The sequence below is a fragment of the Shouchella miscanthi genome, from assembly GCF_007725405.1.
Lineage (GTDB): Bacteria > Bacillota > Bacilli > Bacillales > Bacillaceae_D > Shouchella > Shouchella hunanensis.
On the sequence record NZ_CP042163.1, the window covers coordinates 1608593 to 1722993 of the forward strand.

Sequence of the window (114401 nt, forward strand, 5' to 3'; positions counted from 1 at the left end):
GCAGGCAGTACACATCATATTATTCAAGTGATACAACAAGCTCATTCAGGATCAAAATGGGCGGTTGGCACAGAAATGAATTTGGTAAATCGGTTAGCTAAACAACACCCTGACAAACAAATTGAATCCTTAAACCCTTTTATGTGTCCTTGCTTAACAATGAATCGAATTGACCTTGAACATTTATGTTGGACGCTTGATTTATTACGTGAAGGTGTGTACCAATTTGAAATTAAAGTACCTGAAGCAATAACAAAGTATGCCAAAGTGGCCTTAGATCGCATGCTATTGTCAGTAAAATAAAATAAGTTGTCCTCGGCATATGCAATAAATTATTCTCATATTCTTTTCTGAAGGGAACATTATGGAAACAGTGCGCATAGTGTGTACGAATGCCTATAACAGGGGGGACGACCCAATGAGAATTCATATTGTACAAAAAGGGGACACTGTAGGAAAACTGGCCGATAAGTATGATTTATCGGTAAAGCAAATTAAACAAGCGAATTCAACGATTACAAATCCAGACGTATTAATGCCAGGAATGAAAGTGAAGATTCCTTCTCCAACAGTTGCTGTTCGAAAAGAAACATCTGTGAAAGAACCGAAAAAACCGCTACTAAATAAAAGTGAAAAACTTGAGCCATTAAAAAAACCAACTACAAATGCGACCGAATTAGACTCTATAAGTGCGTTGAAAACATTAGCCCAACCACCAAAACAGAGTGTTTCACAGGCGCCTGAACCGAAGCCTTTGCCGCCAAAGCCAGCGTGTTCATCATGTGGGACGTATCCAAAGTCACCAACATATGCCGCTAATCAGCAAGTGAGCGTAAGTAATCAGTCAACGATCCCGCAAGCGATGAATGAAAATCATCCTATGCACGAAATGGCTGGAAATCAACAGTCATTAATGAATCAATGGTCAACAACAAACGAATCTTCATCTGTTGAACCAATGATGAATACGACTAACGGAAATCACCACGCTCCTATGCAACAAGGAATGAGTGGAAACCACCACGCTTCTATGCAACAAGGAATGGGAGGAAACCACCACGCTCCTATGCAACAAGGAATGGGAGGAAACCACAACGCCCCTATGCAACAAGGGATGAGTGGAAATCACCACGCCCCTATGCAACAAGGAATGGGAGGAAACCACAACGCTCCTATGCAACAAGGAATGGGAGGAAACCACAACGCCCCTATGCAACAAGGGATGAGTGGAAATCACCACGCTCCTATGCAACAAGGAATGAGTGGAAACCACCACGCCCCTATGCAACAAGGAATGGGAGGAAACCACCACGCCCCTATGCAACAAGGAATGGGAGGAAACCACCACGCCCCTATGCAACAAGGAATGGGAGGAAACCACCACGCCCCTATGCAACAAGGAATGGGAGGAAACCACCACGCCCCTATGCAACAAGGAATGGGAGGAAACCACCACGCCCCTATGCAACAAGGAATGGGAGGAAACCACCACGCCCCTATGCAGCAAGGAATGAGTGGAAACCACAACGCTCCTATGCAACAAGGAATGGGAGGAAACCACCACGCCCCTATGCAACAAGGAATGGGAGGAAACCACAACGCCCCTATGCAACAAGGGATGAGTGGAAATCACCACGCCCCTATGCAACAAGGGGTGAATGATCAACACCATCATCCTACGTTTGTAAAAAAAGATGGACAGTGGAACACATCTAATCAAAGTTGGTTCTATCCACAAATGGATTCATACGCTCCACCAGTAGAGCAATACGGTCAAGTACAAAATGAGTATGGATATAGAGATGCACCTGCTCATAATCAAGCGCCACAATGGGAGACAATGAATGCAATGCAATCATCATATGCTCCTTATGAACCGAAAGAACAAGTGAATAATTATGATGAAAGAGATACTCAAGAAGATTAATTAAAACCCAACAACTAACAGATTAAAATTCCTCTTTTGGTGGACAATATCACTGAAAGGGGGATTTCAAATATGAAAAAAACAATAGCTTCTTTTCTATGTGCGGCAGTTATTACGACTGGTCTTACAGCTTGTAATGGTGGAAATCAAACGCAAGGGAATATGTATCGTGGTAGTGAAGCACAAATGGGGTATGATAACGGTGGATACGACTATAATGCGAATTATCCGTATTATGGAAACGGTGTCGGTGGGAAAGAGTATTATCAAAACAATCGTTTCTCACAAAAGAATGACCGTTTAAATAACCCAAAAGCCTACTATAACCAAAATCGTAAAATGGCTCATGGACGAGGAATAACTGGTAATGATCGACCTGGTATGGTTGATGAAAATGGTGTACTAAATCGCAAACATGACACGATGAGCGGTAGAGGCATGCAGTTTAAACGTTCGTCTATGCACAAAAAGACAACTGAAGCACACTATCATAAAGATTATGATGGAAAGCATATTAGCAGTTTAACAACTGAACTGAAAAAGATGGATGGCGTTCAAGATCCGCGTGTAATGGTCCATGGTGATGAAGTTGTTGTTGGTTATAAAACCAACGGCAAACAACATAACCTAGATCGTGATATGCATAAACACGTTCAACGTATTATGGGAGAAGACAAGCATGTAACCGTCACTACTGATAGGGATGCTTACACTTCTATGAGTAAAATGGATGACCGTTTACGAACAGGCGCTGCTTTTAAAGAAGTAGAAAATACGTTTCAAGACATGATGAAAGACTTAGGCCGTGCAGCAAAGAGACCGTTTGAAAAAAGTCGTTAAAAAAAGAAGGCATATGCCTTCTTTTTTTATGTGACAACCAGTGTTGCAGTCATATCTGCATGACCGCTCCCGCAAGGAATTGAACAAATAATGTCATACTCTCCAGGCGCTAAAGTAGCAATAGTAGAACCTTGCTTGTTAAGCACTACATCTTCGCCGCCATTCGCTTCTCGAATAATAATTCCATGGTTGCCACTTTCATTAATAAGTTCAATTGTTGTTTCGCCGGATGGGACAACATACTCTTCTTCGTCAAAATGCCAGTTAAGCGCTTTAATGGTTACGGTTTCATCCGTTTCCACGTTTTCATTCTGCGCATCATTTGCCTCATTGCCGCCACATGCTGCTAACAGCACAACAAAGATGAAACCTAGTACGTGTGAGACGATTTTTTTCATGAGATCACTCCTTTTTTCTACACTCTATTATGGCATGGTTTTCTTTTTACTAAAGGCGAAGATATGAAAATCCTGTGTCTTTTTAAGGAATAGAAGGAAGTGAAAATGGTAAGAATGGGTAGCATCTGCACATAGAAGGAGCGTATAACGTATGTACAAAAAAATCATCCATAAACACTGGATACCCTTCGTACTTGGGGCGTTTTCTGTTATTCTTTTTTATAGTACATTGATTATTTGGAATGAGAATGAACCAACAGAAATAAGCCGTCCTGATGCAGTGAGCGAACAGGCTGACAATGAAGTGGAGCTCTTGTTTGAAACCGTTTTTGCCGATGGCATTAGTCAAGAAGAAACGAGGAAAGAAGCAATTTATTCTTTACAAGATTTCTGGTATGAATACAGTAATTGGCAAGTGGTGGATCAGAAAAAAGGGTTTGTTCATTTTAAGCAGGAACTGCTTGATCTATCACCTGAGGTCAAGCAAAATGGCTATTTAGGCTTGTCCGATGATAACCGTTTAATTTTATACACGGGTCAACCTGAAGCGAAGAAAATTATTCAAACCTATGACCAACTGGAGCGGTACCCATTAACTCCTTCAGTTCAGCTTGCCCTTGCTGAAGGGATGAAAGTATCCACTGTTGCCGAATTAGTTGCGATTGTTGGCCAGGGCGCTCAATAAAACGAGCTAGGGTACGATCTTTTTTTCATGAAAAGCTTGTCGAAGAACCGATAAGCTTTTTTGAGCTGTTCTGACATTCGTTTTACCCACTATTATGGCTTAAAAAGAAGCGGAGAGTGTGCTACTATAGAAATAAATGTTCGGTTTTTTTTGGAGGAGAATACATGATTGACTTTATAAAAGGTGTATTAGTGGAGGTTGAACCCTCGCATCTTGTGATTGAAACAACAAATGGTATTGGCTATCAAATTATTTGTGCTAATCCATATAGATTCACTGGGCAAAAAAATCAGACGATAACGGTAGTGACTCATCACTATGTGCGAGAAGGTTTTCAGCGCTTATATGGATTTAAACATAAGCAGGAACGTAGCTTATTTGAAAAATTATTGAGTGTATCAGGAATAGGACCAAAAGGCGCTTTAGCGGTTTTAGCAGCTGGTCAAACAGATCAAATCGTGGAAGCGATTGAGCGGGAGGATGAAGCGCTGCTAACGAGATTCCCAGGAATCGGAAAGAAAACAGCTAGGCAAATCATTTTAGATTTAAAGGGAAAACTAGAAGATTTTACAACCGCATCATTGTTACAAGAGGCACCTTTAGCTACTTCTAACCAAGAAAACGATCAGCTAGCTGACGCACTTGAAGCGTTGAAAGCACTAGGATATGTTGATCGAGAGCTAAATAAAGTGAAGAAAAAGCTAATTGGGGAAGATCTTGAAACCGACGAGTACATCAAGCGTGCATTAGCACTTATGCTTCGTACATAGAAGGGGGTAAACAGGCATGGATGAGCGAGTCGTTTCGGCTGAATCAACAGTAACTGAAGAAATTACGGAACAACAGCTTCGCCCGGCTTTGCTAAAGGAGTACATCGGTCAAGACGAAGTAAAAGACAATTTATCCATTTTTATGAAAGCAGCGAAGCTAAGACAAGAAGCATTGGATCATGTACTTTTATATGGGCCTCCAGGTCTCGGAAAAACGACCCTTGCTGCCATTATTGCTCATGAAATGGGTGGTCAGATTAAAACAACAGCAGGTCCCGCCATTGAGCGTGCAGGTGATTTAGCCGCTATCCTCACATCTCTTGAGCCTGGGGATGTCTTATTTATTGATGAGATTCATCGTTTAAACCGTGTGATAGAAGAAATCCTATATCCAGCAATGGAAGACTTTTGCATTGATATTGTCATTGGAAAAGGACCAACAGCTAGATCTGTCCGTCTTGATTTACCCCCGTTTACGTTAGTTGGTGCGACAACGAAGGCTGGAATGATTTCAGCACCGTTGCGAGATCGTTTCGGAGTATTGGCGAGACTAGATTATTACAAACCGGATGATTTAGCGAAGATTATTCATCGCTCTGCTTATGTGTTTGACGTTGAGTTAACAAAGGAGGCAGAGGTTGAAATTGCAAGAAGGTCAAGAGGGACACCGCGAATTGCTAATCGATTATTAAAGCGTGTCAGAGATTTTGCTCAGGTCGATGGACATGATCGAATTTCTTTAGACATGGCAAAACACGCCCTTGAACGCCTTCAAGTTGATCCATTAGGACTTGATCATATAGATGAAAAACTAATAAAAGGCATTATCCATCGTTTTAATGGTGGACCAGTTGGAATTGAAACCATTGCGGCTTCAATTGGCGAGGAGGCCGATACGATCGAAGAAGTGTATGAACCCTATCTTCTTCAAATAGGATTTATTCAACGTACGCCTCGTGGTCGAGTGGCAACCCCAAGTAGTTATACTCATTTCGAGTTGGAGTATCGTAAAGATGGGTAGAACACTTATGATTGTTGGCGCCATTATACTGGCAATTGGACTCATTTGGGAATTGGCAGGTCGATTTATCCCGCTAGGCAAATTACCAGGGGACTTCCTTTTTAAAAGCGGAAATACAACGATTTACTTCCCAATTGTTACGTGTATTATTATTAGCGTAGTACTCTCGCTTATACTATCTTTCATCAGGAGATGACAGGCTTGCGGTTTTGCGCATTCAACGGTATGCTAGTAGGAGTTTTGACTAGAGAATAAGTAAAAAGGTGATTGGCTTGAATGTAAACGATTTTGATTTTTATTTACCTGAAGAACTCATTGCGCAAACGCCCCTTGAAGCGAGAAGTCAATCAAGACTTCTTGTACTTGATCGGGATCGCTCGGAACTTTATGATTCTTCGTTTACACAGCTTGTAAACGAAGTTGCCACTGGTGATTGTTTAGTATTAAATGATACAAAAGTGTTGCCTGCTCGGTTAATTGGCGAAAAAAATGAGACAGGTGCAGTAATTGAATTTTTACTGTTAAAACAAACGACTGGTGATTGCTGGGAGACATTAGTGAAGCCAGCTAAACGTGTTAAACTAGGAACGGTTATTACGTTTGGCGATGGACAGCTTATGGCAACTTGTGTGGAAGAAAAAGAAGACGGTGGAAGAATTGTAGAGTTTTCTTATGATGGTTTGTTCTATGAACTACTTGATGAGCTAGGAACAATGCCGCTTCCGCCTTATATTAAAGAACGTTTAGAAGATCAGGACCGCTATCAAACAGTGTATGCAAAGCAATTAGGCTCTGCCGCTGCACCAACAGCAGGTCTTCACTTTACAACAGATTTACTTAATGCACTTAAACAAAAAGGGGTTTCAATTGTTTATTTAACACTTCATGTAGGGCTAGGAACGTTTCGTCCAGTAAGTGCAGATGATGTTCTTGATCACAAGATGCATGAGGAATATTATGAGTTAACGGAAGAAGCTGCAAAGACGTTGCAGGAGACGAAAGAAAGAGGGAATCATATTATTGCAGTAGGTACCACTTCTGCAAGAACCCTCGAAACCATTGCCAGTAAGCATGGAAGATTTGTTGCGGAAACTGGTTGGACGTCCATTTTTATTTATCCTGGCTACACGTTTAAAGGGATTGATGGTTTAGTGACGAACTTCCATCTCCCAAAATCTACACTGGTGATGCTAGTAAGCGCTATGACAGGAAAAGACTTTTTATTAGGTGCCTATGCTCACGCTGTAAAAAATAACTATCGGTTTTTTAGTTTTGGGGATGCGATGTTTATTCGCCCTCTTGTTAAAGGAGAAATTAGAAATTGACTGTGCCAATTACGTACGAACATATAAAAACATGTAAACAAACAGGAGCTAGATTAGGAAGAGTGCACACACCGCATGGTACGTTTGAAACACCGATGTTCATGCCAGTTGGAACAATGGCAACGGTAAAGACGATGAGTCCAGAAGATTTAAAGGCGATGGATGCACAAATTATTTTAAGCAATACGTATCATCTTTGGCTACGACCGGGACAAGATATTATCGAAGAAGCAGGTGGCTTGCACACATTCATGAACTGGGATAAGCCGATTTTAACGGATTCCGGTGGTTTTCAAGTATTTAGTTTAAGTGATTTGCGTAAAATTGAAGAAGAAGGGGTTCATTTCCGCAACCATTTAAGCGGTGAAAAGCTCTTCTTATCTCCAGAAAAAGCAATGCAAATTCAGCACTCTCTTGGTTCGGATATTATGATGGCTTTTGATGAATGTCCGCCCTATCCTGCTGACTATAGCTATATGCGACAATCAGTCGAGCGGACGAGTAGATGGGCAGAGCGGTGCCTATCAGAACATCATCAGTCCGGTAAATCATCCATTCAAGGGTTATTCGGGATTATTCAAGGCGGCGAATATGAAGAACTTCGTAAACAGAGCGCGAAAGATTTGACATCACTTGATTTCCCCGGTTATGCTGTAGGTGGACTGTCTGTGGGAGAACCAAAAGACGTCATGAATCGTGTGCTTGAATTTACAACGCCTTTAATGCCAGCGGATAAACCGCGTTATTTAATGGGTGTTGGTTCGCCTGATTCACTTATTGACGGGGTGATAAGAGGAATTGACATGTTTGATTGTGTCTTACCTACCCGCATTGCACGAAATGGTACTTGCATGACAAGTGAAGGAAGATTAGTTGTCCGTAATGCGAAGTTTGCCCGCGATTTTCGTCCGCTTGATGAGAATTGTGATTGCCACGTTTGCCGCACTTATAGTCGCGCTTACATTAGGCACTTAATTAAGTGTGAGGAAACATTCGGTTTCCGTTTAACAACGTATCACAATTTGTACTTCTTATTGCAGCTGATGAAAAAAGTCAGACAAGCCATTATGGAAGATCGACTTCAAGATTTTCGTGACGAATTTTTTGAGAGCTATGGATTTAATAAAGAGAATGCCAAAAACTTTTAAACGGTATCACTCTTTAGTCAAGGAAGGAGGAGTTTTTCAATGAATGAGGGCGCTAGTTTATTACTGACGATGCTACCGTTTATCGGAATTATCGTTTTGTTTTACTTCTTGTTAATTCGTCCACAGCAAAAGCAGCAAAAGAAAGTTCGTGAAATGCATGCAGCTTTACAGCGTGGAGATAAAATCATCACAATTGGTGGTTTACATGGGGTAATTGACTCAATTGACGAAACGGTTGTTGTTCTTTTAGTCAATGACAATCGTAAGTTAACGTATGATCGTTCAGCGATCCGTGAAGTCGTACAATCCGACTAATAACAAAAAGCAAGGTGTAGCGTATCCGCTCACCTTGCTTTTTTACGATTCGTCTGGGGAAAGATTAACGCCAATAACGCCCCCTAATGCAGCAATCCCGCAATATGCAGCAAATAAAATCATTTGCTTTACGGTTAGTGCCTCATTGTATCCTAAGTAACTAATAGCGGTAGCTAGTAAGCAAAAGAATATGGCACATAAACTGCCAGCGAGCCAACCCTTTGTTCTCGCTTTTCCTCCTGAAATAAAGCCACCAACAAATAAAGCGAGAAACGCAATCGCGATCATAAGCCAACCAACTGATTGTTCGGTTAATGATGTGAGTGATAATAAAGTTGCAATAATGGCTGCCGAAACGATTGCAATGCCAAGGGCAAAGCTTAGTCCGATAAAGATAGCCGGAAAAAATCGATGAACCATCCTGTCACCTGCTTTCTTATTTTCTTCTCTTCTCTATACATACATATGTATGGACAACAAGAACATGCTGTCTAGCATAAAACTTTCTTGAGAGGGCATAGTAGCATCAAGATAGGGGGGATAGGGTTGGTTATTCATTTAAGAAGTACGCAAATGGCGTTTGTATTAATAAAAGCGATAAGAGATTCTCTCCTATATGGGATGGTCTTAGTAATGAGAGTCATACGAAAGATAGGCAGTAGGCTAAATCGTCAAGTGCATGGACCAGAGCTGCCTACAGATAATAAAATGAAGGGCCAACGGGCTATTCCGGTAATAGTGGATGGAAAAGTGTATCGAACCGGATTAGCTGAACTAGAACGTACTGAATTATGGCTCCGGCAACGTATAAAGGCATTTGGGTTCCATGACATTAAACAAATTTCTTATTGCTCTATTCGAGCAAAAGACCGTTTTTTTATTGATCCTTATTAAAGATTGGGTGAAATACAGTGGTTAAGTGACGATACAGGCGCTTCTTTCCTCACATAGTATAGGTTGTATAACTATGGGAGGAGGGTTACTGTTGAGCGATAACTTTAAAATGTGTCAAGATCATATGGGTAAATGCGTCTATATTACGGAGCGCTGTGGCAAACGCCATTATGGTCGTATTACAAAAGTCGATCGTAATAACGTCTATATACAGCCTCTAGGAAACCGAGGGTTTGGTTACGGATATGGCTATGGATGGGGATATGGTATCGGGTATCCAATTGCTTTAGGTGCCATTGCTGGAATTGCATTAGCTGGATTGTTTTTCTGGTAAGAAAAAAAGTGCTAGAGCGAAACTCTCTTTAAGAGAGGGTTCCTCCTAGCACTTTTTTTATTGTGCACTATTTTTTCCTTGTAAATAATCGAAGTTCTGTTTTTGTAATGAGCTGAAGACTAAACATACCTAGAAGATAAAAGGTTGTTGTTAATCCGATGCTGATGATCGTTCGAACAGTATAAGATAACGATAGAAGAAGCGTATCGTTTAGAAGTTTGGCGAGAAGACCGGTCGCGACAATGAGTAGCGTCAATTTTATAATCGGTACAATGTGGAAGAAGAAACCAGTTGTTTTGGCAATAGAGGCAAAGTGTAACAGTGTCACAAGCACAAAACCAACTACAATAGCTAATGCCGCACCCATAATCCCAAAACTTGGGTTAGAGGCAAGTGCAAAAATCGCGCCTGTCTTAATAATCGCGCCGATTAAACTGTTCATCATAGACACTTTCGCATAGTTTAGTGCCTGAAGGGCTGCTTGCAAAGGTCCTTGTAAATATAAGAACAACGCAAATGGAGCCATGATTTTCAGAAGACTAGCAGCTTCTGGGGCATGATACATAATCGTCATTAGCTCACTAGCAAACACATATAAAATAACAACACAAATGCCACCTGACAGTAGGCTAATCCGTATAGCTTGCTCAAGTCGATGATGAACAAGAGTATGCTTTTGCTGAGCCACTGCTTCACTTAAGTTCGGAAGTAAAGACACGGACAGCGAGTACGTAATAAAAGTGGGCAAAGTAAGTAAAGGCACTACATAACCAACAAGTAAACCGTATTGCTGGGTCGCAATAATTGTAGCCGTTCCTGCTAGCGCTAAACTTTGGGCAACAACAATTGGTTCAAAAAATAAAGCAGTTGTACCGATTAAACGACTACCAGTTGTTGGTAGTGCGATTGTAAGTAAATCAGAGAATGTTTTCTTTTCACCTTTCATGCTGGAAAAGAAATGTTTACGAAATCGAAAAGGTTTTTTAGCTTTAAATAAATAAACCATATACAGTAATGACGCAAGTTCTCCACAAATGGCTGAGAGCATCGCTCCAGCGGCTGCATATTCAATACCAAGAGGTAGGAAAGCAAGGCTTAAAACAGCAACTAATGTGATTCGGACAATCTGTTCAATGACTTGCCCGTATGCAGTAGGCTTCATATTTTGTAAGCCTTGAAAGTACCCTCTTAGAACGGAAGAGAGGGCAATAATAGGCACAATTGGTATGATTGCATATAGTGGATAAATTGCTCGAGTATCCGTTAACAAGGTTGTGGCGATAATGGGAGCGAGTAATAAAAGTGAAATGGTAAAGAAAATGGAAAGCACGCCTGTTATCGCAAGGGAAACAACGAGTATTTTTTTGATTCGGTACGCTTCGTTTCGTGCTTCAGCCTCTGCAACAAGTTTGGCAATTGCGACAGGCAGTCCCATTTGTGTTAACGTTAAAAGCAGTAACATCGTTGGGATGGCCATCATATAGAGACCAACACCTTCAGGGCCGAGAATACGAGCCATGACTATTCGATTAATGAATCCAAGTAATTTAGTGAAAAAGCCAGCAATAATTAAGATTAAAGTACCTTTAAGAAATGATTGTTTACTCATTGGAATCCTGCCTTTTCTATACGTCTCCTATTACTATGCTTATGCAGTGAGGGACAGGACATGACAAGCTTGTAAAACAGATTCTCATATCGTTTAATAGTGATAGCAGGATTTGAGTAATTTTGTTAGTATATGTATGATGACAGTTTTTTTTCAGGAGATGAGGGTGAAGCATGGGTGAAAAGCAGCAGTTTGAAGTATGGCAGGAAGACGTTGCGCCTATCCTGTCAATTAAGAAAGACGAATTCCACGAGCTAGGCTATGATCGTGTGACGACAGCTGACCTTTGGTTGTATATCGTCGATAAGCAGAAGAAGCGGAAAACGTTTATGCCTTTCTATGCGTTTGTCGATGAATTGCTGTCTATTAAACCCCAAGATTATATGACTTGGCTTACTGTAAATACATATAAAGAACCGATTGATTGGTTTAAAGAGTTTGAAGCGGCGACTGAAACAAAAGGGATAGGCAGCTAGAATGGAGGATTAATCGAATGAAAATTAAAAAAGGCCAAATTGCGCTCTTCTTTGTCATTGTGGCGATATTGGCCGCAGGGGTCAGCTATTTGGCGCGACCTGTTCTTCAAGATGTGAATTTAGGTCTTGACTTACAAGGTGGGTTTGAAGTTCTTTATGAAGTAGAGGCGATGCATGAAGGGGATGTCATTGACGAGCAAGCGTTATTGTCAACAACAACTGCTTTAAATGAGCGTGTTAATACTATTGGTGTGTCAGAACCAACGATTCAAATAGAAGGGGACAACCGTATACGAGTGCAGCTAGCAGGGGTAGAGGATCAAGAATCTGCTCGTGACATTTTATCTACTGGTGGCGATTTAACGATTCGTGATGTGGAAGATAATATTCTACTAGACGGTAGTGATTTAACGCAAAATGGTGCAAGTGCGACCCTTAATGCGGATACAAATCAACCTATTGTAACACTGACGTTGGAAGATGCTGATAAATTTGGGGCTATCACACGAGAGCTCTCTCAACAACCACAGGGTGAAAATTTACTTGTCATGTGGCTTGATTTTGAAGAAGGTGATAGTTATGAAGAAGAGGCAATGAAGGCTGACCCGAAGTTCCTTTCTGCTGCTTCTGTTAGACAAACACTGCAAACCCGTAATGTGCAAATAGAAGGTCAATTTACAACAGAAGAGACGCGATTTTTAGCAGAAATTCTGAATGCCGGAGCGCTTCCTGTTGAATTAAATGAAATTTATTCAACGTCCGTTGGAGCGTCTCTCGGTGAGCAGGCAATGAAACAAACAGTTAATGCTGGATTAATCGGTGTAGCGCTTATTTTCATCTATATGGCGTTGTATTATCGCTTCCCAGGTATCATTGCGATTATTACGTTAAGTGTTTATACGTTCTTAGTACTAGTTGTGTTTAATGCGCTAAATGCAGTGTTAACATTACCTGGAATTGCTGCTTTAATCTTAGGAATTGGAATGGCTGTTGATGCGAATATTATTACGTACGAACGAGTTCGAGAAGAAATAAAGACAGGGAAATCCATCATGTCTGCTTTTAGAGTTGGTGGAAGACGCTCATTTGCAACTATTTTCGATGCAAATATTACAACACTCATCGCCGCAGGGGTAATGTTTTACTTTGGTACAAGTTCGGTTCAAGGTTTTGCGGTTATGCTTATAATCAGCATCCTCGTTAGTTTCTTGACCGCCGTATGGGGCTCTCGTTTATTGCTAGGTTTATGGGTCAATAGTAAATTTTTAAACAAACGCCCAGGTTGGTTTGGAGTTAAGCGAGGTGAGATCGATGAGGTTTAGTCCGGAAAAATGGAATGTTGATTTAACAAAGCATCGGAATAAATTTTTTATTGGTTCAGGATTAACTATTGTCATTGGCGTTATTCTTTTAGTTACAATGGGATTAAATTTAGGTGTTGATTTTGAAAGTGGTTCAAATGTTGAGATTCAAACAAATGAAACACTGACCGAAGAACAAATTTTGGCCGATTTTGAGGCAATTGAGATTGATAATTCATATGTGCCAAACGTCACTCTTGGTGGTGATCAAAGCCAAAATGCAACGGCTCGGTTCGTTGATGAATTTTCACAACAAGAGATTGCTGTCATTCAGTCCTATTTCAATGAAACATATGGAAGTTCACCAAATATAAGTACAGTATCACCACTTGTTGGAGAAGAGTTAGCGCGAAATGCCATTATTTCCGTTTTAATTGCTTCAGTTGGTATTGTGCTTTATATAGCAGTTCGATTTCAATTTCTTTATGGTGTTTCCGCTATTATCGGGCTGTTACATGATGCGTTTATCGTTATTGCGTTGTTCAGCTTATTACAAGTGGAGATTAATGTTCCGTTTATAGCGGCCATTTTAACAGTTGTCGGGTATTCTATTAACGACACCATCGTAACATTTGACCGAATGAGGGAAAATGTAAACAAAGAAAAAGACATTGAGAGCTTTCAACAGCTAGCGCAAATCGTTAACAAAAGTTTACTGCAAGTTGTAACGCGCTCCATTAATACAGTACTAACCGTTATGTTTGCGGCAGTTGCACTTTTTCTTTTTGGTGGAGAAGCCATTCGTTCATTCGCGTTAGCCCTTGTAATTGGACTAGCAGCGGGTACGTATTCTTCTATGTTCCTATGTGCACAAATGTGGCTCGTATGGGAATGGAAGCGATTGGTCAGACTAAAAAACAAACCGAAAAAAGTAGAAGAAGATTATGTATAAAAGAATAGGTCGGTGAACGGAATGAAAGGGCAAACGTATTTTATCATCGGTGTGATCGCAGCTATATTAATTGCCGTCTTCTCAGTATTAAACGTGGAGAGTGTACCGGTTAACTTGCTTTTTGTGCAAACAGATTGGCCGCTCATCCTTATTATTCTTTTTTCCGTTTTACTCGGCGCTATTGTTGCTTTTGCCCTCTCCGGTCTTAAGCTGCATCAGCAGAAATTAGAGATTAAACGTTTAAAAGAACAAGCGACAACACCTTTAGAGAACGAATCTACTGAGACGAAAAGTCGTTTGCGCAAGGAAAAAGATCATACAAAAGACTAATTTTCGATTATTGATACCCCTCGCCGACTCCTGTATAATAGGAGGGTCGAGGGGTGTTTTACGTATGTTGCAACCAAACGCAAGGTGGCGCATTTTAGAGCAAGATACAACAGAAGTAACGAATTTAGTAAATGAATTAAATCTTTCCCAAGTTGCCGCGAGGCTTTTGGTTAATAGAGGTTTTACTAATCCAGAAACTGCAAGTGAATTTCTAATGAAAGATGAACCAGCGTTTCTTGATCCATTTTTATTAAAGGGAATGGCGGAAGCTGTTAATCGAATTCAATCTGCAGTCGAGAAAAATGAACAAATTCTTGTATTCGGAGATTATGATGCTGATGGTGTAAGCTCAACTGCTGTTCTCGTTACCGCTTTAAAAATGATTGGAGCGGGCTGTGACTACTATATCCCAAACCGCTTTACTGAGGGATACGGACCGAATAATCCAGCGCTTCAGTGGGCAAAAGATGAAGGCTACTCTCTTGTCATTACAGTAGATACAGGAATTTCTGCTGTAACACAAGCCGATTTTGCCAAAGAAATTGGGTTGGATTTTATTGTTACGGATCATCATGAACCACCGCCAACACTTCCAAATAGTTATACAACGATTAATCCGAAGCAACCTGGCTGCACGTATCCTTTTAAGGAATTAGCAGGTGTGGGTGTCGCATTTAAAGTGGCACATGGACTACTAGGGCGTGTTCCAAACGAGTTGCTCGACTATGCCGTTATTGGAACGATTGCTGATCTTGTTCCATTGGTCGGAGAGAATCGTTTGCTTGCTAAAAAGGGCCTTCGTGCATTTCAAACATCAGATAAAACAGGTATCCAAGCGTTAAAAGATGTATGTGGTATGACTGCTGGAGAAGTGGAAGCTGATCATATTGGCTTTGCCATTGGACCAAGGCTGAATGCTGCTGGTCGATTGGATTCAGCCATTCCGGCTGTTGAACTGCTACTTGCTGAAAGTCGAGAAGAAGCGGATGAATTAGCTACGGAAATAGATCGCTTAAATAAGGAACGCCAAAAAGTTGTAAACGACATATCGAAAGAAGCAATGGATGTTGTTCAGGAGATGGATGGAATTCCAGAAGCCCTTGTTGTTGCAAAAGAAGGCTGGAATGCAGGGGTAATCGGAATTGTTGCATCTCGACTAGTCGAGAAATTTTATCGTCCAACCATTGTACTAACAATTGATCCAGAGACGGGCTTAGCTAAGGGATCTGCTCGAAGCATTGAGGGTTTTGACATGTTTGCAGAATTATCAAAAAGTCGAGATATCCTTCCTCACTTTGGTGGGCATCCAATGGCTGCAGGGATGACGTTACAAAGCGAACATGTTGATAGCTTGCGTGAACGACTCATCGAGCAGGCAAAAACAGGTCTAGCGCCAGAAGCGTTTATACCAATAACCACCATTGATTTAACGGTAGCTGTTGATGATGTCACCATTGATGTGCTAAAAGAAATAGAAGAGCTATCTCCTTTCGGTGTAGAGAATGCAAAGCCAAAAGTGTTAATTGATGATGTGAAGCTTGCAGATATTAAACGAATTGGTAGTGATTCGAGTCATTTGAAATTTCAGTTTGCTGGAGAAGAGAAGACGCTGGATGGAATTGCGTTTCGTAAAGGTGATTTATTTGAACATATTACGCCACAAGCAAGCGTGTCTGCAGTTGGGACGCTGTCAATTAATGAGTGGAACGGTCGAGTGAAGCCACAGCTAATAGTGGATGACCTTGCTGTGAAACAATGGCAGCTCTTTGATTGGCGAAGCTTACAATTGAATCGAGTAGGAGCACGATTAGAAGATTTACCTGCTGAAAAGTCAATTGTTATTGCTTTCCAAGAAAAAACCTTTGCAGCATGTCAAGAGCGAGGCATTGTAGTCTATCGCTCAAGTGATCCTTTACCTTCTTTTACAAATAAATATATTGTCATACTGGATGTACCGTCACATCGGGAAGAGCTTTATTGCCTATTTGAAGAGGGTAGTAAGCCTAGTCGAATCTATGTTGTTTTTTCCGAAGAAGAAGAATCGTTTTTTAAAACGAATCCAAATCGAGATCAATTCAAATGGTATTACGCATTTCTAAAGAAACGACAGTCATTTAAGATAGCTGATCTTAAAAAGCTTGAGGCGCATAAAGGATGGTCCTCTGAAACCACTTCATTTATGAACCAAGTATTTATTGATTTAGGCTTTATTCAAATGGATGATCAGTATTTGACTATTGTTGAAGCACCAGCAAAAAAAGCCTTAAGTGATTCAAAAACGTATCAAGCAAAACAAGAACAAACGTGGCTCGAAAATGAACTCGTTTATGCTTCTTATGGGCAACTTAGAGAGTTATTTTCAGAACGAATAGGAAGCAATGCTTCACAGAAGAAGGAGACGATCGTACATGGATTATAAAAAACATATTACAATTGTTGAGGATTGGCCACAAAAAGGCATTCGGTTTAAAGACATCACCACGTTAATGCAAAACGGACCAGCTTATAAAAAGGCTATTATGGAGCTCACTGAGTATGCCAAAAAACAACAAGCTGATGTTATTGTTGGACCAGAAGCAAGAGGATTCGTTGTTGGTTGTCCAATTGCAACAGAGCTAGAGCTTGGTTTTGTTCCAGTAAGAAAAAAAGGGAAACTACCAAGAGAGGTTATTGAGTGCGATTACGGTCTAGAATATGGAAAAGATTGTTTAACAATTCATAAAGATAGCATTCAACCTGGACAGCGTGTTGTGATCACAGACGACCTTCTTGCAACAGGCGGTACCATAGAAGCAACAACTAAACTTGTTGAAGAGCTTGGTGGAGAAGTTGTTGGCCTGGCATTCCTAATTGAACTTGCTTACATTGATGGACGTAAAAAGCTTGAGCAATATGATATTTTCTCACTTACAACGTACGAATAAAAAAGGGAAAACGACTGTTCACGAAACAGTCGTTTTTTTAAACGAAAAAGCGTACCCTCTTTACAAGAATGAATGAGTAAAGGATAATAGAAAGAAAACTTGTCGAATGAGTAAGGTGATTCCATGACGATTGATCAGGTGCTCGAAAAAGCAAGCGCCTATTTGCAGCCAGATGATGTTGAATTCTTAACAAAAGCTTATACGTTCGCTGAAGAAGCACATAGTGGGCAGTATCGTAAGTCTGGCGAGCCCTACATCCTACATCCAGTTCAAGTGGCAGGTATTATTGTAGGGTTAGAGCTTGATCCGAATACGATTGCAGCGGCGTTTTTACATGACGTTGTTGAAGATACAGATGCAACAGTGGAAGATTTGCAACAACATTTTAATAAAGAAGTAGCCATGCTTGTTGATGGCGTGACGAAGCTAAAGAAGTTTAAGTACAAATCAAAAGAAGAGCAGCAAGCTGAAAATCACCGTAAAATGCTAATGGCGATGGCAAAAGATATTCGTGTGCTGCTTATTAAGCTTGCCGATCGTCTACACAATATGCGTACACTCAAATTTATGCCGCCACATAAACAACGAGTTACGTCTAACGAGACATTGGAAATTTTTGCTCCATTAGCGCATCGCTTAGGGATTTCTACTATTAAGTGGGAGCTGGAAGATACAGCTTTACGTTATTTAGATCCTCAGCAGTATTATCGGATTGTAAATCTGATGAAGCGTAAGCGGGCAGAGCGAGAGGATTACCTTTCTGATGTCATAGATACAATTAATGAACAGCTTGAAGATGTTCACGTGACAGCAGAACTATCTGGTCGACCTAAACACATTTACAGCATTTATCGGAAAATGGTCATTCAAAAAAAACAATTTAACGAAATATATGATTTGCTAGCAGTTCGTATTATCGTCAAAAATATAAAAGACTGTTACGCAGTATTAGGCGTTATTCATACGTGCTGGCGTCCAATGCCAGGTCGATTCAAAGATTACATTGCGATGCCGAAAGCGAATATGTACCAATCGCTCCATACAACGGTTGTAGGACCGAACGGTGATCCTCTTGAAGTTCAAATTCGGACAGAAGATATGCACCGTGTTGCGGAATACGGTGTTGCGGCGCATTGGGCTTATAAAGAAGGAAAAACTTTATCAAGCAAACGGTATTCGTTTGAAGACAAGCTTAGCTGGCTGAGAGATGTGATTGAATCACAAACGGATACAAACGATGCACAGGAATTCATGGAATCCATGAAAATGGACCTCTTCTCTGACATGGTGTTTGTCTTCACGCCAAAAGGAGACGTTATTGAGCTCCCAAGAGGTTCAGTGCCGCTTGATTTTGCGTATCGCATTCACAGTGAAATTGGAAACCGTTGTATCGGCGCAAAAGTAAATAGCAAAATGGTTCCCCTTGATCATGAGTTAAAAACAGGCGACATCGTTGAAGTGATGACGTCTAAACACTCATATGGACCTAGTCAAGATTGGTTAAAATTAACCAAATCGTCTCATGCGAAAAACAAAATCAAGCAATGGTTTAAGAAAGAAAAAAGAGAAGAAAACGTGGCAAAAGGAAAAGAATTAATTGAGAAAGAAATTAAAGCTCTTGATTTTGACCCGAAAGAAATTCTTACTCAAGAAAATTTACTTGAAGCAACGACGAAGTTCAGTTTTGCAGGCGATGAGGATATGTATGCGGCAATCGGCTATGGAGGCATTAGTCCAAAGCAAATTGTGAACCGAATGACGGAGAAGCAGCGTAAAGCAAAAGAACAAGAACAAGACAACCAATCATTAGATGAAGCGTTACATGATATTCAATCATTTACGACTAAGAAAAAATCGAATTCAATTGGCGTTCATGTAAAAGGCGTTGACAATTTGCTTATTCGCCTTGCTAGATGCTGTACGCCTGTACCTGGTGATGATATAGTCGGCTATATTACAAAAGGTCGAGGTGTTTCCATTCACCGATCGGATTGCCCGAATGTTGTGAGTGAAGAACAATCGAGTTCACGATTACTAGATGTTGAGTGGGAAGGGAATCGCCATTCGTCTAAATCGTACAATGTTGATATTGAAATTACGGCATTTGACCGAAATGGTTTCTTAAACGAAGTATTACACACAATGACAGAAACGCGTACACAAATTAATTCTGTTTCTGGACGATCAGATCATAAGCATAAAATTGCAACAGTTGAAATGAGTATTTCCATTACAGATAAGCAACATCTACAAAAGATTGTTGATCGAATTAAACAATTAAAAGATATTTATTCGGTTCGAAGAGTAACGCATTAATAAAGCAGAGGTGGATTAGGCATGCGAATTGTTTTACAGCGCGTCAAACATGCCTCCGTAAGTGTGGAAGAAGCCGTGGTCGGCTCCATTGATCACGGTCTTCTTTTGCTTGTAGGCGTGACTCATGAAGATGAAGAAAAGGATGTTCGTTATTGTGTTGATAAGATCGCTAATTTAAGGATTTTTAGTGATAACGAAGGGAAAATGAATCTGTCTGTTCGGGATATAGGCGGTGCGATTTTATCAATATCCCAATTTACTTTATACGGGGAAACAAAAAAAGGTCGTCGTCCTAACTTTATGGCAGCGGCAAAGCCTGATCATGCTCAAACGATTTATGAGGCGCTTAATGATCAATTGCGCGACGTAGGCTTACGAGTAGAAACAGGCCGTTTTGGAGAGCATATGGATGTTAGCTTACTCAACGATGGGCCTGTGACAATTATTTTAGAAAGCAAAGAGACATCATAGGTGATAAGAAGACCTCGCATAAGTTGCGAGGTTTTTTGTTGGTTTAAAACCTTGAATGAAAACGGTTTATTTTTTAGTTGACTTTCAAGTGAATTTCGGTAAAATAAAAAGTGTACGATATGAAATCGATTTCACAAAAAGGGCGTTTTTATTATGTCAACGATTAAAGACGTGGCGACAAAAGCAGGTGTATCCAGGTCAACTGTGTCAAGAGTGTTAAATAATCATCCTTATGTTGACGAAAAGAAGCGTAAAGCAGTCCAAGATGCAATTAAAGAACTGGGTTATACGCCTAATTCCTCTGCACAACGATTGCGAGGGACGGAGACAAAGACTATTGCCGTACTTGTTTCCCGCATTGTAAACCCGTTTTTTAGTGCCGTAGTAGATGCGATGGATGAAGTGGCAACGATGCACTCGTATCGAATGATTCTCTGTAACACACGGGGGAGAGCTGACCAAGAACTTCATTTTCTTGAACTACTTCGTACAAAGCAAGTGGATGGTGTTATCTTAGCTTCTGTTGTAAATGAATGGGAGACGATTTATCCGTATTTACAATATGGGCCCATTGTTTTATGTAATGAATATCCAAGAGGTTTACATGGGGCGCCAGTTATAACGATTGATCAAAAAAAGGCGATGACCACCATAACGAAACATTTGCTTCACAAAGGCTACCATTCAATTGCATACTGCAATGTGTATGACGTGAATCACTTACCAGAAGGGGTGCGCTCGCCTTTAGCAGAAGATCGGTATGAAGGGTTTGTTCAAGCGATGGAGATGGAAGGAAAAGTCGTTCATTCGAGCTGGCGATTTTCAGGTCATTCTGTTGATGATGGTCGAAACATTCTTCGCACAATATTGGGTTTAACAAACCGACCAGATGCCATCATTACCGGCAGTGATGAAATTGCTGCTGGGATTATCGCGGAAGCTAAAATAAAAAATGTGCGTATTCCAGAAGATCTAGCGGTTGTAGGCTTTGATAACCAGCCGACTGCGACATTGTTAGAACCGCAATTAACAACCATTCATCAGCCTACTTTTGAAATGGGAAAACAAACAATGGAAATGCTGTTGGCGTTACTAGCAAATCAAATCGAACAATTTGAGCCTGTGACTTTTTTAGAGGCACCAATACAAATCCGACATTCAACATAATGAAAAGGGGTTAAATTGATGACAAACGTTACAATTTGGAATGAATATCGTCATGAACAACGAAGTGAGAAGGTAGCGAGTGTGTATCCTGAAGGCATCCATGGAGCGATTGCATCGTTTTTAAACGAGGAGCATACCGTTAAAACAGCTACTTTAGATGAAGAAGAACATGGACTAACGGAAGCGGTTTTGAATAAAACAGATGTCTTAATTTGGTGGGGACATATTGCACACAATGAAGTAAAAGATGAGATTGTAACCCGGGTTCAAAAACGAGTTTTAGAAGGAATGGGGTTAATTATTCTTCATTCAGGTCACTTCTCAAAGATTTTTAAAACATTAATGGGGACGAGCTGTGATTTAAAATGGCGTGAAGCAGATGAGAAAGAGAGGCTGTGGGTTGTGAGTCCAAGCCACCCGATTGCTGATGGCATTGATGAGTACTTTGAGTTAGAAAAAGAAGAAATGTATGGAGAGCACTTTGATATTCCTAATCCTGATGAAATCGTCTTTATGAGCTGGTTTCAAGGAGGAGAAGTTTTTAGAAGTGGCTGCACATTCCACCGAGGGAATGGGAAAATTTTCTATTTCAGACCGGGGCACGAAACGTTTCCAACATACAAAGATAAAAACGTGCAAACAGTGATTAAAAATGCAGTTAAATGGGCTACACCAACGAAAAGAGCCTATCCTACTTACGGAAATGCCCGGCCATTAGAACCTGTACCAGGGCAGTCGGAGTGATCAGATGAAAATTGGGATTATAGGTGTAGGTGGGATTGCGACAAATCGTCACATTCCAGCTTTGCAGACAATAGAAGACGTTGAAGTTTATGGTGTTTATGATGTTAATCAAGAGAGAGCGACTGAAGTAGCAGCCTCATTTGCCATCCCATTTATTGCTAATTCAGAAAGCGAGCTTTTTGCTCAAGTCGATGCGGTGGTGATTTGTACTCCAAATAAATTTCATCATCAATCTGTTATTCATGCGCTTCAAGCTGGTAAACATGTCTTTTGTGAGAAACCTATGGCCATTACAAGTGCTGAAGCAGTTGAAATGGATAAAGTAGCAAGTGAAACAAACAATGTATTACAAATTGGCTACCACTATCGATTTAAAAAAGAAGCACTCGCTGCAAAGAAGTTTATTCAAGCCGGAGAGATTGGTGATCCTCTTGTCATACGAGTCGAGGGCATGAGGCGTCGAAAAGTGCCGGGCTGGGGCGTGTTTATTAATAAAGACCTTCAAGGCGGTGGTTGTTTAATGGATTATGGGTGTCACCTTTTAGATTTGGCGTTATGGCTCGTCGACTATCCAGAAATTGAAAGTGTAAATGGACAAACGTATGAGCTTGTCAGTCGACATGAAGATCAAGTAAATGAGTGGGGCGCTTATGACGCAACGAAAATTGATGTAGAGGATCACGCTACAGCATACATTGCATTTAAAAATGGTGCCACCATGCTATTCGAAACATCATGGGCAGCGAATGTACCTAGCGATAAAGAAACCATTAGTATCTCTGGAACTACAGGCGGGATTAATGTATTTCCTTTAGCAATTAATAAAGCGTCTTCAGGCATGATGTCGACGATGAACGCCGATTGGATTGCTGGAGAGAGCAATGAGGGAATCGCTCAAGCTCGTAATTTTGTTCATGCTTGTCTTGGGCGTGAAGAGTCACTTGTCAAACCGTATGAAGCACAGCAAGTTACGTCGATCATTGAACAAATTTATGATGCTAGTAAGAATTAGTTCTTTTTTTCGAAATTTGGGGTTTTAAAACGTTAGGCAATGGCTATCCTATAGAGAAGTCATTATTAGGAGCGGTTGCCAATGCGTGTCCATGGAAAGCAAGAAGTGCGAAAAGCCATTCAGGACTCAATGGATCGAATCCAACAGCATGAAGCCATTACTGCTTATGCTCGGTTAGAATGCGGCGTAACACCAAATGAAATTATTTTTATGAAGAAAGCTCTGATGAGAAATTAGCTATTGACGAGCGTGCTATCATTTCGTATAGTTATAAGCAACTAATTAAAAACGGCAAAATGAACCATTGACGAGGAATAGTAATAGCGGATTCTAGATGCTTAGAGAGAGTTGCCTTAGGCTGGGAGTAGCTCCATCTACCGATATGAATGAACACCTTTGAGGATTTTTCCCTGAAACACTAGTAGGGGAAAACGTAGCTGGCGTTAACAGATTAAGAGGAGACGCAGTCTCAAATTTGGGTGGCACCACGGGTTCAACTCTCGTCCCAGATGAGTAATCATCTGGGATGAGAGTTTTTTTGTTTTTTAAAAAGGAGAGAAATCATATGTCTATTCGTTTGCCAAGAGGAACGCAAGATATCTTACCTGAAGATGCTGTCGTTTGGCAACTTATTGAAAAAACAGCTAAAGAAGTATGCCAAGCGTATCATTTTGAAGAAATTCGTACGCCAATATTTGAGCATACAGAAGTATTTACCCGTGGAGTAGGGGATACAACGGATATTGTTCAAAAAGAAATGTACACGTTTAAGGATCGCGGTGATCGAAGCTTAACGCTTCGCCCAGAAGGAACGGCATCTGTTGTACGCTCCTATGTAGAGAACAAGTTATATGGAGAAGCGAATGCCCTAACAAAACTATACTATACAGGGCCAATGTTCCGTTACGAACGGCCACAAGCAGGAAGAATGCGTCAATTCGTACAGTTTGGGGTTGAAGCATTAGGTAGTGCAAACCCGCATTTAGATGCAGAAGTATTAGCATTACTGATTGAAATTTGCAATCGACTCGGCTTAGTCAATTTAAAGCTTGTCATTAATTCATTAGGTGATAAAGAAAGTCGTGACGCTCATCGTCAAGCACTTATTAATCATTTTGAACCGTCGATTGAGGAGTTTTGTTCAGACTGTCAAACACGTTTAACGAAAAATCCATTACGTATTCTCGATTGTAAGAAAGACAGAGAGCATCCGCTAATGAAAACAGCGCCTGCTATCTTAGACTTTTTAAATGATGAATCACGTCAATACTTTGAAAACGTAAAACAAACGTTAGACCAGCTCGGCATTGCTTATGAAGTAGATGCTACCCTTGTTAGAGGATTAGATTATTACAATCATACTGCGTTTGAATTAATGAGCACAGCGCCTGGATTCGGTGCTATTACAACTTTGTGCGGAGGTGGGCGTTACAATGGTCTTGTACAAGAATTCGGTGGACCAGAAACACCTGGTATTGGATTTGCATTCAGCATCGAACGGTTTATTCTTGCGATGAAAGCAGAAGGTGTTACTTTACCTGAACGTCCAAAGCTAGACGCGTATATTGTTGCTTTAGGTGATGAAGCAAATCAACGAGCGGCTGTCTTATTAAATGATTTAAGAAAACAAGGCTTTCGGGCAGATAAAGACTACATGGCAAAAAAAATGAAAGCACAGTTTAAAGCTGCAGACCGAAATGGAGCGACGTGCACAATTATTATTGGAGAAGATGAACTAGCGAATGAACAAGCCGTTATTCGTCACATGGTTTCTGGCGAACAAAAGACAGTTGCTTATCAATCAATTGTAACGGAATTAGGGGAAAGTATTAAAGGGGGATCAGAATCGTGAGTAAACGAACACATCATTGTGGAGAAATAACAAAGCAGCAGGCTGGTGAAGAAGTAAAGCTTGTTGGTTGGGTACAGCGTAGAAGAGATTTAGGGCAGGTTATTTTCTTAGACATACGAGATCGTTCTGGTCTTGTTCAAGTAGTTTGTAGTCCTGATATTAATGAGCAAGCATTACAACAGGCTGATCGTGTTCGGAATGAATATATGATTTCTATTAAAGGAATCGTCGTTGAACGAAATGAAAAAGCTGTTAATGCGAAAATTGCAACCGGCGAAATTGAAATCCATGTTCATGAATGTGAATTATTAAACGCTTCTAAACCACTTCCGTTTCAAATTGAAGCAAATACAGATGCCTCTGAAGATGTGCGCTTAAAATACCGTTATTTAGATTTACGTCGTCCTGATATGCAGGAGGCGTTTAAACTCAGACATCGAATTACAAAAACAGTGCGTGATTTTCTTGATAGCGACGGCTTCTTAGAAATTGAAACGCCGATGTTGACGAAGAGTACACCAGAAGGTGCGAGAGACTATTTAGTTCCGAGTCGTGTTCATCACGGTGAATTTTATGCACTACCACAATCACCACAAATCTTTAAACAACTCTTAATGGTGTCTGGTTTTGAAAAGTATTTCCAAATTGTTCGCTGTTTTAGAGATGAAGATCTACGTGCTGATCGTCAACCTGAATTCACGCAAATCGACATTGAAGCAAGCTTCCTAGAAACAGAGGATGTTCTCGCAATGACAGAGAAGCTTATGAAGAAGTTAATGCTTGATACCCATGGTTTAGAATTAGAAGGTTCTTTTGAACGAATGACATATGACGATGCAATGAATCGTTATGGATCAGATAAACCAGATACTCGCTTTGATATGGAGCTTGTTGACCTTACAACGGTCCTTCAAGATACTGAGTTTAAAGTGTTTAAACAAGCGATAGAATCAAAAGGAATTATAAAAGGTTTAAACCTTGTTGGAGGGGCAAGCAAGCTATCTCGTAAAGAAATAGATGCTTTAACAGACTTCGTTAAGCCATACGGAGCAAAAGGTCTTGCTTGGTTAAAGGTAGAAGAAGATGGCCTTAAAGGACCGATTGCAAAGTTCTTTAACAGTGAGCAGTCTGAAGCATTGCTCGAGCACATGCAAGCCACTCCAGGTGACTTGTTGTTCTTCGGAGCAGACAAAAAGCAAGTTGTCTTTGATTCTCTCGGTGCACTTCGGTTGAAATTTGGAAAGGAATTCGATCTTATCGATTCGTCTAAATTTAATTTTCTTTGGGTTGTTGATTTTCCGCTTGTTGAATATGATGAGCAAGCAAGACGATATGTTGCTTTACACCATCCTTTCACTAGACCAAAGAAAGAAGATTTACATTTACTCCAATCAAATCCAGATGATGTACGGGCAGAAGCATATGATCTCGTACTAAATGGTTATGAATTAGGTGGAGGTTCACAGCGTATTTATGAGCGTGATCTTCAAGAAAAGATGTTTGAAACCCTTGGCTTTACAAAAGAACAAGCGAATGAAGAATTTGGCTTTTTGCTCGAAGCATTTGAATACGGTACGCCTCCTCACGGTGGTATCGCACTAGGATTAGACCGTATCGTCATGTTACTAGCTCAAAAGACGAACTTAAGAGAGGTTATTGCGTTTCCGAAAACAGCGAGTGCAAGTGACTTAATGACTAGTGCGCCAGGTGCTGTTAGTTTAGAACAATTAATCGATTTAAATCTTTCTGTTTTAGGGAAGCGTGGTTGACAGACGCAACCCTTCCATCTATAATGACGGATAATATCATATAGAATTCTTGTTTATATCTTATCGAGAGTGGTGGAGGGAACTGACCCGACGAAGCCCGGCAACCAACCTTGTGTGAGGTTAAGGTGCTACATTCAGCAGACTTTGTTCTGAAAGATAAGTGGAGGCGAAAAGCTCCTTTTCTTATCTAAGAAAAGGAGCTTTTGTATTAGAGAGAAAGGGTGTTGGAGATGAAGATAGGCTTAATAGGGTATGGAACAGTAGGAAGTGGTGTGTATGAAAGGTTAATTGGCTCAAGAGAGCAAATTGAATCGATTATCGGAGAAAAATTCGAAATCGTTCGCATTCTAGTTAAAAATGTAGAGAAGTATAAGGACGTCAACTCGACATTATTCACTTCATCATGGGATACATTTTTTAATACAGATAAATACGACATTGTGTTTGAAGCGATTAATGGCACGGAACTGACGAAAACGTATACGAAGGCTCTTTTGAAACAAGGAACATCTGTTATATCCGCAAATAAAAAGCTCGTCGCATTACATGGTGAAGAATTAGAGCAATTGGCTTTTGAAAATCAAGCTTATTATGGCTGGGATGCAGCTGTATGTGGGGCTATACCTATTGTGAATGTTTTCAAAAGTGTGTTATTGACAACAAATATACAATCGATTGCCGGTATTCTGAATGGGACGAGTAACTATATTTTAACGAAAATGAGCGAGGGTAGCACATATGAAGCTGCACTTGGAGAAGCGCAAAAATTAGGGTATGCAGAAGAAGACCCAACATCTGATGTTGAGGGTTGGGATGCTGTATACAAGCTTTGTTTACTAGCTCGACAATGTTATGATCAGTGGGTTTGTCCCGAGGATATTGAACGGGTAGGCATAAGTCATATTGATCAATGGCATATTCAAGCGGCAAAAGAATTGAATTTATCGTTTAAATTAATTGCTAAATTAGAATCTGATGTGACGTCTTTAAAAGGTTTTGTTAAACCGGCTTTAATTGATCAAGAACACTCGTTAGCACCAATTCGTGGCGTTTTAAATGCGGTAACACTTGAAGGTAAGGATATGGAACGTCTTATTTTTGCGGGACCAGGAGCAGGAAAAGAAACAACAGCAAATAGTGTTGTTGAAGATTTTGTTTTCCACGAACAGCAAAAGCATGTCCTACCTAGATTTACAAATCGCTTAACGAAGCTTGAAGAGGGAATTGCTGACAATGTAACGACACAGGAAGTGTGGTTTTGTAAAGGAAATCATGAAAGTAAAATCCAACCGTATTTAGACAAAACGACGGTCTGGAGAGAGCATGAAGTAAAAGGAGGGAAAGTCTTTATTGTGACTCCACTCCCATTTTCAACGCCATTTCATACATTTCCACTTTTAACAGAAATGGAACAGTTAAAAGAAACGGTTCAAAGTGAATCATAATCGATATTTGGTTTCTGGGACTAGTTTTTTAAATTCTTGAATGAATTGTTCTGGTGACGTTTTGATTTTATACGTGGAGACACCTCGACTTGTATGTAGATACAAAAAGCCAAGCGATTCAGGTGAATCACTAGGGAAGCGATAAGAGATATCAAATACACTGTCAAGTGGAAAACGGTCCGATTCTGTTTCAATACGATCGCTGAACAAGCTTAACTCAAAGGAACTTTCGACGATTCTTTTTTCAAGCAGACCGATTTCTTGTGTGACTTCGATACAACGTTGCTTTACAATTGCGCTCATAGACGTAGCCCCCTTTTAAAGAAGAATGTACCATATTTTTTGTGAAAACTCACATAATATGCGATAGTTTCATTCTCTTTCAAACGGGGTACATACAAATAGAAACTCTTCGTATGTGTCTTTAGTCACAATTTTTCGAAAACAGTTGCGTAAAGTCGATTAAATTGCTATGATAACGTTAATCAAATGATTCCTGAAATGTTCGTACGGGTTTTATTCTTTGAGCCAACACCTTAAAAAAGGGAGCTCGTAGTTATGGCTTTGCTTACATGCCTCGGAAGCTGAGGACGTAAAAGAAGTGGTACAGAGCACCCACCTGCCTGGCAGGTTCAAAGCATTAACTACCTACGGCATGATCGGGATCACGAAAAAAGCATTTCCGCTTAGGGAATGCTTTTTTATATGTGCTTTTTTATAAGAATATGATAAAATCACAACAGCATAAGGGAAACGTAAAGGAGTTTGATGAACGTGTTACACCAGTTTTCAAGAAATGAACTGGCCATTGGCCATGATGGGTTAGATCGATTAAAAGGAAGTACAGTTGCGGTGCTTGGGATTGGTGGGGTAGGCTCGTTTTCAGCTGAAGCTCTAGCTCGTTCAGGCGTTGGTAAAATTGTACTCGTTGATAAAGATGATGTTGATATAACAAACGTTAATCGACAAATTCATGCTTTATTGTCAACAGTTGGTCAACCAAAGGTGGATTTAATGGCTAAGCGAATTCAAGACATTAATCCAGATTGTGAGGTCATTGCTTTAAAAATGTTCTACACAGAAGAGACATATGAAGATTTCTTTTCTCACGGTTTAGACTATGTCATTGATGCCAGTGATACGATTTCTTATAAAATTCATTTAATAAAAGAATGTCGGAAGCGTAAGATCCCGTTCATTTCAAGTATGGGTGTTGCTAACAAACTTGATCCAACTCGACTACGTATTGAAGATATTTCAAAAACGAGTTATGATCCTATTGCCAAAGTGATTCGCACACGTCTTCGAAAAGAGGGTATTAAAAAAGGGGTAGCAGTTGTATTTTCAGATGAAAAACCCATTCAGATTCGCGAAGATATCCGTCAAGAAATTGTGCCAGAAAGTGCCGAGCAAGGGACTATTCGTAAAGCAAAGCTTCCTCCGTCTTCGAATGCTTTCGTGCCATCTGTGTCAGGATTAATTATGGCTGGACATGTTATTACAAACTTGTTAGAGGGAATAACCATTAACCGACAAAACTAACAAACAAAAAAAGCCTTAGCAAGGCTTTTTTTGTTTAATCGATTTTTTCAAGATTTCCGTTCGTCTCCATTCGAAACGCGACTTGATCATCTAAATCTTCCTCTAAAATAGCCATTCTTCTTGCACGATTCATAATGGAGATAAGTGATTGATAATCTTCTTCAATCATGCTGTGCTCTTGCTTATTTCTCGATAATTGCTTTTCTAATTCTCCGATATGCGCTTGTGCTGTTTGTAGTTTTTGACGTAACCTTTGGTTCTCTTCTTTTAATGAACTAGAAGCCCCTAGGTCAAATGTCTTTAATTGGGCAATAATTGATTCCATTGACGGTTCGTTTTCATTGAATTGCGTAGTTGGCTGTATAGATTCAAACGGTCTCGCTTCAAGCTTCTGATAGCTTGTTGAAAAAGGTGCGGCGATCATACGTTTACGCATCTTTCTTTCTCGTTTCGCTTCTTCAATTGTACGTAAGTGCTTTTGTCGTATAACGGCATTCCATCGGAATCCGCAAGCAGCTGATGTTCGATTTAACGCATCGCCTACTTCATCAAAAGCTTTTAATTGAGTGCTACCATCTTTTATATGGGAAAGTACTGTATCCGCTAATAATACGTCATCTTCGTGTGACCACGCATCTTGTCTTGTTTTCATTATCTCAACTCCTAGCAATTATGTCTTGCTATTACTTTAACCAGAGTTTTCTTTTTTTATACTAGGCTAGTAATAAAGGAGAGAGAAAAGAATTCTAGCAGATTCAAAAGTTGTTACTGCCGCTTTTCGTAAAGTGCAGCAAGCGCATGTTCAAATTTATTGTCGTGATTTGGCTCATAATAGTGGTGATTTTTAAAAGCATCCGGTAAATATTGTTGCTTTACCCAACCTCCGTCAAAGTCATGCGGATACTTATACTCAGTACCTCTACCTAAGTTTTTAGCACCTTGATAATGCGCGTCTTTTAAATGTAGCGGAATTGTTGCGTTTCCTCCTTCGCGAAGCGCCGCTATAGCAGCATCGATTCCTTTATAGGCACGATTACTTTTAGGTGATAGAGCCAGTTCAATCACAGCATTCGCCAATGGGATTCGTGCCTCGGGTAGACCGATACGTTCTGCCGCTTCAATCGCAGTTAATGTGCGTGAACCAGCTTGAGGGTTTGCCAGTCCGATATCTTCATATGCAATAACAAGAAGGCGGCGGTGAATACTAACTAAATCTCCTGCTTCTAATAATCGAGCAAGATAGTGTAAACTTGCATCAACATCGCTCCCGCGAATGGATTTTTGAAAAGCAGACAAAACATCATAGTGGCCATCACCGTCTTTGTCATGCTGAATGCTTTTCTTTTGGATACTTTGTTCTGCTGTTTCTAACGGAATAGATCGAATGCCATTTTCATCTTTTGGAGTCGAAAGAACCGCGAGTTCGAGAGCATTTAATCCAGCTCGTACATCACCACCGCAAGCAAGAGCTAAATGTGTAATCGCCTTAGCATCAATGTCAATTTTCTCATGACCAAGCCCATGTTCATTGTCAGTTAAAGCTCGGTGAAGTGCTTGTTCAATTTCAACTGGATTTAATTGTTCAAGCTCAAATATATGACAACGGCTTCGAATAGCAGGATTAATAGAGTGATAAGGATTGGCCGTTGTAGCACCAATTAGCAGTATTAAGCCACTTTCTAAATGTGGCAATAAAAAGTCTTGTTTCGCTTTATCGAGTCGATGAACTTCGTCTAATATGAGAATGATGGATCCATACATTTTTGCTTCAGCTACGACCGTTTCCATATCTTTTTTATTATGGACGGTGGCATTTAAAAGGCGATAATGATGGCCACTCGTACCAGCAATGGCACTCGCTATAGACGTTTTTCCAGTGCCGGGAGGACCATATAAGACCATTGATGAAAGTTGGTTTGCTTCCACCATGCGGCGTAATAATTTTCCTTCACCTAACAAGCGTTCTTGACCGATTACATCATCAATAGAAGTCGGCCTCATTCGAAAAGCAAGTGGTTTTTGTTTCATTCGTATCCTCCTGACTCACTCATTCTGTTTACAGTGTAGCTTATCTTTATTTTCGAGAGCAAATCGAAAAGCACTCAACCTATTAATCAGATAAGAAATCATGCTATAATATGATATGGAGAAATAATGTGAGCGAATACGTGAACGAATTGGATAGGAAACGATTTAAAGGAGCTACTCATTATGAAAATATCGACAAAAGGTCGCTACGGATTGACAATTATGATGGCACTAGCAAAAAAAGAAGGGGAAGGTCCCATTTCATTAAAGTCAATTGCACAAGAATACAATCTATCTGAACATTATTTAGAGCAACTAATTGCCCCGCTTCGAAATGCAACGCTGGTAAAAAGTGTGCGTGGTGCGTACGGCGGCTATAAGCTGGCAAAGCAGCCAGAAGAGATTACAGCTGGTGATATTATCCGTGTATTGGAAGGACCGATTAGCCCGGTGGAAGTGTTGGATGATGAAGAGCCGGCTAAACGCGATCTCTGGATTAAAATAAGAGATGCTGTTAAAGACGTGCTTGATACAACAACGCTCTCGGATTTAGCGAACTTTAAAGAAGATGGCGAGCAAGATTATTACATGTTTTACATTTAAAAAGGTGATGGAATGAACGAATACTATTTTGATCATGCTGCTACCTCATCGGTTCACCCACAAGTGATTGAGGCGATGATTCCATATTATACAGAAGTGTTCGGCAACCCATCGAGTAGTCATCGATTTGGGCGTCGAGCAAAACAAGCATTAACGGATGCTCGACATCGTTTAGCCACACATATTCATGCTAGTACGGATGAAATAATCTTTACAAGTGGTGGTACAGAGGCGAACAACCTTGCACTGCTTGGATACGCTCGAGCGAATCAAATGAAGGGAAAGCATTTGATTACATCTAAAATTGAGCATCATGCAGTATTACACACGATGAAGCAACTTGAAAGAGAAGGATTTACGATTACCTATGTTGACGTGGATACAACTGGAAGAGTATCAGCTAACGATATAGAAGCGGCATTAACAGAAGAGACCATCTTGGTATCTATTATGTATGGTAATAATGAGGTCGGAACAATACAACCAATAGAAGAAATTGGAGCCATTCTTAAATCTCACCAAGCCGTTTTTCACACAGATGCTGTTCAGGCTGCAGGATTAAAAACCCTTGATCGTCAGTTGTTAGGTGTTGATATGCTTTCACTTGCTAGTCATAAGGTGAACGGACCAAAAGGTGTAGGGTGTTTATATGTATCAAAAGCATTGACCCTTGATGCAACGACCTATGGTGGTGAACAAGAGCGGAAACGTCGTGCCGGCACAGAAAATGTACCGGGTATTGTTGGTTTTGCAAAAGCGATTGAGCTTGCAAAAGAGCAACAGGACGTCAATCAGCAAAAGTACAATACTTTCCAAGCCGCATTTATAGAAATAATGGATGCTCATGGTGTAGAGTATGTACTAAACGGATCGAAAACGCGTTTAGCCCACATTCTTAATGTGAGTTTTCGTGACGTTAAGACTGAAACATTACTAATGAAACTTGATCTAGCGGGCATTGTTGCATCTGGAGGTTCTGCTTGTACAGCTGGTACACTGGTTCCATCCCATGTTATAGAAGCGATGTATGGAAAAGGTAACCATAGAGTAGTGGAAGCGATTCGCTTTAGCTTTGGATTAACTAATGAAGAAAGCGAAACGATAGAAGCATTTAGTAAAATAGCTACAATTGTCAAGGCAGAACAAAGCCGAGATGATTTTATCGAATAGATTAAATAAGCGAGGGAAAATGTATGAAAAAACCAGAAGAGACTCGAGTTGTCGTCGGAATGTCTGGTGGCGTCGATTCTTCTGTTACAGCACTTGTATTAAAAGAGCAAGGCTATGACGTCATTGGGATCTTCATGAAAAACTGGGACGATACAAACGATTCAGGCTTTTGCTCTGCAACAGAAGATTATGAGGATGTGGAGCGTGTTGCTCAACAGCTTGATATTCCTTATTATGCGGTCAATTTTGAAAAAGAGTATTGGGACAAAGTATTTACGTACTTTTTAGATGAATACAAATCTGGGCGCACGCCAAATCCAGATGTTATGTGTAACAAAGAAATTAAATTTAAAGCATTTTTGAATCACGCAATCGCTCTTGGGGCTGATTATGTAGCAACAGGGCACTATGCGCAAATTGATTATAAAGATGGGGAGTATCAATTACTAAAAGGTGCTGATGCTAATAAAGATCAAACATACTTTTTGAATGCTTTAAGTCAGAAGCAATTATCTAAAGTAATGTTCCCGCTTGGTCATATGGCGAAAGCAGATGTACGAAAGAAAGCGGAAGAGGCTGGGCTAGCAACAGCGAAAAAGAAAGATAGTACAGGCATTTGTTTTATTGGCGAGCGAGATTTTAAAGAATTTTTACAAACGTTTATTCCTGCTCAACCTGGCGAAATGCAAACCGTTGATGGTGAAGTGAAGGGCGAGCATGATGGATTAATGTACTATACATTAGGACAAAGGCAGGGATTAGGAATAGGTGGTGCCGGTGAACCTTGGTTTGTTATTGATAAAGACTTAGAACGAAACGTATTAATCGTTGGACAAGGCTTTCATCATGAAGGGTTATACTCTTCTGGTTTAAAAGCAGTAGGAATGAACTGGATTATGAGTGAGCCAGATGCTGAATTTACATGTAAAGCAAAGTTTCGGTATCGTCAAGATGATCAATGGGTCACGGTTATTCCACGAGAAAACGAACAGGTTGATATTCTCTTCCATGAGAAACAACGTGCGATTACACCAGGACAGGCAGTCGTGTTATATGATCAAGAACGTTGCCTCGGTGGAGGAACAATTGATGAGGTTATAAGGGAAAACGTCTAAAGGCGTTTTCCTTTTTTCAAGGGGGTATGTATAAATGGATTTATCAACAGGAATTGCATTTATGAAGGAAGCGAACTATGAAGAGGCAGCAAAGGTGTTTACTGTCTATATTGAAGAAAACCCAAAAGCGCCAGAAGGCTATTTAAATATGGCGAACCTTTTACGTGTGCTTGGTGACCGAGAACGGGCCGTTGTCTTTAATGAGCGTGCAATTGAACTAGATAAGAACGCGGCCACCGCCTATTATAGCCTTGGTGTGCTTGCGTATGAAGACGAGCATTACCAAGAAGCGATAAAACATTTTCTTACAGCACAACAAAAAGGGTTAGCGGATGCTGACTTATTTTATATGCTTGGGATGTCCCATTATCAGTTAGGTTCCCTTGCTCATGCACAGGCTAATTTAAGTCGTGCACATGAATTGCAAGCAGACGATCTGGAGATTACATTTCAATATGGTCTCTGCCTTGCACAACAAAACCAGCTAGCAGAAGCAGAAGCGCTATTTATTGACGTAATAAAACAAGACTCAACTCATGCGGATGCCTATTACAACCTTGGTGTCATTCATTTGTCTTCAGAAAGAGTAGAAGAAGCACTAAAATGTTTTGACTTAGCTCTAACGAATCAAGAGGACCATTTACTTGCTGGAAATGCGAAACGTGTTGTAGAAGATGCACTGAACAAAGGGTGAGTGTCTGCTTATGGATGTTGAAGAAACAGGAAGATACATTAAAGGAAAAGTGACACACGTGCTATTCCGTAATGCTGAAAATGATTATACAGTTGCCACAGTTAAAATCGATAAAACGAATGAACAAATTGAAGCGAAGAAAACAACAATAGTTGGCCACCTTCCAGAGCTTGAGATTGACGAAACGTATTCGTTTTTTGGACAAGTTACAGAACATCCAAAGTTCGGTACACAATATAAAGTCGAGACATTTAAAAGAGAAATGCCCAAAACGAAAAATGGCATTATTAAATTCCTTTCAAGTGATCGTTTTCCTGGAATCGGGACAAAAACAGCCGAAACGATCGTCAATGAACTAGGTGAACGCGCCATCTCGCTTATTATTGAGGATCAGCATGTTCTTGAACGAGTACCAAAGTTGAAGAAAGAGCACGCAATGATGCTGCATCAACGACTATTAGAACATCAAGGGGCTGAACAAGTCATTATTCAGTTATCTCAATATGGCTTTGGGACAGAACTGTCAATGAATGTGTATCGTGCGTATAAACTTCAAGCACTAGATATTATTCGTACAAATCCATATTTATTAATAAAAGACGTAGAAGGTGTCGGTTTTCGACGCGCTGATCAGCTTGGGGCAGCCATTGGATTAACTGGAGACCATCCGGAACGAGTACGTGCGGGCATCTTATATTTAATTAATGAATTAAGTATTCAAGATGGGCACCTTTTTCTTTATACGGACTCGTTTGTTCAAGAGGTTGTGCTATTGTTACATACGCCAACTAAGCCTGTAAGTGGTGAGACCGTTCAACAAATCATCAAAGAAATGAATGAAGATGGTCTTGTTGTAACAGAGCATGACCGTATTTATATGAAATCCCTTTTTTATGCGGAGCGAGGAATCGCGCAAAATATTATGCGGATTAAATCCTATGAGCTTAAATCTGAATTTACGCAAGCAGATATGGAAAAAACCCTTGGTGAGCTGGAAGAAAATCATAATGTAACGTATTCTCCTTTACAAAAAGAAGCAATAGAAAAGGCACTTCATTCACCTATCATGCTGTTGACTGGAGGCCCAGGTACAGGGAAAACCACCGTTATAAAAGGAATTGTAGAATCTTATGCACGTTTACAAGGTGTGAATCTTGATGGGCAAGGAAATGGTGAAAAAGACAATCGGTCTTTGCCAATCAAGCTAGCTGCGCCTACGGGGCGTGCAGCGAAACGAATGGCTGAAGCAACCGAGCTAGCTGCTGGTACAATTCATAGCTTACTTGGCTGGAAAGGAAGCACTACAGGTTTTGATAAAGGAGATCACGATCAGCTCGAAGGTGAACTGTTAATTGTAGATGAAATGTCCATGGTTGATGCATGGGTGGCCAATCAGTTGTTTAAAGCGATTCCAAAAGGGATGCAAGTCATTCTTGTCGGTGATGAAAATCAATTACCATCTGTTGGTCCAGGACAAGTACTAAAAGATTTGCTTGATGCGAATGTTATTCCCACCGTCCAGTTAAGCGAAATTTATCGACAGGCCGAAGGTTCATCCATTATTGAGCTAGCTCATTCCATGAAAGATGGTCATTTGCCAACTGATCTTACCGCAAAAAAACCTGATTTACGCTTCTTCTCCTGTCACACCCATCAAGTGAAGCAAGCTGTTTGGCAAATATGTGAAAATGCACTAACAAAAGGCTATAGTCCCAGGGAAATTCAAGTATTAGCTCCGATCTATCGGGGTGGAGCAGGCATTATTGAGTTAAATACAATGTTGCAAACACTCTTTAATCCAGCTAAAGAAGGCCGGAGAGAACTACCTTTCGGTGATGTTATTTTTCGTAAAGGTGACATGGTGCTTCAACTTGTGAATAATGCAGAAGAAAACGTCTTTAATGGAGACAGAGGAGAAATTGTAGCTGTCCTTTATGCCAAAGAAACGACGGAGAAAAAAGACCAGCTCGTTGTATCATTCGATGGATTAGAAGTGACGTACGAGAAAAAAGACTTCACTCAATTAACCCATGCCTATTGTTCTTCTATTCATAAAGCTCAAGGGAGTGAATTTCCTATTGTCGTCATGCCGGTCGTTGGGAATTATCAACGCATGCTACGACGGAATTTGTTATACACGGGGATTACAAGAGCAAAGCAGTTCTTACTTTTATGCGGTGATATAAATACATTTGAACAAGCAATTCAAAAAAGTAATGACGGCAGGCAATCATTATTAAAAGACCGACTTCAAGAACGAATGATGTAGCTGGTAACCATCTCCGGGGATAAGGAAGGAGAAGGTACATACATTATAACTGTTCGGAGAGGTGGTGCAGCTTTTGCGAACGATGCAGGGAGTGATTGGTCTACCAATTGTCTCCATGGCAAATGGCAAAGAGATCGGACAAATTTGTGACGGCTGTATGTGTGATGGTCGAATAGTAGGGTTTATGATTAAGCGAAACCACGCCTTGCTTCATCACCATGGTTTTCTTCCTTTTGAAGCCATTCAGCATCTAGGCGAACAAGCCGTTATGATTGATGAAGACTCAAAAGTGGAGAATGTTGCGGATACGCATAAGCATTATGATCCTATTTGTACAAGCCGCAAAAAGTTTAAGGGGAAGCCTGTCTTATCCTCAGAAGGCGATATGCTTGGTTTAGCAGAAGATGTATATTTTTCAATGGAAGTGGGCACCATCGTAGGGTATGAAGTGACAGATGGCTGGTTGTCGGATATTAAAGAAGGTCGAAAAGTTGTGAAAGGTCATGACTTACTTCTTTGTAAGGAACGAGCGATCTTGTCTCTGTAGAGGAGGCACCTATAATGCGATGTCCGAATTGCCATTTAAAAGATATTGGTAAAATTGGCACAAATCAATATTACTGTTGGCACTGTTTCATTGAAATGAGCCTTGTTAAAGGAACATTAATGCTTCATCAAGTAGAGGAAGATGGGTCTTTGAGTTCGCTCGATGATTTATTTGCAGAAGAAGAAAGACAAATAGATTTATAAAGAATCGAGGTGAATCGATCTTGCGTAAATCCATTGCGCCATTAATGGTAATTGGTCTTGGGGCTGCTTGGTATTCAATGAACGATAAGAAGGCGAAAAAGAAAGTATACAATTTCTTTGAACCGATCATGGAAGCGGATAAGAAGTTAATGAACGGAAAAACATGGAAAAAAACAAAGAAAAAAGTGAAAAAAATGTTTCACTAATAGCTGTGCTTATCAAGAACATGGATCTTCATTCCATGTTCTTTTTTTGTTAATTTACCTTCAAGTTGCGCATTCTAAATGAAAGAGAGGGGTGAACCAATTGAAGCGGGACTTACTAGTTGCAGACGTATTAAAATGGTCGAAATGGCTTATTATGTTAGTATTCTTTTTACTTGTATTATACTTGCTTACATATATTCAGCCACTTCTCGCTGTCGTACAGCCGCTTATTTGGCCTATTCTTGTATCCATATTAATTGCGTATTTGTTGCATCCGTTAATTGAGAAAGCCGTACATTCCGGCATGAATCGAAGTGTGGCAACAGCTTTGCTGTTTCTTTTTTTTATCCTAGTTGTAGCAGCTCTTCTTTTTTTAGGAATACCAATCGTTGTAAGACAAGTACAAGAGGCAATGGTGGTACTGCCTCAACATATTGGTTCCATAAAAGCGATGCTTCTTACTTATCAAGAAAAAACGGAGGGTTTACCGAATCCCTTACGAGAGCATGTAGGAGACTGGTCCGAAAAAGTAGAACAATTTACAGCAAAAGGGTTAGATCAGCTAGAGTCCTTTATTTTGACGGTAATACAATCCAGCGTATTATGGATTGTGGTTCCATTTCTTGTCTTTTATTTGTTAAAAGATTTTACTCTATTACAACGAGTCGGTTTTTATGTAACACCGAGAAAATGGCGAACCATGACACGCCTTTATTTAAAAGACGTGGATAAAACGTTTGGATCGTATTTGCGTGGACAATTACTTGTTGCCCTTTGCGTTGGCGGTTTATCAACGATTGCCCTTCTTATTTTAGGCGTGCCGTATGCCTTTTTACTTGGTATTTTTATTGGGGCAACAAATTTTATTCCATATTTCGGCGCTTTTATCGGAGCCATCCCAGCAGTTGGCTCAGCCTTACTCGTATCTCCATCGTTAGCGCTTTTTACTGCTATTAGTATCTTTGTGACACAGCAAATAGAAGGAAACGTGTTGTCCCCGCTAATTGTAGGAAAAACGGTTCATCTGCACCCAATTTTAATCATCTTAGCGCTACTTGTAGGAGTGGAGGTAGGAGGAATTGTTGGATTACTTGTTGCTGTGCCAGTAACAGCTATCGCAAAAGTTACCTTGCTTCACATCCGGACGTATATAAAGGGGGAAGTGGAGTTTAATTGACTTTTGAAGACTTGCGCGCTATAATCTTCGTGAATCAAGTTACGTACATGCATAATGAATAATTACAATGAAAGAACGAGTACGCATTAGCCCGTTTAAAGAGAGATGCTTTCTTGGCTGAAAAAAGCATTAACGAAGAAATGCGGAATGCTATTCTGGAGTAGCGAGTATATCGCCGTTACCTGCGTTAAAGGACTTAAGTGATAATAAGAGAATTCTTGTTATAATTAAGGGTGGTACCGCGTGAAAACAATCTCGTCCCTTTACAGGGAAGGGATTGTTTTATTTGTTTTTATACATAAAGGAGATGAGTCCAAAAATGAAGAAATTAACTTCAGCACAAGTGCGACAAATGTTTATTGATTTCTTTAAAGAAAAAGGTCACTCTGTAGAGCCGAGTGCATCATTAGTCCCGTTTGAAGATCCTAGTTTACTATGGATTAACAGCGGAGTGGCTACATTAAAAAAATATTTTGATGGTCGAGTAATCCCTGAAAACCCACGTATTGTAAACGCTCAAAAATCGATTCGTACGAATGACATTGAAATTGTTGGGAAAACAGCTCGTCACCATACCTTCTTTGAAATGCTAGGCAACTTTTCAATTGGTGATTATTTTAAAGAAGAAGCGATTATTTGGAGTTGGGAATTTCTCACAAGTGATCAATGGATTGGCTTTGATAAAGAGAAACTATCGGTTACAGTTCACCCTGAAGATCATGAAGCGTATAAATTATGGATTGAAAAAGTGGGTGTACCTGAAGAACGAATTATTCGTTTAGAAGGGAATTTTTGGGATATTGGTGAAGGGCCAAGTGGACCAAACTCGGAAATTTTTTATGATCGTGGTCCAAGCTATGGCAACGATCCGAAAGACCCTGAGTTGTACCCAGGGGGAGAAAATGAGCGTTATTTAGAAATTTGGAATTTAGTTTTCTCGCAATTTAATCACAATGCAGATGGTACCTATACACCATTACCGAAGAAAAACATTGATACTGGGATGGGACTAGAGCGAATGGTATCTGTCATTCAAGATGCAAAAACAAATTTTGATACAGATTTGTTCTTACCAATTATTAAAGAGACCGAGAAATTAGCAAACGCCCCTTATAATAATGGTAATGAAGCAGTAGATACAGCTTATAAAGTGGTAGTGGATCATATTCGAACAGTTGCATTTGCAATTGGGGATGGCGCACTTCCGTCAAACGAAGGAAGAGGCTACGTGCTAAGACGTTTACTTAGACGTGCGGTACGCTTTGCAAAAACAATTGGGATTGAAAAGCCGTTCATGCATACCCTCGTACCAGTAGTTGGTGCTATCATGGAAGATTTCTATCCAGAAGTTAACGAAAAGAAAGCGTTTATTCAACGTGTGATTCGCACAGAGGAAGAACGTTTTCACGAAACACTCCATGAAGGATTAGTGATCTTAAGTGAGATTATGAAAAAGGCAAAAGAAAACAATGAACAGACGATTACGGGTAAAGATGTGTTTCGCTTATACGACACATACGGTTTCCCGGTTGATTTAACCGAAGAATATGTGGAAGAAGAGGGGCTTCACATTCATCGTGAAGAATTTGAAAAGGAGATGGAAGCACAGCGTAACCGTGCACGTGCCGCTAGGCAGGAAACCGCATCAATGGGTGTTCAAGAAGATGTGTTTGGTGATTTAAAAACACCAAGTATGTTCGTAGGCTATGAGCATACGGAAACGACCTCTACGATTAACGTCATGATAAAAGACAAAGAAACCATCGATGTGGCGCAATTAGGCGATACGGTTTCAATTATCTTAGACGAAACACCTTTTTATGCTGAAAGCGGTGGTCAAGTAGCGGATCAGGGTGTTCTTTATACAGATAAAGGACAAGGGCGCGTACGAGATGTTAAAAAAGCGCCAAATGGCCAACATTTGCATACAGTTGAAATGGAGTCAGGCGCTCTTCAACAAGGTGATAAAGTTCAAGCACGTATTGAAGTAAGAGAACGGTTAGACATTGTGAAAAATCATACGGCAACGCATTTGCTTCACCAAGCTTTAAAAGATGTTCTTGGAGAGCACGTTAATCAAGCAGGTTCTCTTGTAAACGGAGATCGACTTCGCTTTGATTTTTCTCATTTTGGTCAAGTGACGCCAAATGAGCTTGCGCAAATCGAACAGCTTGTAAACGAAAAAATTTGGCAAGCACTGCCGGTCTCGATTACGATTGAGTCTCTTGCAACAGCAAAAGAAAAAGGCGCAATGGCGCTTTTCGGTGAAAAATATGGTGATGAAGTACGACTTGTTCAAATTGGCGATTATAGCTTAGAATTATGCGGAGGTTGTCACGTTCGCAATTCAGCTGAAATTGGCTTATTTAAGCTCGTTAGCGAATCTGGTATTGGTGCAGGAGTCCGACGAATTGAAGCAGTGACATCAAAAGGAGCTTATGACTTTGTTAACGATCAATTATCATTGTTAACGGATGCGCAAGAGCGTTTGAAAGTAAAACAGCTACGAGATGTATCTGCAAGAATCGATGCATTACAACAAGATTTACGTGAATTAAATCGTGAAAATGAGTCGTTAACTGCACGACTTGCTCAAAAAGAAGCAGGGCAATTGCTTGATAAAGCAGAAGAGATTAATGGCATTTCAGTATTGGCGGAAGTCGTACAAGCAAAAGATATGGATTCATTACGCGCAATGGTCGATTCTTTAAAGCAAGAGGATCGTAAAGCAGTTATTGTACTAGGAGCGAAAACAGGTGATAAAGTGTCACTTGTTGCAGGTGTTACGAAAGCAGCGATAAGTGAAGGTCTTCATGCTGGGAAATTAATTAAAGAAGTAGCAAGTCGAACTGGCGGTGGCGGTGGCGGCCGTCCTGATATGGCTCAAGCTGGTGGTAAAGATCCATCGAAACTTCAAGATGCGTTAAACTATGTGAAGGAACATGTCAATTTAATTTCCTAATTGAACCAATCTGTTGTACAATGAAGACGATACTGTATTTGAGCAAACCTTCTATTACTAAAATAAAAGAGGTGAGAGCAATTGAGTTCAATGGATAATACGATGCAATTTAACTTTAATGATGATTCCTTTGATAAAGACGTTCGTGAAGTGCTCTTATCTGTTTATGATGCACTCGAGGAAAAAGGGTATAATCCAATTAATCAAATTGTAGGCTACCTCTTGTCTGGCGACCCGGCCTATATACCAAGACATAAAGATGCACGTACACTCATTCGCAAACTTGAACGAGATGAACTGATTGAAACATTGGTTAAATCTTATTTAAAGGAGCAGGGAAAAACAATTAAATGAAAATACTCGGACTAGATGTAGGGACGAAAACGATTGGCATTGCATTAAGTGATGCATTTGGTTGGACTGCTCAAGGTTTGAAAACGATTAGAAGAAATGAATCGAATGAAGCAGAGGACTTTAAACAAATTGTATCTTTAATAGAAGAGCATGCTGTTCAAACTGTTGTTGTTGGTTATCCTAAAAATATGGATGGAACCATCGGGGCAAGTGGCCAAAGAAGTGAACAGTTCGTCGCACAGTTGTCAGAATATGTTTCCATTCATACCGAGCTTTGGGACGAGCGTTTAACAACGATGGCCGCTGAGCGTGTGTTAGTTGATGCAGATGTTAGTCGAAAGAAACGCAAAAAAGTGATTGACCAGATGGCGGCTCGTTTAATCCTGCAAGGGTATCTCGATCGACGTTCATACACTAAATAGAAAAAAGGTAGGTTTTTTACATGGCACAAGAAGAAAAAGAGCGTTTTGTTATTCCAGATGAAGAAGGTACGGAGCACTTATTTGATGAACTATTCCGTTTTACGGTTGATGAAACAAACAAATCGTATATGGTTTTAGTTCCAGTTGGCGAAGAAGAGGATGACGATGAGGAAGTAGAAGTATTTGCTTTCCGTTACGAAGATCGTGAAGATGAAGACAATGATATTGCCTTCTTCCCAGTTGAAACAGATGAAGAGTGGGAAATGATTGAAGAAATGTTGAATACATTTTCTGAGGAAGAAGACGAGTAAATAGCACATAACCCGTGCAGGCGTTGCACGGGTTCATCCGTATGTGTATGCTGCACATCGTCCAATTCCCCTATACAAGAAAGCAGAAAACTATTGTATAATTGGACGAGTGAGGAGGCAATTAATGTCAAAAGAAAAGAAATATAAAGCTAATGATGTTTATCAAGAGCGTGCATCTCAGGCAAAGACAGTTCGAAAGATTGTCTTCATCAGTCTGTCGGCTTTTTTTGTCGTTGTACTTGCTGTTATCATTGGCGGTTATACGTACTTTGTTAATGCATTAAAGCCTGTCGATGCAAGTGATGACGGACAGGATGTTGAAGTTCACATTCCAGTAAATACCTCTACTTCACAAATTGCACAAATCTTAGAAGATGAGGGTGTTATTAGAAATGCAACGTTCTTTCGCTATTATACAAGGTATAAAAACGAATCAGGTTTCCAAGCAGGAACCTATTCACTCAATACATCAATGAATACTGATGAAATTATCGAAGAATTAAAAGATGGTCTTGTTATGGCAGAAGCGACGACGACTATTGTCATTCCAGAAGGACTAACACTAAACACGATTACAGAACGTCTAAGTGAATTTACAGGTGATAGTCAAGACGATATCTTTTCGTTTATCGATGATGAAGAATTTGTTCAATCACTTATTGAAGAATACGACATGCTAACGGAAGAAATTTTAGATGAAGACATTCATCACCCACTTGAGGGCTATCTCTTTCCTGCTAGCTATCAGTTCGATGAGGAACAGCCTGACATTGAAGCGGTTGTACGTTCAATGCTCGACCAAATGCAAATTGTTTATAATGAAAGACAAGGAATCATTAATGCCAGTGACTATACATTTCATGAACTTTTGACGATTGGCTCCATCGTAGAACGTGAGGCAAGGGAAAGAGAAGATCGTTTTACGATTGCTGGAGTCTTGCATAATCGTTTAAATGAAGGTATGATGCTACAAGTAGATCCTACGGTTGCCTATGCGCAAGGGGAACATATTTATATGACCACATATGACGATTTAGAGGTAGATTCACCTTATAATACGTATCAGCATACAGGTTTACCGCCAGGTCCAATTTCTACTGTGCGAGAGGAAGCGCTCGTTGCGGCAGCTGATCCAAATGAAACAAATTATCTTTACTTTTATGCCCGTTATAATGGCGAGATTATTTATAATGAAGAGTATGATGCTCATTTAGAGGCAAGAGATACGTATCGTCATGAATGGCAAGAGGCTGCAGAGGATACTGAATAAAGTAAGCATAGGGAGCAACATGCTCCCATGCTTTTTTCGTAAAAGGATGTTCAAACGTACATGATAAATGAAGAAATGATCTCATATATTAAATCTTTAAATCGGGTAAAAAGCGCGCTTATCCTTGAAATGGAAGAGTTAGCACACAATGAGAACGTGCCAATTATGGATGAACTGTCATTAAACACGATGATTTCCATTTTGCAAGCACAGCAACCAAAGCGAATTTTAGAAGTAGGGACAGCGATTGGTTATTCTGCTATACGATTAGCGGAAGCGCTTCCTTCAACAACGATTATCACAATAGAGCGTGATGAGCATCGCTACGAACAAGCTGTAGCTCATATTGAACGAGCGGGACTCTCGGATCGAATCATTCCTTATCTCGCTGACGCAGCAGATGCCGTTCATTTGCTTAAACCTTATGTTCCTTTTGACAGTATCTTTATTGATGCGGCTAAAGGGAAATATCAAACATTCTTTCAACAATTTGAACCGCTTTTAGCGGATAATGGTGTCATTTTAAGTGATAATATTTTGTTTAGAGGGCTTGTCGCTAAACAAGATTTATCGATGGAACCAAAGCGAATTCAAAAGTTAGTTGAGAAAATAAAGCACTACAACGAATGGCTTTGTCAACATACAGGGTTTTACACATCCATCATTCCAATCGGAGACGGTATTGCTTGTAGTACGAGAATAAAGAGGGAAGATTATGACAATAAATCAAAATAGACCCGTTATTATAGGGGTAGCTGGTGGAACTGGTTCTGGAAAAACTACCGTTGCGAAAGAAATTTTTAATCAATTTAACCAATCGTCTATTGTTTTGATTGAACAAGATGCTTACTATAAGAACCAGGATCATCTAGCGTTTGAAGAGCGATTGAAAACAAATTACGATCATCCACTTGCATTTGACAATGAGTTGCTTTATGCTCACCTGAGACAGCTCGTCGATCGTACACCTATTTATAAACCAGCGTATGACTATGCGCAGCATACACGCGCAAAAGAAGTGCTGGAAATTGAGCCGAAAGACGTCATTATTCTAGAAGGAATTTTAATTTTAGAAGATGAGCGTTTACGCAGTATGATGGACATTAAAGTGTTTGTTGACACCGATGCTGACATTCGCATCATGAGGCGACTTTTACGCGATACAAAAGAAAGAGGGCGTACGATTGAATCTGTTATCGAGCAATACACCTCTGTAGTGCGTCCGATGCATTTGCAATTTATCGAACCAACTAAGCGATATGCAGATGTGATTATTCCTGAAGGTGGAGAAAATAAAGTTGCGATTGATTTAATGGCGACAAAGATCAGAACAGTTATCCAACAAAAGCAGGATTCAAACATCTAATGATATAGATTCTTACTAACTTTGAGGAGTGAATGAAGGAATGGCAGAAGAAAAAAAGCATTATATGACAGAAGAAGGAAAAAAGAAATTAGAAGATGAATTGCAACATTTAATTACGACTCGACGCAAAGAAGTAGTGGAACGTATTAAAATAGCAAGAAGTTTTGGCGATCTATCAGAGAACTCGGAGTACGATTCTGCGAAGGAAGACCAGGCGTTTGTAGAAGGTCGAATTGCACAACTTGAAAAAATGATTCGCAATGCTGTGATGATTGAAAAAGAAAAAACAGCTAGCAATGTCGTATCTCTTGGTAAAACAGTTCGTCTCATTGAATTACCTGATGGCGACGAAGAAGAATACACAATCGTTGGTTCTGCTGAATCAGACCCCCTTGATGGGAAGATTTCGAATGACTCACCAATGGCACAAAGCTTATTAGGGAAAACCGTTAAAGATAAAGTGACGGTCAATACGCCAGCTGGTGAAATGGAAGTAGAAATTTTAGAGATTCGTTAATAGTAAAAAAGTCTCCTTTTTCTGTTCAACTGAAGGAGACTTTTTTCGCTTGCTAAGTGATACCTGTTGCGGTTTAATTAGAACGAGCTATAATGGAGTAGAGAGATAGGAGGGAATTTACACTATGGGCCAACGTTATGAAAGCCGTAAAGATAAACGCAAAAATCAAATCCTTAATATCGCGATTACCATTGTTGTGATTCTAATTCTCTTTTTTGGAGGTACATTAGTCGTAAATATGGTGAATCAAGATGAAACTGCCACAGAAGAGAGCAGACAAATTATAGACCCTGATTCGGATGAATCGGATGGTTCAAATGATGATGGGGCTTCAGAAGACGAAACAAATGAAGAAGATGCTCCAAATGAAGAAGACGGTATAGATGAGGAAGAAGCGACTGAAGAGGACGATGCCAACGAAGAAGACGAGGATGCCGGACAAGCTGAAGTAGGAGATGTGTTACCAACAGAGCAAACGAACCCTACTCCAAATAATTTCGGTGGTCAAAACTGGAATGAGATGGAGCAAGCTGCATATAATGCCACTGGCCTGTCTAGTAGTACAAGTGATACGATTTGGATAGGAAACGGCGGATCGACTACGAGTGCGGTTGTGACGTTACTGGATAAAGGCACAGGTCTTTATTATCAAGTTCGTTTACAGTGGGTGGAATCTCCAGAACTCGGCTGGCAAATTGAATCGGTTAATCAATCAGAAACAAATCCAAATTAAATAGATAAAGCCTTTCCATTCACACTTTGTATGGAAAGGCTTTTCTTTGCTAATGTGAGATGGGACACACTGTTTGTGTAGACGTAAAGAAAACAGGTTATCCGATGCTTAAAGAATAGACTTTTTTAGTGAAACAACTGAAAGCAATGTGTATACTAGTTGAGGAAGCATTTTGCTAAGGAAAGGATGAGTTTGATGAAAATAGGCATTATCGGCGCAATGGAAGAAGAGGTTGAATACTTAAGAAAGCAAATGAAGGATGTAACAGTAACAGTTGTTGCCAATTGTGAGTTCACAGAAGGCATCTTGAACGGTACAACTGTTATTTTAACAAAATGTGGAATTGGTAAAGTGAACGCTGCTTTAGCAACCTCTATTTTAAATGATCGCTATCAACCAACATACGTTATTAATACAGGTGTAGCAGGCGGTTTAAACCAAACGATGGCTGTAGGGGATTTGGTTATTTCAACGGAAGTGCGTCATCACGACGTAGACGCGACCGTATTTGGTTATGAGTATGGTCAAGTACCAGGTATGGTTTCAGCTTATTTACCAGAACCAAAGCTTATTGAAGCAGCTAAAGACGCTGCAACTAAGGTTGGTTTCCATACAGAAGAAGGTTTAGTTGTAACTGGAGATTCGTTTATGGACGATGAAGAGCGAGTGAATGCTGTCAAGGTACGTTTTCCAACTGCCTTTTGTGCAGAAATGGAAGCTGCTGCTATTGCACAAGTCTGTCATCAATACGGAACACCTTTTGTTATTATACGTGCACTATCTGATGTTGCTGGGCAAGATGCTAAAATGTCGTATGACACCTTTTTAGAAAAATCAGCTGTGAATTCAGCGAAACAAGTCATGCTAATGATTGAGTCATTGGCGTAACGTTTTTTTCCATTTGAGGAAAGATTCTTTGCTTCTTTTCAGTACATCATCTGTTATGATGAGGAAAAGGGGGAAGCGGAGTGGATCAAAGAGATAAACTAGTTTATGCAAAAAAAGACTATCATGCTTTTTGTCTTGTGTTTTTAGGTATTGGTTTCTTTTTAACTGTGGGTTTATGGCTTCCAGAACCCTATCGAATTGAAACAACGTTGGCATTAGCTGTTATTGTAGGCGCCTGTCTTGTTTTTTCCAGTGGCTGTTTTGTCTTGTCTTGGCTAGCAAATATGCGTTTACAACGATTAAATAATAAAGAATAGAAAAAGCTGTCCAAAAAGTCCTATAGTAGACTTGATGGGCAGCTTTTTTTATAAAGGCGGAAGCCCTTGTTTATGATTTTATATGCTCTAAAAACTCTTGTAAAATACGAGCAGTTAACCCCCATATAATGTGTTCATTATACATGTAGAACGATTCTGGTGTGCTGTAGCGCTTATCTTGATAAGCAACGGCATTGGCAATACGATCAATAGGGAAATTTTTACCAGGCTTAATGATGACATCGACATAGCCAATTTCAGGCGGAGTAGAGAGTAGTGCGGCTACTGGAACGGTAAACCAATCTTCTACTTCTGCTGTGTTCGGTTTAATCTCATCTAGTGAATCAATATACGCAACGAAAGGATGAATGAGGCCTCGTCGAGGAGATTCAATTTTGTTTAGGGAAGAAAGAATCGTTACTTGTTCTTCTTTTATACCAAACTCTTCATGGAACTCTCTTAAAGCAGCAGCTTGTGCATCTTGATCGCCTTGATCGATTCGCCCTCCTGGAAAACAAGTCTCACCAGGTTGAGCATGTAACGTTAACGCTCGAACTTGGAACAAAATATGCAGTTCATCTTTAATTGAAACAAGGGGTAAAAGAACGGCAGCATCACGCACGTTGTTTTTCTTTTGAGGTGTTAAAAGCTTCTGTTTAATTTCTTCTAAATTCACAATACCCTCCAAATGAAAAATACTGTTAGATCTTGTAACAATCCCAATGAAATCGTTTCGATCATCCTTTATAGTAATACGTAAGGAAAGGATATAACCCTTGCTTTCTAATTGTTCTTTCTTGTCTCTCTCCCCAATTGGGCGACCATATAATGTGGTCGCCACTTTTTTATTTAATAAATAAGAGAAAGAAACTCTTCTTTACTAATAGAGCCAAAATATGCTTTTAAATCGGCAGAATCAAGTACTTGAGCTAGCTCATTAGCATCGTAGCGCTTGCCAATGAGTTGTTCTTCAAGCCCACTCACATCAGCTACTCCAAAAAAATCACCAAAAATCTTACAGTCACTAATTACACCTTTTTTTACATTTAAGCGTAAGTCAATGGTTCCGATTGGAAATCGTTTTGACCTCTGAATATCGAAGGCTGGAGATTTCCCATAATTCCAATCCCAACCTTGATAACGCTCAGAAGATAATGCGTATATTTCTTTCCATTCCTCTTCAGTTATCACATGCTCTGGAATGTCTTCCTGCCCATTAAAAATGTATTGTAAAAGCATAGACTTAAACTCTTCCATCGTCATCGGCTGTTTAAGAAATTCAGAAATATTTGCCACTCGACTTCGTATAGATTTAATCCCTTTTGATTTTATTTTATCATCCTTCACACGAAGCGCAGAAACGACGTTTTCAATTTCGGATTGCAACATTAGTGTACCGTGAGAAAACATTCTTCCTTTTGTTGTAAACTGGGCATTACCAGAGATCTTTCTTTCTCCAACTTGAATGTCATTTCTACCACTTAATTCAGCCTGAACGCCAAGCTGTTTTAATGCTTGTACCACGGGCTCCGTAAATTTTTTGAAGTTATGAAAAGAATCTCCGTCATCCTTTGTAATGAAGCTAAAATTTAAATTGCCCAAATCGTGATAAACCGCGCCACCTCCTGAAAGACGACGAACGACATGTAGATTGTTGTCTTTCACATAATCGAGGTTAATTTCTTCAAATGTATTTTGATTTTTACCAATAATAATGGACGGTTCGTTAATATAAAATAAGAGGTAAGATTCATTAGGGTCAAGGTTTTTTAATGCCCATTCTTCGATTGCTAAATTGATCCGAGGATCTGTCAGATTGTTGTTATTAATAAACTTCATAGTAGAACTCCCTTCCGTACTCGTACACTTACTAGTATACTCATTTTACTCCAGTAAATCGAGGGATTCGTTTCCTTCTCAGATAGCTTTAAGATACCGAATAAGAAAAAGCTTGTTTTGTTTGTTGAAAACAAGCTAGTGCCATAAACATGTCGTATTTGCACATCTTCTTTTCATAATAAAAAGAAGCAAGGAGGTTAGTTCCCCTTGCCACGACTGTGCTTATAAAATTCATGGAACAACTTCATTAACGCCCGTTTCTCAATCCGAGACACATAGCTTCTAGAAATTTTTAACTCTTTCGCGATTTCTCTTTGCGTACGTTCTTCCTCCATATTCAAACCAAAACGACCGATGACAACTTCTTTTTCTCGTTCATCTAACACATGAATGTATTCATATATTTGCTTTTTTTCCATTTCCGCTTGCAAAATATCAACAATATCATCTGCATCTTCTTGTAAAATGTCGATAAGACTAATTTCATTACCTTCTTTGTCCGTTCCAATTGGATCATGAAGGGATACGTCTTTCTTTACTTTTTTTAATGCCCTCAAATGCATTAGAATCTCCATTTCGATGTCACAAAGTAAACGGAAATATTTAACATGAGACTACCTATAAGGTGGTCTTTAATTTTTATTTTGTTCTGCTTGCCATCTTAAATATTTAAGGTGCTTAGCAAGTTCCTGTCTTTCCTCTTCGGTAATTTCTCCGTATTCATCGGAAAAAGTTACATACTTATTATTTTCATTTTTACTTTCACTTAAGCCGATCAAGTAATCTCCGAACGGCTATGAATTTTCTCTAGCTCATCTAATCCAACGAATGTAAGCAATTGAGGATCTTGCTTCTGTATCTCTCTGTAAATTTTCGCTTCGTTTAATCCCCATATAGTTGCCCCACCAGTTACAGAAACTAAATGTTCAAGCTGTACTTTTGTTAATGAAATGAGCATAAAACCACTTAAAAAAGGCGATAAGGTCGTAATGCACACTTGTATTGAAGCGGAAACGCATGATGGTCGTATCTGGACTTGCCGAACAAACGAGTTTAAACACACACCAAACTATGATTATACGGTGATTATGTTAGAAGGATTTAGTGGATCTTTTCAATGTGAATACCTTCAAAAAGTAAATGTGTGATCCATAAACTGTAGGGGAGTGAATGAGCAAGAAAATGTATATCGTCGAAAACGGAAATTATGTTCAAGGCTATTATCGTAAAGCTAAGAATGCGGGAAGAGAGAAAGAAAGGGCAAATAAACTAGCATTAAAACTTAAAAGAAACGGCAATAAAAACGTTGATACAGCAACCTATGTAGTGAATTATTTTGTAACGTCTGATTAATGCGCAGTATGACCAAGCGGAGTCCATAAACTGACCAGTAAAAAGACATTCTAAATGAATGCCATTTATTAAAGCTTTACCCTTTGTAATTAGGATGCATTGGTTCTAAGACTGGAAAGAGAGAGGATCGTACCTGCAATTCCTAAAACGATTAATGTAATTAGAACAATATTGTTGCTGTGAGGTTATCATTAGCACGTTTTCAAAAAATAAGGCTTTAAAAACAGCCTTGAATCACGGTGCAAAATCGATTGTCCCAGTAAAAAGTAAGATTAACCAAAGTACGAACATTATAGGGAAAGATAAGGACAAAATTAAAGACAAAATCGATATCAGTTTCTTTTCTGAAATTCTTATTGAGTAAATTGACAGTAGGACACCAATTGCTGTAAGTGCAAAGACAATGTAATCACCGTAAATGCAACCGATCATTACTACCCTTGTAGGAGTGACGAAAGTTAAAAACAAACATGCGATTCCAATAATTAACGCTATGTATTTTATGATAGTTCCTTTCTTTGTTAAAGCATTTGTTTTTTCCAATTGATGATCTCCTTTCAAGGAATCATTAAATATTCTATTCCAAGTATTATGTCTAATACAACACAAATTTGATTAGGGAGTAATTAATTAATCAGACAGTTTGATCACACAATGCGGATCCTGCCACCAAACAAAAAAGCGATCGCAATAGCGCTGCTGAATATTAATTAGTGTTTTTTGTTTTCTTAGGATCAAGCAGTCCTGAAAATAAGAAGCAAACTGCTAATCCAAAAGAAGGGATATAAAAAAGCGGGTTTGGTTCTAATAGTAGCTTGATAATTCCAAGCATAAAAAAACTTGCAGAAGATAAGTAGTAGAACTTTTTCATAATATTCACCTCGGTATAAGTTACGAGAAATAAGGATTTTGGTTTCGTTTAAATTTTGAGCTTAGTATCCATAAACTGTAGGGGAGGAAGATTGGCATGAAATGTTGCTGCGACCACCCGCTCCTGGTTGCCAGCCAATTCATTTAGAAGAGATGGATTATTACTTTAGTAAATGGGGAGAAGTTGCTTACGACAGGCTCTTGACCGAGGAAGAGCTAGCGGAATATGAAATGAAACGGATCTTTAACAAATAACGCTCCCCTCTGTGGGGAGTATCACACTTTCTCTTTTTCTCGCCTACGTTTTGAAAAATAAAGCTGGGAAAAGAAAGCAAAGATAGTCATAAAGCCAACGAAAATCCAACTTATGTTTGATTCAACTACAAAAATGAAAAAAACACCAAGTCCAAGTATAAATAATGCTCTTAACGTTGCTGCTAACCATATGTTCATTTTGATCACCTCTATTAATGATAAGTGTAAATGACTAATTGGTGAGTGTCTATAGAGTATTAAGGAGGATTGTAGTCATGCCAATCTACATTAGCGATGAAGAATACGAACTTGCCGCTGACTTTGGGATCAATCGCAACTTACTCAATGCCCGTATTCGCAGACTCGGCTGGGACAGGCACAAGGCATTGACGGAACCTGTCAAAAAGAGGGCATTTAACGCATAGTGGAAAGAACGAACAGAATCTAATGGTATCTGTTACAGCACTTTTATAAATCGAGTTCATGTACTTGGATGGGATCGAGACGTAGCAGCTACTAAACCACCTATGGATCGTAAGGAGATACAGATCATGCGGTCAAGGCGTTGGCAGGAGATAGCGAAACAAAGGCGTGAAACCGGATAAGGGGAGTCATACTCTCCTTTCAACGCGTTTCAAAACCGAACATACGTACTTAATCACAACACGAACATACATAAGAAAAATTTAAAAAGGAGCTGATCACATTACCGTGCGCGCCCCTCCTTCCAGTTAATATGCGACATGTGCGACTGGAATAAATGATTATTATTTGCTTTTGTCAACTGGCTCTAACACGAATAGATCGCCAATTTGACAGTCCAAAACCACACATAGGTCAGCTATTGTGTCGTAGTGGATTTGATTATTTTCGTTCTTATAAAAACGGTCTAAAGTTCTTCTTGCAACTGGTCTTCCGAGGGGTTGTCTTGCATCGAAAACAGCTTGTGGTGAAACATCGACTTAGAGAGTTGATGCACGTTCACAACATACCGAGTGTTCAGGAGTTAAGCGGGCGTACTGGCATTTATTATGCAACGTTACTTAATTTCTATAACAACAAGTTCAATACATTCAATAATCGAATTTTTGCCACGCTATGCGAGTTTTTCAAGTGTGAAATTGATGATTTGATTTACTTGGATGAAGATGGAGGTACATGGACAAGCTATTTGTTACAAATGCGGTCTTGAATGGGAAGAGGCTCACTTGATGAATAAAGTACGTGACGATTACTACCGGGTGAAGGATCGCGAAAAGTACAACATGCTTGAACGGCATAGTCTACTACCTGATCCATCGTTAAAACAAGCAACCTTTGAAACTTTCGTTCCTCAATGTTCGGAGGAGGTTGCTAATAAAGAACTAGCGTTGGACTGTGTTATTAGAAAAAGAGGCGGGGATGCTTTCAACGTTATTTTTCAAGGCATACAAGGAACGGGGAAAAGCCATTTGGCATATAGCATGTTAAAAGAATTGAACGAAACAACGGATTTTAAAACATCCAGCCTTTTCGTCAGCATTGAGGACATGCTTCGAAAGATTAAAGGATCATTCAGCGATAAGAACAGCAAGTATACAGAGGATTATCTAGTGAACTTGCTATCAAAGACGGACCACCTTGTGTTGGATGACTTAGGTGCCGAGACTGGCGCAATTGATTCAGATAAATCAGCGGCGGATTTTGTGCAGCGTATTCTTTACGCAATCACCACTTATAGGCAAGGGAAATTGACGATCCTAACGACAAACCTTTCAGGCAAATCACTGTTTAAGGTGTATGACCAAAAATTAGTGTCTCGACTACTAAACAGACCAAAATACATCGTGTTTAAAGAAGCAGAAGACAATCGAATATCAAACATTCCATTTTAGGAGGCATAAACCATGTGTAAATGTACAGTGGGTAACACATGCCAGGGGGGATGGTTAATAACCTCCTGCACTTGTAACGAGTCTGAGTATCGGTATCAGCATTATAAAAATGTGACAAGACCAAGACGAATGAAACAACTAGCGATATTGGAGGCGAGGCTTCATAAAGAACGAGCAGCACTTACCTAATAGAACATGGGCAGAGCAAAAGATCAGCTTAAAAGAGGGAGCGTATTTGGCGGGCGTCCAATTCGATTATCTATGGACACCTGAAGAAAAGCGAGAGTTTAAAAAGCTGTGGAAGGAAGGCAGAGGAGTCATGGACATTGCCGAACACTTCAATCGATTCTGGGTAGATGTTTTTATTCTAGCAGCTGATTTTGTAGATAGAGGAATATTAAAAGAGCGAGAAAGACCGTTTTTTCAATGAAAAGAATAGACCTGTTGCGAGAACAAACGGAAATCACCTTTAACCACTGTAACAGTTGTCGATTTAACAATTTGGAGAGTCATTCCAGTTGTGAGGGCTGTGAGTACTTCAACATACTTCTGAATATCGGGAATGATCTGTTATCTATAACGGCAAACAAACGAATCGATGAAGGCATTTCGTCATTGGAAACAAAACGAGGCAAAGTCGTTTGCACTCTAAAAGTGGACGAATACCGGATGCTTAAACGAAAGGGTTTAACCGATCCTGCGGTAGCAAAACACAACGGTTGTCCATTGCGTCAGTTGCAGAACTGGAAGCGCGAAAACAGATTGATTAATCAATAGTGGAGGTGTAACGATGCATGACCTATCGCAACAACCAGTGAGGGCAGTCGCTAAATCAAAGCATAAGAGGCGGACAAGGCAGAGGGTTAACAGAGGGAAGTTCTCGGACACCATACGCCAGCAGATAAAAGATTACTTCGAGAACACATGCCAAGAGTGCGGGAGATCAGGAGAGCACATCCACCATGTGAAACCAAAAGGTAGCGGGAGTGGCCAAGGAGTATTTACAAATGGCCTTTTGCTCTGTAATACCTGCCACATGCAAATGCACGCTGAGTTAAGTCAAGCGAGGCTAAAGCATTGGCAATCAGAGTTTGAGTTTATGTATGGATCGTATTACTACATGGATAGTGAGGATCTAAAGGCTCTGTGAGAAAGGAGGTCCCGATGGATCAACTCAAACTATTTGAACAGCCGAACGACTACACGCAGCACAAAAAGTATATCAACGGCGTCTTTAAATCAAAAGACGATCTTATAAATGATTTGCGTAATAACGGTAAACAAAACATCTACAGAGTCTTGTCATTTGGTGGAGGTACCCAATCTGCTCACCTCTTAGAAGATCACCTGCAAGGTAAGATCCATTACGACTTTATTGTTTTTGCAGATACAGGAGTGGAGCCGCAATTTATTCATGAGCAAGTTGCATGGTGGCAGGATCGTCAAAAGCAATTTAACAATCGTACACCGTTTATTATCGCCACTCACAACAGTATGAAGGGCGGTCTAGAAGAAATGCTGCATCGCTATATACAAACGGACTATCAACGTTTCCAAATGCCGGTTTATTGCAACACGATCGACGAGAACGGTCAAGAGGTAAAAGCGGGGATAATGCCTAGGCAATGCACAGTGGATTTTAAGATTGTGCCCGTAAAGCAAGCGGTGCGAAGAGCGGTATTGAGTAGATTGCATCGCACAACAAAGCAAAAGATGCCAGACAGTATTGCATTTGTGATAGACATTGGCTTTTCATACGACGAGATTAACCGCATTAGTTTACAACAATCACCTCAGTTTAAATATATGTATCTAGCATACAAGAGAAACATACAAGGCTGGTTTGGATGCGATGAACAACTTACGAACGGAAGCTAGCCTGTTACAAAGCATATTGAGGTGGCAGAACGAAACTGGTTAAGAAAAGGGGAGAGTGCATGAGTAAAACCATGTTGCTATATAAGGACTTATTAACAGAGATCGACATTTTGGAGTTCAACGAAAAATGCTTGGCAAAAGAATATCAGAACATCCGAAAAAGCTTGGTTGTCGTGCCGAAGGGGTTCTTAAATGGTACTATAGTTATTCAATCTAATTACAAAACTTTTTTGACATTCGTTGATTGGGACGACTTAGATTTGATGTGGCCAGCCGTTTTAAGAATGACACTTGAATTTTTAGAAAATGGTCAAGAAGGAACTACTGAGCATTTTAGTAATGGTCTAGAATTGGGTATAAAACTTATTCAGCCTATTAAAGATAAAAAAGTCTTGTTCTAGGTTGAACTGTACCCCATTAAATAGACAGTTTTAAAAAGCCTTATGCAGCTAGTAGATGACCGCGGTATTGTTCCGGGGTCATTCTTTTTAATGCCCATTGATAACGATGTGAATTGTAATAGGTAATAAAGTCTTCGACTTTACCTTTTAATTCAGAGAGCGTCTTACACTTACGAGATTCTACATGATCTTTAAAATGTCCAAAGAAAGATTCCATAGACGCATTATCTAAGCAGTTTCCTCTTCTTGACATCGACTGTGTTAAACCGAGTTCTTTTACTCTTTTTTGGTACCTTGGGTGTGTGTAGTGAAAGCCTTGGTCGGAGTGAAGAATAGCACCAGGGTAAACATTTCCTTTCAAGGCATCATTTAATTGTTGTAGCGTCTTATATACAGTACTCATCTCCAAAGAGGTTGTTAAATGATGCGTAACAATTTCTCTCGTCGTCCCGTCTTTGACACAAGATAAATAGACTTTTGTTCCATCTGCTAAATATAAGTACGTAATATCGGTTAATAAGACCGCACCTGGTACCTGCACAAATTCTCGATTTAGATGGTTTTCACACGTTTTATGTTCTTGGGTTGCTTTAGTCAATTTTCTATAAGGATTCTTTTTACGAATGATGGCTTGAATGTGAAACTTTCGAGTAAGTCGAAAGATCTTCTTCAGATTCATTATCACGCCATAGTCGTTCTCCAACTTGATTTTTAATTGGCGACCGCCTTCCCTTTTCTTCCCTTGTTTATAGAGAGTCTTCAGAAGTTTGTAGTCTTCCTCATCTTGTTGTTCACGGTGTGTCCGATGATCTTCACTTGCTAGCCAAGCATAATAGCTTGATCGATTGACGCTCGCTATACGACAAAGAAAGGTAACCATTCGTTTAAGCTGATGTTGCCTAATGGTTTGTTCAATTAACTGGCATCTTTCTGATAACGTTAAGGCTTCTTCTTCGCCTGCCTTTCTAGTTCTTCGAGCTTTTTTAGAAAATCGTTTTCCATCTCTAAGAAGGCGATTCGTGCTTCAGCCTTCTGTAGTTTTTCTTCGGCTGATAAGGCCTTCGAAGAAGGGCGACCAACACTTCCTTTCCCGCGACGCTCTGTATAAAAACCTTCTTTTCCATAGCTGTTATAAATGGATCTCCATCTTTTTAAGCATTCATTTGGCTTACTTGATCCAATCATCTCTAAATCAAATCCATGGTCTAGAAAAATCGCTTTTGGACCTTTCCCAGCTTTATTTTCCTCCACAGCTTTCAGTTTAAAATCTGAAGCATAACGAATGGATCGATCAGAAATATGATCGACATTCGGATTGCTCTCTAATTGTTTTTGTTCAAACGCCGAAAAAATTCTCTTACTCATCTCGCATTCCCCGTTCTACTTAATTTGTTTTGATTATAACGGGTTTCAAATAAAAGATCACAAAAAACCCGAAAAACGGACTTTTTAAAGTGTCCATTTTTCGGGTTAAGGTTCATCCTTAGGGATGGCTTTTTAATTTGTTGTCAGCTCTATTTCAAGTGTAATCTTTTAGATGTACTTAATAAAACCCCGCTTCTCAGCGAGGTCTCAAGGGGGCTTAATAAAGATGGTGATTACACGATCCTGCATTGGGCGAACAGGGGAGCATCGTATGTAATTAGTAATCTAGTACCCGGTTGATGTTGGATATAAACACATATAACTCGGACGCGAATTAAAAGCATCCCCCCGCATGAGGTATGCTAATTATACCTACTTATCATTAGGATTCATTTGCTGGATTCTTTCCTTTAAACGAGACGATTAGTACTATTAAGCCAACAAGGAAAGCACCTAAAGCTAGCCAAGAAAGCGCATCTGAAACAGGAATAACGTCTAAAAATCCAAGAATTGCTATTATTGGTAAGACAAATATTGTCCCTAATATACTTTGGAACCGTGAATGTCTTGCTCTTCCTCTAAAAGAAGCCATACGCTTCCCCTCCAGTTTTATTATTCGATTGTATCTCCAGCATCTCCATCAACTACCTCTATACCGTTTGGAACTTGGAAAAGGGACTCATCAAATGACGGATTCAATTCATAATCAATAACATCATCTTGACTTGAGAAGCCACCTTCTTCGTCCTGTCCAGCTTCAACTTCTAAGCGAACAGCGTAAAAGTTTTCTGTATCAAACCAGTAAGAACGTACTTCATCGTCCATCTCTGCTTCAATATGATATGATTGATAACCATTTACTTCTTCTTCCCCAACTAAAGTTAGTTCGGCGTTATCTAGAAGATCCTTATACTCTTCTGCTAACATTGTAAAATCGAAGTCCATAGCGTTCTCAACGCGAGTTGCTTCTGTATCACCCTCATCATACATAATCATGTAATTGGGATCGTCGTAATCTGTGAAACCATACGATATCATTTCATCAGCGCTTGATTCTTCATCATTTTCAACACCAACACCAATTTCAGTTTCTGTACGATTATACATGTCTTCGCCTTCGACGAAGATCCATTCTCTTGTATTCATGTCTAGATCCATTTCGGCATCATCTAACTCTTCGTCCATGTCCTCTGATCCGAAATCAACATCGCCGCTACCTTCCATTTCTACGTAAAGGCTTTCAAGATCACCGAATAAAGCAATGGCTTCATTCACAACATCTTCGGCTGTCATCGTGTCTTCATCCGTATCATCAGTTTCGTCAGTTTCGTCATTTGTTTCGGTCATTTCTGTTTCTTCATTTGCCGTGTTATTATCGTTTTCTTCTCCATTTGAATTATCGTTACAGGCAACCAATAGAGCAGTCGTACTGCAAAGAGCAACCACAAGTGCTTTCTTCATTTTCTCACTCCTAGATGTAATGATTTCTCTCCTCTTGTAGCCCTTTCAACATAATGTTAAACATCAAATTTGGATTTAATCTGGAAGAAAGCAATCTTAATTTTATTAGTAGGGCATTCCAAAATTCTATAACAGTATAATGAAACTTTAATTATTGGCGGGTACTACTTTTTGATCAGTGTTCTAATAAAGCCATGCTAGAGGGCTATATAATTAGGGGAGTTATCGTTTTTTAAAATAGGTTAAATGCTGTAGAATTAGGGAATAATCTTTTAGAGGTGTTGACATGAAACGTTTGGTAATAAGCTTATTAACAATATTTGTGCTTTCCGGATGTATACGTACACTTGAAGGAAACACGCAAAAAACTTTAGAGCAGTTTCTAGAGAATGGTGGGCGAGATGTCTATAGTTTAGACGTGGATGACGAGGTGCAAAATCAAGTTGCAGAGGTATCAAGTTATGAGCTAATAGAATTACTTGAAATAAGTGAGGGTTCAAAAGATATTAGAGAATATACGAGAGAAGATTTTGAGAGCGGTCTTATTGATACAACTTTTTCAACTTTTGAAGAGCTTCAAGAGGAACTCATAAGTCGGACTGAGGAGCGAGATATGGAATTAGTTGAACATAATAAGGATACAATTCTTATAGACTACGGAAACACTTTGTACGATGTATCATTTAAATACGAGATTGAGTCAGAGAATTATGATGGTGAAGCATTTAATGGGACAGCAATGTTCACTGTTCAAGCGACTTATGAAACAAAGAACGACAGATACAAATTTTCAACTGTCGAAGATGTAGTCTTTGATTGAAAATATTGAACTCCAACGCATTTTTAGCTAATATAAAACTCCGCTTCGGTGCTGCACCCCAAATGTTAGAGTGAAAATCTAGCACTTGGGGTGTTTTTTCTATGTCAAAATATAGTGACGAATTTAAACTGAAAATCATTAAAGAATATGTAGATGGATACCTGGGGTATCAATTACTCGCTAAAAAATATAACATCCCTGATACAAAAATCATTCGAAGGTGGGTACGCGCATTTCAAGCGTTTGGCGTAGATGGGATTAAAAGAAAACGTAAAAAGGCAACTTACTCTGTTTCATTTAAACTCGATGTATTACACTATATGGAACGGACTGGCGCCTCGTTCCAAGATACAGCGATTGAATTTGGGTTAACCAACCCACCTTTAATTTCTAATTGGAAAAAGAAGTATAGAGAAAAAGGCGTGGAAGGTCTGAATCAGCCGAAAGGACGACCTCCCATGACGAAAAAGAAAAAACAACCAGTAAAGAAAGAAGAATCACGCGAAAAACAATTAGAAACGGAGATCGAAGAGCTTCGTTTGGAGGTTGCTTATTTAAAAAAGTTGAACGCTTTTCGGGAGAACCCGGACACCTTCCTCGAAAAGCACAAGCAGCGCTGGCATTCGAACTCAAAGAAGAAGGATTCCCATTAAAAAGCGTATTGGCCAAGGTCGGTATACCATCAGCAACTTATCACTATCATATGAACCAATTCAAGAAATCCGACCCAGATCAAAAGTGGAAAGCACTGATTCGTGAACTTTTTCAAGAGCATAAAGGAAGGTATGGCTATCGTCGCATTCATTCAGAATTAAGAAAGAGAGGATACGTCATCAATCATAAAAAAGTTCAGAGGCTTATGAAAGCATTAGGGTTGATGTGTGCAAAGTTTACACGTAAGTCACGGTATCGCTCCTATAAAGGGACGGTCGGGAAGGTAGCCAAAAACCGCTTAAATCGCCGATTTAAGACAAGTATTCGTATCCAAAAAGTAGTGACGGACGTCACTGAGTTTAAATGTACCGAAGGTCAAAAACTGTATTTCAGTCCGATTATGGACTTGTATAATGGGGAAATCCTTTCGTTTGGGCTAACGAAAAAACCAACGCTCGATTTAGTTCTAAAACCACTTGACCAGGTCATTACGATTATGAAAAAAGATGCTCGATACCACTCGGATCAAGGGTGGCATTATCAACATCAACGATGGCTAAGCACGTTGAAAGAAAACAAGATTTATCAAAGTATGTCTGGTAAAGCGACGTGTGCAGACAATGAAGCTACGGAGAACTTTTTCGGCATCATGAAACAGGAAATGTACTATGTGAAGTTCTTGTGGACTTTGAGATCTTAAAACAACGAATCGAAGCGTATGTCGAATATTACAATACAAAGCGAATAAAACAAAAATTGGCTGGACTAAGCCCGGTACAATACCGAACTCAGTTTAGCCAATTAACTGCATAAATGAAACTCTAACTATTGGGGGTCACTACCTTCTCAGCGAGGTCTCAAGGGGGCTATAAAGCTGGTCATTACACGATCCTGCATTGGGGGAGCAGGGTAGCACCGTATGTAATTAGTCATTTAATAATCGCTTGATATTAGGTGCAAACCCATTATTGTGGATGTAAAGTTTCTCTGTACATCATGTTAAAATAAATAGATCAAAATTAGTTGATTTATGTGATTGTTCGTGTTATCTTTTTATTAATCAATAAAAGTTGATTTTAGGAAGGTGACTTTTATGAATGCAACCACAAGTAGGTTAACACCAGATCAACTAACGACATACGAAAAACAATTTAAAGCTTTAGCTGATGCGAAAAGGTTACATTTATTAAATTTATTAAGTGTTCAAGGAGAGATGTGCGTTTGTGATTTAACAGAGGAATTAAGCATGCCCCAATCTAAACTATCGTATCACCTAAAAATAATGACCGACGCAAAAATTTTACTGAAAGAAACAAGAGGAACCTGGAGCTATTACCGCATTAATAGTGAACATGTGGATTCTATCCTTTCAGAGCAACTATGTTGTATTTTAAAACCGTCTAAGTAGCGGTTTTAATTTATATATTATTAATCAAAAAAAATTGATTAAGGAGAGTGTGAAAATGATGAATGTACACATTGGTTTAAATGTAAAAAACTTAGGAGAAAGCAAGGAGTTTTATCGAAGGTTTCTCAGTATCACCCCTGCTAAAGAAAAAGATGGTTACGTGAAGTTTTTAACAACGGAACCTAATCTTAACCTGACGTTAACGCAAGTAGATGAAGTACAAGGCAATATCATTAATCATTTAGGTGTTCAAGTTAATTCAAAAGAAGAAGTGTTAATGCATAAGGAACGATTAGAAAAAGAAGGTTTTTTCGCAAGAGAAGAAATGAATACAAATTGTTGTTATGCTATTCAAGACAAGTTTTGGGTAACTGATCCTGATGGGAATGAATGGGAGTACTTCTATACAAAACAAGATTTAAATACAGAAGACAGTACAGTGTGCTGTATAAACTAATATAACTTAAATAAACATACTTCTAATTAGAGGCTACCTTTCAAAGTAGTCTCTTTTCTTTGAAACCAAGTACTCGAAAGAATTAAGGTAAATAAGCAAAAAGGTCTCACCCTTTGCTTATTAACTCTTATAATGAGAAGTCTTTAGTAAGAGTCTCTTTATTAAATTAAAAACTAAGTAAAACACTACTGCTGAAACAAGTGACAGCAAAACAAATTCGACAATTACAAAGCCCCATCTCTCACCTGCATTTACAATAGAAGCCCCTAAACCCATTCGTATTCCAGTGGTAAGTGCACCTAAAAATAAAGCAAAAGAAAATGTACTCATGATTTTTATGATGGTAACTTTAGACACTCCTTATGAATTAATTATCTTTTTTATAGCACTACTTGTTTCACAAAAGTCATCAAGCAAATCCCACTCTTCATAGAGAACATCACAAGCCTCACACGATAATGGATTGAGGTAGCAGGGGTAGTATCGCATTTAATTAGTCGTTCAGGACCCCTTATATTGCTTCGTGAAACTTAATTAAACTATTGGGGGCAGGTTAGTTTAATAATTGAAACGCGTGGGCTTATCAAGTACAGGCTAAGATTTTTTTGTAAGAAATGTATTGTGTTCTCCGTATCAGTTTGAAATAATTGGTATTAAAAAGTTTGTTCCTTGGAGGCTCTTTTAAATGAGGGAGATCAGTTAATTCAAATAATTAAAAACACCCATCCTGATATCACGATAAATCATGTGATGACTAAGCAAAGTGGGTGGATAATGATATTCTTATTCTAAATAATGAAATTGTATTTAGGTTTCCTAAAACTAAAGAAGTAGCAATAAGAGTGAAAAAAGAGTTAGCATTGATAAGTTAGTTAGCAATAGAAAATTCATTGTTATAAATTCCTAAATATGAATCAGTATTTCAAGATGGTGAATTCAAAGGGGTGAAATTCAGATATTTAGAAGGGGAATCATTAAGTGAAATTCAAATTATTGATCCTATAAAATCCCAAAGCGTTATTTTGTGGATTGAGAAACAGAACTCGATAAGTTTTCATATCTTTACTCTCTGAGATATAAAAGAATTAAATAAACATCAGATTTAAGTTGGTACATATTAATGATTTTCAAGTATTGAAGCAGGTTGGCTGAGGAGAGCCCAGCCTTCAACTTAATATTATCTATAGAGAGATGGAATAGGTGAATCTGAAGTGGATGATAAATTTACATTAAAAGAAGTGTTACTTGATTTGGAAGAAAAATTGTTAAAACCAGAAATCAGGGCATCAAAAGATGAGGTTACTCAATTACTTTCAGAAGGTTTTTTTGAGTACGGAAGTTCTGGTAAGGTTTTGTATAAAAATGAGAGCATTGATGAATTGAGTCTTAGTGCGGTAAGTATGAAATTGAGTGATTTTGAAATTCATCCATTGTCTGAACAAATAGTTTTAACAACTTACAGAATATATAACGAAGTAAGTAAACAACATTCCTTACGTAGTTCGATATGGAGATTAACTGATGGAAAGTGGAAAATGCAATTTCATCAAGGTACACCAACAGCTTAATCACATTAATTCTTAATGCACTAACGTGGGCTTTAGTGTAAGTCAGTAGCTAAATTAAAAAATCGGTTCCTAAACGTTGTAAAGGAACTGATTTTTTATGCTTTATTTTCCTTAACGTTGTAAATCCGCATTTTCCTGACGCTACCATCGTACAAAAGAAAAGAGACAGTCGTTATGAAATTGCTAAACGATCACATAACTGGTTAAAGGTCATCAATCGGTCTCCATACGCAACGACATTTGTCATTTCCGCCACATAAGCTACGACGACTTAGTAACACTCAAGCGCTTATCCTCATCGCTTATACCTGCAAAAATTTCTTCCCACAGTCGATCCTCAAAACGCAGTTCGAAAGCAACCTCAAAACAACACTTAATCATGTAAAACAAGCTTTTATGCTATTGCGCCCAACAATAGATAAAAAAGGAAAATTATTAGCCTTATAATTTTGTTGAAATGGGAACAAATATAATAATTAATGCATATAAAGTATTATCCTTTTTTGAGTAACCTCCTAATTAGCCTCCTCTTTAGAGGGGGGTTTTTTTATGTAAAAATCATTTGTTAATAAATAATTCTTAATTTTTGTGCGTTCAAACAATCATGTCAAATTCATCTAACATAGAATGCATGTATGTAAGGAGGTGAAATTACAAATGTTTGAAAAGTTTAAAGACAATTGTGGTTGTGACCAAAATATTCAGAAGTTTAAACGTCCTAATAATAGATGTGTGGTGTGTCCAACCGGAGCGACGGGACCGACCGGACCAACAGGACCAGGTACGGGAGCAACAGGAGCAACAGGAGCAACAGGACCGACAGGACCGACAGGACCGACTGGACCATCAGGAGCAACAGGAGCAACAGGAGCAACCGGAGCGACAGCAGCAACAGGACCGACAGGACCGACAGGACCATCAGGAGCGACAGGAGCAACAGGACCGACAGGACCATCAGGACCATCAGGAGCAACCGGAGCGACAGGAGCAGCAGGAGCGACAGGAGCAACCGGAGCAACCGGGGCGACAGGAGCAACCGGAGCAACCGGGGCGACAGGAGCAACCGGAGCAACCGGGGCGACAGGAGCAACAGGACCGACAGGACCGACAGGACCATCAGGAGCAACAGGACCGACAGGACCGACAGGACCATCAGGAGCAACAGGAGCAACCGGAGCAACCGGAGCGACAGGAGCAACAGGACCGACAGGACCGACAGGAGCAACAGGAGCAACCGGAGCGACAGGAGCAACAGGACCGACAGGACCATCAGGAGCAACCGGAGCGACAGGAGCAACAGGAGCAACAGGACCGACAGGACCGACAGGACCATCAGGAGCAACAGGAGCAACCGGAGCAACCGGAGCGACAGGAGCAACAGGACCGACAGGACCGACAGGAGCAACAGGAGCAACCGGAGCGACAGGAGCAACAGGACCGACAGGACCATCAGGAGCAACGGGTGCTACTGGACCAGAACGAATTGTAAGTTATGCAAGTGTTTGGAGAATCGACCCGGGGACTGGAACTGATACAGTACCTGGTAATACAGCGATTGTTTTTACCAATGGATTTGCGGGAGGAACGGCTATAAGCTTTACTCCACCTTCGGATACAATAACTATAAATGAGATTGGTGTTTATGAGATTGACTTTGTTGTTCACAATCAAGGGAATGCGGACTTTAATGTAACTTTAAATGGAGTTCCTGTCACTTCGCAACCATTTACAGGAGACGGCGGTGGACCGACTTCAGGACAGATAATTGTTAACGTGACTACTGTTCCTGTAGCGCTACAGATTGTTAATGCTAATGCTACGCCAGCACTACTCCATAACGATACGAATACTACATTAGTCATTACAAAGTTAGCATAGATGATTAATGCTAAGTTTTATAAAAAGAAAGATGCTACGATAGTCTTGTAGTATCTTTCAGTACATAGTTTGATGCAGAAGCAAATTGAAGGTGAAAAAAAGAATCAATAACTTATTAATTCCATAAGCTATGACGACTTAGTAACACTCAAGCGCTTATCCTCATCACTTATACCCGCTAAGCTTTCATTCCACAGTCGATCCTCAAAACAACACTTAATCATGTAAAACAAGCTTTTATGCTATTTCGCCCACCAATAAATCAAAAGAGGAAAGTTATTAGCCTTATAATTTTGTTGAAATGAGAACAAATATAATAATTAATGCATATAAAGTATTATCCTTTTTTGAGTAACCTCCTAATTAGCCTCCTATTAGAGGGGGCTTTTTTATGTGAAAATCATTACTACACAGTAAATAATCCCTAATTCTTGTGCGGATAAACAATCACCTCAATTTAATGTTACATAGTATGCATATAAGGAGGTGATAATACAAATGTTTGAAAAGTTTAAAGACAATTGTGGTTGTGACCAAAATATTCAGAAATTTAAACGTCCTAATAATAAATGTGTGGTGTGTCCAACAGGAGCAACAGGACCGATTGGACCAACAGGACCGGGTACAGGAGCAACAGGGGCAACGGGACCAACTGGACCATCAGGAGCAACGGGTCTATCAGGAGCAACAGGAGCAACAGGAGCAACAGGAGCAACCGGAGCGACTGGGGCAACAGGAGCAACAGGAGCAACAGGAGCGACTGGAGCGACAGGAACCGGATTGGCTAGCTTTGCCAGTGTTTTTCGAGTTGATCCTGGCACCGGTACCGATACAGTGCCTGGAAACACTGCTATAGTGTTTACAAACGGTTTTGCAGTCGGTACAGCTATAAGTTTTACCCCTCCTTCTGATACAGTTACTATAAATGAACCAGGTTATTACGAAATTGATTTTGTAGTACACAATCAGGGAAATGCAGATTTTAATGTAACTTTAAATGGGGTGCCAGTTACACCGCTACCTTTCACAGGTGATGGTGGTGGTCCTACCGCTGGACAGATTATCGTTAACGTTACTACAGTACCTGTCGCTGTACAAATTGTTAATGCAAATGCAACACCAGCTCAACTTCATAATGATACAAATACAACATTAGTCATTACGAAGTTGACTTAGTAACTACAAAAAGCACCTATTATAAGGGGTGCTTTTTTGTGGGGCTAAAAACTCATTATCTAGCGGTAACATGGTCTTCATCCATATCATCTAAGCGTCGCTCAAAGCCTTTTTCAAAAGGACATTTCATCATTTAGCCGCTTTCTATATCTTAATAAGGTTTCTTTAATATTCTTTTTTAATACTGTTTTTGTGCCTCCAACTGTGCCTGTTCGCCCATTTATCCAGTAACGCCAGTGTAGTGATTTTAGCTCTGATTCACTTGGATTGTCTTCAACACGGATATTCATTTTGCGGAAGAAACTTCTCATCAAGAAAAGATCGTCAGCAATCAATTTAAGCATCTGTTGGTGCATATCGAAATTTTGGTCATGTATATTGTGTATATACTCTCTAGTTAGACGAGTAATCACATAAACGCGTATTGTTATCTCTGGACGGTTGTCGATTTCCTTCGCGGCCAAGTCTTCAAAAGGTGCGGCTTTCGCAATTTCTATCACAGCTTGCTTAATGTCCATATTTGATCTTCCTTCGTTTTAGGTTACTGATAGTATACGCGAATAAACGTTCGTATATAACTAGAAAAAAGAACCAATTAAAATTGATCCTTTCTCTTGCGAGTTCGTAAAACAAATAGACTTAGTTTAAAGTATTAATATGTAATTATAAAAAATACATAACAGAAAGGGAAGATCATGAAATCCAAACTAATTATCTTAAGGGGCAATTCAGGGAGTGGAAAAACTACAATTGCAAAATGCCTTCAAAATCTTTTAGGACAAGGGACACTTTTGGTTTCTCAGGATGTTGTTCGTCGTGATATGTTAAAGGTTCACGATAGAGATGGAAATCCATCTATCGATTTAATATACAGAATTGCAGAATACGGAAGGGGTAAGTGTGAATTTGTAATTGTAGAAGGAATATTAAATAAAAGCCGATATGGTGAAATGCTTAAAAACTTAATCCAGGACTATAATCAAGAGGCATATACATATTATTTCGATTTATCTTTTGAAGAAACAGTCAAAAGGCACAATACAAGAACTAAAAATACAGAATTCGGAGAAGACTCTTTACGTGCCTGGTGGACTTCCAAGGATTACCTTGAAATACAGGGAGAAATGCTATTCACTAATGACATGTCGCAAGAGGATGTATTGAAACAAATTTTAAATCAAATTAAAAATTGATTATATCCTAAGTCATAAGAATTGGATGTGAAGGTTTGAAGAATATGAAACTGGCTAATAACGTTGCGTGGATTTGTTTATTGCTATCTATTAGTGTATGGTTACCCAACTTTATTTTTCAAGAAGGTTATCCATTTATTCTTGCTACATTTGTACTTGGTTTAGCTGGGGCAATATTTTCCGCACTAGGTCGAAATTATTTGTTAGTTGCCCTTAATATATTTATGGGATTGAGTATCTTCATATTTATGGCTTTAGGTTACGCTTTCGGAGCATTTTTTGGATAATGTACCCTGCTTTTGCAGGGTATTTATTTGCGTTGAACGGTAAGTAAATGGAGGCTAAGCATGAATTGCTCATCTATGATCCAAGCCATTAATAGCATTTTTAAAAATAATCTACTTTAAATTCAATTTTTTGAAAGCGAGTTTAGCCCTATTAAGAACATATGTTCCGTATTAGTGTAATTACTAAAGGGATGTCTACCCAATAAAATGCCTTTAAAAGAGGAGATATCGCCCTACAGACATATAAATGGGAAAAGGAGTTTCTTCCTATATAAATGTATGTTTGCTTTATCATTGTTTAAAGGGGTGTCAGCATGAAGTTTGAGGTGATTGCATTTTGGTCGGATAAAGATAAAGAAGGTATGGTTTGCGTGAAGAAAAACGGCTCTATTATTGATTCGGAATTAACTCCAAAAACGAACGAGTCGGAATTTTTGGTATGGAGAAAGGTGAAATCGCTAGCTTTTCTACATAAATACAACTTAATGGGAGTAAACCCCGTATTAGTTAAATAAGTAATTCGGACAATCGTAACTGTCATACGCTCAAATGAGGAGTGATGACAGTGCGAGTCAAGGTAGTTACTGGTAAGTATACGGACAAGAACATACATCTTTGCTATGATTACCTGATAAAGCGATATAAGGAGGAACTAGAGCGTGATAGCGATATACGTGAGGGTATCGACGGAAGAGCAAGGGAAAAAAGGGTACAGTGTCCGCAATCAGATACAGATGTGCAAGGACAAAGCAGGAACGAATGATGTAATTCAATACGTTGACGAGGGTTTTTCCGGTGAGTTTTTGGAAAGACCGGATTTAGAGCGACTAAGAAAAGACGTTAGGGAAGGTCTCATAACAAAAGTTGTTTGTTATGACCCTGATCGACTCTCTAGAAAATTAATGAATGCTTTAATTATAGATGATGAGTTTCGTAAAAAAGATGTAGAAATGATATATGTAAATGGTGAATTTGCTTCCACTCCAGAAGGGCAACTTTTTTATAGCTTAAGGGGAGCGATTTCAGAGTTTGAGAAAGCTAAAATAAATGAACGTATGACGAGCGGACGAAAGCGAAAGGCCATCGAAGGAAAAGTAATAAAGAATAGCCATGCTTATGGATACGATTATGATAAAGAGAACGGCATGTATGTCGTAAATGAAAAAGAGGCTAATATCATAAGGTTTATCTTTGACATGTTTACAAAACCAACTAAAGATATCCAAGGGATGAATGGCATAGCAAAATTTCTCACGGCCAAAGAGATACCTACAAAAAAGGGAGTAGGTGTTTGGCATAGGCAAGTGGTAAGACAAATACTGCTAAATGAAATGTACACCGGCACATATTATCAAAATAAGTTCAATACTGAAGGTATGCTTGCGAATAAGTATAAATCCTCCGATAACAAAATAAAAATGACCATTAGAGATCAGTCTGAATGGATCGAAACAGCAATACCTCAAATAATCGTTCAAGAACAATTTGATTATGCTCAAGAGCTGCTTAAACAAGCCCGTAGACGGTGGTCAAAGAGTACCAGTGCAAGAACGTATCTCCTGAGTGGAATTGTAAGGTGTGCTGATTGCGGGAATACAATGACAGGCATATACAGAAACAATTGGGGTACGAAACTCAGGTATTATACAGATGTGAAAAATAGCTCAGGAGCAAAAAATGAAGGTTGTAAGCATCACGTAAGGGCAGATAAGTTAGAAACAACCATATGGGATAAGATAGAAGAACTTTTAAATAATCCTGAGAGGTTGGAAGATTACAAACCAGAAAGTGGCGACACGTTCTCTAAATTTGAAATCGACCAAATTGATGATTTAAAAGAGCAAATTGATAAGGCGAAAAGCGGAAGAAAGAAACTGCTACAGTTGTTTGCGCTTGAAGATATGGATACAGAAGAAATTAGAGATTCAATCGTCGAGTTAAAAAGTAAAGAGGAACGGTTGAAGAATCAACTTATTGAGCTTGAAGGTAAAGTGAATAATCAAAAGGAAGTGTCCAGTTCGTTTTTAATGTTAGATGAGGTTAGAAAGCGATGGTTGAAAGAAGATACTATTTCTGAGGAAGATAAAAAAGAAATTTTGCGTATGTTAGTGAAGGAAATTATCTTATCGAAAGATGGGGAAGTTTCCATTCAACTTCTTTAAAGTTCTTTATGTAATAGTAATGACATTAGAATCTCGTTCTCAATACATCGTGCTGCATAAGTGGCTAATTTTGTTCCTTTACCATCTGAATAGCTTTCAATGGCTTTAATTAAGCCAATCGTGCCAATGGAGATTAAATCTTCTGCATCTTCACGTGTGTTTTCAAACTTTTTGACAATATGAGCGACGAGACGTAGGTTATGCTCAATTAATAAGTTTCTTGCTTCTTGGTCACCCTGAGCAGCAAGTTGTAAGTACTTTTTTTCATCCTCTTTGCTTAAAGGTTGTGGGAAAGCATTATTTTTGACATAGGAAACAAATACAATAACTTCCCTCATTAAGTATGAAACGGCTGCAAGTAATCCTGACATTTGTTCACCTCCTCCATATACCTATGCAGCCGTAAGCATGTTCGTGTCTGTACAAAAAAAATACACGATGGTTCTGTGTAAAGCTTATCATTGCGAAACCATTGCAAGTCTGATAGGTTAAAACAAATGGCTGTTGCAGCGAGTTCAGATAGAAAGTGGAGAAAAAGATGACATTACTAGCGAATTATCATATTGCGTTAACGGCGTCTCGGAAAACAGATGAGATGGAGGAATTGATTAGGAAACAAGGTGGAACAAGTAGCGTGCGTTCCATGCAGGGTACAGTGATTGAGGATGAAACAATTGTGAGAGCGATGATCCGTGATGGCTTGAATGCTAATGTGGACTGGTTTGTTTTTACTACTGGAATCGGTATTCAAACGTTTATGCGGCACGCTGAGGAAATGGGAGTAAAAAAAACGTTTGTAGACAAGTTGAATAAAGCTAGAATTGCAGTTCGAGGTTACAAAGCGATTGCCGCATTAAAGAAAGAAGGCGTTTCATACGAAGTTGCATCAGAAGATGGTACAACAAAGGATTTACTCGTTAAATTAAGTGCCTTTCCGTTTCAAAAAAAACATGTTGTCGTCCAACTTTATGGAATTCCATCGCCAGAAATGGAGCAATTTTTTTCAGTCAAACAAGCCGTATTAACGACTTGGCTCCCATACCACCATCTTCCTCCTGAAGAGAGTGTAGCGGATCAATTATTAAGAGAATTAGTGATGGCTAAAAGTTATCAAGCGGTTTGTTTTACATCTGCATTACAAGTAAAAGCCCTCTTTTCCTGCGCCGAGAATCGAGGTCTTACAGAAGAAGTCATCGCCAGTTTTGAAGATGATGTCATTGTGACTGCAGTCGGAAAGGTAACAGCAGAAGCCTTATATGAATCAGGAGTGACGAATGTAGTATATCCAGCTAAAGAAAGAATGGGTGCAATGATTATTCATTTAGGAAAATACATAGCTTCTACCAAGTAAAAACCCGTTGCCTGTTAAGACAACGGGTTTTTGCTTTATTCTTCTTTAGGTTTTTTAATACCCTTCTTTTTCTTCGTTTTTTCTGTTTTTTTCTGTTTTTGTTCTTCTTGCTTATGACGTTTTCTTTCTGCTCGTTCTGTCTTACTCTTAAATTGCCGAAGCTCTGCAATTTCTCGTAGCAAACGACGTTCTTTTACTTCTTTCTTCAACTGTTCATGTCGTAAGGCTTTAAAAAGAGAAATAACCATTAAAAGCATGATAATTGAAAACGGAAATGCAACGACAATCATTGTATTTTGTAATCCTTGTAACCCACCACTATAGAGAAGTACAGCAGCAGTTGCTGACATTAGAACGCCCCATAAGATCTTGATTTTTGTAGGAGGATTTAATGACCCATTCGTTGATTGGCTACCTAACACATGTGTAGCCGAATCTGCAGATGTAATGAAGAAAACGGCGATTAAGAAAATGGTAATATACGATGTAATTGTACTAAATGGCATGGCTCCTAATACCCCAAATAAGGCCTCTTCATCAGCCAAATTGGAAATCGTTGTTAGACCTTGAGATTCAAAAGATATCGCTGTGCCCCCCAAGAAAGAAAACCAAACAAAGCCAAGAAGAGATGGTACAAGCAACACGCCAATAACAAACTCTCTTAGCGTTCTACCTCTTGAAACACGGGCGATGAACGTTCCGACATAAGGAGACCAAGCCATCCACCAAGCCCAGTAGAATAGCGTCCACGCATTAATCCATTCACGATGTTCAGAGCTATTCGGCGCAATGGTAAAGCTTAATTCAGGTAACGACTGAATGTATTGTCCGAGTGTGTTCGTAAAAAGGTTTAAAGAATATAAAGAGGCACCAAAAATCATGAAAAATAATAACATAAGCATAACTAAAATCATATTCATGCGGCTTAAAACACGAATACCTTTGTCAATTCCTGTACTTGCAGAGATTAAAAATAAAATGGTGACAATAACAATAATCACAAGTTGTAGACCGAAGCTATTCGGTATATTCGTTAAAAAAGATATTCCACCATTCATTTGTGCAGCGCCAAAACCGAGTGTAGTCGCTATACCTGATAGTGTCGCAACAATAGCAATAACATCGATTGTTTGACCCCAAAAGCCTCTTGGATTAATAAGTGGGGAAAGGGTGGCACTGATTAAGCCTGGCATATCCTTGCGGAAATTAAAGTAAGCAAGGCAAATAGCGACAATGGCATAAATTGCCCATCCATGAAAACCCCAATGCAAAAAAACGAATTTAAGCGACTCTAGGGCTGCTTGACCAGTCGCTTCATCTGCGGTAGGAGCATCAATGGCATAGTGAGCTATCGGTTCAGCGGCTCCAAAAAACAGTAAGCCAACCCCAAGACCAGCACTAAATAAAAAGGCGAACCACGTTAAGTAGCTGTACTCTGGACGATCTTCTTCTTTTCCGAGGCGTAACCTTCCAAACGGGCTAACAATAAAAAATAGGCAAACCAACAAGAAAATGGTGACGACAATTAAGTAGTACCAGCCAAAGAAATTAGCTATAAATTGGCGTACAGTCGCAGTGATAGCTTCAAGCTGGTTAGGAAAGAGGATGCCAATGGCTACAAAAACAATTAAAATGCCTAGCGTCCAATAAAAAACGTTTGTCAGTGTACCGGCGGTCTTTTTTCTCAATGAAAGTTCTCCTAACGTAATTATGTATTAATGGGCATAAGCAGATTATAAAGATCTATTGCTTCGATGTCTAATTTTAATAAGAGCAGGACAAACGGCCTTTGATTATCTATACTTTATTATTCGTTCGATTCTGGAATCAATTCAACCTAGTAGTAAGCAAGTACGATTTTCTTTTTTTAAAAGTATTAAAACCGAGTTGACGATGATTTTCTAAAGTTGCATAGAAAATAGGTGACACCTATTTTCTAGAACCATGGTTTCTACACAAACACTATGGTTCGCTAAAACATAAAATTATATAGCTGTAATGTAAGCAGCAATAAAAGTAGGAGGAGCTAAAAATGGATTTTTATAATTGTGACAACGTACAACGTTTCTCAAGAACTCTTAGAAACGGTGGGGGCTTCCTAGATGGAATAGCAGGTCCAACAGGCCCAACGGGACCGACAGGCCCTGCAGGTGGTGGAACTGGTATAACAGGCCCGACAGGCCCAACGGGACTAGGGCTAGACAGTATCATTCCATTCAGTGAAGGTATTCGTCCTAGTTTAGTTGCTGGAGATTTTGTCTCTTTTAATGGAAGTCTTTATCGAGTTCTAGTTAATGCACCAGTAGGGGATCCTGGAACCTCACCAGAATACGAACTTGTTATAGGTGATGGTGGGACTGGAACGACAGGAATAACAGGTCCAACAGGGGCAACGGGTCCAACAGGCCCAACCGGATTGGATGGAGCAACAGGAGCAACCGGACTAGATGGGGTAACCGGCCCAACAGGAGCAACCGGACTAGATGGGGTAACAGGAGCAACGGGAGCAACCGGACTAGATGGAGTAACCGGAGCAACGGGCCCAACCGGACTAGATGGAGTAACCGGAGCAACGGGCCCAACCGGACTAGATGGGGTAACCGGCCCAACGGGAGCAACCGGATTGGATGGAGCAACAGGAGCAACCGGACTAGATGGAGTAACAGGAGCAACCGGATTGGATGGAGCAACAGGAGCAACCGGACTAGATGGGGTAACCGGCCCAACGGGAGCAACCGGACTAGATGGGGTAACAGGAGCAACGGGAGCAACCGGATTGGATGGAGCAACAGGAGCAACCGGATTAGATGGAGCAACGGGCCCAACCGGACTAGATGGAGTAACCGGAGCAACGGGCCCAACCGGATTAGCTGGGGTAACCGGCCCAACGGGAGCAACCGGACTAGATGGGGTAACAGGAGCAACGGGAGCAACCGGATTGGATGGAGCAACAGGAGCAACCGGACTAGATGGGGTAACCGGCCCAACGGGAGCAACCGGATTAGCTGGGGTAACAGGAGCAACCGGACTAGATGGAGTAACAGGAGCAACGGGAGCAACGGGAGCAACGGGAGCAACCGGACTAGATGGGGTAACCGGCCCAACGGGAGCAACCGGACTAGATGGAGTAACAGGCCCAACAGGTCCAACAGGTCCAATTGGTCCAACCGGTGTTGGCTTAGATGGCGTAACGGTATTCGATCCTGCTACGGCACCAACGTTAACAGCAGGAGAGTTAGTATCGTTTGACGGTTCAATTTATCAGGTGTTAGTGGATGCACCAACAGGCACACCAGGCACATCAGCAGACTTTGAATTAATTCTTCCAAGTATTGGTGTGACAGGTCCTACTGGGCCAGCTGGTCCAACAGGTGAAGGGCTGACAACAACTTATGCATTTGGTACAAACGGTGGAGCGACCATTGCAGTAGTGTTGGGTGGTACAACAGTTCCAGTGCCAGATAATCAAATTGCATCAGGTATAACTGCAGAGGATGATGGATTTACAATCGTTACTGCAGGAACTTATAGCATTTCGTATAGTGTAAATCTAACTGCCGGTTTACTATTAGGGCTACGTCTTACAGTTAATGGTGTACCTTTAGACTCTTCTGAAGTATCTCCTGGTGTTGCTGTTACGAACATCTCAGGTAATGTGATTACTACTTTAGCGGCTGGTGATGTGGTTCAGATAGAATTGTTTGGTTTATTAGGAGCTGCCGTTCTTGTTTCTGGTCAAGGAGCAGCCCTAAGCATCATTCGCATTTCTTAAGTGAACAGAAGCCTACCAAATAAGGTAGGCTTTACATAGCAATTAATTCTGACTAGAAGAAGCGTGTAAACGATAAGCCCAGTGATTTGTAGGTCCGTAACCATGACCAATATTTAAAGAATGGGCTATGGCTGCAGCTGTAAATTGTTTGGCTTTTTTTACTGCATCAAAAACAGATACTCCTTTTGCCAGTTCAGACGTGATGGCTGCAGAAAACGTACAGCCTGTCCCGTGTGTATGTTTCGTATCGGTTCTTGGTGCATCTAATATATGAAACCCACAACTCTTGCCATAAAAAACATCCGTAGCTTCTCCGTTTAAGCTACCACCTTTAATGACTACGTAATGAGCACCTAATTCATGTATTATACGCTCAGCAGCTTTTTTCATATCTTCAAGTGTATCAATTTTCATTTCTATCAAATCTTCAGCTTCCGCAATGTTGGGTGTGACGATGGTTGCTAAAGGTACTAATGTATCGCGTAAAAAAGAGCGTACATCTTTTTCTAACAGAGCGTCACCATTTTTAGCCATCATAACGGGGTCACAAATGTAAGGAACATCTTTAAGCGAACGGAGTTTCGTTGCTAAGAGCGCCATCATTTCTTTTTGTGCAATCATGCCCGTTTTTATTGCATGCGGATAGATATCTTCTATAACCGATTGTAACTGTAGCTCTATAAAGTCTATTGGAAGGTGGTGTATATCTTTCACACCCATTGTATTCTGCGCAACAATGGATGTGAGGACAGACATCCCATAGACATGCAGTTCCTGAAACGTCTTTAAATCCGCTTGAATACCTGCACCACCAGTAGGATCTGTCCCAGCGATCGTTAAGGCATGACTTATTGGATTCACTTTTAACCTCCTCCTTTCAAATAAGAAAAAACGGCCGCAATGAGGCGGCCGTTTTGAGCAATTGTGCATTGCTTATCCACTTCCCTACGCTAGTGTTAACTAGATCAGGTTGAAGAGTTAAAGGTTTCCCTTTTCTCAGCATTCAAGCACCCCTAGTGGAATTTAGTATTATACAGTTAAACCGTTCTTATGAATTAACTGCGTCTTTAAGTTGTTTACCTGGTTTGAACGCAGGATTTTTAGTTGCTGGAATTTCAATTTCTTCTCCAGTTTGTGGGTTACGTCCTTTTCTTGCAGAACGCTCTCTCACTTCAAAGCTACCAAAGCCAACAAGTTGAACTTTGCCTCCGTTCACTAATGAATCAGTGATGCCTTCAAATACAGCGTCTACTGCTTTTGACGCATCCTTTTTAGAGATTTCTGCTTGTTCGGAAACTGCATTAATCAGATCTGTTTTGTTCATCTGTAAAAACTCCTTTTCTTTACATAGAATAACCTATTATTCTGTTACGCTAGAATAATATGTATGCTTTAAATCCGCTTTATAAGCGGGCAGACGTTACTGCCTGCCCTTAATTTACTCATGAATCCTGCTACTGTCAAGTTAAAAGCAGTAATTTTAAGGTTAGAGAATAGAAAAGTAGACTTATGAATCAATTTCAGTAACATTACACGGAAAATGCGGTTACACTTTCTTTACACGAATGTTGCTGATCATTAATCCAGAAAGACATATCATGAAAATAACGTAAAACGTAGCTGGCAACTGTTCCGTAAACAATGTTGAAAAAGCTACTATACATCCAGCTGCTGTAATTGGTAAACCAATAAACTCATTCGGCGAGTCAGTAATATTAAAGCGAGCTAAGCGCAACGCACCACATAAAATAAATAGAACAACAGCAAGTCCACCAACAAAGCTAAGTGGCATCAAAGTGGCTTGTTGAACGAGAAGAGCAGGTGCGACACCAAATGAGACAAGGTCACTTAAAGAATCTAGTTGCTTTCCTAATTCAGATTCAATCTTCATTTTTCTAGCAACCATGCCATCGAATCGATCAAACAAAGCAGCTAGAGCTATAAATAAGAAGCCATACCAAATACTTCCTTGTAAAATAAACATAATTGCAGTAATCCCGAGTCCTAAATTAATAAGTGTTAACGCGTTAGCGAGCTGCCCTTTTATTTTCTTACGCGTAGAGACGAGTTGATTTAATAAAAACACGTACATTTCACCTCTTTTCGAGTTTATTTACGTGCTATAATACCAAAGTATACCATAAAATGATTAGCAATGAGGAAATAATGTGTTAAAGGTGATGAGATGAAAAGGAAAATCTTTCAGATAAGTGTTGAATTAACCAATCACAAATGGAGCTCTGTACTAATAAAACGGTTTACAATGTCGAGGTTAAGTAAACCTTTCATTCCACTTTTTATTAGGACTTATAAGATTAATGTTGAAGAATCTGCGCGACCATATGCTGAGCACAAAAGTCTCCATTCTTTTTTTACTCGGCAAATAAAAATGGCTAAACGTCCAATTGATCAGTCCGCTGAAAGTGTTGTGTCACCAGTAGATGGCCGTTGTGAAGAAACAGGTATCATCAACGAAGAGACAAGCTTTGTTGTGAAGGGTCAAACTTATAAAATTGAAGAGATGTTGCAATCAAATGAAAGAGCTTCTGACTATAATGGGGGAATGTATGTCATTTTATATTTAAGCCCCCGGGATTATCATCGTATTCATAGCCCTTTCAATTGCGTTTGTACAGAGACCGTAAGCTTAGGAAATCGTTCTTATCCAGTAAATGAAACAGGCTTAAAGTATGGTGTTAAACCTCTATCCCACAATTATCGGACGGTAAATTATTTACAAGCTGAAAGTGTTTCAGCTGCTATGATTGAGGTTGGAGCTATGAATATCAATACAATTGTGCGGACAAAAACAGATCCCCGATGGACAAAGGGGGAGGAAGTTGGTTACTTTTCGTTCGGTTCTACTGTTATTCTTTTGTTTAAAAAGGACACATTTACTTTAGAGTTAAGCAGCAATGAAGTGAAAGTGGGCGAGAAAATCGGTCTATTGCATAAAGAGAGAACCCCCTTGGACATCTGGTAATATTCCAAGGGGGTTGTTCTTATTCGTTTTTTGCTGGTGAAGCCTTCTCATTGTCATAATAAGGCTTCATTTCGTCTCTAACAGATTCCTTGGACATAGGTATACCTATTCGATACGCTGATCTTGAGATCAACAGTGCGGCAACAGGAGTTGTTAGAAAGACAAACAAAATGGTAAGGAGGATTTTCCCGATAAAAAGCTGATGTTCGTAAAGAAAGTAAATAAATGTTGCTGACATGATAAGAATGACGCTTGCTGTTGCGTTTTTTCCAGTTGCATGAAGTCGAGAATATACATCTGGGAAGCGAACTAAGCCGATACCAGCAGCAATACTAAAAAGGGTTCCGACAGCTAAAAAGATAATAATGATCCATTCAATCGCGGTCAAATAAATTCCCCCTCTCTAAATATTTTGCCAGTGCGACAGAACCGATAAATGCTAAAATTGCCACTACGAGAATGACTTCGGTATAAGCCATCGTATCTTGAAGAATCATGAGAATACCGACAAAGCCAATTAACATTAGTCCCAACGTATCAAGTGCAGCAATTCGATCGGAATGGGTTGGTCCAATCAATACACGGATGATGCATAGTAAAGCGCCAACACACTTTATGAGCAAAAGCCAAGTTAGAATTGTGTCGAACATTATCTCCGTGTCACCTCCAAAATGCCTCGTTCAAACGTATTTTGAACTGTATCAATAATCTCATCTCGGTTCCTAGCATCTAATGCGTGTACGAATATCACATTTGAATCTAGCGAGAATTCAATGGATAGTGTTCCAGGTGTCAATGTCATCATAACTGCAAACATTGTTTTTTCTGTTTCAGTTTCGAGTCGAGTAGGGACCGCTACGATTCCCGGTGCTACGTCCATCTTAGGGCTTAATGCGGTCTTTAATACAACCACATTAGCTATAGCCAGCTCTTTCATGAAAACGAGAATGAGCTTTATGAGAGACCACACCCGGGAAAAGTAAAATTCATAGCCTTTAAACCTTATCAGTACTAAGACAACGAAAAATCCAATCGTATAGCCAACCACAAAATCAACAATGGTGAAGCTATTCTGAAACAGCATCCAAACAATGGCAAGAACGACGTTAATTAATAATTGAAAAGCCATAATGTACCTACTCCTTCAGAACAGATTGAATGTAAACAGATGGATTAAGAAGATCTTCCGCAATGACTTCTGTATAAGCGAAAAACGGTTCTGCGAAAAGACCGAGAATAATTGTCAAAATGACTAAAGGTGATGCCGCTAATAACGTTGGTGTAATAGAGAGAGTTGCTTGCTCCTTCGTATGTTGGGGAGCTCCCCAATAGACGTTCATGAAGATTTTAATCATTGAAAATAACGTGAGCATCCCGACAAATAAAGAAAGAAAGACTAAGAAGTAGCTTGATTCTTCTGCTGCAGCAACAATCAATGGGAACTTTCCAAAGAAACCACTCAATGGGGGAATTCCAGCGATAGACAAGCCGAGAATAAGAAAAGACCATGCTAATACTGGATGCGTTTTAAGTAGTCCGCCCATCTTTTTTAAGTCCGTTGTACCAGTAATTTTCTCAGTAGCACCAGACATTAAAATTAAACCGGTCTTTACAATCATGTTATGGGCAAGGAAATAGATAGCTCCAGCTAAGGCTAGTGCAGTATTTAAGCCAATACCCATTATCATATAGCCTATCTGACTGATGATATGAAAGGATAAAATACGTTTATAATCAAATTGTGCAACTGCACCAAGTACACCGAGTAGCATCGTTAAACCACCAAGTACAAGCATAATCGTATGGTGGGTAAAGCTGATGTCAAATGTAAACACGAGGGTATACATACGAATGATGCAATAAACGCCAACTTTGGTTAATAAACCACCGAATAAAGCGGTAACTGCTGTTGGAGGACCTACATAAGAATGTGGAAGCCAAAAATACAGCGGAAACAGAGCACCTTTTGTAGCAAAAACAAGAAAAAGTAATATGGCTACGACTTGTAAGACCCCTGTTTGCTCTACTTCAGCAACTCGCTCTGCCATGTGAGCGAAATTAACCGTACCTAAAATGCCATACACGTACGCAATGGCCACTAGGAATAACATGGAAGAGAATGCGTTAATAACCGCGTATTTAAAAGTTTCTCTAAGCTGGAACTTCGTACTTCCTGTTACCATTAAGGCATATGACGCAAGCAACATCACTTCAAAAAAAACGAAGAGATTAAACAAATCCCCAGTTAAAAATGCACCGTTCACACCAGTCACTAAATAAAAAAACAGTGGATAAAAGTAGTAGCGTTCCCGTCTTTTATCAATGGTTGTAAAAGCGAAAAAAAGACATGTTGCACTAACGATACTCGTTAAGACAACCATAAAGGCGGCGAGATTATCAGCGACAATGGCAATTCCAAAAGGAGCCTCCCATCCACCAAGCCCAATTGAAAGGGGGCCTTCTTCATAAACAAGCCACGCAATGTAAATCGAAACGATGGTTAATCCAACCGCTGTAATGGAGCTAAGGATCCGCTGAGTGAGATGTTTTTTTGCGAATAAAATTAATAACGTCCCCATAAAAAATGGGATGATAATTGGCAGCATAATTATATTATTCATCGTCAGAACCCCTTAACTTATCCAAGTCTTCCGTTTTGTTTACTCGATAGGTTCGATAGGCGAGAACAACAAGAAATGCTGTAATGCCAAAACTAATGACGATCGCTGTTAAGATCATAGCTTGTGGTAAAGGGTCTGTTGCCTCGCTACCTGAAAGATCAACGAGAGGAGGAACCCCTTGTCTTAAGCCTGCCATTGTTAAAAGCAGCATGTGTGCGCCATGAGAGATAAGCAGAATGCCAATAATAACTTTTAATAAACTTCTGCAAAGAATAAAGTAAGTCCCAACTGCAAAAAGAACGCCTATGGCAATAAACATTAAGATTTCCATTTTGATTCATCCTCCGCAATTGTTACTGTAGCCGCCATTGCCATCCCAACAACAACTAGATAAATACCAAAATCAAACGGGACTGCTGTTGTTAACTCAACTTCGCCAAAGAATGGTAAGTCGAAGTAATCGAAATACTGAGTAAACATCTCGTCACCAAAAACCGGACCAATGAGGCCAACGAAAAGAGATACGAACAATCCGGTTGCTAAAATACCCGGAAATGAAAAACGGATAATTCGGTTAGCTACACGTCGATCAAAAATAAGGTAGATTAAAATAAACGCACTTGCTGTCATTAGCCCACCTATAAAGCCTCCACCCGGATTATTGTGACCTGCGAAGAACAGATAAAAGGAAAACGCAACGAGAAAATATATGGTAATTGTAATTAAGACTCGTTGCATGACGTCATGGGATCTTGAATACTTCACACGTCTTCGCCTCCTTTAAATCGAAGTTTGACCATCATCAAGATTGCTAAAGCCACGATCGCAAGGACAAGAACTTCTAAAATCGTATCGAGCCCACGAAAATCAACTAGAATTACATTGACCATGTTCTCTCCACCGGCTAATGAATACGAATTCTCGATAAAGTATTCAGAGATAGGGGTGAAATTTGCATCATTTCGAAGTGCAAATGATGCTGTTCCAATTAAGAAAACTAACAATCCTACACTTGCTGAAAGGGCAATGTGTAAAGATTTTCTTAACCTTGAACCTGTCTCTTGCACCATCTCTGGTAAGTGTCTGAACGCTAAAAGCAATAGTACAACGGTTACGGTTTCTATTAAGAGTTGGGTCATTGCCAAATCTTGTGCACTAAATACAGCGAAAAGTAAGGCCATCAAAAAGCCAACAACGCCGATAGTAATAATGAGTGGAATGCGTTCTTTCATAAATAAAAGAGCTATTGTACTAAGAATTGTCAAGAAAACAATTCCGTACAAAAACAATGGTGCTTCTTCAGTTTGAGTAAATGAGAGGGTAAAGCTATCAGAACGAATGAAACTGTATGTTAACAAACTGACAATAAATAAAAGCATGTAAGTGAAATAGTCTTTTAATCGACCTGTCATTTGTACATTTGTTATCCATTCAGAACTGGTTGATAACCCATCAAGACCTTTATCATAGACTGAATTGAAAGGATCGCGATCCTGTTGCATTATCGCAAGGTTTTTCCATTTTGGATACGTCATATAGAGTGTTGTTCCAAAACCAATGACACCAAGTGACATTAGTAATTCGGTGTTTAAACCGTGCCATAAACTTAAGTTAATGGTTAGTTCTTCAGCAGGCAAATGAGGCAAGATACTTGCGACTGCTGGTTCAATCACTGTTGGAACGAGTAAGTTAGGAAATAATCCTAAAACAATAACAAGCCCACCTAAAATAACAGGACTAATCAGCATGCCGAGTGGAGCTTCATGCACTTCTTTTGAGAAATTCTTTTTTTCGAAAGGGCCAAAAAACGTTTTAAAGAATAAGATGGCACAATATAAAAACGTAAATACGCTTGCAATCCAAGCGACTGCTAGTATCACAACTCCCCATGTTTCGACACCTGAGACATTCATTGACGAAATTTGAAGAAGCTCCGTAAAGAACATTTCTTTACTAATAAAGCCGTTAAAAGGTGGTATTCCAGCCATAGAGGCTAGTCCAACTAAAGATATGGTAAAAGTCACAGGCATAATAGCCATTAACCCACCTAATTTTTGAAGATTTCTTGTTCCGGTTTCGTGGTCAATGATACCAACCGCCATAAATAAACTACCTTTAAACGTGGCATGATTAAATAAGTGAATGACTGCAGTCATAATCGCTGCTGAGTAAACAAGATTTTCATCAATCGTTTCACCTGTAAAGGCTGCTGATCCGAGTCCAAGTAAAACCATAAGTAAACCTAATTGACTAATGGTTGAAAATGCAAGAATCCCTTTTAAATCTTTTTGTCGAACTGCCGAAACGGACCCCCATACAAGCGTAATAAGACCTGTAACGACGATAATCCAAAACCATTCAGAGGCACCAGCAAAGACAGGTGTCATCCTCGCAACTAAGTAAATCCCTGCTTTTACCATTGTGGCTGAATGAAGATAAGCACTAACAGGGGTTGGAGCTTCCATTGCATCTGGTAACCAAAAGTGAAATGGGAATTGAGCTGACTTTGTAAATGCTCCTAATAAGACTAAAATCATTGCTGGAATAAAGTACGGACTAGCCATAATGAGATCACGTTGATCGATTAGTGCTTGAATACTAAATGTTCCGGTTTCCATATAAAGAAGAATAAATCCAGCCATCATCGCAAAACCACCGAATACAGTGACCAGCATGGACTTTCTAGCACCGAAAATGGATCCTTTGTTCGTGAACCAATAGCTGATGAGTAACGCGGAAGACAAACTCGTTATTTCCCAGAAAATATACAGTACGATAAGATTATCTGATAAAACAATACCGAGCATAGCGCCCATAAACATTAAAAGGTACACATAGAAATTTGCCAGTTGTTCTTTTGTTTTATCAAGGTAAAAAATAGAGTAGAGAACAACCAAAGCGCCAATACCTGTAATTAACAAGGCAAACAGCAGGCCTAGCCCATCTAGATATGCATCGAAGTTAATGTCTAAAGATGGAACCCAAGCCATTTCCTCTACTATGTACCCGCCGTTAGCTGTATCTTCTAATCGAAAAACGAAATACATAAATAATGCTGTTGGAATAAGCATAGTGATCCAGCCAGTGTGTAAACGTTTTGTCAGCGGGTAGATGAATGGAATGACAATGGCTGCAATAAAAGGCAGCAAAATCGCAAGATGCAGGCTTGACATGTTTAACCTCCTTTATTTAAATAGCAACATTACATGAATCTCCGCCATTATAGCGTAAAAAAAATAAAGTTGCACATTTTTTTACTTGACTTTTCGTAAACTTGAATTTCGTATTAAATAGGATGAAACACAACAAAAATAATGAAAAAATGTATAAGATGCGATAAAAAACGCCACCTTTATAACAAAGGAGGCGTTTTATTATTCGCACGCGAACTAAAGTCTATGTATCAGCATCTATATTCATTAGCATGTTTAGTATAAGTTGGTATGTATGTGAAGAAAACGATCTTTATTCAAAGACGGTTACGGATCAAGAAGGCTTACAACTGCTTCAACAAAATGATGAGTTATTTGCGCCTCGTCAATATATTAAACTTGTTCCGGAGAAGTCTCCGTTAAAAAAAGAGGAAGCGAGGTAGATGCTTCCTTTTTTGTCTAGCTATTTTTAAGACTGGTCGTAGGGATGTCAAATACTTAAGAAGTTAATTTTACCCGATCATGGAGTGAACGCTTGTACAATTCCTTGTAGATTAAGTCAATGAAGTCTTGGTTTAAATTTAAATCAAGTGCTTTTCGATAGGTTTCAATTAAAAGCTCATCTGACAATTGTTCCATTTTCACTGCCTGCTTCTGAGCAGGTTCACCTCCTGTACAAACATACATACGACCATAATTGTTTGATTTCTTGTATCCTACCACGTTCCTTGTTGTAGAACAACCGTTCGTTTTATCCACATTCAACCGTGAATAACTTGTGGGTTAATTGTGGGTTAAGGTTGGATAACGTTAATATACTAATGTTTATAACGTGTATAACGTTATCCACAGGTTTAGTATTTAGGGGTTTTTGTCGAAAAATTTTAGCGATTTCCAGAATACATTTAGGAAGATCAAGGTTTTATTTGAAATATATGAGTGTAGCAGGTATAGTTGATGTTTGACTACAAGTTTTTTGATTGAAAGAGAAATGAGGTGCACATGTGTTTGATCGCCTAATGCCAGATCAATATGTGAAGAGTATATATGAGATTGATTTTACCAGTTTAAAAACTAAAGGAATAAAAGCTGTTATAACAGATTTAGATAATACACTTGTTGAATGGCACCGCGCAGAGGCAACGCCAGAAGTGCAAGATTGGTTTAGACATTTAGATGAGTATGGCTTGAAAGTAACGATTGTCTCTAATAATAATGAGAGAAGAGTTCGTGCATTCTGTGACCCAGAAAAGCTAGTTTTTATTCATAGCGCGAAAAAACCAAGAAGAAAAGCGTTTCGACAAGCATGTGAGCGAATGCAGGTCAAGCCTGAAGAGACGGTAGTCATTGGAGATCAAATTTTCACAGATGTGCTTGGCGGAAACCGAGCTGGTATACACACTATTTTGGTTGTGCCCGTTACGCAAACAGATGATTGGATGACAAAAGCAAATCGGAAGATGGAACGCTTTGTCTTAAGGAAATTGAAAAAAAGAGGGCTTGTGAAATGGGAGGATACGAAAAGTAATGAGTAAGAATGAAGAACACTATTTTTGTTCAGGGTGTGGTGTCCAAATACAAACTAGTGAACCTAAAAAAATCGGCTATGCCCCAGCTTCTGCCCTAACAAGAGAACATGTTGTATGCAAAAGGTGTTTTCGGCTAACGCATTATAATGAGATCCAGCCGAGTGGTATTTCAGACCAAGAATTTCTAGACTTGATTCACACACTAAGTCATAAAGATGCGTTAATTGTAAACATTGTTGATGTTGTTGACTTATATGGCAGTTGGATATCGAGCATTAAGCGGCTTATAGGTAATAATACGTTGCTTCTTGTTGCGAACAAGATCGATTTGCTGCCTAAATCTTTGAACCGGAATAAACTCCAGCATTGGTTAATGCGTGAAGCTGGTCAGCAAGGTTTAAAACCGGCGGGCAGTACAATTATTAGTACAGTTACAGGCGAAGGGTTAGATGAAACCATTTCGATTATTGATGAAATGAGAAATGGGAAAGATGTTTACATTGTTGGAAGTGCAAACGTTGGGAAGTCTTCTTTTATCAACCAGCTGTTAAAGCGACATGGTGATGAAAAGGATCCACTAATTACGACTTCACATTTTCCAGGCACAACGCTAAACATGATTCAAATTCCATTAGATCAACAACAATCGCTATACGATACCCCAGGAATTATTAACCGTCATCAACTTTCTCATTATTTGAGTGATAAGAGCTTAAAGCTTATTACGCCAACAAAAGAAATTAAACCTATGGTATATCAATTAAACCCTGGCCAAACACTTTTTATAGGTGGGTTAGCAAGGTTAGACTTTATTAAAGGTGAGCCAACATCATTTATTGTTTACGTATCCAATCGATTAACGATTCATCGTACTAAACTGGAAAAAGCGGATCAGCTTTATCAAAACCATATTGGTGAACTTCTTCAACCACCAACAGCCGAAGATGAGCAAGCTGTGTTCAATTTAAAAAGCCAGACATTTAAATTGAAGGACGGCTCTGTTGATATTGTTTTTTCTGGACTTGGATGGATTACAATTAAAGGTGCAGGGGTAACTGTGAATGCTCATGCGCCAAAAGAGGTTGCCATTTCTCACCGGACATCAATTTTGGCGTAACGGGGTTTAGGAGGGTTTTAAAGTGAAGAAATTTGCGTTAATTGGTCAACCATTAAGTCACAGCCTAAGCCCAAGTATTCATCGAGCTGCTTATCATGACATGCAACTCCTTGGGCGCTATGAACTCTTAGAGACTGCGGCTGAGCAAGTTGAAGGCGTCATTGAGTTAGTACGAACGGGAGAGATCGATGGCTTAAATGTGACGATCCCTCATAAAGTTGCGGTAATGCCCTTTTTAGATGCAATTGATGAAGATGCCATCGCAATCGGCGCTGTCAATACCATTAAAAAAGTAGGAAATCAAGTGATCGGCTACAATACAGACGCTGAAGGCTTTAAAGAATCGCTACTAGAGCGATTGCACATAAATACTGTAAGGGAGCAACGAGTACTTGTAATAGGTGCTGGAGGAGCGGCAAGAGCGATTGTTCATACACTCGGTAAAGATGGAGCCGTGCTCACCATTGTGAACCGGACAATGAGTAAAGCGGAAGATTTGGCGGCGATGTACCCGTTTGACGTAACAGTCCTGACGATTGAAGCAGCGGAAGCGATGTTGAATCAATTTGACATTGTGATCAATACTACATCTGTTGGGATGTCGTCCTTTACAAATGCATCACCGATAAAGCTTAATCAACTGGCGAGCTCAACTCTTGTTTGTGATCTTATTTATAATCCGTTAGAAACGACATTATTAAAAGAGGCAAAAAGTCGAGGCAATGCTACTCTAAACGGCGTAGGTATGCTTGTGAATCAAGCGGCTTTAGCTATTGAAATTTGGACAGGACAAAAACCAAATCGCAAGTTAATGGAAGTAACGCTTGTAAGTGAAGTAAGGAAATGATGGAGGAATCACATGTTAACGAATAAGCAGAAACGATTTTTGAGAAGTAAATCTCATCCCATTCAGCCGATTTTTCAGGTTGGAAAAGCGGGTGTGAATGAAAATATGATCACACAAATAAATGAAGCACTTGAAGTAAGAGAACTTATAAAAGTATCGATTTTACAAAACTGTATGGAAGACAAAGATTCAATCACAGCGGAAATGGTGGAAGGTACGAAAGCGCATGTCGTTCAGGTAATTGGTAGTACAATCATTCTATACAAAAAATCGGTAAACAATCCTAAGCTACAACTACCAAATTAACCTTGGAGGTAAGCGGATGCGAAGAATTGGATTGTTTGGTGGAACGTTTGATCCACCACACCATGGGCATTTATTAATTGCACAAGAAGCACAACTTCAGTTAGGACTAGATGAAGTGTGGTTTATTCCTGTTTCAAGCCCACCTCATAAAGTGCGAACCGGATTAACATCTGGTGCAAATCGACTTGCATTAACGAAAGCTGCTGTGAACGGACATCCTGCATTTAAAGTGCTTGACCTAGAAGTAGAACGTAAAGGAAAGTCGTACACATATGATACGGTGTATGAGTTACGAGAGCAATATCCGCGCGACCACTTTTATTTTCTTATTGGTGCCGATATGGTGGAACAACTAGATCATTGGTACAACATCAGCCAGCTTAAGGATATGGTGACATTTGCTGCGTTTGATCGACCAGGTTCGCGTATTGATAAAGCAACAGGAGTAACACGTATTCCATTTCCTCAAATAGACATTTCGTCTTCGTTTATTCGTGAACGAGTTAAGGCAAACATGCCAATTCGCTATTTCGTTCCAGAATTAGTAAGGAAAATCATAGAGGAGCAATCATTATATGACGGTAACAACAACAGAAGCATGGAACATCGTCCGTCGTCATTTACCAGAGAAACGTTTTAAACATACGGTTGGTGTTCGTGATACAGCGATTCAACTAGCACAACACTATCAAGTTGATGAAAAAAAAGCAGAGCTAGCAGCCATTGTTCATGATCTTTGCAAATACTTTAATATTGATGAAATGAAGCAAGGCTTAGCTACTGTAGGAGAACATCATTGGGCAACATGTGGAAGTGAACTGCTTCACGCTCCATATGGCGCGATATATGTGGAAAAAGAACTTGGTATTAAAGATAACGATGTCCTTCAAGCGATTCGCTCACATACAACAGGTAGGGCTGCTATGAGTCCGTTGGAACAAGTTGTTTTTGTAGCCGATTATATTGAACCAAACCGTTCTTTTCTTGGAGTAGATGAAGCACGGAAGTATGCAACAGTTAGCCTGGACGCTGCTTGTCTTTTTAGTTTAACGAATACCATTCAGTATTTACTCTCGAAGAAGTCACCAATTCATCCGTATACTGTTGAAGCATATAATTATTACACATTGAAAGGGGAACAAAAAGATTGAATTCATTTTTAAAATTAGCTGTTCATACAATAGACGATAAACGAGGTCATAACATTACGGCTCTTGACATGAAAGGAATCTCTCCGATTGCAGATTACTTTGTTATTTGTCACGGTAATTCTGAAAAACAAGTACAAGCAATCGCTCATGAATTAAAAAAAGTATTTCAAGAAGAAGGTTTAGAAATTAAACGACTTGAAGGGTATGACCAAGCCCGTTGGGTATTACTTGATATAGGAGATGTGGTTGTCCATATTTTCCATAAAGAGGAACGTGTTTACTATAATTTAGAAAAGCTTTGGGGTGACGCACCATCTGTCCCATTACAAGAGGTTATTAGCCAATGATGAGACCTGGAGAGTCCGCAACTCTTACCGTAGTAAGAGAAGCTTCTTTCGGCTATTTTCTTTCAGACGGTAATGAAGATGTGTTGCTGCATAAAAATGATGTGACGGAAGCGATTGCGATTGATGATTCTTTGAGCGTTTTTTTATATCACGACCACCAAAATCGATTAAGTGCGACGATGAAGACTCCTGTCATTAAAGATGACGAGATTGGCTGGTTAGAAGTCGTACAAGTGAGACCTACACATGGTGTGTTTGTCTATAACGGGATTTCGCGAGATTTATTCATCTCTATGGACGAATTTCCACAAGATCGGAGCGAATGGCCCGAAAAAGGAGATCGTTTATGCTGCTCGCTTACATGGGATAAAAAAGGGCGTCTCATGGGACGACTCGTAAAAGGTGCGCCAATTACGGACAAAGCGATTGCGGCTGATCAGTCTTGGCTTAATCGTGAAGTGACAGGGGTTGTGTACCACTTTTTAGACGAAGGTGCAGCCATTTACGTAAAAGATGGTCCAATCGCTTTTTTACATCAAGATGAAGCTGATGGAATACCACGACTTGGACAAAGTATTAAAGGGCGTGTGCACTATGTACGCGAAGACGGACGCATCAATATTACCCAACGTTTAAAACGAACAGATCAACAAGATATTGATGCGAAAAAAGTGTTAACCTATCTTGAGAGTCGACGTAATCAGGCGATGCCGTTAACGGACAAATCAGCACCAGAAGACATTGAGCGTGCAGTAGGAATGAGTAAAGCAGCGTTTAAACGAGCTCTTGGTAAGCTTATGAAACAAAAGCTTATTGAGCAAAAAGAAGGATTTACCCATAAAGTAAAATGAACGGAAGATTGATTGCATGAAACCTTATATACATTTTGCGAACATTTATGATCATTTAATGGCCCACGTAGAGTATGAACATTGGATAACGTATATGAAAACCGTCTTTGAAGAAAGAAATGTTCGCGTATCAAAGGTGCTAGATGTAGGCTGTGGAACAGGCGAGCTCATGCTACGTATGAATCAAGCTGGTTTTGTTCCAACTGGTCTAGACATCTCTGAAGATATGCTAGCGGTAGCGCAGCGGAAATTACAATCTGCCCAGACTCAACCGCAGCTCTTTCAAGAGGACATGAGTCAATTCTCGGTGCTTGAAAGGTACGATGCGATAACGATTTTTTGTGACTCGTTAAACTATCTTGAAAAAGAAGAAGATGTAAAACGTGTTTTTCTTCGCTGTTACGATGCCTTACAGGAAAATGGCATTTTACTTTTTGATGTTCATTCCCCCTTTAAAATTCAGCAGTTTTATCAGGCTACATTCGCAGATGAATTAGACGGTGTTTCCTATATTTGGCATTCGTTTGCTGGGGAAGAACCACTCAGCGTGGAGCATGAGCTTACGTTTTTTATTGAGACAGAGAATGGTCTATATGAGCGCGTGGAAGAGCTTCATAAAGAACGAACGTTTGACATAGCTACGTATACAAAGTGGTTGATGGAAGCTGGTTTTACAGATATTCGCGTAACAGGTGATTTTCATCAGTCGGAGCCACATGATCAAACAGAAAGAATTTTCTTTTCGGCGAGGAAAAAAGCAGGAAATTAGCAAATACTAGCGAAAAGGTTAAAATAAGTTAGGAGACCCTAACTTATTTTAACTGAAATTCCTGCGCTAGTTTTTTCTTTTCCGTTGCATATTTCTCTTCGGTTAAACGAAACAATGAGCCAAACCCCTCTCCTAACAATTGATCTAAATGAGCAATGCCCACTCCTGTAATACCTCCTGGAACACAGACTCTTTCTTGTAACGTAGGAAGTGTGTAATACCCTTCTTGTAACAACTTCCCTAAGCCAATTAACATGGATGTCGTTAATTCTGTTGCTTCTTTTTCGCCTAATGGCGTCTCTGATACAGCCCCTTCAATAAATCGTTGCGCCATAAATGCAAAAAATGCAGGCCCACAACTTACAATGTCAGAAGAGACTCGAGTAACATTCTCGTCAATAAATAAAGGACGCGATATGGATGAGACAAAAGAAATGATCGCTTCTTCATCAGTGCTTGTGCAACGAGAGCTAAAACTAACAAGGGTAGAACCAGACTGTGCTCGGTTTAAAATACTCGGAATAATACGAGCTACTTTACAAGGAAAAAGCTCTTCTAAATGGTGGATTGATACTGGACTCGTTATAGAGATCATTACGTGTTCCATTGATAAATATGGGATAACTGTCGGTGTGAAGCTGGGAATGTCCTTTGGCTTTACACAAATGAAAATCCATCTACACTGTCGTGTTAACTCTTCAATATCGGAAGCGATATGAATAGCCGGGTAGATTTCTTTTAGCTTGATCGCTTTTTCAATTGTACGGTTAATAATGACAATGTCTTCTTCTTTTATTGTCTTCGCTTCAAGTAACGTATCAATTAGCATACTGCCCATACTCCCTGTTCCGATAAAGCCAATCTTCATCCTAATTACCTCCCTCAAGACGTAGCTTTACTCATGGTATGCGCCGATGCTTGGTTAACATTCATACAAATTCGTATAGGAGGCTAAAAGGTGAAGCGACTACTCCACTATGTAAAACATCACTATTTAGTTGTTGCTTTAATGATGGGAATGGCGATCATTTTTATTTTCCTTCTGCTCAACAGAGGTGTGACAAATAATAACGAGGAGGATCCTTTTGCAAAGACGCCTTCCTTTTTAACGATGGAGCAAGAGGAAGATTCAACAGATGACGTGCCGCTTACGTTAATGATTGATGTGAAAGGTGCGGTAAGGCAACCTGGAATCTATACGTATACTGAAGGGGATCGAATTGACGACGCCATAAAAAGAGCTGGAGGCTTTACAGAGGATGCTGAAGACATGCATGTGAACTTAGCTCTTAAACTCGTAGATGAACAAGTGATTTATGTACCAAAAATCGGAGAGACACCCGTTGAAATGGAACAATTCTGGAGAGAAGCAGGGGAGGGGGAGTCTGGAAAAATTAATTTAAATACAGCAACGATTGAAGAGCTTCAGACGCTGACAGGTATTGGACCAGCAAAAGCTGCGACAATCGTACAACATCGAGAAGAACAAGGTCCTTATCAAACGATTGATGATTTGAAGAATGTTAGTGGAATAGGTGAAAAATCATTTGATTCTTTAAAAGACTTTATTACTGTCAAATAATCCACTATTTGACGCTTTCCATTATTCATTTTACACTCTTATATATGCAAGAGAAAAGGAGTACAAACATGGAACGAATTTCGTGGGATTTATATTTTATGTCACAAAGTCAACTGCTTTCGTTACGAAGTACGTGCCCGAGACTAAAAGTAGGCGCGACAATTGTTAGAGAAAAGCGTATTATTGCAGGTGGCTATAATGGCTCTGTAACAGGATCTGATCACTGCTTAGATCAAGGGTGTTATGTTGTTGATGGACATTGCATCAGAACCGTTCACGCAGAAGTAAATGCGTTATTACAATGTGCCAAGTTTGGCGTGCCGACAAAAGGTGCGGAAATTTATATTACCCATTTTCCGTGTGTGCATTGTGCAAAGTCGTTGATACAAGCAGGTATCTCCAAGGTGCACTATGCGAATGACTACAAAAACCAGCCGTATGCAGAGCAGTTGTTTGCGGAAGCGGGAATTGAGTGTATAGAAGTAGAGCTAGATCCAACTGTATTTGACACACTGTTTCACGATAAGCTCTCGCTAACGACAGAACTGTTACAAGAAGTAGAAGAGCTCGGGGTGTCAAGCGAACGATTAGAAGAACTTGTCACGAAGACCAAAACATTGTATTTCTCAAAAGTAAGTGAATAAAGCGTTTATTTCTTTTTTATCCGCCATCTCCGCTATTTTATTTGTTGTTCAAAAAGAACAAACTCTCGCATGGATCTTTTTAGTAATGGCTCTTGTTCTTTCTTCCTTTTCGTTTAGTAAAGGGGAAAGAACAGCTCCTCTCTTTTTTCTTCTACCTTTTAGCTTGTACTTTTTCTCTACTTCCTTTATTGATGGTCGAAATACTTCCTCTCTCGAACCAGGACAAACATCTCTCACTTTTTACATTAACGATGCTCCATATGTAAACGGGAATCAGTTAACGACGACAATTGAAACAATCGACGGGGAAACCTTGTTACTGTTAGGCTACGCTAAAGAGGAGGTTGAGCTCTACCCTCCAGATATGAGTATAGGGAGCATCTGCCAAGCAAAAGGGGATTTAACGCAACCGCCAAATGCAAGAAACCGTTTTGGATTTGACTATCGTCAGTATTTATATTATCAGCATATACACATGCTCTACCGCGTGACGCAGCTGGCCACGATTACATGCAAACCGCTAGAATCACAGCCTTTCGTTACTAAATTGCAAGAGTACAGACATAACGCAACGCACCGGCTACAAGAGCAGCTACCGCCGTCATTAAGTGGTATTGTGCTTGCTTTAACATTTGGGGAGCGCCGCTATATAGAACCTGATGTTATGGAGGCTTATTCAAAGCTTGGTGTTATTCATTTACTAGCTATATCTGGCCTACATGTTGGCATATTGACAGGGACGAGCTTCTATCTTATGATACGAATCGGTATTCCGAGAGAAATTGTTCTCATTAGTCTTCTTATGTTTCTTCCTGTTTTCATCATTCTTACTGGTGCATCACCGCCTGTAATCCGAGCAGCCATTATGACGATGATTTACTTTTTTCTCGTACTTCTTCGTGTTCCCATTCACCCTTTTTATGGCTTTTCATCAATCTTTCTTCTTTATTTACTCATTCAACCGTATGCGCTATTTCAATTAGGCTTCCAGCTGTCTTTCCTCGTTTCTTTTACACTGATTTTAATGCAAAAACCCATTATGAATCGATATCACTCTTATGGAAAACGGCTTTTTTGTGTAACGACAATTGCTCAATTAGTTGGTTTACCTTTAATTGCGTATCATTTCTTTCAGTGGTCCCCGCTTAGTTTACTAATCAACCTTGTCTACATTCCGTTTGTTTCTCTTGTTTTGTTACCTTACAGTTTTTTTCTCGTTTTCCTGAGTGAGCTCCGCTTCATACCCTTAGATTCGTTTGTGGTGGCATCAGAAACCTTATTGGTTTGGATACATAAATGGATCGTTGAACTAGGTAATCATGTGTATATGTGGGTGATGGGCAGGCCATCAATTGTTCTGATGCTGTTGTTATATGGCTGTCTAGTTGTCATTGGCCTCCTGTGGGAAAAGCGTTCTCGCTGGACGTGGGTTGTGATCGGTTTATTTTGTGTTACTCTAGCGATTCCATCACAGTTGCCGAAATTAAATGGAGATGCAGTTATTACAATGCTTGACGTAGGACAAGGAGATAGCTTTCTCATTGAAACCCCAAATCGGAAAGAAGTCTACCTTGTTGATACTGGTGGGGTTATGTCGTTTGCAACAGAGGACTGGGAAGAAAAGAAAAAAACGTTTGACACAGGAAAAGACATTGTTGTGCCTTATTTAAAGGCAAAAGGGATCAAAACAATAACCGGGCTCATTTTAACTCATGGTGATTTTGATCATATCGGAGGGGCAAAAGCGGTTTTAGAGAATGTGCATGTCGAAAATGTCTATTATCCAGAAGGAGAGCTAGAAAAAGAAATCGAAATCGAATTATTCCAACAAGTAGAAGACGAAAAAATGGTTCTCGTTCAAGTAGGGGACACGATTTCCACTCAATTCTATGTTCTTCATCCAACGAATGATAGAAAATGGAGCGGAAACGATCAATCCATTGTGCTTTATGGTTCATTTCACGGAAAATCTATTTTACTAACCGGCGATTTAGAAGAAGAGGGGGAGATGCATTTACTTAATAGCTTCCCTAATTTAGAAGTAGACTTATTAAAAGTTGGGCATCATGGGAGTCGAACATCAACCCAAGAGCCGTTGCTTGATCAACTCAGGCCTAAGATAGCGCTCGTATCAGCAGGCGTGAACAATCGATTTGGTCATCCACATCCAGATGTACTAAAGCGCCTACAAGCACGAGATATTCAGGTCTATCAAACGAATGTCGATGGAACAGTAGAACTTTCGATAGGGAGCGACGGTATCAACATTCGTAAAAGTGTGTATCAAGTAAATGAAAAAACAGTTCCTGAATCAATAGACTAAGTAGGTTTCTATGTACGAAGGTTCGACTAAACCCCATTCATGCGGAAACGTTTTCTTTTTAGTCAACTAAAAGGAACTGTTTTTTCTGTTGGCAATTAGTGTGTTGCTACATCCACAATATTAGCGATGACAAAAATTAATGCAAAAAATCCAAAAGAGGCAACAAAACCAACAACAGAAGGGACAATGTCGTTTGCTTTGTCTTGTACGTCTTTTTCAAATTTATTCATTTCTTGCACCTCCTCTACGAAGTAAGTATACGTGATTTCAGTGTAAATGAAAAGATTCGATCGTGGTGAACACGACGTTTTACGAAATAAATCGGATATTAGCACCGAACAACCATTGATTGCATAAGGTGAGAGTAAGAAATGAAGGTGGCCCGCTTTTAACGGGAAGTCCTAGGGTCTTCGTTAAAAGCGTTCATTATAGATAGGGGGAGAGAATATCTCTCCCTTGCTCATTTGTTAGAAAGTGTCTAAACTAGAATGGATGAGCATGAGATTGGAGTTATACATATGACCATTTTAGCAACAATAAAACAATTGAAACGTGATACGTTACAAAAGGTTTATTTTCTTTACGGCGTAGAAACGTTCTTAATAAATGAGTTTGTCGATAAAGTTCATCAGTTATTGTTTACTGAAGACGATGAGACAATGAACGATATCCGCTTTCAGCTAATGGACACACCTATCCAACATGTTGTGGAAGAGGCAGCGACAATACCATTTTTCTCAAATCGGAAACTCGTTGTTGTGCACGATTTTTATTTAGTATCAAGCCAGAAAGTAAAGGCAAAAGTTGAGCATGATGTACAAGCGTTAGAAGACTATTTGACAACACCAGCTGACTCAACGGTCCTTATTATTATTGCCCCATATGAAAAAATTGATGAACGAAAAAAGCTAACAAAACGATTAAAAAAGGAAACCACAATAGTAGAGTGTAACCCGTTGAACGAAGAGCAAGTAAAGCAGTGGATTACAAATTCTCTTCATGAACATGGGTTTCATATTGATCAGCGGGCATCACAACTTTTATTTTCAAGAGTTGGTTCCAATTTAATGTTACTTGAGAAGGAATTGGAAAAATGTATGCTCTATACAACAGAAAAAAGACAGATAATGGAGCAGGATGTGAAAGAACTAGTCGCAGAGACGGTAGATGAAAGCATCTTTTCCGTTGTGGAGAGTGTTGCTTTAGGTAAAACCGAGCGTGCGTTGCTTGTCTATCATAAATTATTGCGACAAAAAGAAGAGCCGTTAGCGATTCTTGCATTGTTAACAAGACAATTCAGAAATTTGCTCTACGTAAAGATAAGACAAGAAAAAGGCTACGGACAAAAGGAAATTGCCAGTCAACTAAAGCTGCACCCATATGTCGTACAACTGGCTCTTCAGCAAACAAAGCGCTATTCAAAACCTCATTTACGTCGTGCGTTAATTGCGTGTGCAGACACGGATTACGCTATTAAGACAGGTAGAGATGTAAAAGAACGGGCAGTAGAGCTGCTTCTTATTACAATAAGCATGCGACCATAATAAAAAACGATTCACCATTTGGTGAATCGTTTTTTATGTTTTATAAACAAAATGTCTTATGCAGACAGGCTGTTTAATTTTTTAGCAAGACGAGATTTTTGACGCGCTGCAGCGTTTTTATGGATAAGTCCTTTTGTTGCAGCTTTATCAATCTTCTTCGTTGCTTCAGCAAAAGCAGTTTTTGCTTCGTCTGCGTTACCGTTAGATGCAGCAGTTTCAAAGTTCTTAACTGCAGAACGTAAAGCAGATTTTTGCGCTGCGTTTTGCACGCGGCGTTTATCGTTTGTTTTAACACGTTTAATAGCAGATTTAATGTTTGGCATTTATTTCACCTCCGTCATAAAATGGCCTATGCGAAGGCCTCTCTAGATCACTGTTTCAGCAGTACAACACTCTGCATTTTATCAAACATACTGCACGAATGCAATACAAAGTGTTGAAGTCTTCTATCTTCTGAATGTTTTCTTTTTGACTCGGTCATATTAAAGGCATGACATTGACGAAGGAGAAGCGATAAAAATGGGAAATTTAAACATGGAACCATATGCAATTCGTACCGATCTTGCACTTGAGGCACACGAGATGGTGGTAGAGGAACAAGTAAATCAAAACGTGAAAGACCCAACTAAAGTGGATGATGTGCTAGTAGTGGAAGAAACAATAGAGAATGTAAAAGTAACAAAAGTGAAAATTGGGGTCAAAGGTGCAGAACGATTAGGGAAACAAGCTGGTAATTACTTAACGTTTGAAGCCCAAGGAATTAGGCAAAAAGATACCGAGCTTCAGGCTGATCTTGAACGAGTGTTCGCAAACGAGTTCTCTGCTTTCCTTAAACGCTCCTCTATTAATGAAGACGCTACATGTCTAATTGTTGGGCTGGGAAATTGGAATGTGACACCTGATGCACTAGGGCCGCTTGCTGTAGAAGAGATTTTAGTCACAAAGCATTTATTTAAACTTGCACCAGAAGAAGTTCAAGACGGGTATCGCTCAGTTAGTGCCATTACACCTGGAGTTATGGGTGTGACCGGAATCGAAACGAGCGATGTTGTATTTGGTGTCATTGAAAAAACAAAACCAGATTTTTTAATTGTTATTGATGCGCTCGCTTCACGTTCCATAGAAAGAGTCAACACGACTATTCAAATAGCGGATACAGGTATTCACCCAGGTAGCGGAGTGGGAAATAATCGAAAAGCAATGAATCAAGAAACACTGGGGATTCCGGTTATTGCCATCGGGATTCCGACTGTAGTCGACGCAGTAACGATTACTTCTGATGCCATTGATTTCGTTCTTAAGCATATGGGCAAAGAAATGCGTGAAGGAGATAAGCCGTCAAGACGATTAGCGCCTGCTGGCATGACATTTGGAGAAAAACGAACGCTAACAGATAAAGACTTACCAGATGAAGCAGGTCGAAAAGCCATTTTAGGTATGGTGGGAGGATTAGAAATGGAAGAGAAGCGTAGTCTTATTCAAGAAGTTCTCGCCCCTCTCGGACATAATTTAATGGTCACACCAAAAGAAATAGACGTTTTTATAGAAGATATGGCCCACGTGATTGCTGGTGGATTAAACGCTGCCTTACATGGAAAAGTAAACCAAGGAAATGTCGGAGCGTATACAAAATAAAGCGTGAGAGGAGCTTTCTCGGCGGTTGTTAGAGACCTTATGAGAGCAGTTCCTTTTTTATGGGAAATGGGTCGATTATAATAGTTTTTGTTCTGTTTCTCTTCTCCTTGCATACAGTATACAAATGGACAGGCTGTTTGAATCGAGCTAGAGAGGGTGGACGATATGAAAACTGCGAAACGTCGATTTTTCTTATTATTTTTTAGTATTTTATTTGGCTTAATGATGGGTGTGCAGTTAATGAGTGAGCATGCTGGGTTAAATGAACCGAAGCCATTAAACATAGAATTTACAGCAAAAAAGGAAGAAGATAAACCGCAGCTGCAAACGGATTCGGCTCAAGAAGAAGTCGTGGAAAAGAAACCTTTGACTACGGATCGAGAAGAAAAAGGATTATCTAATTTATTTTCTGATTTAGGCTCGGCGTTAGCCGATCAAACAGAAGGGGCAACTCGGTCAGGCTTGGAGAAAGTGGTTTCTATCGTACAAGGCAGCGTAAATAAAGACGACAGGTAGGTTGATCAAAAGCTTTTATTGCTGGTGTGCCTTAACCTTGTTATAATAAGGGATAGTGTAAATGTAGGTTTTTTAGGGGTGAAGGCAAACGAATGAAAAAGGATCAAAAACGAGAGCGCCAATCCAGAATTCGTAATTTCTCGATTATCGCTCATATTGACCACGGTAAATCAACGCTGGCTGATCGGATATTGGAACGAACCGGCGCATTAACTGACCGAGAAATGAAAGACCAGACGCTTGATGCAATGGACCTTGAAAGAGAACGTGGCATTACAATTAAACTAAATGCGGTTCAGCTTAAATATAAAGCGAAAGATGGCGAAGAGTACATTTTTCACTTAATTGATACACCAGGACATGTCGATTTTACATATGAAGTTTCACGAAGCTTAGCTGCTTGTGAAGGTGCTCTATTAATTGTTGATAGCGCACAAGGAATTGAAGCTCAAACGTTGGCTAATGTGTACTTAGCGTTAGACAATGATTTAGAAATTCTTCCTGTTATAAATAAAATCGATTTGCCAAGCGCTGAGCCTGAACGTGTTAAGCAAGAAGTTGAAGATGTCATTGGGCTAGATGCTTCGGATGCCGTACTCGCATCTGCAAAAAACGGGATCGGTATAGAAGAAATTCTGGAGCAAGTTGTTGAAAAGGTACCAGCACCAACTGGAGATCCAAGTGCTCCGTTAAAAGCCCTTATTTTTGATTCTCTCTATGATCCGTATCGTGGTGTGATTGCCTACATTCGAATTGTGGAAGGTACGGTTAAACCAGGACAAAAAATTCGCATGATGCAAACAGGTAAAGAGTTTGAAGTGAACGAAGTAGGTGTGTTTACGCCGAAAGCGATTAAATGCGACGAATTGTCTGTAGGAGATGTAGGGTTTTTAACAGCGGCTATAAAAAATGTAGGAGATTCCCGTGTGGGGGATACGATTACAAGTGCTGATACACCAGCAGACGACCCATTACCAGGTTATCGCAGAATGAATCCGATGGTATACTGTGGCCTATACCCAATTGATACGGGAGAATATAATGATCTTCGTGAAGCGCTGGAACGTTTGGAACTAAACGATTCTTCATTGCAATATGAGGCAGAAACATCTCAAGCGTTAGGCTTTGGCTTCCGTTGTGGATTCCTTGGCTTGCTGCATATGGAGATTATACAAGAAAGAATTGAACGAGAATTTGGCATTTCTCTAATTACAACAGCTCCTTCTGTTATTTATAATGTAACGTTAACGGATCAGGAGACAGTGAAGATTGATAATCCAGCTAACATGCCTGATGCGCAAAAGGTTGATCACGTTGAAGAGCCTTACGTAAAAGCAACAATTATGGTACCAAATGATTATGTTGGCGCTGTAATGGAACTCTGTCAGGGCAAGCGTGGTGTGTTTATGGACATGCAATACTTGGATGAAGTACGCGTACAAATTATTTATGAAATTCCGCTTTCAGAAATTGTTTATGACTTTTTCGATCAGCTTAAGTCGAATACAAAAGGCTACGCGTCATTTGACTACGAGCTTGTTGGTTATCGAGAATCCAAGCTTGTGAAAATGGATATTTTGTTAAACGGTGAAAAAGTTGATGCGCTATCTGTCATTGTTCATAGAGACTCTGCCTATGAACGTGGAAAGATCATCGTAGAGAAATTGAAGAAACTTATTCCGCGACAGCAATTTGAAGTTCCTGTACAAGCAAGTATAGGCACAAAAGTAATTGCTCGTTCGACGATAAAAGCAATGCGTAAGAACGTTCTTTCAAAATGTTACGGTGGAGATATCTCTCGTAAACGTAAGCTTTTAGAAAAGCAAAAAGAAGGTAAGAAACGTATGAAGGCTGTCGGAAACGTAGAAGTCCCACAAGAAGCGTTTATGGCAGTATTACGAATGGACGAGGATTAAAAAGGGAGAAAGCCGGCTTACGTAAAGTGGGCTTTTTTCCTGTTAGGAGGAACGTACTTGAGCGAGTCTATTTATATACACATTCCATTTTGTGAGCATATTTGTCACTACTGCGATTTTAACAAAGTGTTTTTAGAGAATCAGCCAGTAGAAGCATACATGGATGCCCTCATTAAAGAAGTGGAAAGATCGAAACAAGCAAGAGAACAAGTACCAGTAAAAACCATTTATATTGGTGGTGGCACACCTACTGCTCTTACGGCGGTGCAATTAGAGCGGTTATTTGTGGCCTTGCACCAGCTATTAAATTTGAAAGAACTTATAGAATTTTCGGTTGAAGTCAATCCCGATAGTGCCACAACAGATCGGCTGAACGTTATGAAACGATTTGGTGTAAATCGATTAAGCTTAGGAGTCCAAACGTTTTCACAACCGATTTTAACGGAAATAGGACGGACTCATTCTCCGGAAGGTGTGAATGAGGCGATTCAAAAAGCACGGAAAAGTGGATTTACGAATCTTTCTGTTGATTTAATGTTAGGGCTACCAAATCAGAGTGTCGCAGATTTTAAAGAGTCACTTGAAAAAGCACTTAATCTAGGTGTAGAGCATATTTCTGCTTATATGTTAAAAGTCGAGAAACAAACGGTGTTTTACAATCGTAAAAAGAAGGGCACGTTATCTTTGCCGCCAGAAGAAGATGATGTTGCCATGTATGATTTGTTAACAGAAACGACAAAAGCCCATGGTCTCTACCAGTATGAATTAAGCAATTTTGGTAAGCCTGGCTATGAAAGCAAACACAATTTAGTTTATTGGAATAACCGCTCGTATGCAGGGTTCGGGGCAGGAGCTTCAGGCTATGAAGATCGCATCCGCTATCAAAATAGTAATCCAATCCAGAAATATATTGATGCAATAAACGAGAAAGGCAACGCTAAATATCGAACGCATAATGTTTCAACAGCAGAATGGTTGGAGGAAGCAGTGTTCTTAGGGTTAAGAAAGAGAGAAGGTATTCATAAAAAGCAATTTTATAATCAATACGGCTATGAGCTAGATGCGCTTTTCAAAGAAGAAATAGCGATAGGCACACGAAGAGGCTTGTTGGAAAACGGAATCGACTACCTGTCGTTAACAGAAGAAGGATTACTGCTAGCAAATGAAGCATTTGAATTATTTGTGGCTTCACTAGATGAGTCTGTTTATTCATAGTAAAAACATGTTTTTTAATTGACAAAAGAGGTGCCTTTTGATAGTGTAACTATAGCATTAGCACTCAACAGCATAGAGTGCTAACAGGGAGGTGCTAGGAATGTTGACTGAAAGACAACTCTTGATCTTACATGCAATCGTTGACGACTATGTACGTTCCGCTGAGCCAGTTGGTTCTAGAAGCATCTCTAAGCGTGCTGATGTCCAATTCAGCTCAGCTACGATACGGAATGAAATGGCCGACTTAGAAGAACTTGGTTTTCTTGATAAACCGCATAGTTCTGCCGGACGAGTTCCTTCTCAAAAGGGCTATCGTTACTATGTAGACCATTTACTCTCCCCACATCGATTAACAGTTGCTGAACGATCGAGGCTTTCAACGATTGCTTCAGCGAAAATACAAGCGATTGAAGAAGTGTTTCAAGAGTCGGCACGAATCCTTTCAGAAATGACGAGCTATGTATCGATTGTTTTAGGTTCAGAGCTATTAAATGAGCGCCTGCAAAAGATCCAAATTGTTCCGCTTGAAGGAATGAAAGCCATCGTTATTTTAATTAGCGAAACAGGCCATATTGAAAACCATATTGTGCAATTAGATGAACACGTAACGACAGAAGATCTAGAGCGAACAGTCAATCTATTGAATGAACGTTTACGTGGTGTTGCATTCTCGCAGTTGCAACAGAAGATCCACCTTGAACTAAATCATTTATTTAAAGCGCATGTAAGAAACTATAAACAAGTATTAGGTATGCTTGAACCAACACTTTCGCCAGCTATTACAGAAAAACTGATCTTTTCGGGCCGGTCAAATTTAATGGAGCAGCCAGAATTTCAAGATATTGAAAAGATGAGAATGGTATACAAAGCGCTTGAGGAAGAAACATTGCTTTATGACTGGTTGAAAACACAACATGTGAATGGTTTGAATGTTTCAATTGGAAATGAAAATCAGCTAAAGGCACTTGATGAATGTAGTATCGTTACGGCATCTTTTGCGATAAATGGGCAGCATGTTGGCACATTAGGTGTCATTGGTCCAACCCGCATGGAATATCGCCGAATGTTAAAAGTAGTCGATTCATTATCGAAAAACATGTCAAAGCTACTAACGGATCACTAAACGTACATGTCTAAGTAGTGGTGTAAGCTGCTACTTAACATACATAAAAACGCAAGAGCAAGAATGATTGCATCTTGTGAACATTTTTTGATATCCTGACGAAGGGTAGCAAGAGATGTACATGAGTATTGATTTTAGCAGGAGGTGAACAAGATGCCAGAGCAAAACAAAAAAGAAGCTGAAGAAAAGCAAGAACATGGCACTGAAGAAGTAGTAGAAGAACATCATTCTGATGAACAAATGGATGAACAGAGTGATGTTCAAGAAGAACAAGAAGCTGAAGTTGTTCATCCTCTTGAAGTAGAATTAAAAGAAGCAAATGATCGACTCGCTCGAACGAAAGCTGATTATGACAACTTCAGAAGAAGAACAAAAGAAGAGCGTGAAGCTCAGCTTAAATATAAATCACAAGCGTTAATTGAGAGTCTATTACCAGCTCTTGATAACTTTGAGCGTGCCCTTGCTGTAGAGCCGCAAAGTGATGAAGCAAAACAACTTCTTCAAGGAATGGAAATGGTATACCGTCAAATTGAAGAAGCGCTGCAAAATGAAGGTGTAACGGTCATTCCAACAGAGGGAGAAACATTTGATCCTCATGTGCACCAAGCAGTGATGCAAGTGGAAGAAGAGGGTTACGAAAGTAATCAAATTGTTGCTGAGCTACAAAAAGGATATCAATTAAAAGATCGTGTCATTCGCCATTCAATGGTTAAAGTGAATTCATAGGCTTAGGAGGAAAAGAGTTATGAGTAAAATTATTGGAATTGACTTAGGTACAACAAACTCATGTGTAGCAGTAATGGAAGGTGGAGAAGCAACGGTTATCCCGAATCCAGAAGGTAACCGTACAACACCATCTGTTGTTGCTTTTAAAGATGGGGAGCGTCTAGTAGGGGAAGTGGCGAAACGCCAAGCGATTACAAATCCGAACACAGTGATCTCCATTAAGCGTCATATGGGTACAGATTACAAAGTGGAAGTAGAAGGTAAAAGCTACTCTCCACAAGAACTTTCTGCGATTATTTTACAAAAACTTAAATCAGATGCAGAAGCATACTTAGGTGAAAAAGTTACAAAAGCTGTTATTACGGTTCCAGCTTATTTCAACGATTCTCAGCGTCAAGCAACAAAGGATGCTGGTAAAATTGCTGGTCTAGAAGTAGATCGTATTGTCAATGAGCCAACTGCCGCAGCGCTTGCTTACGGTTTAGAAAAAGAAGAAGATCAAACGATTCTTGTTTACGACCTTGGTGGCGGTACATTTGACGTATCTATTCTTGAACTAGGCGATGGTTTCTTTGAAGTTAAAGCAACGTCTGGTGATAATAAGCTAGGTGGAGATGATTTTGATGATGTAATCATGGATCATCTTGTAGCAGAATTCAAAAAAGAAAACGGCATTGACTTATCACAAGATAAAATGGCTATGCAACGTTTAAAAGATGCGGCAGAAAAAGCGAAAAAAGATCTTTCTGGCGTTACACAAACTCAGATTTCGTTACCGTTTATTACAGCAGACTCTACTGGTCCAAAGCATTTAGAAATGAACTTAACTCGTGCGAAGTTTGATGAGATTTCAAGTGATCTTGTAGAACGTACTCTAGCACCAACCCGCCGTGCCCTTTCTGATGCTGGTCTTTCAGCTTCTGAAATTGACAAAGTTGTTCTTGTTGGTGGCTCTACTCGTATTCCTGCTGTACAAGAAGCGATTAAACGTTTAACAGGTAAAGACTCTCACAAAGGAGTAAATCCTGATGAAGTGGTTGCACTCGGTGCTGCGATCCAAGCAGGTGTTTTAACAGGTGATGTAAAAGACGTAGTTCTACTTGACGTTACACCATTATCTCTCGGTATTGAAACAATGGGTGGTGTATTTACGAAATTAATCGAGCGTAATACAACCATTCCTACATCTAAATCGCAAACATTCTCAACAGCTGCTGATAACCAGCCATCTGTAGATATACATGTGCTTCAAGGTGAACGTGAAATGGCAGCAGATAATAAAACTCTTGGTCGTTTCCAGTTAAACGATATCCCGCCAGCTCCACGTGGTGTTCCACAAATCGAAGTAAGCTTTGATATTGATGCGAACGGTATCGTAAACGTAAAGGCGAAAGATCTTGGTACCAACAAGGAGCAATCCATTACCATTACATCTTCATCAGGTCTATCAGATGAAGACATCGAAAAAATGGTTCAAGATGCAGAAGAAAATGCAGAAGCCGATAAGAAGCGTCGCGAGCAAGTCGAACTTCGTAATGAAGCAGACCAGCTTGTATTCTCAACTGAAAAAACATTAACGGACCTTGGCGATAATGTGGATCAAGGTGAAAAAGAAAAAGCGGAAGCTGCAAAAGATAAGTTAAAAGCAGCACTTGAAAGTGATAATGAAGAAGAAATCAAAACCGCTAAAGACGAGCTCCAAGAAATTGTAACAGCTTTAACTACGAAAATGTATGAGCAAGCAGCACAAGCGGCACAGGCACAACAAGGCGCTGAAGGCGAAAACGCTGGCCAGCAAGATGATAATGTTGTCGATGCTGAATATGAAGAAGTAAAAGACGACGAAAAGAAATAAGTGTCATGAGAAAAGTCAAAGTCAGTTTCAAGGGCTTTGACTTTTTTTTAAGAAGTCTTTTATGCCAGTTGCGCGAAAGACTTGACTGATGATAAGATGAACGTTATGTGAGAATAGGTAAAGCAGCGAGAATGCTTTGTAGTCGGGAGGAAAACCGTGAGTAAACGAGATTTTTATGAAGTGTTAGGTGTTAGCCAAAATGCTTCTGAAGACGAAGTGAAAAAAGCATACCGAAAATTAGCTCGCCAATACCACCCTGATGTGAATAAAGAAGAGGGTGCAGAAGCGAAATTTAAAGAAGTAAAAGAAGCGTATGATACATTAAGTGATCCGCAAAAGAAAGCACACTACGATCAGTTCGGTCATACAGATCCAAACCAAGGTTTTGGTGGGGCAGGAGCTGGTGATTTTGGTGGCTTTAGCGATATTTTTGACATGTTTTTCGGAGGTCAAGGTGGCGGAAGAAGAAATCCGAATGCCCCTAGACAAGGGAATGATCTTCAATACACAATGACACTTGAATTCAAAGAAGCTGTTTTTGGGAAAGAAACAGAGATTGAAATTCCACGGGAAGAGAACTGTGAAACGTGTGACGGCTCAGGGGCAAAGCCCGGAACTAAGCCTGAAACATGCTCACACTGTAAAGGTTCTGGCCAGCTAAATGTTGAGCAAAACACACCGTTTGGTCGTGTTGTGAATCGCCGCGTTTGTAACCATTGTGAAGGTACCGGAAAGATGATTAAAGATAAATGTACCACATGCCATGGTAAAGGAAAGGTTCGGAAGCGTAAAAAAATCAACGTAAAAGTACCAGCTGGTATTGATAACGGACAGCAGCTTCGTGTTTCTGGTCAAGGGGAAGCTGGAACAAATGGAGGTCCTGCAGGGGACTTGTATGTAGTGTTCCAAGTGAAAGAACATGAATTCTTTGAGCGTGAAGGCGAAGATATTTATTGCGAAGTTCCTCTAACGTTCCCACAAGTTGCCTTAGGCGACGAAATTGAGGTACCAACGTTAACGGGGAAAATTAAGCTGAAGATTCCAGCTGGCACTCAAACAGGAACGAACTTTAGGCTTAAAGGCAAGGGTGTACCAAATGTTCACGGTCGTGGCCAAGGAGATCAGCACGTACAGGTACGTGTTGTCACACCAAAAACATTAAACGAAAATGAGAAAGAATTGATGAGAGAATTCGCAGGTATGAGTGGCGGTCGTCCGGAAGAGCAAAATGACGGTTTTTTTGATAAATTGCGCCGCGCATTTAAAGGCGAGTAAGAAGGTAGTGAAGAGAAGGGATCCTTTTCTTCACTTCTTTTACGAGTGAAAACGAAAAGGTGGACAAACTGATGAAATGGGCAGAATTTCGCGTTCATACGACGCAAGAAGCGGTAGAACCCGTTTCAAACATCCTTCACGAAGAAGGCGCGGCAGGGGTTGCGATAGAAGATCCGAAAGATTTAGTAACCGAATGGAGCGTCAAGTTTGGTGAAGTTTATGAACTTTCTCCAGATGACTATCCAACAGAAGGCGTTATGATCAAAGCGTATTTCCCGATGAATGATTCATTTAAACGTACAATTGCGGAAGTTGAAGACCGAATTAAAGGCCTTGTAGCATTTGATATTCCAATTGCACCTGGAACGACAGGGTATGTAGAAGTAAACGATGATGATTGGGCAAACGCATGGAAAAAATACTATCACCCTGTTAAAGTAACGGATCAGATTGTCATTGTTCCTACTTGGGAAGACTATGATAAAAAAGATCATGAACTTATTATTGAACTGGACCCAGGTATGGCTTTTGGTACAGGAACTCATCCAACAACGGTACTTTCTTTACAAGCGTTAGAGAAAACTGTACAAAAAGGTGATGCGGTCATTGACGTTGGAACTGGGTCAGGCGTGCTCGCTCTCGCTGCATGGAAATTAGGGGCAGAAACGATACATGCGTATGATTTGGATGACGTTGCTGTAACGAGTGCAAGGGAAAACTTTAAACTGAACCAAGCGGAAAGTCTGATTAACATTAATCAAAATGACTTACTGAAAAATATTGAACCACATTCTGCTGAAATTGTTGTAGCGAATATTTTAGCAGAAGTAATTGTCACCTTCACAGATGATGCTTATCGAGTTGTAAAGCCGGGTGGTACTTTTATTACTTCAGGCATTATTGAACGCAAAGAACAACTAGTGAAAGATGCAATTGAAGCGTCAGGCTTTGCAATTGACTCCATTGAGCGTCAAGAAGGCTGGGTTGCAATTATCGCTAAAAAAGTCAGTGAGTGAGGTGGCGTATGCAGCGTTATTTTATCGCAAATGAACAAATGAGCGACACGCAGGTAACGGTAACAGGTGAAGATGCTGCTCATATTCGGAAAGTGATGCGAATGGTGGCGGGGGATGACATTATTTGTGTAAATAAAAGTGGTCGAGCTGTTGTAGCGACGATTACAGCACTTTCTGAGGATAAAGTGGATGGAGACATTCTTTACGAAGAAAGGAAACAAACCGATTTACCTGTTAATGTTACGCTTGCCCAAGGCTTGCCAAAAGGGGACAAATTTGAATTCATTATTCAAAAAGCCACGGAATTAGGTGTTCACGCAATCATTCCTTTTATTGCAGAACGGTCTATTGTAAAATGGGATGAGAAAAAAATGCAAAAAAAACTTGTTCGATTTGAGAAAATCGCTAAAGAGGCGGCAGAACAGTCCCATCGTTCCTCTGTGCCTACCATTTTCAGCCCTTTAAACAGACAATCGTTAGTAACTGATTTACATACATACGATCTTTGTTTAGTTTGTGATGAAGATGAGGCAAAACTAGGCCGAAAAGGCGTGTTAAAGGAGCAGCTAGAAAAAGTAGCACCTGGTATGCGCGTGTTGATCATTGTTGGTCCAGAAGGCGGGATGGCAAGACAAGAAGTGGATCAGTTAACGGAAGCAGGAGCCATTCCATGCAGCTTAGGTCCAAGAATTCTTAGAACAGAAACGGCGAGTTTATATATGCTAGCCGCACTCTCTTATCAAGTAGAATTATGAGGTGAAAGACATGTCAACCGTTGCGTTTCATACATTAGGTTGTAAAGTGAATCATTACGAAACAGAGGCTATCTGGCAACTGTTTAAGCAAGAAGGCTATGAAAAAGTAGAGTACGAAGAAACAGCAGACGTGTACGTGATTAATACATGTACCGTAACCAATACAGGGGATAAAAAGAGTAGACAAGTCATCCGTCGTGCAATCCGAAAAAATCCAGACGCTGTTATTTGTGTCACAGGCTGTTATGCGCAGACCTCTCCTGCTGAAATAATGGCGATTCCTGGTGTGGATGTTGTCGTTGGGACACAAGATCGTCCAAAGATGCTCGGTTATATTGAACAATATAAAAAAGAACGTCAGCCGATTAACGGTGTAGGAAATATAATGAAAACAAGGGTTTATGAGGAGTTAGACGTTCCTTCATTTACAGATCGTACAAGAGCATCTTTAAAGATTCAAGAAGGTTGTAATAACTTCTGTACATTCTGCATTATCCCGTGGGCGAGAGGGTTAATGCGTTCTCGTGACCCAGAAGAAGTTGTACGTCAAGCGACACAGCTTGTGGAAGCAGGCTACAAAGAGATCGTTTTAACAGGGATCCATACAGGTGGATACGGCGAAGATTTAAAAGATTATAGTCTTGCCCGTTTGCTAGAAGATTTAGAGACGGTTAAGGGCTTGAAGCGAATTCGCATTTCTTCAATAGAAGCGAGTCAGTTAACAGATGAAGTCATTGCTGTTATTGGGAAATCAACGAAAATTGTGCGCCACATGCATATTCCGCTTCAGTCAGGTTCTGATACAGTATTAAAGCGGATGCGTCGTAAATATACAATGACTGCTTTTGCAGAACGCATCACAAAATTAAAAGCGGTTTTACCCCGATTAGCGATTACGTCTGATGTGATTGTTGGTTTTCCTGGTGAAACAGAAGAAGAATTTCAAGAAACCTATGATTTCATTGCGGAGCATAAATTTAGTGAACTTCATGTGTTTCCTTATTCGATGAGAACGGGGACACCAGCTGCTCGAATGACAGATCAAGTAGAGGAAGAACTAAAAAACGAAAGAGTTCATCGTTTAATTGAACTATCAAACCAATTAGCGAAAGAATATGCATCTTCGTTTGAAAATGAAGTCTTAGAAGTTATACCGGAGGAACGGGATAAAGAAAACCCTGAAAGTGGTCTGTTTGTCGGTTATACAGATAATTACCTGAAAGTAAAGCTTGTTTGTGATGAGTCAATGATTGGTAAAATTGTGCGAGTGAAGCTTACTGAAGCAGGTTATCCCTTTAATAAAGGCGAATTTGTACGTGTGCTAGAAGATCACGAACAACTTGTTTAAACCAATAGAGACGAATGATCGTTTTAAAGATGAACCCTAAAGAACGAAACGGGTTCATCTTTTTTATGTACAAGTGGAGGGTATTTAATTGGATTGAACCATCTTTCCTTTTGATCTTAATGCTATTCGCTCTCCTTATAGATGATGATAAGAAAACGGTCTTATCCATATCAAAGCAGTTCGCTTATACTAAATGTAGTAAAAAGGAGGACTGATTGGTATGGGAAAAAGTTCAAAAGAACAATTCGGGGCATATGCCGAAGCGTACGTTACAAGCAACCTTCATGCAAAAGGAAAAGATTTATTCATATTGGAGCAATTAGTGAAAGAGCGTGATTACCAATCTATAATTGATATTGCAACTGGTGGTGGCCATGTAGCGAAGAAATTGGCAGCGTATGCAAAAGACATCGTTGCAGTTGATTTAACACCAGAAATGTTAGCAGTTGCTAAAAAGCACCTAAGTGATGCTGGAATTAATCATGTTCAATATGTAGAGGCATCTGCGGAAAATTTACCTTTTGAAGACGAACGATTTGATTTGGCGGTTAATCGCATTGCGGCTCATCACTTTATAAATGTAACGAAATTTCTAAATGAGACCTATCGTGTACTATCGAAAGAGGGGCGTTTTTTTCTTCTTGATAACGTGGCATTTGAAGATGATGTCGTTGATAACGCCTACAATGAGCTAGAAAAGAAACGCGATGGTAGCCATGTAAGAGCCTATAAGAAATCTCAATGGATTTCAATGGTAGAGCAGGCGGGATTTACGGTCAAGCATATGCATACGTTTGAGAAACCATTCCTTTTTCAAGATTGGACGGATCGAGTTCAGTTTACATCAACTCAAAAGCAAGAACTCTCTAGTTGGATGAATCAGTTACCTGCTAGTGTTAAAGATGCACTCTGTATAAAAGAAGACCACGCAGGTGTGCATTCGTTTAAGGGTCAGTCTATTTTGCTTGAAGCGATCAAAGGATAACTTTCAACGGTATAAGGAAAGGGAAGCAGTCTTCCACTCGTGTTGCGCTCTTTTTCATGTTATGATGAACAAGAGATTACAACAGATGAAAGGATGAGTGAAATGGCTGAATCAGTCGCCCACCTCATTGACCACACGCTTCTTAAAGCGGATGCAACCAAACAACAAATTTTCCATTTATGTGAAGAGGCAAAGCAATACAAGTTTGCTTCTGTCTGTATTCAGCCTTACTGGGTCAAGACCGCAGCTCAGGTTTTAGCCGAAGAGCCAGAAGTGAAAGTGTGTACGGTCATTGGCTTCCCTCTAGGACAAAATACAGCCGCTATTAAAGCGATGGAAACAAAAGATGCTATTGAAAACGGTGCAACAGAAGTTGACATGGTGATCAACATTGCTGCATTAAAAGATCAAGACGACGAAACCGTTCTAGCCGACATAAAAGCAGTGGTAGACGCAGCGAAAAATAAAGCCTTGACGAAAGTTATTATCGAAACGAGCCTTCTTACAAATGAAGAAAAAGAAAGAGCTTGTCGTTTGGCTGTTCAAGCTGGCGCTGATTTCGTGAAAACGTCTACTGGTTTTTCTACAGGTGGTGCTACAGTTGAAGATATTCGTTTAATGCGCACAACAGTAGGTCCGCAAGTAGGGGTGAAAGCGTCTGGTGGTGTCAGAAGTTTAGAGGATGTACAAGCGATGGTTGAAGCAGGAGCTACTCGGATTGGCGCAAGTTCTGGCGTTGCAATTGCGAAAGGGTTAGAAAGCGAATCAACTTATTAAAAAAGCTGGGGAGTAATTTATTCCCCAGCTTTTCTGTTTAAAACAAGGTGTCAATAAATCGTTTATCCTCTTCTGACAACGTAACATTGACGCTTTTCGCATTGTCTAACAGTTGCTCGGCTCGCTTAGCACCTGGAATAATAATATCAATTTCTGGTCTAGCTAAATACCAAGCAAGCACAATATGTGCGATATCAACATGGTGCTTTGCAGCAATTGGTTTTAGTTGATTTACTTTCTCGATGTTTTGTTTGAACGTGGTTCCTTGAAAGTGTCCTTGTTGGTTTCGTAAATCACCATCCGGAAAGACGGTATCTTCTGTATACTTACCAGCTAGAAGTCCAGATACGAGTGGAAAGTAAGGAATAAAAGAAATGGTATGCTTAAGCATATATGGGAAAAGTTCTTTTTCTGCCTCGCGATTCAATAAATTGTATTCGCCTTGATAAACATCAACGTAGCCATCTTGATTCGCCTCTTTTAATTGTTCAATCGAAAAATTTGACACCCCAATGGAACGAATTTTCCCTGCTTCTTTCATTTCTTGGAGGGCGGCAACTGCGTCTCTTTTAGGTGTATCTTTATCTGGAAAGTGAATGTAAAAAAGGTCAATGTAGTCAACGTTTAAACGTTTTAGCGCATCATCGACTGACGCTTTAAGAAAGGCTGGCGAGTTATCGAAAACGTACTCATCGCCGTTTTTTCGATGCGCGGCTTTTGTGGCAATGATAACATCTTCTCGTTTGAACTCT

131 protein-coding genes, 1 other RNA gene, 4 pseudogenes, 2 riboswitches and 2 other annotated features (2 of these 140 running past the window's edge) are annotated in these 114401 nt (G+C 39.7%); of the genes and pseudogenes, 101 read left to right on the top strand and 35 right to left on the bottom strand.

Features of this window, described 5'->3' with window-relative positions:
* From nadA to FPV17_RS08015, 3 genes are all read left to right on the top strand, one after another.
* Positions 1-303: the 3' portion of a quinolinate synthase NadA gene (gene nadA, locus FPV17_RS08005; protein WP_144560446.1), read on the top strand. The gene continues 750 nt to the left of window position 1, outside the view; only the last 303 of its 1053 coding nucleotides appear in the window; the start codon falls outside the window, past its left edge; its stop codon occupies positions 301-303.
* 115 nt (positions 304-418) lie between these two features.
* Positions 419-1927 (top strand): LysM peptidoglycan-binding domain-containing protein, encoded by a 1509-nt coding sequence (locus FPV17_RS08010; protein ID WP_186370756.1) that lies wholly within the window; start codon positions 419-421, stop codon positions 1925-1927.
* 72 nt (positions 1928-1999) lie between these two features.
* Positions 2000-2767: a YhcN/YlaJ family sporulation lipoprotein gene (locus FPV17_RS08015; protein WP_144558695.1), complete on the top strand. Its 768-nt coding sequence runs from the start codon at positions 2000-2002 to the stop codon at positions 2765-2767.
* A 26-nt stretch (positions 2768-2793) separates the two neighbouring features.
* On the opposite strand, the gene FPV17_RS08020 is transcribed toward FPV17_RS08015, so the two are convergent.
* Positions 2794-3165, bottom strand: coding sequence for a cupredoxin domain-containing protein (locus tag FPV17_RS08020; RefSeq protein ID WP_035399069.1), 372 nt, complete (start codon positions 3163-3165; stop codon positions 2794-2796).
* A 151-nt stretch (positions 3166-3316) separates the two neighbouring features.
* Here FPV17_RS08020 and FPV17_RS08025 point away from each other — a divergent pair, with 151 nt between their 5' ends.
* The 7 genes from FPV17_RS08025 (at position 3317) to yajC (ending at position 8429) form a co-directional block, all read left to right on the top strand.
* On the top strand, positions 3317-3850 hold the full coding sequence (locus FPV17_RS08025) for a BofC C-terminal domain-containing protein (RefSeq protein WP_144558696.1): 534 nt from the start codon (positions 3317-3319) through the stop codon (positions 3848-3850).
* 164 nt (positions 3851-4014) lie between these two features.
* Positions 4015-4620, top strand: coding sequence for a Holliday junction branch migration protein RuvA (ruvA, locus tag FPV17_RS08030; RefSeq protein ID WP_144558697.1), 606 nt, complete (start codon positions 4015-4017; stop codon positions 4618-4620).
* 16 nt (positions 4621-4636) lie between these two features.
* Complete coding sequence (gene ruvB / locus FPV17_RS08035; protein WP_060705967.1) at positions 4637-5641, top strand: Holliday junction branch migration DNA helicase RuvB; 1005 nt, start codon at positions 4637-4639, stop codon at positions 5639-5641.
* Complete coding sequence (locus tag FPV17_RS08040) at positions 5634-5837, top strand: DUF2905 domain-containing protein (RefSeq protein WP_035398834.1); 204 nt, start codon at positions 5634-5636, stop codon at positions 5835-5837. Before ruvB ends, FPV17_RS08040 begins: the two co-directional genes overlap by 8 nt.
* A 76-nt stretch (positions 5838-5913) precedes the next feature.
* Complete coding sequence (gene queA, locus FPV17_RS08045; protein ID WP_144558698.1) at positions 5914-6966, top strand: tRNA preQ1(34) S-adenosylmethionine ribosyltransferase-isomerase QueA; 1053 nt, start codon at positions 5914-5916, stop codon at positions 6964-6966.
* A 2-nt stretch (positions 6967-6968) separates the two neighbouring features.
* Positions 6969-8114, top strand: a complete 1146-nt coding sequence (tgt, locus tag FPV17_RS08050) for a tRNA guanosine(34) transglycosylase Tgt (protein WP_144560447.1) — start codon at positions 6969-6971, stop codon at positions 8112-8114.
* Between the two features lie 39 nt (positions 8115-8153).
* Positions 8154-8429 (top strand): preprotein translocase subunit YajC, encoded by a 276-nt coding sequence (gene yajC / locus FPV17_RS08055; RefSeq protein ID WP_035398832.1) that lies wholly within the window; start codon positions 8154-8156, stop codon positions 8427-8429.
* Between the two features lie 42 nt (positions 8430-8471).
* Here yajC and FPV17_RS08060 read toward each other — a convergent pair whose 3' ends face one another.
* Positions 8472-8849 carry a TIGR04086 family membrane protein gene (locus FPV17_RS08060; RefSeq protein WP_052008347.1) on the bottom strand — a complete coding sequence of 126 codons (378 nt, stop codon included), beginning with the start codon at positions 8847-8849 and terminating at the stop codon, positions 8472-8474.
* A 126-nt stretch (positions 8850-8975) separates the two neighbouring features.
* Between FPV17_RS08060 and FPV17_RS08065 the strand changes: the two genes are divergently transcribed.
* Together FPV17_RS08065 and FPV17_RS08070 are read left to right on the top strand one after the other, a co-directional pair.
* Positions 8976-9323, top strand: a complete 348-nt coding sequence (locus FPV17_RS08065; RefSeq protein WP_144558699.1) for a YetF domain-containing protein — start codon at positions 8976-8978, stop codon at positions 9321-9323.
* Positions 9324-9432: 109 nt separating this feature from the next.
* Positions 9433-9657, top strand: coding sequence for a hypothetical protein (locus FPV17_RS08070; protein ID WP_371836664.1), 225 nt, complete (start codon positions 9433-9435; stop codon positions 9655-9657).
* Positions 9658-9724: 67 nt separating this feature from the next.
* Here the strand turns inward: FPV17_RS08070 and spoVB are convergent, their stop codons facing one another.
* Positions 9725-11266 carry a stage V sporulation protein B gene (gene spoVB, locus FPV17_RS08075; RefSeq protein ID WP_144558700.1) on the bottom strand — a complete coding sequence of 514 codons (1542 nt, stop codon included), beginning with the start codon at positions 11264-11266 and terminating at the stop codon, positions 9725-9727.
* Between the two features lie 173 nt (positions 11267-11439).
* Here spoVB and FPV17_RS08080 point away from each other — a divergent pair, with 173 nt between their 5' ends.
* The 15 genes from FPV17_RS08080 (at position 11440) to FPV17_RS08145 (ending at position 28025) form a co-directional block, all read left to right on the top strand.
* Positions 11440-11742 (top strand): post-transcriptional regulator, encoded by a 303-nt coding sequence (locus FPV17_RS08080; RefSeq protein WP_060705969.1) that lies wholly within the window; start codon positions 11440-11442, stop codon positions 11740-11742.
* Between the two features lie 17 nt (positions 11743-11759).
* A complete protein-coding gene (gene secD / locus FPV17_RS08085) occupies positions 11760-13064 on the top strand; it encodes a protein translocase subunit SecD (protein ID WP_144558701.1) in 1305 nt (434 codons plus the stop codon).
* Positions 13054-13995, top strand: coding sequence for a protein translocase subunit SecF (gene secF, locus FPV17_RS08090; protein ID WP_144558702.1), 942 nt, complete (start codon positions 13054-13056; stop codon positions 13993-13995). The genes secD and secF overlap by 11 nt, the downstream gene beginning before the upstream one ends.
* A 21-nt stretch (positions 13996-14016) precedes the next feature.
* Positions 14017-14325 (top strand): LapA family protein, encoded by a 309-nt coding sequence (locus tag FPV17_RS08095; RefSeq protein WP_035396077.1) that lies wholly within the window; start codon positions 14017-14019, stop codon positions 14323-14325.
* Positions 14326-14389: 64 nt separating this feature from the next.
* Positions 14390-16744 carry a single-stranded-DNA-specific exonuclease RecJ gene (recJ, locus tag FPV17_RS08100; RefSeq protein ID WP_144558703.1) on the top strand — a complete coding sequence of 785 codons (2355 nt, stop codon included), beginning with the start codon at positions 14390-14392 and terminating at the stop codon, positions 16742-16744.
* A complete protein-coding gene (locus FPV17_RS08105) occupies positions 16734-17249 on the top strand; it encodes an adenine phosphoribosyltransferase (RefSeq protein ID WP_144558704.1) in 516 nt (171 codons plus the stop codon). The genes recJ and FPV17_RS08105 overlap by 11 nt, the downstream gene beginning before the upstream one ends.
* 123 nt (positions 17250-17372) lie before the next feature.
* Positions 17373-19565: a RelA/SpoT family protein gene (locus FPV17_RS08110; RefSeq protein ID WP_144558705.1), complete on the top strand. Its 2193-nt coding sequence runs from the start codon at positions 17373-17375 to the stop codon at positions 19563-19565.
* 21 nt (positions 19566-19586) lie between these two features.
* The gene (gene dtd, locus FPV17_RS08115; RefSeq protein WP_035396074.1) at positions 19587-20036 is read left to right on the top strand and encodes a D-aminoacyl-tRNA deacylase; all 450 of its coding nucleotides are present in this window, start codon (positions 19587-19589) and stop codon (positions 20034-20036) included.
* A gap of 153 nt (positions 20037-20189) precedes the next feature.
* Positions 20190-21203: a LacI family DNA-binding transcriptional regulator gene (locus FPV17_RS08120; protein ID WP_144558706.1), complete on the top strand. Its 1014-nt coding sequence runs from the start codon at positions 20190-20192 to the stop codon at positions 21201-21203.
* A gap of 18 nt (positions 21204-21221) precedes the next feature.
* Entirely contained in the window at positions 21222-21947 is a 726-nt protein-coding gene (locus FPV17_RS08125) for a ThuA domain-containing protein (RefSeq protein ID WP_060705974.1), read from the top strand.
* Between the two features lie 4 nt (positions 21948-21951).
* Positions 21952-22959: a Gfo/Idh/MocA family protein gene (locus tag FPV17_RS08130; RefSeq protein WP_144558707.1), complete on the top strand. Its 1008-nt coding sequence runs from the start codon at positions 21952-21954 to the stop codon at positions 22957-22959.
* A gap of 81 nt (positions 22960-23040) precedes the next feature.
* Positions 23041-23196, top strand: a complete 156-nt coding sequence (locus FPV17_RS21835; RefSeq protein ID WP_158332012.1) for a hypothetical protein — start codon at positions 23041-23043, stop codon at positions 23194-23196.
* A gap of 58 nt (positions 23197-23254) precedes the next feature.
* Positions 23255-23470: a binding site (T-box leader), on the top strand.
* Between the two features lie 54 nt (positions 23471-23524).
* Positions 23525-24811: a histidine--tRNA ligase gene (gene hisS / locus FPV17_RS08135; protein ID WP_144558708.1), complete on the top strand. Its 1287-nt coding sequence runs from the start codon at positions 23525-23527 to the stop codon at positions 24809-24811.
* Positions 24808-26580 (top strand): aspartate--tRNA ligase, encoded by a 1773-nt coding sequence (gene aspS, locus FPV17_RS08140; RefSeq protein ID WP_035396068.1) that lies wholly within the window; start codon positions 24808-24810, stop codon positions 26578-26580. Before hisS ends, aspS begins: the two co-directional genes overlap by 4 nt.
* A gap of 57 nt (positions 26581-26637) precedes the next feature.
* Positions 26638-26743: riboswitch (SAM riboswitch) on the top strand.
* A gap of 67 nt (positions 26744-26810) precedes the next feature.
* On the top strand, positions 26811-28025 hold the full coding sequence (locus FPV17_RS08145) for a homoserine dehydrogenase (RefSeq protein WP_144558709.1): 1215 nt from the start codon (positions 26811-26813) through the stop codon (positions 28023-28025).
* Here the strand turns inward: FPV17_RS08145 and FPV17_RS08150 are convergent.
* Complete coding sequence (locus FPV17_RS08150; RefSeq protein WP_035396067.1) at positions 28020-28328, bottom strand: hypothetical protein; 309 nt, start codon at positions 28326-28328, stop codon at positions 28020-28022. The genes FPV17_RS08145 and FPV17_RS08150 overlap by 6 nt on opposite strands.
* Positions 28329-28515: 187 nt before the next feature.
* Here FPV17_RS08150 and ssrS point away from each other — a divergent pair.
* Together ssrS and FPV17_RS08160 are read left to right on the top strand one after the other, a co-directional pair.
* Positions 28516-28694, top strand: a non-coding RNA gene (gene ssrS, locus FPV17_RS08155) — 6S RNA.
* Between the two features lie 105 nt (positions 28695-28799).
* On the top strand, positions 28800-29567 hold the full coding sequence (locus tag FPV17_RS08160; RefSeq protein ID WP_035396065.1) for a tRNA threonylcarbamoyladenosine dehydratase: 768 nt from the start codon (positions 28800-28802) through the stop codon (positions 29565-29567).
* 34 nt (positions 29568-29601) lie between these two features.
* On the opposite strand, the gene FPV17_RS08165 is transcribed toward FPV17_RS08160, so the two are convergent.
* The gene (locus FPV17_RS08165) at positions 29602-30219 is read right to left on the bottom strand and encodes an RsfA family transcriptional regulator (RefSeq protein ID WP_144558710.1); all 618 of its coding nucleotides are present in this window, start codon (positions 30217-30219) and stop codon (positions 29602-29604) included.
* Between the two features lie 113 nt (positions 30220-30332).
* Positions 30333-31595, bottom strand: coding sequence for a replication-associated recombination protein A (locus FPV17_RS08170; RefSeq protein WP_144558711.1), 1263 nt, complete (start codon positions 31593-31595; stop codon positions 30333-30335).
* A 183-nt stretch (positions 31596-31778) separates the two neighbouring features.
* Here FPV17_RS08170 and cymR point away from each other — a divergent pair, with 183 nt between their 5' ends.
* From cymR to FPV17_RS08270, 20 genes are all read left to right on the top strand, one after another.
* On the top strand, positions 31779-32198 hold the full coding sequence (cymR, locus tag FPV17_RS08175) for a cysteine metabolism transcriptional regulator CymR (protein ID WP_035396059.1): 420 nt from the start codon (positions 31779-31781) through the stop codon (positions 32196-32198).
* A 12-nt stretch (positions 32199-32210) separates the two neighbouring features.
* Positions 32211-33368 carry a cysteine desulfurase family protein gene (locus FPV17_RS08180; protein ID WP_035396056.1) on the top strand — a complete coding sequence of 386 codons (1158 nt, stop codon included), beginning with the start codon at positions 32211-32213 and terminating at the stop codon, positions 33366-33368.
* A gap of 23 nt (positions 33369-33391) precedes the next feature.
* On the top strand, positions 33392-34483 hold the full coding sequence (gene mnmA, locus FPV17_RS08185; protein ID WP_144558712.1) for a tRNA 2-thiouridine(34) synthase MnmA: 1092 nt from the start codon (positions 33392-33394) through the stop codon (positions 34481-34483).
* A 34-nt stretch (positions 34484-34517) separates the two neighbouring features.
* Complete coding sequence (locus FPV17_RS08190) at positions 34518-35177, top strand: tetratricopeptide repeat protein (RefSeq protein ID WP_144558713.1); 660 nt, start codon at positions 34518-34520, stop codon at positions 35175-35177.
* Between the two features lie 10 nt (positions 35178-35187).
* Positions 35188-37446, top strand: coding sequence for an SF1B family DNA helicase RecD2 (gene recD2 / locus FPV17_RS08195; RefSeq protein WP_035396053.1), 2259 nt, complete (start codon positions 35188-35190; stop codon positions 37444-37446).
* Positions 37447-37528: 82 nt separating this feature from the next.
* Positions 37529-37993: a PRC-barrel domain-containing protein gene (locus FPV17_RS08200; protein WP_246117199.1), complete on the top strand. Its 465-nt coding sequence runs from the start codon at positions 37529-37531 to the stop codon at positions 37991-37993.
* Between the two features lie 14 nt (positions 37994-38007).
* A complete protein-coding gene (locus FPV17_RS08205) occupies positions 38008-38196 on the top strand; it encodes a YrzR-like zinc ribbon domain (protein WP_176463610.1) in 189 nt (62 codons plus the stop codon).
* 20 nt (positions 38197-38216) lie between these two features.
* Positions 38217-38402 carry a DUF3918 family protein gene (locus FPV17_RS08210; protein ID WP_035396047.1) on the top strand — a complete coding sequence of 62 codons (186 nt, stop codon included), beginning with the start codon at positions 38217-38219 and terminating at the stop codon, positions 38400-38402.
* A 100-nt stretch (positions 38403-38502) separates the two neighbouring features.
* Positions 38503-39579, top strand: coding sequence for an AI-2E family transporter (locus tag FPV17_RS08215; RefSeq protein ID WP_035396045.1), 1077 nt, complete (start codon positions 38503-38505; stop codon positions 39577-39579).
* Between the two features lie 58 nt (positions 39580-39637).
* Positions 39638-39845, top strand: a binding site (T-box leader).
* Between the two features lie 53 nt (positions 39846-39898).
* Positions 39899-42541 carry an alanine--tRNA ligase gene (gene alaS, locus FPV17_RS08220; RefSeq protein WP_035396043.1) on the top strand — a complete coding sequence of 881 codons (2643 nt, stop codon included), beginning with the start codon at positions 39899-39901 and terminating at the stop codon, positions 42539-42541.
* Between the two features lie 81 nt (positions 42542-42622).
* Positions 42623-42895 carry an IreB family regulatory phosphoprotein gene (locus FPV17_RS08225; protein ID WP_055737379.1) on the top strand — a complete coding sequence of 91 codons (273 nt, stop codon included), beginning with the start codon at positions 42623-42625 and terminating at the stop codon, positions 42893-42895.
* Positions 42892-43317 (top strand): Holliday junction resolvase RuvX, encoded by a 426-nt coding sequence (gene ruvX, locus FPV17_RS08230; protein WP_035396041.1) that lies wholly within the window; start codon positions 42892-42894, stop codon positions 43315-43317. The genes FPV17_RS08225 and ruvX overlap by 4 nt, the downstream gene beginning before the upstream one ends.
* 20 nt (positions 43318-43337) lie before the next feature.
* Positions 43338-43628: a DUF1292 domain-containing protein gene (locus tag FPV17_RS08235; RefSeq protein WP_038478752.1), complete on the top strand. Its 291-nt coding sequence runs from the start codon at positions 43338-43340 to the stop codon at positions 43626-43628.
* A gap of 124 nt (positions 43629-43752) precedes the next feature.
* On the top strand, positions 43753-44898 hold the full coding sequence (mltG, locus tag FPV17_RS08240; protein WP_144558716.1) for an endolytic transglycosylase MltG: 1146 nt from the start codon (positions 43753-43755) through the stop codon (positions 44896-44898).
* A gap of 60 nt (positions 44899-44958) precedes the next feature.
* Entirely contained in the window at positions 44959-45633 is a 675-nt protein-coding gene (locus FPV17_RS08245; RefSeq protein ID WP_144558717.1) for an O-methyltransferase, read from the top strand.
* Complete coding sequence (udk, locus tag FPV17_RS08250; RefSeq protein ID WP_060705981.1) at positions 45614-46264, top strand: uridine kinase; 651 nt, start codon at positions 45614-45616, stop codon at positions 46262-46264. Before FPV17_RS08245 ends, udk begins: the two co-directional genes overlap by 20 nt.
* Before the next feature lie 40 nt (positions 46265-46304).
* On the top strand, positions 46305-46781 hold the full coding sequence (greA, locus tag FPV17_RS08255) for a transcription elongation factor GreA (RefSeq protein WP_035396039.1): 477 nt from the start codon (positions 46305-46307) through the stop codon (positions 46779-46781).
* A 124-nt stretch (positions 46782-46905) separates the two neighbouring features.
* A complete protein-coding gene (locus FPV17_RS08260) occupies positions 46906-47514 on the top strand; it encodes a YrrS family protein (protein WP_035396036.1) in 609 nt (202 codons plus the stop codon).
* Between the two features lie 195 nt (positions 47515-47709).
* Positions 47710-48402, top strand: a complete 693-nt coding sequence (mtnN, locus tag FPV17_RS08265) for a 5'-methylthioadenosine/S-adenosylhomocysteine nucleosidase (protein ID WP_035396033.1) — start codon at positions 47710-47712, stop codon at positions 48400-48402.
* A gap of 80 nt (positions 48403-48482) precedes the next feature.
* A complete protein-coding gene (locus FPV17_RS08270) occupies positions 48483-48719 on the top strand; it encodes a YrhC family protein (protein ID WP_035396032.1) in 237 nt (78 codons plus the stop codon).
* A 70-nt stretch (positions 48720-48789) separates the two neighbouring features.
* On the opposite strand, the gene FPV17_RS08275 is transcribed toward FPV17_RS08270, so the two are convergent.
* From FPV17_RS08275 to FPV17_RS08290, 5 genes and pseudogenes are all read right to left on the bottom strand, one after another.
* A complete protein-coding gene (locus FPV17_RS08275) occupies positions 48790-49395 on the bottom strand; it encodes an NUDIX hydrolase (RefSeq protein WP_186370758.1) in 606 nt (201 codons plus the stop codon).
* A 173-nt stretch (positions 49396-49568) separates the two neighbouring features.
* A complete protein-coding gene (gene lplA, locus FPV17_RS08280) occupies positions 49569-50558 on the bottom strand; it encodes a lipoate--protein ligase (protein ID WP_144558719.1) in 990 nt (329 codons plus the stop codon).
* A 197-nt stretch (positions 50559-50755) separates the two neighbouring features.
* A pseudogene (locus FPV17_RS08285) lies at positions 50756-51139 on the bottom strand (sigma-70 family RNA polymerase sigma factor); the annotation flags it as partial.
* Between the two features lie 51 nt (positions 51140-51190).
* Positions 51191-51337 (bottom strand): hypothetical protein, encoded by a 147-nt coding sequence (locus tag FPV17_RS21840; protein ID WP_158332011.1) that lies wholly within the window; start codon positions 51335-51337, stop codon positions 51191-51193.
* On the bottom strand, positions 51334-51516 hold the full coding sequence (locus FPV17_RS08290) for a hypothetical protein (protein WP_144558721.1): 183 nt from the start codon (positions 51514-51516) through the stop codon (positions 51334-51336). Before FPV17_RS08290 ends, FPV17_RS21840 begins: the two co-directional genes overlap by 4 nt.
* Before the next feature lie 212 nt (positions 51517-51728).
* Here FPV17_RS08290 and FPV17_RS08300 point away from each other — a divergent pair, with 212 nt between their 5' ends.
* Positions 51729-51911: a hypothetical protein gene (locus tag FPV17_RS08300; RefSeq protein WP_144558722.1), complete on the top strand. Its 183-nt coding sequence runs from the start codon at positions 51729-51731 to the stop codon at positions 51909-51911.
* A gap of 706 nt (positions 51912-52617) precedes the next feature.
* On the opposite strand, the gene FPV17_RS21845 is transcribed toward FPV17_RS08300, so the two are convergent.
* Positions 52618-52782 (bottom strand): hypothetical protein, encoded by a 165-nt coding sequence (locus FPV17_RS21845; RefSeq protein ID WP_158332010.1) that lies wholly within the window; start codon positions 52780-52782, stop codon positions 52618-52620.
* A 101-nt stretch (positions 52783-52883) separates the two neighbouring features.
* Here FPV17_RS21845 and FPV17_RS21850 point away from each other — a divergent pair, with 101 nt between their 5' ends.
* Positions 52884-53036, top strand: coding sequence for a defense against restriction DarA-related protein (locus tag FPV17_RS21850; RefSeq protein ID WP_186370759.1), 153 nt, complete (start codon positions 52884-52886; stop codon positions 53034-53036).
* Positions 53037-53057: 21 nt separating this feature from the next.
* Here the strand turns inward: FPV17_RS21850 and FPV17_RS21855 are convergent, their stop codons facing one another.
* Entirely contained in the window at positions 53058-53234 is a 177-nt protein-coding gene (locus tag FPV17_RS21855) for a hypothetical protein (RefSeq protein ID WP_186370760.1), read from the bottom strand.
* A gap of 77 nt (positions 53235-53311) precedes the next feature.
* Here FPV17_RS21855 and FPV17_RS21860 point away from each other — a divergent pair, with 77 nt between their 5' ends.
* On the top strand, positions 53312-53461 hold the full coding sequence (locus FPV17_RS21860) for a hypothetical protein (RefSeq protein WP_186370761.1): 150 nt from the start codon (positions 53312-53314) through the stop codon (positions 53459-53461).
* Positions 53462-53803: 342 nt separating this feature from the next.
* Here the strand turns inward: FPV17_RS21860 and FPV17_RS22380 are convergent.
* A pseudogene (locus FPV17_RS22380) lies at positions 53804-53926 on the bottom strand (helix-turn-helix domain-containing protein); the annotation flags it as partial.
* Positions 53927-53964: 38 nt separating this feature from the next.
* On the opposite strand from FPV17_RS22380, the gene FPV17_RS08315 reads away from it, so the two are divergent.
* The 7 genes from FPV17_RS08315 to FPV17_RS08345 all read left to right on the top strand — a co-directional run bounded on the left by FPV17_RS08315 (position 53965) and on the right by FPV17_RS08345 (position 57189).
* Positions 53965-54228 carry a helix-turn-helix domain-containing protein gene (locus tag FPV17_RS08315; RefSeq protein WP_144558724.1) on the top strand — a complete coding sequence of 88 codons (264 nt, stop codon included), beginning with the start codon at positions 53965-53967 and terminating at the stop codon, positions 54226-54228.
* Positions 54229-54247: 19 nt separating this feature from the next.
* Positions 54248-54910: an ATP-binding protein gene (locus tag FPV17_RS08320; protein WP_186370762.1), complete on the top strand. Its 663-nt coding sequence runs from the start codon at positions 54248-54250 to the stop codon at positions 54908-54910.
* A gap of 235 nt (positions 54911-55145) precedes the next feature.
* Positions 55146-55340, top strand: a complete 195-nt coding sequence (locus FPV17_RS08325; protein WP_144558726.1) for a hypothetical protein — start codon at positions 55146-55148, stop codon at positions 55338-55340.
* The gene (locus tag FPV17_RS08330) at positions 55337-55687 is read left to right on the top strand and encodes a hypothetical protein (RefSeq protein ID WP_144558727.1); all 351 of its coding nucleotides are present in this window, start codon (positions 55337-55339) and stop codon (positions 55685-55687) included. Before FPV17_RS08325 ends, FPV17_RS08330 begins: the two co-directional genes overlap by 4 nt.
* A gap of 13 nt (positions 55688-55700) precedes the next feature.
* Positions 55701-56060, top strand: coding sequence for an HNH endonuclease (locus FPV17_RS22515; protein WP_035396017.1), 360 nt, complete (start codon positions 55701-55703; stop codon positions 56058-56060).
* A 14-nt stretch (positions 56061-56074) separates the two neighbouring features.
* On the top strand, positions 56075-56788 hold the full coding sequence (locus FPV17_RS08340; protein WP_052008064.1) for a hypothetical protein: 714 nt from the start codon (positions 56075-56077) through the stop codon (positions 56786-56788).
* A 59-nt stretch (positions 56789-56847) separates the two neighbouring features.
* Complete coding sequence (locus FPV17_RS08345; RefSeq protein ID WP_144558728.1) at positions 56848-57189, top strand: hypothetical protein; 342 nt, start codon at positions 56848-56850, stop codon at positions 57187-57189.
* Positions 57190-57229: 40 nt separating this feature from the next.
* Here FPV17_RS08345 and FPV17_RS08350 read toward each other — a convergent pair.
* The 3 genes from FPV17_RS08350 to FPV17_RS08360 all read right to left on the bottom strand — a co-directional run bounded on the left by FPV17_RS08350 (position 57230) and on the right by FPV17_RS08360 (position 60015).
* A protein-coding gene (locus FPV17_RS08350) for an IS3 family transposase (RefSeq protein WP_144558729.1) occupies positions 57230-58554 on the bottom strand; the annotation gives its coding sequence in 2 pieces (ribosomal slippage) (positions 57230-58185 and positions 58185-58554; 1326 coding nt in all).
* Positions 58555-58936: 382 nt separating this feature from the next.
* Entirely contained in the window at positions 58937-59146 is a 210-nt protein-coding gene (locus tag FPV17_RS08355; RefSeq protein ID WP_035395996.1) for a DUF805 domain-containing protein, read from the bottom strand.
* 20 nt (positions 59147-59166) lie between these two features.
* Entirely contained in the window at positions 59167-60015 is an 849-nt protein-coding gene (locus tag FPV17_RS08360; RefSeq protein ID WP_144558730.1) for a LolA family protein, read from the bottom strand.
* 286 nt (positions 60016-60301) lie between these two features.
* Between FPV17_RS08360 and FPV17_RS08365 the strand changes: the two genes are divergently transcribed.
* The 9 genes and pseudogenes from FPV17_RS08365 (at position 60302) to FPV17_RS22205 (ending at position 67976) form a co-directional block, all read left to right on the top strand.
* Entirely contained in the window at positions 60302-60835 is a 534-nt protein-coding gene (locus tag FPV17_RS08365) for a hypothetical protein (protein WP_144558731.1), read from the top strand.
* Positions 60836-60936: 101 nt separating this feature from the next.
* Entirely contained in the window at positions 60937-61488 is a 552-nt protein-coding gene (locus FPV17_RS08370) for a helix-turn-helix domain-containing protein (RefSeq protein WP_144558732.1), read from the top strand.
* Positions 61371-62189 (top strand): annotated as a pseudogene (locus FPV17_RS08375) (IS3 family transposase); the annotation flags it as partial. The gene FPV17_RS08370 and the pseudogene FPV17_RS08375, both read left to right, overlap by 118 nt.
* Positions 62171-62302, top strand: coding sequence for an IS3 family transposase (locus tag FPV17_RS22520; protein WP_144557520.1), 132 nt, complete (start codon positions 62171-62173; stop codon positions 62300-62302). The pseudogene FPV17_RS08375 and the gene FPV17_RS22520, both read left to right, overlap by 19 nt.
* Before the next feature lie 280 nt (positions 62303-62582).
* Positions 62583-62897, top strand: coding sequence for an ArsR/SmtB family transcription factor (locus FPV17_RS08385; RefSeq protein ID WP_144558734.1), 315 nt, complete (start codon positions 62583-62585; stop codon positions 62895-62897).
* A 55-nt stretch (positions 62898-62952) separates the two neighbouring features.
* The gene (locus FPV17_RS08390; protein ID WP_144558735.1) at positions 62953-63354 is read left to right on the top strand and encodes an ArsI/CadI family heavy metal resistance metalloenzyme; all 402 of its coding nucleotides are present in this window, start codon (positions 62953-62955) and stop codon (positions 63352-63354) included.
* Between the two features lie 1211 nt (positions 63355-64565).
* Positions 64566-64922, top strand: coding sequence for a nuclear transport factor 2 family protein (locus FPV17_RS08395; protein ID WP_144558736.1), 357 nt, complete (start codon positions 64566-64568; stop codon positions 64920-64922).
* 657 nt (positions 64923-65579) lie between these two features.
* Positions 65580-66800 carry a collagen-like repeat preface domain-containing protein gene (locus FPV17_RS08400; protein ID WP_144558737.1) on the top strand — a complete coding sequence of 407 codons (1221 nt, stop codon included), beginning with the start codon at positions 65580-65582 and terminating at the stop codon, positions 66798-66800.
* Between the two features lie 498 nt (positions 66801-67298).
* Positions 67299-67976 carry a collagen-like protein gene (locus FPV17_RS22205; protein WP_367614633.1) on the top strand — a complete coding sequence of 226 codons (678 nt, stop codon included), beginning with the start codon at positions 67299-67301 and terminating at the stop codon, positions 67974-67976.
* 113 nt (positions 67977-68089) lie between these two features.
* Here the strand turns inward: FPV17_RS22205 and FPV17_RS08410 are convergent, their stop codons facing one another.
* Positions 68090-68494 carry a YhjD family protein gene (locus tag FPV17_RS08410; protein ID WP_144558738.1) on the bottom strand — a complete coding sequence of 135 codons (405 nt, stop codon included), beginning with the start codon at positions 68492-68494 and terminating at the stop codon, positions 68090-68092.
* Positions 68495-68671: 177 nt separating this feature from the next.
* Here FPV17_RS08410 and FPV17_RS08415 point away from each other — a divergent pair, with 177 nt between their 5' ends.
* The 4 genes from FPV17_RS08415 (at position 68672) to FPV17_RS08430 (ending at position 71618) form a co-directional block, all read left to right on the top strand.
* Positions 68672-69169, top strand: coding sequence for a kinase (locus FPV17_RS08415; protein ID WP_035398895.1), 498 nt, complete (start codon positions 68672-68674; stop codon positions 69167-69169).
* Between the two features lie 35 nt (positions 69170-69204).
* Complete coding sequence (locus FPV17_RS08420; protein ID WP_144558739.1) at positions 69205-69456, top strand: hypothetical protein; 252 nt, start codon at positions 69205-69207, stop codon at positions 69454-69456.
* 314 nt (positions 69457-69770) lie between these two features.
* A complete protein-coding gene (locus FPV17_RS08425; RefSeq protein WP_035398891.1) occupies positions 69771-69971 on the top strand; it encodes a hypothetical protein in 201 nt (66 codons plus the stop codon).
* Between the two features lie 159 nt (positions 69972-70130).
* On the top strand, positions 70131-71618 hold the full coding sequence (locus tag FPV17_RS08430) for a recombinase family protein (protein ID WP_367614637.1): 1488 nt from the start codon (positions 70131-70133) through the stop codon (positions 71616-71618).
* A 2-nt stretch (positions 71619-71620) separates the two neighbouring features.
* Here the strand turns inward: FPV17_RS08430 and FPV17_RS08435 are convergent.
* Positions 71621-71989: pseudogene (locus FPV17_RS08435) on the bottom strand (sigma-70 family RNA polymerase sigma factor); the annotation flags it as partial.
* Between the two features lie 167 nt (positions 71990-72156).
* Between FPV17_RS08435 and FPV17_RS08440 the strand changes: the two are divergent.
* On the top strand, positions 72157-72969 hold the full coding sequence (locus FPV17_RS08440) for a uroporphyrinogen-III synthase (protein ID WP_144558741.1): 813 nt from the start codon (positions 72157-72159) through the stop codon (positions 72967-72969).
* A gap of 35 nt (positions 72970-73004) precedes the next feature.
* Here the strand turns inward: FPV17_RS08440 and FPV17_RS08445 are convergent, their stop codons facing one another.
* The gene (locus FPV17_RS08445) at positions 73005-74657 is read right to left on the bottom strand and encodes a BCCT family transporter (RefSeq protein WP_144558742.1); all 1653 of its coding nucleotides are present in this window, start codon (positions 74655-74657) and stop codon (positions 73005-73007) included.
* A 344-nt stretch (positions 74658-75001) separates the two neighbouring features.
* On the opposite strand from FPV17_RS08445, the gene FPV17_RS22385 reads away from it, so the two are divergent.
* Complete coding sequence (locus FPV17_RS22385; protein WP_144558743.1) at positions 75002-76741, top strand: BclA C-terminal domain-containing protein; 1740 nt, start codon at positions 75002-75004, stop codon at positions 76739-76741.
* Positions 76742-76783: 42 nt separating this feature from the next.
* Here FPV17_RS22385 and thiD read toward each other — a convergent pair whose 3' ends face one another.
* The 3 genes from thiD to pssA all read right to left on the bottom strand — a co-directional run bounded on the left by thiD (position 76784) and on the right by pssA (position 78833).
* Positions 76784-77602 (bottom strand): bifunctional hydroxymethylpyrimidine kinase/phosphomethylpyrimidine kinase, encoded by an 819-nt coding sequence (thiD, locus tag FPV17_RS08455; protein ID WP_035398748.1) that lies wholly within the window; start codon positions 77600-77602, stop codon positions 76784-76786.
* Between the two features lie 64 nt (positions 77603-77666).
* Positions 77667-77766: riboswitch (TPP riboswitch) on the bottom strand.
* Between the two features lie 23 nt (positions 77767-77789).
* On the bottom strand, positions 77790-78065 hold the full coding sequence (gene hbs, locus FPV17_RS08460; RefSeq protein ID WP_035398747.1) for a non-specific DNA-binding protein Hbs: 276 nt from the start codon (positions 78063-78065) through the stop codon (positions 77790-77792).
* A 222-nt stretch (positions 78066-78287) separates the two neighbouring features.
* Positions 78288-78833 carry a CDP-diacylglycerol--serine O-phosphatidyltransferase gene (gene pssA, locus FPV17_RS08465; RefSeq protein ID WP_318251812.1) on the bottom strand — a complete coding sequence of 182 codons (546 nt, stop codon included), beginning with the start codon at positions 78831-78833 and terminating at the stop codon, positions 78288-78290.
* A 93-nt stretch (positions 78834-78926) separates the two neighbouring features.
* Between pssA and FPV17_RS08470 the strand changes: the two genes are divergently transcribed.
* Complete coding sequence (locus FPV17_RS08470) at positions 78927-79724, top strand: phosphatidylserine decarboxylase (RefSeq protein WP_035398745.1); 798 nt, start codon at positions 78927-78929, stop codon at positions 79722-79724.
* Positions 79725-79743: 19 nt separating this feature from the next.
* Here the strand turns inward: FPV17_RS08470 and mnhG are convergent, their stop codons facing one another.
* The 8 genes from mnhG to FPV17_RS08510 all read right to left on the bottom strand — a co-directional run bounded on the left by mnhG (position 79744) and on the right by FPV17_RS08510 (position 86136).
* On the bottom strand, positions 79744-80112 hold the full coding sequence (mnhG, locus tag FPV17_RS08475) for a monovalent cation/H(+) antiporter subunit G (RefSeq protein WP_035398744.1): 369 nt from the start codon (positions 80110-80112) through the stop codon (positions 79744-79746).
* Positions 80099-80374, bottom strand: a complete 276-nt coding sequence (locus tag FPV17_RS08480) for a Na(+)/H(+) antiporter subunit F1 (RefSeq protein ID WP_035398743.1) — start codon at positions 80372-80374, stop codon at positions 80099-80101. The genes mnhG and FPV17_RS08480 overlap by 14 nt, the downstream gene beginning before the upstream one ends.
* Positions 80374-80853 (bottom strand): Na+/H+ antiporter subunit E, encoded by a 480-nt coding sequence (locus FPV17_RS08485; RefSeq protein ID WP_035398742.1) that lies wholly within the window; start codon positions 80851-80853, stop codon positions 80374-80376. The genes FPV17_RS08480 and FPV17_RS08485 overlap by 1 nt, the downstream gene beginning before the upstream one ends.
* A gap of 7 nt (positions 80854-80860) precedes the next feature.
* Positions 80861-82345, bottom strand: coding sequence for a Na+/H+ antiporter subunit D (locus FPV17_RS08490; protein ID WP_144558744.1), 1485 nt, complete (start codon positions 82343-82345; stop codon positions 80861-80863).
* Positions 82338-82676 (bottom strand): Na(+)/H(+) antiporter subunit C, encoded by a 339-nt coding sequence (locus FPV17_RS08495; protein WP_055736056.1) that lies wholly within the window; start codon positions 82674-82676, stop codon positions 82338-82340. The genes FPV17_RS08490 and FPV17_RS08495 overlap by 8 nt, the downstream gene beginning before the upstream one ends.
* Positions 82664-83110 carry an MnhB domain-containing protein gene (locus tag FPV17_RS08500; RefSeq protein ID WP_035398741.1) on the bottom strand — a complete coding sequence of 149 codons (447 nt, stop codon included), beginning with the start codon at positions 83108-83110 and terminating at the stop codon, positions 82664-82666. Before FPV17_RS08500 ends, FPV17_RS08495 begins: the two co-directional genes overlap by 13 nt.
* Positions 83107-85518 carry a Na+/H+ antiporter subunit A gene (locus tag FPV17_RS08505; RefSeq protein WP_144558745.1) on the bottom strand — a complete coding sequence of 804 codons (2412 nt, stop codon included), beginning with the start codon at positions 85516-85518 and terminating at the stop codon, positions 83107-83109. Before FPV17_RS08505 ends, FPV17_RS08500 begins: the two co-directional genes overlap by 4 nt.
* A 477-nt stretch (positions 85519-85995) precedes the next feature.
* On the bottom strand, positions 85996-86136 hold the full coding sequence (locus tag FPV17_RS08510; protein WP_060705125.1) for a sporulation histidine kinase inhibitor Sda: 141 nt from the start codon (positions 86134-86136) through the stop codon (positions 85996-85998).
* 380 nt (positions 86137-86516) lie between these two features.
* On the opposite strand from FPV17_RS08510, the gene FPV17_RS08515 reads away from it, so the two are divergent.
* Genes FPV17_RS08515 through FPV17_RS08555 form a run of 9 tightly spaced genes read left to right on the top strand, consistent with a single transcriptional unit; the run spans position 86517 to position 92414 of the window.
* On the top strand, positions 86517-87032 hold the full coding sequence (locus FPV17_RS08515; protein WP_144560448.1) for a YqeG family HAD IIIA-type phosphatase: 516 nt from the start codon (positions 86517-86519) through the stop codon (positions 87030-87032).
* Positions 87025-88143 (top strand): ribosome biogenesis GTPase YqeH, encoded by a 1119-nt coding sequence (gene yqeH / locus FPV17_RS08520; RefSeq protein ID WP_035396394.1) that lies wholly within the window; start codon positions 87025-87027, stop codon positions 88141-88143. The genes FPV17_RS08515 and yqeH overlap by 8 nt, the downstream gene beginning before the upstream one ends.
* Positions 88144-88165: 22 nt before the next feature.
* Entirely contained in the window at positions 88166-88990 is an 825-nt protein-coding gene (gene aroE, locus FPV17_RS08525; protein WP_144558746.1) for a shikimate dehydrogenase, read from the top strand.
* A gap of 12 nt (positions 88991-89002) precedes the next feature.
* On the top strand, positions 89003-89296 hold the full coding sequence (yhbY, locus tag FPV17_RS08530) for a ribosome assembly RNA-binding protein YhbY (RefSeq protein ID WP_144558747.1): 294 nt from the start codon (positions 89003-89005) through the stop codon (positions 89294-89296).
* 16 nt (positions 89297-89312) lie between these two features.
* Positions 89313-89936 (top strand): nicotinate-nucleotide adenylyltransferase, encoded by a 624-nt coding sequence (locus tag FPV17_RS08535; protein ID WP_035396391.1) that lies wholly within the window; start codon positions 89313-89315, stop codon positions 89934-89936.
* Positions 89872-90447 (top strand): bis(5'-nucleosyl)-tetraphosphatase (symmetrical) YqeK, encoded by a 576-nt coding sequence (gene yqeK, locus FPV17_RS08540; RefSeq protein ID WP_060705121.1) that lies wholly within the window; start codon positions 89872-89874, stop codon positions 90445-90447. Before FPV17_RS08535 ends, yqeK begins: the two co-directional genes overlap by 65 nt.
* Positions 90444-90794 carry a ribosome silencing factor gene (gene rsfS, locus FPV17_RS08545; protein WP_035396388.1) on the top strand — a complete coding sequence of 117 codons (351 nt, stop codon included), beginning with the start codon at positions 90444-90446 and terminating at the stop codon, positions 90792-90794. The genes yqeK and rsfS overlap by 4 nt, the downstream gene beginning before the upstream one ends.
* Positions 90791-91645, top strand: a complete 855-nt coding sequence (locus FPV17_RS08550) for a CvfB family protein (RefSeq protein ID WP_035396387.1) — start codon at positions 90791-90793, stop codon at positions 91643-91645. The genes rsfS and FPV17_RS08550 overlap by 4 nt, the downstream gene beginning before the upstream one ends.
* 16 nt (positions 91646-91661) lie before the next feature.
* Positions 91662-92414, top strand: coding sequence for a class I SAM-dependent DNA methyltransferase (locus FPV17_RS08555; RefSeq protein ID WP_144558748.1), 753 nt, complete (start codon positions 91662-91664; stop codon positions 92412-92414).
* A gap of 43 nt (positions 92415-92457) precedes the next feature.
* Here FPV17_RS08555 and comER read toward each other — a convergent pair whose 3' ends face one another.
* The gene (comER, locus tag FPV17_RS08560; RefSeq protein WP_144558749.1) at positions 92458-93282 is read right to left on the bottom strand and encodes a late competence protein ComER; all 825 of its coding nucleotides are present in this window, start codon (positions 93280-93282) and stop codon (positions 92458-92460) included.
* A gap of 90 nt (positions 93283-93372) precedes the next feature.
* Here comER and FPV17_RS08565 point away from each other — a divergent pair, with 90 nt between their 5' ends.
* From FPV17_RS08565 to FPV17_RS08575, 3 genes are all read left to right on the top strand, one after another.
* Positions 93373-93996, top strand: a complete 624-nt coding sequence (locus FPV17_RS08565) for a helix-hairpin-helix domain-containing protein (RefSeq protein WP_144558750.1) — start codon at positions 93373-93375, stop codon at positions 93994-93996.
* A gap of 68 nt (positions 93997-94064) precedes the next feature.
* Positions 94065-94640 carry a ComE operon protein 2 gene (locus FPV17_RS08570; RefSeq protein WP_035396383.1) on the top strand — a complete coding sequence of 192 codons (576 nt, stop codon included), beginning with the start codon at positions 94065-94067 and terminating at the stop codon, positions 94638-94640.
* Positions 94633-96963 carry a DNA internalization-related competence protein ComEC/Rec2 gene (locus tag FPV17_RS08575; RefSeq protein WP_144558751.1) on the top strand — a complete coding sequence of 777 codons (2331 nt, stop codon included), beginning with the start codon at positions 94633-94635 and terminating at the stop codon, positions 96961-96963. Before FPV17_RS08570 ends, FPV17_RS08575 begins: the two co-directional genes overlap by 8 nt.
* A 95-nt stretch (positions 96964-97058) precedes the next feature.
* Here FPV17_RS08575 and FPV17_RS08580 read toward each other — a convergent pair whose 3' ends face one another.
* Complete coding sequence (locus FPV17_RS08580) at positions 97059-97193, bottom strand: YqzM family protein (protein WP_035396374.1); 135 nt, start codon at positions 97191-97193, stop codon at positions 97059-97061.
* Between the two features lie 288 nt (positions 97194-97481).
* Here FPV17_RS08580 and holA point away from each other — a divergent pair, with 288 nt between their 5' ends.
* The gene (gene holA / locus FPV17_RS08585; RefSeq protein ID WP_144558752.1) at positions 97482-98507 is read left to right on the top strand and encodes a DNA polymerase III subunit delta; all 1026 of its coding nucleotides are present in this window, start codon (positions 97482-97484) and stop codon (positions 98505-98507) included.
* 56 nt (positions 98508-98563) lie between these two features.
* Here the strand turns inward: holA and rpsT are convergent, their stop codons facing one another.
* Positions 98564-98830 carry a 30S ribosomal protein S20 gene (gene rpsT / locus FPV17_RS08590; protein ID WP_035396369.1) on the bottom strand — a complete coding sequence of 89 codons (267 nt, stop codon included), beginning with the start codon at positions 98828-98830 and terminating at the stop codon, positions 98564-98566.
* A gap of 196 nt (positions 98831-99026) precedes the next feature.
* Here rpsT and gpr point away from each other — a divergent pair, with 196 nt between their 5' ends.
* From gpr to deoC, 13 genes are all read left to right on the top strand, one after another.
* The gene (gene gpr / locus FPV17_RS08595; protein ID WP_144558753.1) at positions 99027-100142 is read left to right on the top strand and encodes a GPR endopeptidase; all 1116 of its coding nucleotides are present in this window, start codon (positions 99027-99029) and stop codon (positions 100140-100142) included.
* Between the two features lie 165 nt (positions 100143-100307).
* Complete coding sequence (locus FPV17_RS08600; protein ID WP_144558754.1) at positions 100308-100658, top strand: DUF3679 domain-containing protein; 351 nt, start codon at positions 100308-100310, stop codon at positions 100656-100658.
* A 92-nt stretch (positions 100659-100750) separates the two neighbouring features.
* Positions 100751-102574: a translation elongation factor 4 gene (gene lepA, locus FPV17_RS08605; RefSeq protein WP_144558755.1), complete on the top strand. Its 1824-nt coding sequence runs from the start codon at positions 100751-100753 to the stop codon at positions 102572-102574.
* Between the two features lie 57 nt (positions 102575-102631).
* The gene (gene hemW / locus FPV17_RS08610; RefSeq protein ID WP_144558756.1) at positions 102632-103789 is read left to right on the top strand and encodes a radical SAM family heme chaperone HemW; all 1158 of its coding nucleotides are present in this window, start codon (positions 102632-102634) and stop codon (positions 103787-103789) included.
* Positions 103790-103889: 100 nt separating this feature from the next.
* Entirely contained in the window at positions 103890-104912 is a 1023-nt protein-coding gene (gene hrcA / locus FPV17_RS08615; protein ID WP_144558757.1) for a heat-inducible transcriptional repressor HrcA, read from the top strand.
* A 153-nt stretch (positions 104913-105065) separates the two neighbouring features.
* The gene (grpE, locus tag FPV17_RS08620) at positions 105066-105638 is read left to right on the top strand and encodes a nucleotide exchange factor GrpE (RefSeq protein WP_144558758.1); all 573 of its coding nucleotides are present in this window, start codon (positions 105066-105068) and stop codon (positions 105636-105638) included.
* Between the two features lie 19 nt (positions 105639-105657).
* Positions 105658-107493, top strand: a complete 1836-nt coding sequence (dnaK, locus tag FPV17_RS08625) for a molecular chaperone DnaK (RefSeq protein ID WP_144558759.1) — start codon at positions 105658-105660, stop codon at positions 107491-107493.
* A 156-nt stretch (positions 107494-107649) separates the two neighbouring features.
* Positions 107650-108768: a molecular chaperone DnaJ gene (dnaJ, locus tag FPV17_RS08630; RefSeq protein ID WP_144558760.1), complete on the top strand. Its 1119-nt coding sequence runs from the start codon at positions 107650-107652 to the stop codon at positions 108766-108768.
* A gap of 71 nt (positions 108769-108839) precedes the next feature.
* Positions 108840-109784, top strand: a complete 945-nt coding sequence (gene prmA / locus FPV17_RS08635; RefSeq protein WP_144558761.1) for a 50S ribosomal protein L11 methyltransferase — start codon at positions 108840-108842, stop codon at positions 109782-109784.
* Positions 109785-109792: 8 nt separating this feature from the next.
* Entirely contained in the window at positions 109793-110539 is a 747-nt protein-coding gene (locus FPV17_RS08640; RefSeq protein WP_144558762.1) for a 16S rRNA (uracil(1498)-N(3))-methyltransferase, read from the top strand.
* 10 nt (positions 110540-110549) lie between these two features.
* A complete protein-coding gene (mtaB, locus tag FPV17_RS08645) occupies positions 110550-111887 on the top strand; it encodes a tRNA (N(6)-L-threonylcarbamoyladenosine(37)-C(2))-methylthiotransferase MtaB (RefSeq protein WP_144558763.1) in 1338 nt (445 codons plus the stop codon).
* 220 nt (positions 111888-112107) lie between these two features.
* Positions 112108-112872: a class I SAM-dependent methyltransferase gene (locus FPV17_RS08650; protein WP_035396351.1), complete on the top strand. Its 765-nt coding sequence runs from the start codon at positions 112108-112110 to the stop codon at positions 112870-112872.
* A gap of 102 nt (positions 112873-112974) precedes the next feature.
* Positions 112975-113649 carry a deoxyribose-phosphate aldolase gene (gene deoC, locus FPV17_RS08655; protein WP_035396396.1) on the top strand — a complete coding sequence of 225 codons (675 nt, stop codon included), beginning with the start codon at positions 112975-112977 and terminating at the stop codon, positions 113647-113649.
* 37 nt (positions 113650-113686) lie between these two features.
* On the opposite strand, the gene FPV17_RS08660 is transcribed toward deoC, so the two are convergent.
* Positions 113687-114401: the 3' portion of an aldo/keto reductase gene (locus tag FPV17_RS08660; RefSeq protein ID WP_035396349.1), read on the bottom strand. Its footprint extends 215 nt past the window's final position; 715 of the gene's 930 nt are visible here — the last part of the coding sequence; its start codon lies beyond the right edge, outside the window — the gene reads right to left on this strand; it ends in the stop codon at positions 113687-113689.

Coding starts and splice junctions, on each gene's coding strand:
- FPV17_RS08010 (WP_186370756.1), top strand. CDS start 419: ATGAGAATTCATATTGTACAAAAAGGGGACACTGTAGGAAAACTGGCC.
- FPV17_RS08015 (WP_144558695.1), top strand. CDS start 2,000: ATGAAAAAAACAATAGCTTCTTTTCTATGTGCGGCAGTTATTACGACT.
- FPV17_RS08020 (WP_035399069.1), bottom strand. CDS start 3,165: ATGAAAAAAATCGTCTCACACGTACTAGGTTTCATCTTTGTTGTGCTG.
- FPV17_RS08025 (WP_144558696.1), top strand. CDS start 3,317: ATGTACAAAAAAATCATCCATAAACACTGGATACCCTTCGTACTTGGG.
- ruvA (WP_144558697.1), top strand. CDS start 4,015: ATGATTGACTTTATAAAAGGTGTATTAGTGGAGGTTGAACCCTCGCAT.
- ruvB (WP_060705967.1), top strand. CDS start 4,637: ATGGATGAGCGAGTCGTTTCGGCTGAATCAACAGTAACTGAAGAAATT.
- FPV17_RS08040 (WP_035398834.1), top strand. CDS start 5,634: ATGGGTAGAACACTTATGATTGTTGGCGCCATTATACTGGCAATTGGA.
- yajC (WP_035398832.1), top strand. CDS start 8,154: ATGAATGAGGGCGCTAGTTTATTACTGACGATGCTACCGTTTATCGGA.
- FPV17_RS08060 (WP_052008347.1), bottom strand. CDS start 8,849: ATGGTTCATCGATTTTTTCCGGCTATCTTTATCGGACTAAGCTTTGCC.
- FPV17_RS08070 (WP_371836664.1), top strand. CDS start 9,433: ATGTGTCAAGATCATATGGGTAAATGCGTCTATATTACGGAGCGCTGT.
- spoVB (WP_144558700.1), bottom strand. CDS start 11,266: ATGAGTAAACAATCATTTCTTAAAGGTACTTTAATCTTAATTATTGCT.
- FPV17_RS08080 (WP_060705969.1), top strand. CDS start 11,440: ATGGGTGAAAAGCAGCAGTTTGAAGTATGGCAGGAAGACGTTGCGCCT.
- secD (WP_144558701.1), top strand. CDS start 11,760: ATGAAAATTAAAAAAGGCCAAATTGCGCTCTTCTTTGTCATTGTGGCG.
- secF (WP_144558702.1), top strand. CDS start 13,054: ATGAGGTTTAGTCCGGAAAAATGGAATGTTGATTTAACAAAGCATCGG.
- FPV17_RS08095 (WP_035396077.1), top strand. CDS start 14,017: ATGAAAGGGCAAACGTATTTTATCATCGGTGTGATCGCAGCTATATTA.
- recJ (WP_144558703.1), top strand. CDS start 14,390: ATGTTGCAACCAAACGCAAGGTGGCGCATTTTAGAGCAAGATACAACA.
- FPV17_RS08105 (WP_144558704.1), top strand. CDS start 16,734: ATGGATTATAAAAAACATATTACAATTGTTGAGGATTGGCCACAAAAA.
- FPV17_RS08110 (WP_144558705.1), top strand. CDS start 17,373: ATGACGATTGATCAGGTGCTCGAAAAAGCAAGCGCCTATTTGCAGCCA.
- dtd (WP_035396074.1), top strand. CDS start 19,587: ATGCGAATTGTTTTACAGCGCGTCAAACATGCCTCCGTAAGTGTGGAA.
- FPV17_RS08120 (WP_144558706.1), top strand. CDS start 20,190: ATGTCAACGATTAAAGACGTGGCGACAAAAGCAGGTGTATCCAGGTCA.
- FPV17_RS08125 (WP_060705974.1), top strand. CDS start 21,222: ATGACAAACGTTACAATTTGGAATGAATATCGTCATGAACAACGAAGT.
- FPV17_RS08130 (WP_144558707.1), top strand. CDS start 21,952: ATGAAAATTGGGATTATAGGTGTAGGTGGGATTGCGACAAATCGTCAC.
- FPV17_RS21835 (WP_158332012.1), top strand. CDS start 23,041: ATGCGTGTCCATGGAAAGCAAGAAGTGCGAAAAGCCATTCAGGACTCA.
- hisS (WP_144558708.1), top strand. CDS start 23,525: ATGTCTATTCGTTTGCCAAGAGGAACGCAAGATATCTTACCTGAAGAT.
- FPV17_RS08145 (WP_144558709.1), top strand. CDS start 26,811: ATGAAGATAGGCTTAATAGGGTATGGAACAGTAGGAAGTGGTGTGTAT.
- FPV17_RS08150 (WP_035396067.1), bottom strand. CDS start 28,328: ATGAGCGCAATTGTAAAGCAACGTTGTATCGAAGTCACACAAGAAATC.
- FPV17_RS08165 (WP_144558710.1), bottom strand. CDS start 30,219: ATGAAAACAAGACAAGATGCGTGGTCACACGAAGATGACGTATTATTA.
- FPV17_RS08170 (WP_144558711.1), bottom strand. CDS start 31,595: ATGAAACAAAAACCACTTGCTTTTCGAATGAGGCCGACTTCTATTGAT.
- cymR (WP_035396059.1), top strand. CDS start 31,779: ATGAAAATATCGACAAAAGGTCGCTACGGATTGACAATTATGATGGCA.
- FPV17_RS08180 (WP_035396056.1), top strand. CDS start 32,211: ATGAACGAATACTATTTTGATCATGCTGCTACCTCATCGGTTCACCCA.
- mnmA (WP_144558712.1), top strand. CDS start 33,392: ATGAAAAAACCAGAAGAGACTCGAGTTGTCGTCGGAATGTCTGGTGGC.
- FPV17_RS08190 (WP_144558713.1), top strand. CDS start 34,518: ATGGATTTATCAACAGGAATTGCATTTATGAAGGAAGCGAACTATGAA.
- recD2 (WP_035396053.1), top strand. CDS start 35,188: ATGGATGTTGAAGAAACAGGAAGATACATTAAAGGAAAAGTGACACAC.
- FPV17_RS08200 (WP_246117199.1), top strand. CDS start 37,529: ATGCAGGGAGTGATTGGTCTACCAATTGTCTCCATGGCAAATGGCAAA.
- FPV17_RS08205 (WP_176463610.1), top strand. CDS start 38,008: ATGCGATGTCCGAATTGCCATTTAAAAGATATTGGTAAAATTGGCACA.
- alaS (WP_035396043.1), top strand. CDS start 39,899: ATGAAGAAATTAACTTCAGCACAAGTGCGACAAATGTTTATTGATTTC.
- ruvX (WP_035396041.1), top strand. CDS start 42,892: ATGAAAATACTCGGACTAGATGTAGGGACGAAAACGATTGGCATTGCA.
- FPV17_RS08235 (WP_038478752.1), top strand. CDS start 43,338: ATGGCACAAGAAGAAAAAGAGCGTTTTGTTATTCCAGATGAAGAAGGT.
- mltG (WP_144558716.1), top strand. CDS start 43,753: ATGTCAAAAGAAAAGAAATATAAAGCTAATGATGTTTATCAAGAGCGT.
- FPV17_RS08245 (WP_144558717.1), top strand. CDS start 44,959: ATGATAAATGAAGAAATGATCTCATATATTAAATCTTTAAATCGGGTA.
- udk (WP_060705981.1), top strand. CDS start 45,614: ATGACAATAAATCAAAATAGACCCGTTATTATAGGGGTAGCTGGTGGA.
- greA (WP_035396039.1), top strand. CDS start 46,305: ATGGCAGAAGAAAAAAAGCATTATATGACAGAAGAAGGAAAAAAGAAA.
- FPV17_RS08260 (WP_035396036.1), top strand. CDS start 46,906: ATGGGCCAACGTTATGAAAGCCGTAAAGATAAACGCAAAAATCAAATC.
- mtnN (WP_035396033.1), top strand. CDS start 47,710: ATGAAAATAGGCATTATCGGCGCAATGGAAGAAGAGGTTGAATACTTA.
- lplA (WP_144558719.1), bottom strand. CDS start 50,558: ATGAAGTTTATTAATAACAACAATCTGACAGATCCTCGGATCAATTTA.
- FPV17_RS08290 (WP_144558721.1), bottom strand. CDS start 51,516: ATGCTCATTTCATTAACAAAAGTACAGCTTGAACATTTAGTTTCTGTA.
- FPV17_RS08300 (WP_144558722.1), top strand. CDS start 51,729: ATGAGCAAGAAAATGTATATCGTCGAAAACGGAAATTATGTTCAAGGC.
- FPV17_RS21845 (WP_158332010.1), bottom strand. CDS start 52,782: ATGAAAAAGTTCTACTACTTATCTTCTGCAAGTTTTTTTATGCTTGGA.
- FPV17_RS21850 (WP_186370759.1), top strand. CDS start 52,884: ATGTTGCTGCGACCACCCGCTCCTGGTTGCCAGCCAATTCATTTAGAA.
- FPV17_RS21855 (WP_186370760.1), bottom strand. CDS start 53,234: ATGAACATATGGTTAGCAGCAACGTTAAGAGCATTATTTATACTTGGA.
- FPV17_RS21860 (WP_186370761.1), top strand. CDS start 53,312: ATGCCAATCTACATTAGCGATGAAGAATACGAACTTGCCGCTGACTTT.
- FPV17_RS08320 (WP_186370762.1), top strand. CDS start 54,248: ATGAATAAAGTACGTGACGATTACTACCGGGTGAAGGATCGCGAAAAG.
- FPV17_RS08330 (WP_144558727.1), top strand. CDS start 55,337: ATGAAAAGAATAGACCTGTTGCGAGAACAAACGGAAATCACCTTTAAC.
- FPV17_RS22515 (WP_035396017.1), top strand. CDS start 55,701: ATGCATGACCTATCGCAACAACCAGTGAGGGCAGTCGCTAAATCAAAG.
- FPV17_RS08340 (WP_052008064.1), top strand. CDS start 56,075: ATGGATCAACTCAAACTATTTGAACAGCCGAACGACTACACGCAGCAC.
- FPV17_RS08345 (WP_144558728.1), top strand. CDS start 56,848: ATGAGTAAAACCATGTTGCTATATAAGGACTTATTAACAGAGATCGAC.
- FPV17_RS08355 (WP_035395996.1), bottom strand. CDS start 59,146: ATGGCTTCTTTTAGAGGAAGAGCAAGACATTCACGGTTCCAAAGTATA.
- FPV17_RS08360 (WP_144558730.1), bottom strand. CDS start 60,015: ATGAAGAAAGCACTTGTGGTTGCTCTTTGCAGTACGACTGCTCTATTG.
- FPV17_RS08365 (WP_144558731.1), top strand. CDS start 60,302: ATGAAACGTTTGGTAATAAGCTTATTAACAATATTTGTGCTTTCCGGA.
- FPV17_RS08370 (WP_144558732.1), top strand. CDS start 60,937: ATGTCAAAATATAGTGACGAATTTAAACTGAAAATCATTAAAGAATAT.
- FPV17_RS08385 (WP_144558734.1), top strand. CDS start 62,583: ATGAATGCAACCACAAGTAGGTTAACACCAGATCAACTAACGACATAC.
- FPV17_RS08390 (WP_144558735.1), top strand. CDS start 62,953: ATGATGAATGTACACATTGGTTTAAATGTAAAAAACTTAGGAGAAAGC.
- FPV17_RS08400 (WP_144558737.1), top strand. CDS start 65,580: ATGTTTGAAAAGTTTAAAGACAATTGTGGTTGTGACCAAAATATTCAG.
- FPV17_RS22205 (WP_367614633.1), top strand. CDS start 67,299: ATGTTTGAAAAGTTTAAAGACAATTGTGGTTGTGACCAAAATATTCAG.
- FPV17_RS08410 (WP_144558738.1), bottom strand. CDS start 68,494: ATGGACATTAAGCAAGCTGTGATAGAAATTGCGAAAGCCGCACCTTTT.
- FPV17_RS08415 (WP_035398895.1), top strand. CDS start 68,672: ATGAAATCCAAACTAATTATCTTAAGGGGCAATTCAGGGAGTGGAAAA.
- FPV17_RS08425 (WP_035398891.1), top strand. CDS start 69,771: ATGAAGTTTGAGGTGATTGCATTTTGGTCGGATAAAGATAAAGAAGGT.
- FPV17_RS08440 (WP_144558741.1), top strand. CDS start 72,157: ATGACATTACTAGCGAATTATCATATTGCGTTAACGGCGTCTCGGAAA.
- FPV17_RS22385 (WP_144558743.1), top strand. CDS start 75,002: ATGGATTTTTATAATTGTGACAACGTACAACGTTTCTCAAGAACTCTT.
- hbs (WP_035398747.1), bottom strand. CDS start 78,065: ATGAACAAAACAGATCTGATTAATGCAGTTTCCGAACAAGCAGAAATC.
- pssA (WP_318251812.1), bottom strand. CDS start 78,833: ATGTACGTGTTTTTATTAAATCAACTCGTCTCTACGCGTAAGAAAATA.
- FPV17_RS08470 (WP_035398745.1), top strand. CDS start 78,927: ATGAAAAGGAAAATCTTTCAGATAAGTGTTGAATTAACCAATCACAAA.
- FPV17_RS08480 (WP_035398743.1), bottom strand. CDS start 80,374: ATGTTCGACACAATTCTAACTTGGCTTTTGCTCATAAAGTGTGTTGGC.
- FPV17_RS08485 (WP_035398742.1), bottom strand. CDS start 80,853: ATGGCTTTTCAATTATTAATTAACGTCGTTCTTGCCATTGTTTGGATG.
- FPV17_RS08490 (WP_144558744.1), bottom strand. CDS start 82,345: ATGAATAATATAATTATGCTGCCAATTATCATCCCATTTTTTATGGGG.
- FPV17_RS08495 (WP_055736056.1), bottom strand. CDS start 82,676: ATGGAAATCTTAATGTTTATTGCCATAGGCGTTCTTTTTGCAGTTGGG.
- FPV17_RS08505 (WP_144558745.1), bottom strand. CDS start 85,518: ATGTCAAGCCTGCATCTTGCGATTTTGCTGCCTTTTATTGCAGCCATT.
- FPV17_RS08510 (WP_060705125.1), bottom strand. CDS start 86,136: ATGGAACAATTGTCAGATGAGCTTTTAATTGAAACCTATCGAAAAGCA.
- FPV17_RS08515 (WP_144560448.1), top strand. CDS start 86,517: ATGCCAGATCAATATGTGAAGAGTATATATGAGATTGATTTTACCAGT.
- yqeH (WP_035396394.1), top strand. CDS start 87,025: ATGAGTAAGAATGAAGAACACTATTTTTGTTCAGGGTGTGGTGTCCAA.
- yhbY (WP_144558747.1), top strand. CDS start 89,003: ATGTTAACGAATAAGCAGAAACGATTTTTGAGAAGTAAATCTCATCCC.
- FPV17_RS08535 (WP_035396391.1), top strand. CDS start 89,313: ATGCGAAGAATTGGATTGTTTGGTGGAACGTTTGATCCACCACACCAT.
- yqeK (WP_060705121.1), top strand. CDS start 89,872: ATGACGGTAACAACAACAGAAGCATGGAACATCGTCCGTCGTCATTTA.
- FPV17_RS08550 (WP_035396387.1), top strand. CDS start 90,791: ATGATGAGACCTGGAGAGTCCGCAACTCTTACCGTAGTAAGAGAAGCT.
- FPV17_RS08555 (WP_144558748.1), top strand. CDS start 91,662: ATGAAACCTTATATACATTTTGCGAACATTTATGATCATTTAATGGCC.
- comER (WP_144558749.1), bottom strand. CDS start 93,282: ATGAAGATTGGCTTTATCGGAACAGGGAGTATGGGCAGTATGCTAATT.
- FPV17_RS08570 (WP_035396383.1), top strand. CDS start 94,065: ATGGAACGAATTTCGTGGGATTTATATTTTATGTCACAAAGTCAACTG.
- FPV17_RS08580 (WP_035396374.1), bottom strand. CDS start 97,193: ATGAATAAATTTGAAAAAGACGTACAAGACAAAGCAAACGACATTGTC.
- holA (WP_144558752.1), top strand. CDS start 97,482: ATGACCATTTTAGCAACAATAAAACAATTGAAACGTGATACGTTACAA.
- rpsT (WP_035396369.1), bottom strand. CDS start 98,830: ATGCCAAACATTAAATCTGCTATTAAACGTGTTAAAACAAACGATAAA.
- gpr (WP_144558753.1), top strand. CDS start 99,027: ATGGGAAATTTAAACATGGAACCATATGCAATTCGTACCGATCTTGCA.
- FPV17_RS08600 (WP_144558754.1), top strand. CDS start 100,308: ATGAAAACTGCGAAACGTCGATTTTTCTTATTATTTTTTAGTATTTTA.
- lepA (WP_144558755.1), top strand. CDS start 100,751: ATGAAAAAGGATCAAAAACGAGAGCGCCAATCCAGAATTCGTAATTTC.
- hrcA (WP_144558757.1), top strand. CDS start 103,890: ATGTTGACTGAAAGACAACTCTTGATCTTACATGCAATCGTTGACGAC.
- grpE (WP_144558758.1), top strand. CDS start 105,066: ATGCCAGAGCAAAACAAAAAAGAAGCTGAAGAAAAGCAAGAACATGGC.
- dnaK (WP_144558759.1), top strand. CDS start 105,658: ATGAGTAAAATTATTGGAATTGACTTAGGTACAACAAACTCATGTGTA.
- prmA (WP_144558761.1), top strand. CDS start 108,840: ATGAAATGGGCAGAATTTCGCGTTCATACGACGCAAGAAGCGGTAGAA.
- FPV17_RS08640 (WP_144558762.1), top strand. CDS start 109,793: ATGCAGCGTTATTTTATCGCAAATGAACAAATGAGCGACACGCAGGTA.
- mtaB (WP_144558763.1), top strand. CDS start 110,550: ATGTCAACCGTTGCGTTTCATACATTAGGTTGTAAAGTGAATCATTAC.
- FPV17_RS08650 (WP_035396351.1), top strand. CDS start 112,108: ATGGGAAAAAGTTCAAAAGAACAATTCGGGGCATATGCCGAAGCGTAC.
- deoC (WP_035396396.1), top strand. CDS start 112,975: ATGGCTGAATCAGTCGCCCACCTCATTGACCACACGCTTCTTAAAGCG.